Source organism: Kitasatospora sp. NPDC097605, from assembly GCF_040302725.1.
In the GTDB taxonomy this organism is placed as follows: Bacteria; Actinomycetota; Actinomycetes; order Streptomycetales; family Streptomycetaceae; genus Kitasatospora.
In genome coordinates this window covers 1-113,357 of record NZ_JBEOSF010000007.1, presented here as the reverse complement: position 1 = coordinate 113,357, position 113,357 = coordinate 1, and the positions used below count along the sequence as shown (strand labels likewise).

General features: G+C 73.7%; 103 protein-coding genes and 1 pseudogene (1 of these 104 running past the window's edge). 58 read left to right on the top strand and 46 right to left on the bottom strand.

Features of this window, described 5'->3' with window-relative positions:
• On the top strand, positions 1-581 hold the 3' portion of the coding sequence (locus tag ABTX81_RS10825) for a TrmH family RNA methyltransferase (RefSeq protein ID WP_350543035.1). Its footprint begins 184 nt before the window's first position; 581 of the gene's 765 nt are visible here — the last part of the coding sequence; its start codon lies off the left edge, out of view; it ends in the stop codon at positions 579-581.
• A 61-nt stretch (positions 582-642) separates the two neighbouring features.
• Here ABTX81_RS10825 and ABTX81_RS10820 read toward each other — a convergent pair whose 3' ends face one another.
• The 4 genes from ABTX81_RS10820 to ABTX81_RS10805 all read right to left on the bottom strand — a co-directional run bounded on the left by ABTX81_RS10820 (position 643) and on the right by ABTX81_RS10805 (position 4,886).
• On the bottom strand, positions 643-2,010 hold the full coding sequence (locus ABTX81_RS10820) for a peptidoglycan-binding protein (protein WP_350543033.1): 1,368 nt from the start codon (positions 2,008-2,010) through the stop codon (positions 643-645).
• A 219-nt stretch (positions 2,011-2,229) separates the two neighbouring features.
• The gene (locus ABTX81_RS10815; RefSeq protein WP_350543031.1) at positions 2,230-3,174 is read right to left on the bottom strand and encodes a pyridoxamine 5'-phosphate oxidase family protein; all 945 of its coding nucleotides are present in this window, start codon (positions 3,172-3,174) and stop codon (positions 2,230-2,232) included.
• Positions 3,175-3,196: 22 nt separating this feature from the next.
• Positions 3,197-3,664, bottom strand: a complete 468-nt coding sequence (locus tag ABTX81_RS10810; RefSeq protein ID WP_350543029.1) for a VOC family protein — start codon at positions 3,662-3,664, stop codon at positions 3,197-3,199.
• Positions 3,665-3,863: 199 nt separating this feature from the next.
• A complete protein-coding gene (locus tag ABTX81_RS10805) occupies positions 3,864-4,886 on the bottom strand; it encodes a hypothetical protein (RefSeq protein ID WP_350543027.1) in 1,023 nt (340 codons plus the stop codon).
• A gap of 307 nt (positions 4,887-5,193) precedes the next feature.
• Here ABTX81_RS10805 and ABTX81_RS10800 point away from each other — a divergent pair, with 307 nt between their 5' ends.
• Positions 5,194-5,760, top strand: coding sequence for a CGNR zinc finger domain-containing protein (locus tag ABTX81_RS10800; protein WP_350543025.1), 567 nt, complete (start codon positions 5,194-5,196; stop codon positions 5,758-5,760).
• A gap of 35 nt (positions 5,761-5,795) precedes the next feature.
• Here ABTX81_RS10800 and ABTX81_RS10795 read toward each other — a convergent pair whose 3' ends face one another.
• From ABTX81_RS10795 to ABTX81_RS10785, 3 genes are all read right to left on the bottom strand, one after another.
• Positions 5,796-7,289: an FAD-dependent oxidoreductase gene (locus tag ABTX81_RS10795; protein WP_350543023.1), complete on the bottom strand. Its 1,494-nt coding sequence runs from the start codon at positions 7,287-7,289 to the stop codon at positions 5,796-5,798.
• 136 nt (positions 7,290-7,425) lie between these two features.
• Positions 7,426-9,126: a phenylacetic acid degradation protein PaaN gene (paaN, locus tag ABTX81_RS10790; RefSeq protein WP_350543021.1), complete on the bottom strand. Its 1,701-nt coding sequence runs from the start codon at positions 9,124-9,126 to the stop codon at positions 7,426-7,428.
• Positions 9,127-9,274: 148 nt separating this feature from the next.
• Positions 9,275-10,543, bottom strand: coding sequence for a putative hexosyltransferase (locus ABTX81_RS10785; protein WP_350543019.1), 1,269 nt, complete (start codon positions 10,541-10,543; stop codon positions 9,275-9,277).
• 125 nt (positions 10,544-10,668) lie between these two features.
• On the opposite strand from ABTX81_RS10785, the gene ABTX81_RS10780 reads away from it, so the two are divergent.
• The gene (locus tag ABTX81_RS10780; protein WP_350543017.1) at positions 10,669-11,253 is read left to right on the top strand and encodes a TetR/AcrR family transcriptional regulator; all 585 of its coding nucleotides are present in this window, start codon (positions 10,669-10,671) and stop codon (positions 11,251-11,253) included.
• A gap of 1 nt (position 11,254) precedes the next feature.
• On the opposite strand, the gene ABTX81_RS10775 is transcribed toward ABTX81_RS10780, so the two are convergent.
• Positions 11,255-11,701: an Lrp/AsnC family transcriptional regulator gene (locus tag ABTX81_RS10775; RefSeq protein ID WP_350543015.1), complete on the bottom strand. Its 447-nt coding sequence runs from the start codon at positions 11,699-11,701 to the stop codon at positions 11,255-11,257.
• Positions 11,702-11,865: 164 nt separating this feature from the next.
• On the opposite strand from ABTX81_RS10775, the gene pdhA reads away from it, so the two are divergent.
• From pdhA to ABTX81_RS10755, 4 genes are all read left to right on the top strand, one after another.
• Positions 11,866-13,005, top strand: coding sequence for a pyruvate dehydrogenase (acetyl-transferring) E1 component subunit alpha (pdhA, locus tag ABTX81_RS10770; protein WP_502892744.1), 1,140 nt, complete (start codon positions 11,866-11,868; stop codon positions 13,003-13,005).
• Complete coding sequence (locus tag ABTX81_RS10765) at positions 13,005-14,012, top strand: alpha-ketoacid dehydrogenase subunit beta (protein WP_350543011.1); 1,008 nt, start codon at positions 13,005-13,007, stop codon at positions 14,010-14,012. The genes pdhA and ABTX81_RS10765 overlap by 1 nt, the downstream gene beginning before the upstream one ends.
• A gap of 5 nt (positions 14,013-14,017) precedes the next feature.
• Positions 14,018-15,352, top strand: a complete 1,335-nt coding sequence (locus ABTX81_RS10760; RefSeq protein WP_350543255.1) for a dihydrolipoamide acetyltransferase family protein — start codon at positions 14,018-14,020, stop codon at positions 15,350-15,352.
• 225 nt (positions 15,353-15,577) lie between these two features.
• On the top strand, positions 15,578-17,026 hold the full coding sequence (locus tag ABTX81_RS10755; protein ID WP_350543009.1) for a globin domain-containing protein: 1,449 nt from the start codon (positions 15,578-15,580) through the stop codon (positions 17,024-17,026).
• A 38-nt stretch (positions 17,027-17,064) separates the two neighbouring features.
• On the opposite strand, the gene ABTX81_RS10750 is transcribed toward ABTX81_RS10755, so the two are convergent.
• Positions 17,065-17,619 (bottom strand): NUDIX domain-containing protein, encoded by a 555-nt coding sequence (locus ABTX81_RS10750; RefSeq protein ID WP_350543007.1) that lies wholly within the window; start codon positions 17,617-17,619, stop codon positions 17,065-17,067.
• A gap of 328 nt (positions 17,620-17,947) precedes the next feature.
• Here ABTX81_RS10750 and ABTX81_RS10745 point away from each other — a divergent pair, with 328 nt between their 5' ends.
• Positions 17,948-18,748, top strand: coding sequence for an IclR family transcriptional regulator (locus tag ABTX81_RS10745; RefSeq protein ID WP_350543005.1), 801 nt, complete (start codon positions 17,948-17,950; stop codon positions 18,746-18,748).
• Between the two features lie 214 nt (positions 18,749-18,962).
• Positions 18,963-19,388: an SsgA family sporulation/cell division regulator gene (locus ABTX81_RS10740; protein WP_350543003.1), complete on the top strand. Its 426-nt coding sequence runs from the start codon at positions 18,963-18,965 to the stop codon at positions 19,386-19,388.
• A 96-nt stretch (positions 19,389-19,484) separates the two neighbouring features.
• Here ABTX81_RS10740 and ABTX81_RS10735 read toward each other — a convergent pair whose 3' ends face one another.
• Positions 19,485-19,859 carry a phage holin family protein gene (locus tag ABTX81_RS10735; RefSeq protein ID WP_350543001.1) on the bottom strand — a complete coding sequence of 125 codons (375 nt, stop codon included), beginning with the start codon at positions 19,857-19,859 and terminating at the stop codon, positions 19,485-19,487.
• A gap of 100 nt (positions 19,860-19,959) precedes the next feature.
• On the opposite strand from ABTX81_RS10735, the gene ABTX81_RS10730 reads away from it, so the two are divergent.
• From ABTX81_RS10730 to ABTX81_RS10720, 3 genes are all read left to right on the top strand, one after another.
• A complete protein-coding gene (locus tag ABTX81_RS10730; RefSeq protein ID WP_350542999.1) occupies positions 19,960-20,277 on the top strand; it encodes a cupin domain-containing protein in 318 nt (105 codons plus the stop codon).
• 38 nt (positions 20,278-20,315) lie between these two features.
• Positions 20,316-20,987 carry a thiaminase II gene (tenA, locus tag ABTX81_RS10725; RefSeq protein WP_350542997.1) on the top strand — a complete coding sequence of 224 codons (672 nt, stop codon included), beginning with the start codon at positions 20,316-20,318 and terminating at the stop codon, positions 20,985-20,987.
• A gap of 227 nt (positions 20,988-21,214) precedes the next feature.
• Positions 21,215-21,415 (top strand): DUF5326 family protein, encoded by a 201-nt coding sequence (locus ABTX81_RS10720; RefSeq protein ID WP_350542995.1) that lies wholly within the window; start codon positions 21,215-21,217, stop codon positions 21,413-21,415.
• A gap of 76 nt (positions 21,416-21,491) precedes the next feature.
• Here ABTX81_RS10720 and ABTX81_RS10715 read toward each other — a convergent pair whose 3' ends face one another.
• The 7 genes from ABTX81_RS10715 to ABTX81_RS10685 form a co-directional block, all read right to left on the bottom strand.
• Positions 21,492-22,397: an NAD-dependent epimerase/dehydratase family protein gene (locus ABTX81_RS10715; protein ID WP_350542993.1), complete on the bottom strand. Its 906-nt coding sequence runs from the start codon at positions 22,395-22,397 to the stop codon at positions 21,492-21,494.
• Between the two features lie 69 nt (positions 22,398-22,466).
• On the bottom strand, positions 22,467-23,573 hold the full coding sequence (locus ABTX81_RS10710; RefSeq protein ID WP_350542991.1) for a cytochrome P450 family protein: 1,107 nt from the start codon (positions 23,571-23,573) through the stop codon (positions 22,467-22,469).
• Positions 23,570-25,057 (bottom strand): class I adenylate-forming enzyme family protein, encoded by a 1,488-nt coding sequence (locus tag ABTX81_RS10705; RefSeq protein ID WP_350542989.1) that lies wholly within the window; start codon positions 25,055-25,057, stop codon positions 23,570-23,572. Before ABTX81_RS10705 ends, ABTX81_RS10710 begins: the two co-directional genes overlap by 4 nt.
• A 41-nt stretch (positions 25,058-25,098) precedes the next feature.
• Entirely contained in the window at positions 25,099-25,839 is a 741-nt protein-coding gene (locus tag ABTX81_RS10700; protein WP_350542987.1) for a glycosyltransferase family 2 protein, read from the bottom strand.
• The gene (locus ABTX81_RS10695) at positions 25,836-26,849 is read right to left on the bottom strand and encodes a 3-oxoacyl-ACP synthase III family protein (RefSeq protein ID WP_350542985.1); all 1,014 of its coding nucleotides are present in this window, start codon (positions 26,847-26,849) and stop codon (positions 25,836-25,838) included. Before ABTX81_RS10695 ends, ABTX81_RS10700 begins: the two co-directional genes overlap by 4 nt.
• A gap of 79 nt (positions 26,850-26,928) precedes the next feature.
• Positions 26,929-28,467 carry an SPFH domain-containing protein gene (locus ABTX81_RS10690; protein ID WP_350542983.1) on the bottom strand — a complete coding sequence of 513 codons (1,539 nt, stop codon included), beginning with the start codon at positions 28,465-28,467 and terminating at the stop codon, positions 26,929-26,931.
• Between the two features lie 125 nt (positions 28,468-28,592).
• Positions 28,593-28,799, bottom strand: a complete 207-nt coding sequence (locus ABTX81_RS10685; RefSeq protein ID WP_350542981.1) for an NfeD C-terminal domain-containing protein — start codon at positions 28,797-28,799, stop codon at positions 28,593-28,595.
• Positions 28,800-29,091: 292 nt separating this feature from the next.
• Here ABTX81_RS10685 and thiC point away from each other — a divergent pair, with 292 nt between their 5' ends.
• The 3 genes from thiC to ABTX81_RS10670 are packed head-to-tail and all read left to right on the top strand — an operon-like array spanning position 29,092 to position 31,512.
• Positions 29,092-30,933: a phosphomethylpyrimidine synthase ThiC gene (thiC, locus tag ABTX81_RS10680; RefSeq protein ID WP_350542979.1), complete on the top strand. Its 1,842-nt coding sequence runs from the start codon at positions 29,092-29,094 to the stop codon at positions 30,931-30,933.
• Positions 30,934-30,940: 7 nt separating this feature from the next.
• Positions 30,941-31,306, top strand: a complete 366-nt coding sequence (locus tag ABTX81_RS10675) for a Uma2 family endonuclease (RefSeq protein ID WP_350543253.1) — start codon at positions 30,941-30,943, stop codon at positions 31,304-31,306.
• 53 nt (positions 31,307-31,359) lie between these two features.
• Positions 31,360-31,512 carry a thiamine biosynthesis protein ThiC gene (locus ABTX81_RS10670; RefSeq protein WP_502892743.1) on the top strand — a complete coding sequence of 51 codons (153 nt, stop codon included), beginning with the start codon at positions 31,360-31,362 and terminating at the stop codon, positions 31,510-31,512.
• Positions 31,513-31,569: 57 nt separating this feature from the next.
• Here the strand turns inward: ABTX81_RS10670 and ABTX81_RS10665 are convergent, their stop codons facing one another.
• Positions 31,570-32,427, bottom strand: coding sequence for a nuclear transport factor 2 family protein (locus tag ABTX81_RS10665; protein ID WP_350542977.1), 858 nt, complete (start codon positions 32,425-32,427; stop codon positions 31,570-31,572).
• A 17-nt stretch (positions 32,428-32,444) separates the two neighbouring features.
• Positions 32,445-32,801, bottom strand: a complete 357-nt coding sequence (locus tag ABTX81_RS10660) for a VOC family protein (RefSeq protein ID WP_350542975.1) — start codon at positions 32,799-32,801, stop codon at positions 32,445-32,447.
• 113 nt (positions 32,802-32,914) lie between these two features.
• On the opposite strand from ABTX81_RS10660, the gene ABTX81_RS10655 reads away from it, so the two are divergent.
• Positions 32,915-33,700, top strand: a complete 786-nt coding sequence (locus ABTX81_RS10655; RefSeq protein WP_350542973.1) for a helix-turn-helix domain-containing protein — start codon at positions 32,915-32,917, stop codon at positions 33,698-33,700.
• Between the two features lie 13 nt (positions 33,701-33,713).
• On the opposite strand, the gene ABTX81_RS10650 is transcribed toward ABTX81_RS10655, so the two are convergent.
• Together ABTX81_RS10650 and ABTX81_RS10645 are read right to left on the bottom strand one after the other, a co-directional pair.
• Complete coding sequence (locus tag ABTX81_RS10650) at positions 33,714-34,529, bottom strand: alpha/beta fold hydrolase (RefSeq protein WP_350542971.1); 816 nt, start codon at positions 34,527-34,529, stop codon at positions 33,714-33,716.
• A 76-nt stretch (positions 34,530-34,605) separates the two neighbouring features.
• Positions 34,606-34,998: a VOC family protein gene (locus ABTX81_RS10645; RefSeq protein ID WP_350542969.1), complete on the bottom strand. Its 393-nt coding sequence runs from the start codon at positions 34,996-34,998 to the stop codon at positions 34,606-34,608.
• Between the two features lie 243 nt (positions 34,999-35,241).
• Between ABTX81_RS10645 and ABTX81_RS10640 the strand changes: the two genes are divergently transcribed.
• The gene (locus ABTX81_RS10640; protein WP_350542967.1) at positions 35,242-36,489 is read left to right on the top strand and encodes a hypothetical protein; all 1,248 of its coding nucleotides are present in this window, start codon (positions 35,242-35,244) and stop codon (positions 36,487-36,489) included.
• Positions 36,490-36,742: 253 nt separating this feature from the next.
• Here the strand turns inward: ABTX81_RS10640 and ABTX81_RS10635 are convergent, their stop codons facing one another.
• On the bottom strand, positions 36,743-37,942 hold the full coding sequence (locus tag ABTX81_RS10635) for a metallophosphoesterase (RefSeq protein WP_350542965.1): 1,200 nt from the start codon (positions 37,940-37,942) through the stop codon (positions 36,743-36,745).
• A gap of 146 nt (positions 37,943-38,088) precedes the next feature.
• Entirely contained in the window at positions 38,089-39,246 is a 1,158-nt protein-coding gene (locus tag ABTX81_RS10630) for a LacI family DNA-binding transcriptional regulator (protein WP_078879728.1), read from the bottom strand.
• 331 nt (positions 39,247-39,577) lie between these two features.
• Here ABTX81_RS10630 and hisC point away from each other — a divergent pair, with 331 nt between their 5' ends.
• The 3 genes from hisC (at position 39,578) to ABTX81_RS10615 (ending at position 43,228) form a co-directional block, all read left to right on the top strand.
• Positions 39,578-40,648, top strand: coding sequence for a histidinol-phosphate transaminase (gene hisC, locus ABTX81_RS10625; protein WP_350542963.1), 1,071 nt, complete (start codon positions 39,578-39,580; stop codon positions 40,646-40,648).
• A 264-nt stretch (positions 40,649-40,912) separates the two neighbouring features.
• Positions 40,913-41,668, top strand: coding sequence for a response regulator transcription factor (locus ABTX81_RS10620; protein WP_350542961.1), 756 nt, complete (start codon positions 40,913-40,915; stop codon positions 41,666-41,668).
• Positions 41,669-41,689: 21 nt separating this feature from the next.
• Positions 41,690-43,228, top strand: coding sequence for a sensor histidine kinase (locus ABTX81_RS10615; RefSeq protein WP_350542959.1), 1,539 nt, complete (start codon positions 41,690-41,692; stop codon positions 43,226-43,228).
• Between the two features lie 41 nt (positions 43,229-43,269).
• On the opposite strand, the gene ABTX81_RS10610 is transcribed toward ABTX81_RS10615, so the two are convergent.
• Complete coding sequence (locus ABTX81_RS10610) at positions 43,270-43,941, bottom strand: helix-turn-helix transcriptional regulator (RefSeq protein ID WP_350542957.1); 672 nt, start codon at positions 43,939-43,941, stop codon at positions 43,270-43,272.
• A gap of 57 nt (positions 43,942-43,998) precedes the next feature.
• On the opposite strand from ABTX81_RS10610, the gene ABTX81_RS10605 reads away from it, so the two are divergent.
• Positions 43,999-44,901: an oxidoreductase gene (locus tag ABTX81_RS10605; RefSeq protein WP_350542955.1), complete on the top strand. Its 903-nt coding sequence runs from the start codon at positions 43,999-44,001 to the stop codon at positions 44,899-44,901.
• A gap of 98 nt (positions 44,902-44,999) precedes the next feature.
• The gene (locus tag ABTX81_RS10600; RefSeq protein ID WP_350542953.1) at positions 45,000-46,403 is read left to right on the top strand and encodes an oxygenase MpaB family protein; all 1,404 of its coding nucleotides are present in this window, start codon (positions 45,000-45,002) and stop codon (positions 46,401-46,403) included.
• On the opposite strand, the gene ABTX81_RS10595 is transcribed toward ABTX81_RS10600, so the two are convergent.
• Positions 46,400-47,206: a nucleotidyltransferase domain-containing protein gene (locus ABTX81_RS10595; protein WP_350542951.1), complete on the bottom strand. Its 807-nt coding sequence runs from the start codon at positions 47,204-47,206 to the stop codon at positions 46,400-46,402. The two genes, ABTX81_RS10600 and ABTX81_RS10595, sit on opposite strands and share 4 nt — an antisense overlap.
• Before the next feature lie 410 nt (positions 47,207-47,616).
• On the opposite strand from ABTX81_RS10595, the gene ABTX81_RS10590 reads away from it, so the two are divergent.
• The 16 genes from ABTX81_RS10590 to ABTX81_RS10515 all read left to right on the top strand — a co-directional run bounded on the left by ABTX81_RS10590 (position 47,617) and on the right by ABTX81_RS10515 (position 70,762).
• Positions 47,617-49,161: a cytochrome ubiquinol oxidase subunit I gene (locus tag ABTX81_RS10590; protein ID WP_350542949.1), complete on the top strand. Its 1,545-nt coding sequence runs from the start codon at positions 47,617-47,619 to the stop codon at positions 49,159-49,161.
• 31 nt (positions 49,162-49,192) lie between these two features.
• The gene (gene cydB / locus ABTX81_RS10585) at positions 49,193-50,218 is read left to right on the top strand and encodes a cytochrome d ubiquinol oxidase subunit II (RefSeq protein WP_350542947.1); all 1,026 of its coding nucleotides are present in this window, start codon (positions 49,193-49,195) and stop codon (positions 50,216-50,218) included.
• 4 nt (positions 50,219-50,222) lie between these two features.
• Positions 50,223-53,720, top strand: coding sequence for a thiol reductant ABC exporter subunit CydD (gene cydD / locus ABTX81_RS10580; RefSeq protein WP_350542945.1), 3,498 nt, complete (start codon positions 50,223-50,225; stop codon positions 53,718-53,720).
• Positions 53,721-53,793: 73 nt separating this feature from the next.
• On the top strand, positions 53,794-55,602 hold the full coding sequence (locus tag ABTX81_RS10575; RefSeq protein ID WP_350542943.1) for a sensor histidine kinase: 1,809 nt from the start codon (positions 53,794-53,796) through the stop codon (positions 55,600-55,602).
• A 232-nt stretch (positions 55,603-55,834) separates the two neighbouring features.
• Positions 55,835-56,257, top strand: a complete 423-nt coding sequence (locus ABTX81_RS10570; protein WP_350542941.1) for a DUF1508 domain-containing protein — start codon at positions 55,835-55,837, stop codon at positions 56,255-56,257.
• Positions 56,247-56,654: a hypothetical protein gene (locus ABTX81_RS10565; protein WP_350542939.1), complete on the top strand. Its 408-nt coding sequence runs from the start codon at positions 56,247-56,249 to the stop codon at positions 56,652-56,654. Before ABTX81_RS10570 ends, ABTX81_RS10565 begins: the two co-directional genes overlap by 11 nt.
• Before the next feature lie 378 nt (positions 56,655-57,032).
• Entirely contained in the window at positions 57,033-58,091 is a 1,059-nt protein-coding gene (locus tag ABTX81_RS10560; protein ID WP_350542937.1) for a PstS family phosphate ABC transporter substrate-binding protein, read from the top strand.
• Between the two features lie 155 nt (positions 58,092-58,246).
• Positions 58,247-59,287: a substrate-binding domain-containing protein gene (locus tag ABTX81_RS10555; RefSeq protein ID WP_350542935.1), complete on the top strand. Its 1,041-nt coding sequence runs from the start codon at positions 58,247-58,249 to the stop codon at positions 59,285-59,287.
• Between the two features lie 232 nt (positions 59,288-59,519).
• Positions 59,520-60,566 (top strand): PstS family phosphate ABC transporter substrate-binding protein, encoded by a 1,047-nt coding sequence (locus ABTX81_RS10550; protein WP_350542934.1) that lies wholly within the window; start codon positions 59,520-59,522, stop codon positions 60,564-60,566.
• 128 nt (positions 60,567-60,694) lie between these two features.
• A complete protein-coding gene (locus tag ABTX81_RS10545) occupies positions 60,695-61,294 on the top strand; it encodes a hypothetical protein (RefSeq protein ID WP_350542932.1) in 600 nt (199 codons plus the stop codon).
• A 297-nt stretch (positions 61,295-61,591) separates the two neighbouring features.
• Entirely contained in the window at positions 61,592-64,276 is a 2,685-nt protein-coding gene (locus tag ABTX81_RS10540) for a hypothetical protein (RefSeq protein WP_350542930.1), read from the top strand.
• A 169-nt stretch (positions 64,277-64,445) separates the two neighbouring features.
• Positions 64,446-65,465 carry a phosphate ABC transporter permease subunit PstC gene (gene pstC, locus ABTX81_RS10535; protein ID WP_350542928.1) on the top strand — a complete coding sequence of 340 codons (1,020 nt, stop codon included), beginning with the start codon at positions 64,446-64,448 and terminating at the stop codon, positions 65,463-65,465.
• 83 nt (positions 65,466-65,548) lie between these two features.
• Positions 65,549-66,856 carry a phosphate ABC transporter permease PstA gene (gene pstA, locus ABTX81_RS10530; RefSeq protein WP_350542926.1) on the top strand — a complete coding sequence of 436 codons (1,308 nt, stop codon included), beginning with the start codon at positions 65,549-65,551 and terminating at the stop codon, positions 66,854-66,856.
• 38 nt (positions 66,857-66,894) lie between these two features.
• Positions 66,895-68,835 carry a phosphate ABC transporter substrate-binding protein PstS gene (locus ABTX81_RS10525; RefSeq protein ID WP_350542923.1) on the top strand — a complete coding sequence of 647 codons (1,941 nt, stop codon included), beginning with the start codon at positions 66,895-66,897 and terminating at the stop codon, positions 68,833-68,835.
• The gene (locus ABTX81_RS10520) at positions 68,832-69,770 is read left to right on the top strand and encodes a sortase (RefSeq protein ID WP_350542921.1); all 939 of its coding nucleotides are present in this window, start codon (positions 68,832-68,834) and stop codon (positions 69,768-69,770) included. The genes ABTX81_RS10525 and ABTX81_RS10520 overlap by 4 nt, the downstream gene beginning before the upstream one ends.
• Before the next feature lie 215 nt (positions 69,771-69,985).
• Complete coding sequence (locus tag ABTX81_RS10515) at positions 69,986-70,762, top strand: phosphate ABC transporter ATP-binding protein (protein ID WP_350543251.1); 777 nt, start codon at positions 69,986-69,988, stop codon at positions 70,760-70,762.
• 59 nt (positions 70,763-70,821) lie between these two features.
• On the opposite strand, the gene ABTX81_RS10510 is transcribed toward ABTX81_RS10515, so the two are convergent.
• Positions 70,822-71,661 (bottom strand): HAD family hydrolase, encoded by an 840-nt coding sequence (locus ABTX81_RS10510; RefSeq protein WP_350542919.1) that lies wholly within the window; start codon positions 71,659-71,661, stop codon positions 70,822-70,824.
• A gap of 184 nt (positions 71,662-71,845) precedes the next feature.
• Here ABTX81_RS10510 and ABTX81_RS10505 point away from each other — a divergent pair, with 184 nt between their 5' ends.
• Positions 71,846-72,034 (top strand): hypothetical protein, encoded by a 189-nt coding sequence (locus tag ABTX81_RS10505; protein WP_350542917.1) that lies wholly within the window; start codon positions 71,846-71,848, stop codon positions 72,032-72,034.
• Between the two features lie 31 nt (positions 72,035-72,065).
• On the opposite strand, the gene ABTX81_RS10500 is transcribed toward ABTX81_RS10505, so the two are convergent.
• Entirely contained in the window at positions 72,066-72,455 is a 390-nt protein-coding gene (locus ABTX81_RS10500) for a hypothetical protein (RefSeq protein ID WP_350542915.1), read from the bottom strand.
• 246 nt (positions 72,456-72,701) lie between these two features.
• Between ABTX81_RS10500 and ABTX81_RS10495 the strand changes: the two genes are divergently transcribed.
• From ABTX81_RS10495 to ABTX81_RS10475, 5 genes are all read left to right on the top strand, one after another.
• Positions 72,702-73,589 carry an LLM class flavin-dependent oxidoreductase gene (locus tag ABTX81_RS10495; protein ID WP_350542913.1) on the top strand — a complete coding sequence of 296 codons (888 nt, stop codon included), beginning with the start codon at positions 72,702-72,704 and terminating at the stop codon, positions 73,587-73,589.
• 157 nt (positions 73,590-73,746) lie between these two features.
• A complete protein-coding gene (locus tag ABTX81_RS10490; protein ID WP_350542911.1) occupies positions 73,747-74,715 on the top strand; it encodes an ABC transporter ATP-binding protein in 969 nt (322 codons plus the stop codon).
• Positions 74,699-75,613 carry an ABC transporter permease gene (locus ABTX81_RS10485; RefSeq protein WP_350542909.1) on the top strand — a complete coding sequence of 305 codons (915 nt, stop codon included), beginning with the start codon at positions 74,699-74,701 and terminating at the stop codon, positions 75,611-75,613. Before ABTX81_RS10490 ends, ABTX81_RS10485 begins: the two co-directional genes overlap by 17 nt.
• Positions 75,614-75,622: 9 nt before the next feature.
• Positions 75,623-76,540 (top strand): ABC transporter ATP-binding protein, encoded by a 918-nt coding sequence (locus ABTX81_RS10480; protein WP_350542907.1) that lies wholly within the window; start codon positions 75,623-75,625, stop codon positions 76,538-76,540.
• Between the two features lie 91 nt (positions 76,541-76,631).
• Positions 76,632-77,348, top strand: coding sequence for an ABC transporter permease (locus ABTX81_RS10475; protein WP_350542905.1), 717 nt, complete (start codon positions 76,632-76,634; stop codon positions 77,346-77,348).
• A 51-nt stretch (positions 77,349-77,399) separates the two neighbouring features.
• Here the strand turns inward: ABTX81_RS10475 and ABTX81_RS10470 are convergent, their stop codons facing one another.
• On the bottom strand, positions 77,400-78,665 hold the full coding sequence (locus ABTX81_RS10470) for a CynX/NimT family MFS transporter (RefSeq protein WP_350542903.1): 1,266 nt from the start codon (positions 78,663-78,665) through the stop codon (positions 77,400-77,402).
• Between the two features lie 74 nt (positions 78,666-78,739).
• Complete coding sequence (locus tag ABTX81_RS10465; protein WP_350542901.1) at positions 78,740-79,483, bottom strand: FadR/GntR family transcriptional regulator; 744 nt, start codon at positions 79,481-79,483, stop codon at positions 78,740-78,742.
• A gap of 220 nt (positions 79,484-79,703) precedes the next feature.
• Between ABTX81_RS10465 and ABTX81_RS10460 the strand changes: the two genes are divergently transcribed.
• Positions 79,704-80,468 carry a sporulation protein gene (locus ABTX81_RS10460; protein ID WP_350542899.1) on the top strand — a complete coding sequence of 255 codons (765 nt, stop codon included), beginning with the start codon at positions 79,704-79,706 and terminating at the stop codon, positions 80,466-80,468.
• A gap of 40 nt (positions 80,469-80,508) precedes the next feature.
• On the opposite strand, the gene ABTX81_RS10455 is transcribed toward ABTX81_RS10460, so the two are convergent.
• The 10 genes from ABTX81_RS10455 to ABTX81_RS10410 form a co-directional block, all read right to left on the bottom strand.
• Positions 80,509-82,284 carry an LCP family protein gene (locus ABTX81_RS10455; RefSeq protein WP_350542897.1) on the bottom strand — a complete coding sequence of 592 codons (1,776 nt, stop codon included), beginning with the start codon at positions 82,282-82,284 and terminating at the stop codon, positions 80,509-80,511.
• Between the two features lie 224 nt (positions 82,285-82,508).
• Positions 82,509-83,363 carry an HAD family hydrolase gene (locus tag ABTX81_RS10450; RefSeq protein WP_350542895.1) on the bottom strand — a complete coding sequence of 285 codons (855 nt, stop codon included), beginning with the start codon at positions 83,361-83,363 and terminating at the stop codon, positions 82,509-82,511.
• 92 nt (positions 83,364-83,455) lie between these two features.
• Positions 83,456-84,730, bottom strand: a complete 1,275-nt coding sequence (gene serS / locus ABTX81_RS10445) for a serine--tRNA ligase (protein ID WP_350542893.1) — start codon at positions 84,728-84,730, stop codon at positions 83,456-83,458.
• Between the two features lie 523 nt (positions 84,731-85,253).
• Positions 85,254-86,189: a prephenate dehydratase gene (pheA, locus tag ABTX81_RS10440; protein WP_350542891.1), complete on the bottom strand. Its 936-nt coding sequence runs from the start codon at positions 86,187-86,189 to the stop codon at positions 85,254-85,256.
• A gap of 149 nt (positions 86,190-86,338) precedes the next feature.
• On the bottom strand, positions 86,339-87,703 hold the full coding sequence (efeB, locus tag ABTX81_RS10435; RefSeq protein WP_350542889.1) for an iron uptake transporter deferrochelatase/peroxidase subunit: 1,365 nt from the start codon (positions 87,701-87,703) through the stop codon (positions 86,339-86,341).
• A 12-nt stretch (positions 87,704-87,715) separates the two neighbouring features.
• Complete coding sequence (locus ABTX81_RS10430) at positions 87,716-89,809, bottom strand: FixH family protein (protein WP_350542887.1); 2,094 nt, start codon at positions 89,807-89,809, stop codon at positions 87,716-87,718.
• An 11-nt stretch (positions 89,810-89,820) separates the two neighbouring features.
• Positions 89,821-90,330 carry a copper chaperone PCu(A)C gene (locus tag ABTX81_RS10425; protein WP_350542885.1) on the bottom strand — a complete coding sequence of 170 codons (510 nt, stop codon included), beginning with the start codon at positions 90,328-90,330 and terminating at the stop codon, positions 89,821-89,823.
• Positions 90,327-91,007: an SCO family protein gene (locus ABTX81_RS10420; RefSeq protein WP_350542883.1), complete on the bottom strand. Its 681-nt coding sequence runs from the start codon at positions 91,005-91,007 to the stop codon at positions 90,327-90,329. The genes ABTX81_RS10425 and ABTX81_RS10420 overlap by 4 nt, the downstream gene beginning before the upstream one ends.
• Before the next feature lie 103 nt (positions 91,008-91,110).
• The gene (locus ABTX81_RS10415; RefSeq protein WP_350542881.1) at positions 91,111-91,872 is read right to left on the bottom strand and encodes a YcnI family copper-binding membrane protein; all 762 of its coding nucleotides are present in this window, start codon (positions 91,870-91,872) and stop codon (positions 91,111-91,113) included.
• Positions 91,873-92,082: 210 nt separating this feature from the next.
• Positions 92,083-92,922, bottom strand: coding sequence for a hypothetical protein (locus ABTX81_RS10410; RefSeq protein WP_350542879.1), 840 nt, complete (start codon positions 92,920-92,922; stop codon positions 92,083-92,085).
• Between the two features lie 228 nt (positions 92,923-93,150).
• Between ABTX81_RS10410 and ABTX81_RS10405 the strand changes: the two genes are divergently transcribed.
• The 3 genes from ABTX81_RS10405 to ABTX81_RS10395 all read left to right on the top strand — a co-directional run bounded on the left by ABTX81_RS10405 (position 93,151) and on the right by ABTX81_RS10395 (position 95,069).
• A complete protein-coding gene (locus ABTX81_RS10405) occupies positions 93,151-93,801 on the top strand; it encodes an ATP-binding protein (RefSeq protein ID WP_350542877.1) in 651 nt (216 codons plus the stop codon).
• 305 nt (positions 93,802-94,106) lie between these two features.
• A complete protein-coding gene (locus tag ABTX81_RS10400) occupies positions 94,107-94,430 on the top strand; it encodes a hypothetical protein (protein ID WP_350542875.1) in 324 nt (107 codons plus the stop codon).
• Between the two features lie 201 nt (positions 94,431-94,631).
• Positions 94,632-95,069 (top strand): NUDIX hydrolase, encoded by a 438-nt coding sequence (locus tag ABTX81_RS10395; protein ID WP_350542873.1) that lies wholly within the window; start codon positions 94,632-94,634, stop codon positions 95,067-95,069.
• A gap of 751 nt (positions 95,070-95,820) precedes the next feature.
• On the opposite strand, the gene ABTX81_RS10390 is transcribed toward ABTX81_RS10395, so the two are convergent.
• The 6 genes from ABTX81_RS10390 to ABTX81_RS10365 form a co-directional block, all read right to left on the bottom strand.
• Complete coding sequence (locus tag ABTX81_RS10390) at positions 95,821-96,381, bottom strand: hypothetical protein (protein WP_350542871.1); 561 nt, start codon at positions 96,379-96,381, stop codon at positions 95,821-95,823.
• Between the two features lie 73 nt (positions 96,382-96,454).
• Entirely contained in the window at positions 96,455-97,354 is a 900-nt protein-coding gene (locus tag ABTX81_RS10385; RefSeq protein WP_350542869.1) for a hypothetical protein, read from the bottom strand.
• Positions 97,355-97,406: 52 nt separating this feature from the next.
• Positions 97,407-98,084 (bottom strand): DEAD/DEAH box helicase, encoded by a 678-nt coding sequence (locus tag ABTX81_RS10380; RefSeq protein WP_350542867.1) that lies wholly within the window; start codon positions 98,082-98,084, stop codon positions 97,407-97,409.
• 682 nt (positions 98,085-98,766) lie between these two features.
• On the bottom strand, positions 98,767-99,768 hold the full coding sequence (locus tag ABTX81_RS10375) for a hypothetical protein (protein ID WP_350542865.1): 1,002 nt from the start codon (positions 99,766-99,768) through the stop codon (positions 98,767-98,769).
• Between the two features lie 65 nt (positions 99,769-99,833).
• Positions 99,834-100,910 carry an LPXTG cell wall anchor domain-containing protein gene (locus tag ABTX81_RS10370; RefSeq protein WP_350542863.1) on the bottom strand — a complete coding sequence of 359 codons (1,077 nt, stop codon included), beginning with the start codon at positions 100,908-100,910 and terminating at the stop codon, positions 99,834-99,836.
• Between the two features lie 107 nt (positions 100,911-101,017).
• Entirely contained in the window at positions 101,018-102,025 is a 1,008-nt protein-coding gene (locus ABTX81_RS10365) for an LAETG motif-containing sortase-dependent surface protein (protein WP_350542861.1), read from the bottom strand.
• 282 nt (positions 102,026-102,307) lie between these two features.
• Between ABTX81_RS10365 and alc the strand changes: the two genes are divergently transcribed.
• From alc to ABTX81_RS10350, 3 genes are all read left to right on the top strand, one after another.
• Positions 102,308-103,414, top strand: a complete 1,107-nt coding sequence (gene alc, locus ABTX81_RS10360; protein ID WP_350542859.1) for an allantoicase — start codon at positions 102,308-102,310, stop codon at positions 103,412-103,414.
• 76 nt (positions 103,415-103,490) lie between these two features.
• Entirely contained in the window at positions 103,491-103,766 is a 276-nt protein-coding gene (locus tag ABTX81_RS10355; protein ID WP_350542857.1) for a hypothetical protein, read from the top strand.
• Positions 103,767-103,824: 58 nt separating this feature from the next.
• Complete coding sequence (locus ABTX81_RS10350; protein ID WP_350542855.1) at positions 103,825-105,144, top strand: amidase; 1,320 nt, start codon at positions 103,825-103,827, stop codon at positions 105,142-105,144.
• Positions 105,145-105,196: 52 nt separating this feature from the next.
• On the opposite strand, the gene ABTX81_RS10345 is transcribed toward ABTX81_RS10350, so the two are convergent.
• Positions 105,197-105,856, bottom strand: coding sequence for a TetR/AcrR family transcriptional regulator (locus ABTX81_RS10345; protein ID WP_350542853.1), 660 nt, complete (start codon positions 105,854-105,856; stop codon positions 105,197-105,199).
• A 139-nt stretch (positions 105,857-105,995) separates the two neighbouring features.
• Between ABTX81_RS10345 and ABTX81_RS10340 the strand changes: the two genes are divergently transcribed.
• From ABTX81_RS10340 to ABTX81_RS10310, 7 genes and pseudogenes are all read left to right on the top strand, one after another.
• Positions 105,996-106,871 (top strand): alpha/beta hydrolase, encoded by an 876-nt coding sequence (locus ABTX81_RS10340; protein WP_350542851.1) that lies wholly within the window; start codon positions 105,996-105,998, stop codon positions 106,869-106,871.
• On the top strand, positions 106,868-107,497 hold the full coding sequence (locus ABTX81_RS10335) for a TIGR03086 family metal-binding protein (RefSeq protein WP_350542849.1): 630 nt from the start codon (positions 106,868-106,870) through the stop codon (positions 107,495-107,497). The genes ABTX81_RS10340 and ABTX81_RS10335 overlap by 4 nt, the downstream gene beginning before the upstream one ends.
• Positions 107,498-107,828: 331 nt before the next feature.
• Complete coding sequence (locus tag ABTX81_RS10330; protein ID WP_350542847.1) at positions 107,829-108,650, top strand: protein phosphatase 2C domain-containing protein; 822 nt, start codon at positions 107,829-107,831, stop codon at positions 108,648-108,650.
• A gap of 399 nt (positions 108,651-109,049) precedes the next feature.
• A complete protein-coding gene (locus ABTX81_RS10325; protein ID WP_350542845.1) occupies positions 109,050-109,661 on the top strand; it encodes a TetR/AcrR family transcriptional regulator in 612 nt (203 codons plus the stop codon).
• 60 nt (positions 109,662-109,721) lie between these two features.
• A complete protein-coding gene (locus tag ABTX81_RS10320; RefSeq protein WP_350542843.1) occupies positions 109,722-111,572 on the top strand; it encodes a sulfatase-like hydrolase/transferase in 1,851 nt (616 codons plus the stop codon).
• An 83-nt stretch (positions 111,573-111,655) separates the two neighbouring features.
• Complete coding sequence (locus tag ABTX81_RS10315) at positions 111,656-112,675, top strand: formylglycine-generating enzyme family protein (protein ID WP_350542841.1); 1,020 nt, start codon at positions 111,656-111,658, stop codon at positions 112,673-112,675.
• 574 nt (positions 112,676-113,249) lie between these two features.
• A pseudogene (locus ABTX81_RS10310) lies at positions 113,250-113,357 on the top strand (ABC transporter ATP-binding protein); the annotation flags it as partial.

The following is a 113,357-nucleotide window of genomic DNA, read 5'->3' as shown; positions in this document are numbered from 1 at the left end:
CGCTGGACGCGCTGGCGGCCGAACTGCCGGAGGCCGCGCTGCGCACGCTGGCGCCCCGGCTGCACCCGACCGGGGTGATCGCGCTGGCGGTGCGGCCCACCGCCGGGGCCAACCGTGCCGCGCTGGCCGTCCGGCCCCGGCGGGCGCCCGTCGTGCTGCTGGAGAACCCGCGCAACCTGGGCAACGTCGGCGCGGTGATCCGGCTCGCGGCCGGCTTCGGCGCGGCGGGCGTGGTCACCACCGGCGAGCTGGACCCCTGGCACCCGGCGGTGCTGCGCGGCAGCGCGGGCCTGCACTTCGCGACCGCCGTCGAGCGGCTGACCCTGCCGGAGCTGCCGGCCGGCCCGCTCTACGTGCTGGACCCGGAGGGCGCGGACATCCGGGCGACGGCCTTCCCGGACGACGCGGTGCTCGCCTTCGGCACCGAGCGGCACGGGGTGACGGCGGAGCTGAAGGCGCGGGCCGACCACCTGGTCGCGGTACCGATGCGGCCCGGGGTCTCCAGCTTCAACCTGGCGACCAGTGTGGCGATGGGGCTGTTCCACTGGATGTCCGGGCGCCCGCCCGGCGCGCCGGTCTGAACCGGCGGCCGGGCCGGGCCCGGGCGGGGGACGTCAGGAACGGGACGTCAGGAGCGGGACGTCAGGAGAACAGCCGCCTCCAGGTGTCCGGACCGGGGTAGCCGTCCGCCTCGGCGCCGCGCCAGCCCTGGGCCTCCTGGAAGGCCTGCACATTGCGCCGGTCGGCGTCCGTCCAGCGCGGGCCCGGTCCCTGGGTGTAGAAGCGGCCGTAGCCCTTGCGGACCAGCTGCTCGCCGAGCTGGCGCACCCAGTCGTTGCCGGCGCCCGGGCCGAACTTGTCGGCGCCCGGGAAGGCCGGCACGCCGGTGCCGGGGTTGACGGGCGGGTTCACCGGCGGGGGCGGCAGCGGGGTGCCGCCGTCGATGTCGCGGCCCTTGCCGTTGACCAGGTAGTCCCAGGTGGCCTTGCCCGGGATGCCGTCCGCCTCGCTGCCGCGCCAGCCCTGGGCGAGCTGGAAGGCCTCGGTGGCCCGCCGGTCGGCCTCGCCCCAGCGCGGGCCGGGGCCCTCGCTGTAGAAGCGGCCGCCGCCGCGCTGCACCAGCAGCCGGCCGAGCTGGGTGACGTGGGCGTTGTTGGCGCCCGGGCCGAACGAGCCGGCCCCCGGGAAGGCCGTCGAGGAGGAGCCCGAACCGCCGGTGCTGCCGCCGCCCCCGCCGGTGGAGAGACCCTTGTAGCGGTAGGGGACGTAGGAGGCCGAGTTGTTCCAGTACGCGTACGGGGTGGAGCGCTTGAGGGTGGTCGGGGAGGTCTGCTCGTAGGCGATGTAGCGGGTGCGGCTGGAGTCCGTCCAGCCGCCGAAGATCGTCACATGCGAACCGGACTGCGGGCTGGACGGGTTGTTGTAGATCAGGATGTCGCCGGGCTGCAGGTCGGCCTTGGTGATCCGCTCGGCGAAGTTCGGCAGGGTCCAGGTGGTCTGGCTGCTGCCCAGCCCCCAGGCCATCGAGACGAAGCCGGAGCAGTCCTGGCGGTAGCCGTCCGACCAGTACCGGCTCATGCTGTACGGGACCTTCTGGTCGACCCAGCGCTGGGCCCGGTCGATGATCTGGGCCCGGGTGACCGGCGCGGCCGAGGCGCGCGGCGCGGCGAACGAACGGGCGCTCGGGGAATCGCCGTAGAGGCCGCTGACCTCGCCCTGCGGGGTGTCGGCGCGGGGGCTGCTGGAACCGCCCGGGGACGGGGTCGGCGCGGGGGCCGCGACGGCGGTGGCCGCGCCGGCGGCGCCGCCGCCGAGGGCGGTGCCGACGGCGGCCATCAGCACGGCGGCCCGGCGGCGGACGCTGCGGGCTGCCGCGTGTCCGCCCTCGTGCACCGGCGCGGCGTGCAGCCGGGCGCGACGGCGGGCGCGGCAGCCCCCGCATATGCAGTCCTCGTCCGGCTCCACCTCGGCGAATTCCACCAGGGGGGTCAGCTGCTCGGTTCGGGTCATTCTCCGCCTCTTGTCTCTCCTGCTGGGGGACGGTGCAGGTCAGGCCGCTGACGGCGTGACAGCACGGTCCTTCCCAGGGACACACCGCGTGGTATCGGGACCAAAGTCCCAAAGCGGACGCATGATCGGCACGGTGGATTACTCCGAACGGGTGACGGCCATTCAGCGTGCCGGGTGTGGCGCGGGGAAGCGGGAGGCGCTAGACGGGGTGGCGGGGTGTCAGGGGACGGGGTGCGCGACGGCCGGCGGGTTGGCGGGCGGGTTGGCGGGCGAGTACTCGGGCCCGGTCCAGGTCAGCGGGGTGGCGTCGGCCAGTTCGAGGACGCCGGTGACCGTCAGGTCCACCACCCGCTCGGCGCCCGGCAGCCCGGCGGCGGCCGGCTCGGCCCAGTCGGTCCGGGCCTCGCCGGTGAGCAGCAGCGCGCCGCCGGTCTCCCAGTCCGGGACGAGCAGCCCGGCCCGGGGGTCGAGCTCCAGGTTGCCCAGCGTCATGAACATGCTGTTGCCCGCGTAGTCGGGCCAGCGCAGCCGGTCCGCCGCGAGCACCCGCAGGAAGCCGGGGTTGCCGCCGCGGTGCGAGGCGTCCATCCGGCCGTCCGGCCCGGTGGTGGCGACGAAGAAGGTGTCGGCGGTGGACACCAGCAGCTGCTGGGCGGTGCTCAGCGCGGAGCCGGCCGCCAGCAGGCGCGGGGCGCCGGCCCCCGGGCGGTCCACCGGGCTGCGGCGCTGGATGTACTTCGGGCAGTTGGCGTAGACCTGGTCGGCCCTGATCACCAGGCCGCCCCGGCCGTCCGGCACGGAGCGGCCGTTGACCCGCATCCGGCGCCGGCCGGCCGGGTCCAGCGCGATGGTGCCCACCTGGGCGGGGCCGGCCAGCGCGGCCGCCAGCGGGTCGTCCCCGGCCGGGTGGGCGGCCACCGTCACGGTCCGCTCGTCGGCGGCCCGCAGGAAGCCTGCCGGGCCGCTGAGCTGGGTGGCCCAGAGCCGGCCGTCGGCGTCGGCCGCGCCGGCCACCAGCACCCGCCGCTCGGTGAGGAAGCGGGCGGCCACCGGCGGGACGGTGCTGCCGATGGCGCGGCCGGAGTGGTCGGCGCGGTCCGTCCGGCCGGCCCGGTCCTGGACGGCCCGTTCGCCGGGGTGGTACGGCGTGGCGGCGGTGGTCATCGCGGGTGCCTCCCCCGGGTCCCTAGAAGAAGCCGCAGGTCGGGGCGGAGGCGGTGGGTGCCTCGGCGCCGGTCCCGTCGACGCCGGCCGGGGTGTAGATCTCCAGCCGGACGCCGTCCGGGTCGGTGAAGAAGATCCCGCCGGAGGCGGTGCCCTCGCCGTGCGGGACGACGCCGTCGTAGGCGAAGGAGGCGTCCAGCTCGCGCAGCAGTGCCTCGGCGGCGCGGACCTCGTCGAGCGAGTCGACCTGGAAGGAGAGGTGGTGCAGGCCGGGCGCGCCGGTGGGGAAGGAGCCCTCGCTCTGCTGCCAGAGAGTCAGCACCAGGCGGCCGTCGCGGCCGAGGAAGGCGAAGCGGCGCTCCGGGTCCGTGCCCTCCTTGACCAGCTCCAGGCCGAGGACGCGCCGGTAGAACGCGGTCGAGCGGGCCAGGTCGGTGACGTTCAGTCCCACGTGGCCGGTCTGCAGGGTGCTGCTGATGGTGCCGGACATGCCTGATCACTCCCGTGGTCAGGGCGCCTCGGGGCGCCACACTTAACCGTTACGAGCGACGGTAGTGGTTAGATCGGGAGACGGTCAACCGGTACTGCCGGTTTCAATGGTTAGGTTTCCAGAGTATGGCTTTGCCATGACAAGCGTGCGGAGGGTGCGGACGGAGGAGCGGGCGCGCGGGCGCCGGGCCGCGGTACGGCTACTCCCACTCCCAGCGGATGCCGATGTGGCCCGGCTGCTGGTCGGGGGCGAGCACATGGGCGCTGGCCGAGGCGCCGATCCAGAGCTGCTCGCGGCGGCGGTCGACGTCCGCCCCCGGGTCACGGTCGTACCGCTCGCAGTGCACCGGCACGGTCGCCGGGTCGAAGTGCACCTGGAGCACGTACTCGCGCACCGGCGTGGCGAAGCGGCGGCTGTACTCGGTCGTCTGCGCGCCGCCGGACGGGATCTCCACCTCGTACTCGAAGACGGTGCTGTCACCGAGGCCCAGCGGGCGGTCCAGCATCACCTCGCCGACGATCAGCCCGGCCTCCTGGCGGCGGCGCACCCGGCCGAGCCGGCCGTGCCGCACCCCGGTGATCTCCGGGCAGCCGGTCGCCTCCTCGTCGGCCTTGTGCACCACCAGGCAGCGGGTCACCCCGGCCACCGTGGCGCGGACCACCTGACGCATCCGCAGCAGGTTGCCGCGCCGGTCGGCGTCCACGTAGTACGAGTCGTGGACCGAGAGCCGCTCCAGCTCGCCGGCCGGCGGCGCGTCCAGCTCGGCGAACACGTCGGAGATGTCCCGCTCGCCCGGCCAGACGTCCTCCAGCCGCAGATGGCTGGTGCTGGCGTTGGCCGCCCAGCGCCCGCGCGGGCGGGGCGGGCCGAGCAGCGCGGACAGCGTGGAGTGCGGCAGGCCGAGCAGTTCCTCGAGCAGGTGCACGGCGCGCAGCGAGCTGGCGCGCTCGGGCTGGCTGCGCCCGCGCCGCCAGTAACTCAGCGTCGTGACACTGACTCTGACGCCCCGTTGGGCGAGCGCGGCGCGGATCCGGTCCAGGCTGAGGCCGCTGGCCTCGATCGCCACGTGCAGGGTGTCGGCGAAGCCGCCGGTGGGGCTCGGGCGTCCGGGCGTCGGGGCGGGCGACAGCGGCGGAGCGGGTGGCCGGGGAGCGGGCGCGGGTGTGTCCTGGCGCGGCCCGACCAGTCTGAGTCGTGCGTCCTGGGGGTGCTGTGAGGCCATGTGGTTACCTTCCCCACCGAGCGGGTCCGGCAGACCCGGAGCGGCGCCGGAACGCGCCGTCAACGGCCTCGCCGAGCTGTGGGGAACCCTATGCACGGTCGAGAGGCTACGTCATCAGTCGTGCGTATGACAGTGGTCACGGGGGGTGGGCCTGCCGGTGAGCGATCTTGAAACAGTACGGAAACAGACCGCCCGCTGCCCGGACGGGCAACGGGATCCGGCCGGTGCACTGTCCTGTTCCGGCCAGGAACCGTCCGGGCGCGGCCGGACGTAGACTCGGGGACCGTCCGAGAGCTTGGGAGTGGCGATGACGGAGCGGACAGCAGACCCGCGGGACCCGCGCCCGCTGCTCGGTGAGCCGCTCGCGCTCGACCTGCTGAACACGCGGTGGGCCGGGGTGCCGGTCAACGACCTGCTGGCCGCGCCGGAGGGCTACGCGATCTGGCTCTCCTCGGCCGGTCTCGCCGAGCGGTGCGCGGCGGACGAGGCCGGGCTGGCCGCCGTCGGGCAGGCGCGGGAGGCGCTGGCGGCGGCGGTCCGCGAGCTGGACGCGGGCCGGCTGCCCGGGGCCGCCGAGCTGGCCGGGCTGGACGCGGTGCTGCGGCACGGGCGGGTGCGCCGGGAGGCCTCGGCGGCCGGGCCGGTGGACCGGGTGGAGATGGACGAGCCGCACCGGCTGGCCGCCTGGCTGGCGGTGGACGACTTCCTGGGGCTGCTGGCCCAGGGGCCGGCGCGGATCAAGAAGTGCGCGCACGAGGCCTGCATCCTGCACTTCTTCGACACCTCGCAGAACGGCCGCCGCCGCTGGTGCCGGATGGCGGTGTGCGGCAACCGGGCGAAGGCGGCCCGGCACTACGAGAAGGCCAAGGGCTGACCCCGGGGTGACTCCCCCGGGGCCGGCCCGGTGGGTCAGGCCTCGCCGAGCCACTCGGTGAGCGCGGCGCGCAGCTCGCCGGCGCCCGGGTCGACGGCGGCCCAGGCGGCGTAGCCGTCCGGGCGGATCAGCAGCACGGTGTCGCGCAGCTTGCCGTGCGGGTCGGCCGGGGCGGCGGTGACCAGCCGGTCCGCCCACGGGTCGGCGGCCGCCACCTCGTCATTGCTGACCAGCACGAACTCCCCGGCCCGCAGGGCCTCGTAGAGCCGCTGCGGCGCGGCCGGGGTGCCCTCGCGCGGCGGCTCCAGGCCGGTCAGCCGCAGGTCCGGGACGCGCTTGCCGACCAGCGGGTGGGCGTCCTTGGGCGCGGGGTAGGCGATGCCGATGCCGGAGATGGTGCGGGCGCCGCGCTCCACGACCAGGTCGACGTGCTCGGCGATCGAGGCGAGCGCGCCGCGCAGCGCCCGGGTGGCCGCGGACTGGGCGAGGGCGAGCCGGATCAGCGCGCCGGAGGTGCGCAGCACCGCCTTGCCGACCGGGTGCCGCTCGGTCTGGTAGGTGTCGAGCAGCGCGTCGGTGGCCCGGCCGCGGACGGCGGCGGCGAGCTTCCAGGAGAGGTTGGCGGCGTCCTGCAGGCCGGTGTTCATGCCCAGGCCGCCGGCCGGGGAGTGGCAGTGGGCCGCGTCGCCGGCCAGGAAGACCCGCCCGGAGCGGTAGTCGGGGACCTGCCGCTCGTCGCTGTGGAAGGTGGAGCTCCAGCGGACCTCGTGCAGGCCGTAGTCCTCGCCGAGGGTGTCGCGGGCGATGTCGGCGAGCACGTCGAGCGGGGGCGGGGTGCCGTCGGCGAACCGCTCGGCGCGGTCCCAGGCGATGATCCGGTACCAGCCGTCGCCGAACGGCACCAGGAAGGAGAAGCCGTGCTCGTTGGCGCCGACGGTGACCGCCTCGTCCGGCTCGCGCTCCAGCCGGACGTCGGCCAGCAGCACCGACTCGACCACGGACTCGCCGGGGAAGGGCAGGCCGAGCAGCTCGCGGACGGTGGAGTGGACGCCGTCGGCGCCGACCGCGTAGCGGGCCCGGTGGGTGGTGGTGGCGCCGTCCTCGACGGTCTCGACGGTGACGCCCTCGGCGTCCTGGCGCAGGCCGGTCACCTCGGCGCCGCGCAGGATCGTCGCGCCGGCCTTCACCGCCCGGTCGTGCAGCAGCCGCTCGGTGCGGTACTGCGGGGCGATCAGGACGAAGGGGAAGCGGGTGGGGAGGTCGGTGAGGTCCACCCGGAGCTTGTTGAAGAGCCGCAGGTGGCCGAGCGGGGTGCCGGTGGCGATGAGCTCGTCGGCGAGGCCGCGGGCGTCCAGGAGCTCCAGGCTGCGGGCGTGCACGCCGAAGGCCCGGGTGAGGTTGGACTCGGCGGCGCGCTTCTCCAGCACGGTGACGTCCAGCCCGGCGGCGGCGAGGTCGCCGGCCAGCAGCAGTCCGGTCGGTCCGGCGCCGACCACGATGACGTCGGTGACGGTCTGCTTCTCGCTCATGTATCAGCTCCCGGTGCTCGAACAGCGGATGGACGCCGGGTGTGGCGTCTGCCCGCCTCCATCATCGCTGCCCGGGAGTGACGTTGTGAATCTCCGGTCCCCGGCGCGTGGCCGGGGACCGGAGGCGAGCGGGCGATCAGCTGTGCCGGCGGACCTCCACGGTACGGAACCGGTTGGCGACGAACGCGCCGTCGCAGTAGGCGGAGTTGGCGGCCGGGTTGGCGCCGGTGCCGTGCAGGTCGGAGAAGGCGGCGGTCTGGTTGGCGTAGACCCCGCCGGTGAGGTTGAGCGAGAGCGAGACGCCGGCGTCGAGGGCGGCCTCGACCAGGGCGGCCTCGACCTCGGGCGAGGTGGTGTAGCCGGAGGCGGTCATCGCGCCCTGGCTGCGGACGGTGTCGCGCAGCAGCTCGACGGCGGCGGCGGTGTTCTCGACCGCGACGGCGAAGGAGACCGGGCCGAAGCACTCGCTGCGGTAGACCGCGCGGTCGTCCGGCTTGTCGGCGTCCAGCTTGACCAGCGCGGGGGTGCGGACGGTCGCGCCGGGGAACTCCGGGTGCTCCACCGCCCGCGGGGCGAGGGCGAGTTCGCCGTACTCCCCGCCGGCCGCGGCGGCCGAGCGCCGCAGCACGCCGGGGTTGACCACGGCGCCGAGCACGGCGGTGGCCCGGGCGTCGTCGGAGAGCAGGCCCTCGACGGCGGCGGCGAGGTCGCGGACCACCTCGTCGTAGGACTTGGCGCCCTGGTCGGTGTCGATGCCGCCGCGTGGGATCAGCAGGTTCTGCGGGGTGGTGCACATCTGGCCGCTGTACAGCGAGAGCGAGAAGGCCAGATTGCCGAGCATGCCCTTGTAGTCGCCGGTGGAGTCGACGACCACGGTGTTGACGCCGGCCTTCTCGGTGTAGACCTCGGCCTGCCGGGCGTGCTCCTCCAGCCAGTCGCCGAAGGCGGTGGAGCCGGTGTAGTCGATCAGCTTGATCTCCGGGCGCACGGCCAGGGTGGCGGCCACGGTGCCGCCCTCGTGCTCGGCGGCCAGGCAGACCAGGTTGGGGTCGAAGCCGGCCTCGGCGAGCACCTCGCGGGCGATCCGGACGGTGAGCGCCAGCGGGAGGACGGCGCGCGGGTGCGGCTTGACCAGTACCGGGTTGCCGGTGGCCAGCGAGGCGAACAGGCCGGGGAAGCCGTTCCAGGTGGGGAAGGTGTTGCAGCCGATCAGCAGCGCCAGGCCGCGCGGGACGACGGTGAACTCCTTGGTCATCACCAGCGGGTCGCGCTTGCCCTGCGGCTTGGTCCAGCCGGCGCTCTGCGGCAGCCGGGTCTGCTCGGTGTACGCGTAGGCGACGGCCTCCAGGCCGCGGTCCTGGGCGTGCGGGCCGCCGGCCTGGAAGGCCATCGGGTAGGCCTGGCCGGTGGTGTGCATGACGGCGTTGGCGAACTCGTGCGAGCGGGCGTTGATCCGGGCCAGGACCTCCAGGCAGACCGCGGCGCGGGCGAGCGGGCCGGCGGCGGCCCAGGCCGGGCGGGCGGCGGTCAGCGCGGCGATCAGGGCGTCCGGACCGGCGTGCGGGTAGCCGACGCCCAGCTCCAGGCCGTACGGGGAGGCCTCGCCGCCGACCAGGTCGCCGTCGGCGGGGTGGCCGGGCAGCTCGAACGGCCGGTTCAGCAGCGAGTCGAAGGCGGCCTTGCCGTCCGCGGCGGCGCTCTCGCCGTAGGCCTTGGGGAACTCGGGGTAGGGCGACCAGTAGTCGCGCTTGGCGGCGGCGTCGACGGCGGCCTCCAGGGTGGCCCGGTGGCGTTCGACGAGCTCGGCGACGTGGGGGTGGGTGACCGCTGCGGACATGGTGTGCGCTCCTCAGAGGGGAGGACGGGACACGTCACAGAGTAACCGAACGATCGGTCGGCTCAAGAGGGCGAATCGTGAACGGCGGGAACGACGCCAAGGGGCTCCCCCGGATCGGAGGAGCCCCTGTCGGACGGTGGCGCCGGGGTTACGGGATGCCCAGCTCGAAGATCACGTAGCCGGCGTACCAGCCGGAGGCGACCGCGCCGGTGCCGAGCACCCCGGCCAGCACCGGCCAGCTCAGCTTGCGCATCGCCACCGCGAGGGCGATCAGCAGCGGGAAGGCCGGCAGCAGGTAGCGCGAGGTGTTGCCGAAGATGCCCAGGCTGCCGAGCACCGAGACGATGGTCGCCAGGGTGTAGGCGGTCAGCACCAGCGGCGGGCGCAGCCGGATCAGCAGCACGATCAGCACCGGCAGGCTCAGCACCAGCAGCGTCGCCAGCATGTCCGACGTGTGGTAGGCGAACGGGTAGTCGTTGCGGCCCAGCAGGATGCCGCGGATCGCGTTCCAGGTGCCCTGGCCCCAGTCGAAGTAGTGCAGCCAGGCGTCCCGCTGGAGCGTGAAGTAGCCGCCCCAGTCGCCCATCCGCCAGCCCACCCAGCCGACGTAGCCGAGCAGCCCCAGCGGGGCCAGCAGCATCGCGGTCAGCGGGCGCAGCACCCCGCTGTCCCGCCGGTACAGCTCCACCAGCGCGGCCAGGCCGACCGCGCCGATCAGCGCCGCCGAGGTGGGCCGGTTGAGGCCGGCGATCAGGGTGATCACCCCGGCCGTCACCCACTGCTTGGTCATCACGAAGTAGCAGGCCCAGGCGGCCAGCGCGATGAACAGCGAGTCCGAGTAGAGCGCCCACTCGGCCCCCGAGCCGGGGGCGATCGCCCACAGTCCGGCCGCGATCACGCCCGCGCGCGGGCCGGCCAGCTTGTCCACCACGGCGTAGATGCCGGCCGCGGCGAACAGCGAGGCGACCACCGAGACCAGCATTCCGGCGCCGTACAGGCCGAACGGGCTGATCTCCGAGACCAGCCGCATCAGGCCGGGGTAGAGCGGGAAGAAGGCGGCCGAGTTCTGCTCGATGGTGAAGCCCGGGGTGCCGCCCGGCACCGGCACCAGCGCCGGGTGGTAGCCGAACTGGGCGACCTGCTGGTACCACCAGCCGTCCCAGCTGGCCAGCACGTCCCAGGGGTTGGCGCCGCCGCCGAACCGGGGGTGCTTCTCGAGGTAGTCCCCGGAGAAGGAGAGCAGCTTCATGAAGACGGTGAAGCCGACCAGTTTCAGTACGGCGTAGCACCAGACCGCCGGGCCGAAGCGCAGGACCAGGTCGCGGGCGCGTTCGCGCCAGTCGGCCGCGGGGGCGGCCGCCGATTCGCCGTCGCGCTGCTCTGGCAGATCGGATTCGACTGCCGGTATTGCGCTCATCGACTTACCCCACCTGCTCGGCCATGGACGGATCGTCCGCCGAGTCTAGGGTCTGCCGCCGGGATTTGGTGTGGACCAGGCCACCCGGGCGCGGTCGTGAAGGGGCGGGCGGGGATACTCGGAGGATGGCCGATCACACCACGCGTACCGCCTACACCGTGGAGTCCCTGCTCGCGGTGACCGTCGACGTCTTCAACGAGCGCGGCTACGACGGCACCTCCATGGAGGACCTGTCGCGTGCGGCCGGGATCTCCAAGTCGTCGATCTACCACCATGTGCGGGGCAAGGAGGAACTGCTCCGGCTCGCCGTCGGACGGGCGCTGGACGGGCTGTTCGCGATCCTGGCCGAGCCGGGCGCGGTCGACGGGCCGGCGGTGGAGCGGCTGGAGCACGTCGTACGGCGGACCGCCGAGGTGCTGCTGGCGGAGCTGCCGTACGTCACCCTGCTGCTGCGGGTACGCGGCAACACGGCCACCGAGCAGTGGGCGCTGGAGCGCCGCCGGGACTTCGACCACGAGGTGGCCGAGCTGCTGCGGGCGGCGGTGGCGGACGGCGCGCTGCGGGCGGACGTCGAGCCGCGGCTGGCCACCCGGCTGCTGTTCGGCATGATCAACTCGATCGTGGAGTGGTACCGGCCGGGCCTCAAGTCCGCCGACGGGGTCGCGGACGCGGTGGTCCACCTGGCCTTCGACGGCCTCCGGGCGCGCTGAGTCAGTCCGGCGGGACTTGGTCCGTCTCTTCGAAGACCAGCATGGTGCGGGTGCCGAGGACCTCGGGGATGGACTGGATGCTGCCCAGCACCAGCTCCCGCAGGGCGTGGTTGTCGGCGGTGTGCACCAGCAGCAGGACGTCGAAGTCGCCGCCGACCAGGGCGATGTGCGCGACCCCCGGCAGGGCCAGCAGCTGCTCGCGCACGGTGCGCCAGGAGTTCTGCACGATTTTCAGGGTGATGTAGGCGGACGCGCCCTGACCTGCCCGTTCGTGGTCCACCCTGGCGGTGAAGCCGCGAATGACGCCGTCCTCGACCATCCTGGATATCCGGGCGTACGCGTTCGCCCGGGACACATGCACCCGCTCGGCCACCGAGCGTATCGAGGCGCGGCCGTCCTGCTGCAGCAGCCGCAGGATCGCCCGGTCGACCCGGTCGAGTCTGGACATCTGTTCAGCCGACATGACCCCCCACCCCCACGGATTGGACGCACTGCCCCCAGTCGACCGCCACCCGGGCCGATTGTCCACCACCTTCGCACGCTTCTGGTCAAGATGAACAGACGACCGAACAATCGGTAGGGAGCCCCCCACCACCCCCGGAGGTGCCCGAGATGACCGTTCTCGACCACAGACACCACACGGCGGTGCCCGGTTGGCTGCCCGGGGCCACCGCCCCCCGCACCGACCCGTCCCCGCTGCTCCCGGACTCCGCTCCCGTCCGGGTCCTCGGCACCCCCGCCCTGGAGAAGTACGACCCCGCCCTGCTCCGCGAGCTGTACCGGCGCCTGGTCGTCGGCCGCCGGTACAACCAGCAGGCCACCACCCTCACCAAGCAGGGCCGGCTCGCCGTCTACCCGGCCTCGACCGGGCAGGAGGCCTGCCAGGTCGCCGCCGCGCTGGTGCTCGGCGAGCGCGACTGGCTGTTCCCCAGCTACCGCGACACCCTGGCCGTGGTCTCCCGCGGGGTGGACCCGCTGGAGGCGCTCACCCTGCTGCGCGGCAACGCCCACACCGGCTACGACCCGCGCGCCAGCCGGACCGCCCCGCTCTGCACCCCGCTGGGCACCCAGGGCCCGCACGCCGTCGGGCTGGCGCACGCCGCCCGGCTGAGCGGCGACCCGGTGGTCGCGCTGGCGCTGCTCGGCGACGGCGGCACCAGCGAGGGCGACTTCCACGAGGCGCTGAACTTCGCCGCCGTGCTGCAGGCCCCGGTGGTCTTCCTGGTGCAGAACAACGGCTACGCGATCTCCGTCCCGCTCAGCGCGCAGTCCGCCGCCCCGACGCTGGCCCACAAGGCCGTCGGCTACGGGATGCCGGGCCGGCTGGTGGACGGCAACGACGCGCCCGCCGTGCACGGCGTGCTGACCGAGGCCGTCGAGCGGGCCCGGAGCGGTGGCGGCCCGACCCTGGTCGAGGCGCTGACCTACCGGGCCGAGGCGCACACCAACGCCGACGACGCCACCCGCTACCGGACCGAGGCCGAGGTGGCGGCCTGGCGCGAGCACGACCCGATCCTGTTGATGGAGCGGGCGCTGCGCGAACTCGGGGTGCTGGACGACGCCCTGGTGCGGGAGGCGGCCGACGAGGCCGAGGCGCTCGCCGCCCGGATGCGGGCCGAGTTCCACGCCGACCCGGAGCTCGACCCGATGTCCCTGTTCGCCCATGTGTACGCCGAGCCAACCCCGCAACTGCGCGAGCAGGCGGCGCGGTTGGCCGAGGAGCTGGCCGCCGAGGCCGAGGTGCAGCACTGATGACGACGACGGCCCCCGCCCCCGCCGGCCCGCGTACCGCCAGCATGGCGCAGGCGCTCAACGCGGCGCTGCGCGACGCCATGCGCGAGGACCCGACGGTGCACGTGCTCGGCGAGGACGTCGGCGCGCTCGGCGGCGTCTTCCGGATCACCGACGGCCTGACCGCCGAGTTCGGCCCGGACCGCTGCCTGGACACCCCGCTGGCCGAGGCGGGCATCCTCGGCACCGCCGTCGGCATGGCCATGTACGGGCTGCGGCCGGTGGTGGAGATGCAGTTCGACGCCTTCGCCTACCCGGCGCTGGAGCAGCTGTTCTCGCACGTCGCCAAGATGCGCAACCGCACGGCCGGCCGGCTGCCGCTGCCGATCACCGTCCGGATCCCGTACGGCGGCGGCATCGGCGGCGTCGAGCACCACAGCGACGCGTCCGAGGCGTACTACGCCTCGACGCCCGGCCTGCACGTGGTCACCCCCGCGACGGTGGCCGACGCCTACGGGCTGCTGCGGGCCTCGATCGCCTCGGACGACCCGGTGGTCTTCCTGGAACCCAAGCGGATGTACTGGGGCAAGGCGGAGTTCGACCCGGCCGCCCCGGTCGAGCCGGTCGGTCGGGCCGTGTTGCGGCGCACCGGCACCTCCGCCGTGCTGATCACCTACGGGCCCTCGCTGCCGGTCTGCCTGGAGGCGGCGGAGGTGGCGAAGGCCGAGGGGTGGGACCTCGCGGTGCTGGACCTGCGCACCCTGGTGCCGTTCGACGACGAGACGGTCTGCCGGGTGGTGCGCTCGCTGGGCCGGGCCGTGGTGGTGCACGAGGCCGGCGGCTTCGGCGGCACCGGCGCGGAGATCGCCGCCCGGGTCACCGAGCGCTGCTTCCACCATCTGGCCGCGCCCGTGCTGCGGGTCACCGGCTTCGACATCCCGTACCCGCCGCCGATGCTGGAGCACCACCACCTGCCCGGGGTGGACCGGATCCTGGACGCGGTCGCCCGGCTGCAGTGGGAGGACTGAGGATGATGCCCGTCGTGCGCGAGTTCACCCTGCCCGACCTCGGTGAGGGGCTCACCGGGGCGGAAGTGGTGCGCTGGCTGGTCGAGGTCGGCGAGGTGATCGCGGTCGATCAGCCGGTGGTGGAGGTGGAGACCGCCAAGGCGGTGGTCGAGGTGCCCTGTCCGTACGGCGGGGTGGTGACCGCGCTGTTCGGCGAGGTGGGCCAGGAGGTCGAGGTCGGCGCGCCGCTGGTGACGGTCGCCGTGTCGCCGGGCGAGGGCGAGAAGCCGCTCGCGGTGGTGGCGGCGACGGCGACGGCCGGGCCGGCGGCGGAGGTGGAGCGGCCGCTGGTCGGGTACGGGATCGCCGAACCGGGGCGGAGCGGGCGGCGGCGCCGGGTCGGCGTCGGCGGTACGGCTGCGGCTCCTGTTCAGGCGCCGGTTCGGGCTCCGGTACCGGTCGCGCAGGCCGCCCCGGTGGCCGTGCTGCCGGTGATCTCGCCGCTGGTGCGGCGGCTGGCCCGGGAGCAGGGGGTCGACCTGGCGTCGGTCACCGGCAGCGGGCCGGACGGGCTGATCATGCGGGCGGACGTCGAACGGGCGGTCGCGGCGAAGGTCTCCGGGCCCGCCGCCGGGTCGGTCGCCGGGCCGGTGCCGCAGGCGCCGTCCGCCGTGGGGGAGGTCGTCCCGCTGCGCGGGCTGCGCAAGGCGGTGGCCGAGAAGCTCGGCCGCAGCCACCGGGAGATCCCCGCCGCGACCTGCTGGGTGGACGCCGACGCCACCGAACTGATGGCGCTGCGGCGGCAGTTGAACGCCGCAGCGGGCCCGAAGGTGAGTGTGCTGGCGCTGCTCGCCCGGATCTGCACCGTCGCGCTGGAGCGCTTCCCCGAACTCAACTCCAGTGTGACGGAGGACGGTTCGGGCATCCTGCGGCACCCGGCGGTGCACCTGGGCTTCGCGGCCCAGGGCGAGCGCGGGCTCGTCGTTCCGGTGGTGCGGGACGCGCAGCGCCTCTCCACCGAGCAAATCGGGGTCGAACTGGGCCGGTTGACCGAGGCGGCGCGGACCGGGTCGATCGCCCCGGCCGAGCTGACCGGCGGCACCTTCACCCTGAACAACTACGGGGTCTTCGGGGTGGACGGCTCCACCCCGATCCTCAACCACCCGGAGGCGGCGATGCTCGGGGTCGGCCGGATCGTCGCCAAACCCTGGGTCCACCAAGGGGAGTTGGCGGTGCGCGAGGTCACCCAGCTGTCGTTCACCTTCGACCACCGGGTCTGCGACGGCGGCACCGCGGGCGGGTTCCTGCGGTTCGTGGCGGACTGCGTCGAGCAGCCGGGGCTGCTGCTGCGGCAGCTCTGAGCGACCCGGCCCGCCCGAGGTCGCCCTGGGTGGTGGAATCGCCACCCAGGGCGACGCGGGTGGGGAGAGTAGCGCGTTCCGGGGGCGGGTGTCCGGGCTTCGCGCGATTCGTCGGATGAGCACTCCGGGCGTGTCACGCTTCCTGGGCGTCAACCGAGACAAGCCAGGTGGTGGCGAAGGCCGGCCGGAGGCGAAACGATTCTCTTGGGTACTCGAAACGCTGCGGTGAAGTCCCGCAGAACACTTCTGGTCAGGACCGGGCACGGCTCGGCGGCGGCCTCGGCCGTCCCGCCGCTGCCGTCGGATCCCCCGGACCTGCCGCCGGCCGTCCCGCCCGTGGCACCGCCGGTCGTCCCGCCGCGGCCGCTCGTCCCGCCCGCGGTGCCCGCGCCGAGCCGGCCGGACGCCGCCGCGCCGGTGCCGGCCCCCGTGATCGAGCCGCTGTTCACCAGCGCCCCCGGCCTCAACTGGGCCGCCCCGGCGCTCACTCCGGAGCCGGCCGCGCCGGACCTCCGGGCGGCGGCCGAACTGCCGCCCACCGCCAGGGACCTCGAACTGATCCGGACCAGCCTGGCGGTGGTCGAGCCGGTGGCCGACCGGGCCACCGCGCACTTCTACGCACTGGTCTTCCTGGGCCACCCCGAGATCCGGGCGCTCTTCCCGGCCGCCATGGACGTCCAGCGCGACCGGCTCTTCCGCGCCCTGCTGACGGCCGCCCGCGGTGCCGGCGACCCGGAGGGCCTGCGCGCGTACCTGGGCACGCTGGGCTGCGTCCACCGCCGGTACGGCACGCTGACCGGCCACTACGGCCCGGTCGGCGAGTGCCTGGTGGCCGCGCTGGCCAAGTACGCGGGCAGCCGGTGGACCACCGAGACCGAGCTGGCGTGGCGCCGGGTCTACCGGCTGGTCTCCTCGATCATGATCGAGGCCGCCGAGCGGGACGCCCGCACCTCGCCGCCCTGGTGGCAGGGCGAGGTGGTCGCCCACGAGCGCCGCACCCCGGACGTCGCGGTGCTCACCGTCCGGCCCGACCAGGCCTATCCGTACCGGGCCGGGCAGTACGCCGCCGTGGAGACGCCCTGGTGGCCGCGGGTCTGGCGGCACTACTCGTTCGCCTCGGCGCCCCGGCCGGACGGCCTGCTCACCTTCCACGTCAAGGCGGTGCGGGCGGGCTGGGTGAGCAACGCGCTGGTGCACCGCGCCGCGCCCGGGGACGTGCTGCGGCTCGGCCCGGCGGCCGGCGGGATGACCCTGGACCACGCCGGCGGCGCCGATCTGCTGCTGGTGGGCGGCGGCACCGGGATCGCGCCGCTGCGGGCGCTGGTCGAGGAGGCGGTCGGGCCGGGCGCGGCGGACCGCTCGGTGGAGGTGTTCTACGGCGCCCGGTCCGCCCAGGAGCTGTACGAGCTGGCCGGGCTGCGGGAGTTGGCGCGGCGGCACCGCCGGCTGTCCGTCCACCCGGTGCTCTCCGGACCCGGGGCCGGCACGGCCGGGGCGGCGGCGGCCGGACTGTCGGCGGGCGGACTCCCGGAGGCGGTGGCCCGGTCGGCGCCGTGGACCGGGCGGACGGCCTACCTCGCCGGCCCGCCCGCGATGGTCCGGCGGGCCGGCGCGGTGCTGCTGCGGGCCGGGGTTCCGGCCGGGCGGATCCGGCACGACCTGGAGGCGCGGTGAGCGCGGGCCGGGGCGCCGCCGGCCGGGCCGCGCCGCCGTCAGCCGAGGTCGGGCGCGAGCAGGGCGCGGACGCCCTCGATGTTGGCGGCCAGGTACGCCCGCAGGCTCGGCGGCACCACGTTGACCGAGGTGACGCCCTCGCGGGTGAACGGCACCCGGACCACCTCGTAGCCGCCGTTGGGCTCGTCGACCTCGGGGCCGTGCCGGCGGTCGAGGTCCATCGAGGCGAGCCGGCAGACGAAGAAGTGCTGCACCTTGACCCCGTGCGGGTGGAGCGGGGTGCCGTCGGTGACGGGGGTCCCCCCGGCCGGAGGATGGGGGAGCGGGTGGCTGATGGTGTCCACGAAGGCGGGGACCACGTCGACCACCTTGCCGCCGAGCTCCTCGTCCACCTCCCGGTGCAGCGCGTCCACCACGGTGCGGTCGCCGCGCTCGACGCCGCCGCCGGGGGTGATCCAGTACGGGTGCGGGGAGTCGGGGCGGGTGCGCTTGATCAGCACGAGCGACGCCGGTCCGTACGGGTCGTTCGGGTCGATCTCCAGCAGGATCGCCCGGGCGGTGCGCTTGACGACGGGACGGGGCGGGGTGCGCATGGCGACCTCCGGGGCTGGAGCGTTGTGCGGGATTCTCCCGCGGCGCGGCGCGCCCGAAACGCGGCCCGCCCACGGGTGCGTCCGTCCGTGGTGGGTTCGAAGCGGCGATAGATCTTGGATCGCGAAGATGAACGTTGAACAGCTCTTTGAAAGCTAGATTCTATACTCGAAGAACCTTTGATTCGAAGGATTTTACCGAGCGAACCGTGTCAGAGTGATTGCAGCGGCGCTGCGCCTGTGCTGCAATGGGCGACTATCGGGCGAATCGGAGTGATCTGCTCCGCATGTCCTTCTGTGCAATGACTCGGGCTGGGGGCTGGCTGTGGCCATGGATCGGATCGCAGAGCGCACGTCGCCGCCGACGCGGTCGGCGCGGACCCCGCGCAAGGAGCGGCAGCCCACCCTGATCTCCTCCGTCCAGCGGGCGCTGCGCCTGCTGGAGGCCGTCGGCGGCTTCCGCCACGGGGCCACCGCCAAGCAGCTCGCCCGGGTCGCCGGCCTGCCGCTCGGCACCGCGTACCACCTGCTGCGGACCCTGACCCACGAGGGCTATCTGCGGCGGGTCGACGGGCGCTTCCTCTACGGGGACTCGGTCGACGGCATCGTCCGGGCCGATGACCGGCAGGCCGAACGGCACGGTCTGCGGGTGCGGATGGAGCAGTTAAGCGACGAGCTCGACGCGGCCGTCTACTTCGCCCTCTACCAGGACGGCGAGGTCGCCGTGGTCGACACCGTCGACGGCGCCCACCAGCCCGCCGTCGAGCCGTGGGCGGACTTCCGGGCCACCGCCCACGCCCACGCGATCGGCCAGTGCCTGCTGAGCCAGCTCCCCGAGGAGGCCCGGCGCGACCACCTCGCGCGCCATCCCCCGGTGGGCCTCACCCCGGCCACCCTGGTCGACGAATCGGCCGTCCTGCGCCGGATCGCCGGGATGCGGCACACGATGCCGGTGGTCGAGCGGCAGGAGTACGCGATCGGCACCGTCTGCGCGGCCGTGCCGATCACCGTGGGCGCGGTGGTGGCCACCATGGCCGTCTCGCTCCCGGTCGACCAGGCCGGCCGGCTCACCGCGGTCGCGGGCCAACTGCGGCGCAGCGTCGGTGCGATGACTCCGTCGTTCGTACTCTGACGGTCCGTCCGCGCGGGGCGGGTCCAGGTCTGGACCTGCCGGTCACGATCTATCACCATTTGAAAAAGCACATCTTGTCCACTACGTCCCCGGACGGGGACGATGATGATGGACGTACCGCACGCAATCCCTCCCCCAGCCAACAGCCTTGTCCGGGTACCCCCGCGAACCCTCACCCCACGCGCGGCCGGGCAGAACGAGAGGTGTCGGTGCCATGCAGCACAGCACAGTCCAGGGCCACCTGACCATGAACCTGGTGGTCTCGTCCGAGCTCACCTTCCGCATCGTGGTCGACCTCGACTACGACCCCGCCGACCCCTACGCGGTCCGCTTCACCTTCCACCTGCCCGGCGACGAGCCGGTCACCTGGGTCTTCGCCCGTGAGCTGCTGCTCGACGGGCTGGCCCGGCCGGCCGGTGAGGGCGACGTGCACATCCACCCGGTCGGCGGGGAGCTGGGCGAGGTCTGCCTGGTGCTGCGCTCCCCCGAGGGCGACGCCGTGCTGATCGGCTCCGCGCCGCCGCTGATCGCCTTCCTGGCCCGCACCGACCGGCTGGTGCCGATCGGCGAGGAGGCCGCCGCGGGCGACCTCGACGCCCAGCTCGAACTGATCCTGCACGGCCACGAGAACGCCGGGTGAGCCGCCGGCGGGCGCGGGACGCGTATCGAGAGGGGCCCGTACCCGGGTGGTGCACCGGGTACGGGCCCCTTCCGCACGGGCCGGCACGAGGCCCGCTCAGTCCTCGTCGAGGGCGAGGCTGAGGCCCCAGGAGACCAGGCTGACGATCAGCGCGCCGAACAGCGCCGACCAGAAGCCGTCGACCTGGAAGTCCAGGCTGAGCTGGTCCGAGGCCCAGGACGTCAGCCAGAGCATCAGCGCGTTCACGATGAAGGTGAACAGGCCCAGGGTGAGGATGAACAGGGGGAGCGAGAGCAGCTGGACCACCGGCTTGATCAGCCAGTTGACCACGCCGAACACCAGCGCCACGGCGAGCACCGTGAGCGTCTTGTGCTGCCAGTCGTCACCGGTGAGCGTGATCCCGGGGACGATCCAGGCGGCGACCCAGATGGCCGCCGCGTTGATCAGTGTCTTGAGGACGAAACCTTTCATGGGGCCAGCGTCCCAGGTCGGTCAAGGGGAGGCGAAGCTCCGACCGGCGTGGTGGTGTTGAATGCCGGTGGGCCGAGGCCGTACGAGGAGGGGTGCCCCGATGAAGCTGTTCCGGCTGGACCACCTGGACGCCGAGCGCGCCGCCAACGACGGCGCGTACCTGCGCTTCCTGCGCGAGCCGCGGATGTCCGCCGGCCTGTACGCGCTCTCCCCCGGCGACACCGACACCCAGACCGCGCACGCCCAGGACGAGATCTACCAGGTGATCAGCGGCCGGGCCGAACTGACCGTCGGGGACGAGACCGCCGCGGTGGGCCGGGGCACCGTCGTCTACGTCCCGGCCGGGACGCCGCACCGCTTCCACCACATCACCGAGGAACTGCGGGTGCTGGTGGTGTTCTCGCCGCCGGAGGACTGAGCCGTCGGTCACCACAAGAGGCCGGTTAGGGTCGGGGCATGAGCAGCCTGAGCCTGACCGAAGAACTCTGGGCGGCGATCGAGCCGGTCTACGCCGAGATCCTCGCCCACCCCTTCCTCGCCGGCCTGACCGACGGCACCCTGCCACGGGAGGCGTTCCGCCACTTCGTCGTCCAGGACTCGCACTACCTGCGCGACTACGCCCGGGCGCTGGCCGTCTGCGCGGCCAAGGCGCCCGGCGAGGAGGAGGTGCGGGCCTTCGCCGACGACGCGATCGGCGCGCTGGCCGCCGAGCAGGGGATGCACGCCGAGTTCCTGGACGCCTTCGGCGACACCGCCGAGGGCGCGGCCGCCGAGCCGGTGCTGCCGACCACCCGCGCGTACACCAGCTACCTGCTGGCCACCGTCTACGGCGGCTCCTTCGCGGAGGCGGTCGGCGCGGTGCTGCCCTGCTACTGGATCTACGCCCGGGTCGGCGAGCGGCTGCTCGCCGAGGGCTCCCCCGACCCGCTCTACGCGAAGTGGATCTCCACCTACGGCGACGAGGCGTTCCAGTCGGTGGTGCGGCGGGTGCTGGCGCTGACCGACCGGCTCGGCGAGGAGATCTCCCCTGCCGAACGGCGCCGGGTGACCGAGCACTTCGTGACCACCTCGCGCTACGAGTGGATGTTCTGGGACGCCGCCTGGCGCGGGGAGACCTGGCCGGTCTGAGGCCGTCGCGGGGCCCTTCCGGGCCCTGCCCGGAGGCCGGCCCAGGGGCGTTCCCCGAGGTCGGGGCGGGGGTTCACCCGGGGTCCGGGGTAGGGGGGATCTCCGGGTTCTCTCCGGGCCGTTGGGCCTCGTTCCGTCCCTTGCGCCCCCGTACGATCGAAGTACCGAAAGCGAACGGGATGCGGCACCGGACGGCAGCCGACCCCCTGGGGAGAGAAGGAACGGACATGGCTGAGTTCTGGAAGTCGCTGCCCTCGTGGGTGCGGAACATCGTCGTGCCGGTGCTGGTACTGGTGCTGGTGTGGAACCTGCTGGCGTTCGTCTTCGGCGTGGTCGGCGCGCTGCTGGCCTTCGCCGTCAAGGCGCTGGTGGTGGTCGGCATCGCCGCCGCCGTGGTGGTCCTGGTGAAGAAGGCGGCGAAGAACTAGCGGACACGCGAACGGCGCCCGCGTCCCCTCCGGGGGGACGCGGGCGCCGGCGTCTTCCGGAGCTCTTCCGCCGGGGTCAGCCGGCGGTCTCGCGCAGGAAGGCGTCGAGGTCCCGGTGCGGCCGCCAGCCCTGGGTACGGGCGCGCGCGAGGTCCAGCACCACGCTGCGGGAGAGCTGGTCCACCGCGTACGGGGTCAGTCCGGGGAGCCGTCCGGTGCGGGCGGCCAGCCGGGCGAGCGGGGCCGGGACGTGGTGGATCCGGGCGCTCACCCCGTGGGCGGCCAGCACCGCGCGGACCACCTCGTCGCGCCGGTAGGGGCGGGCGTCGGCGATGTTGTACGCGACCGGCGTCCACGGGCGTGCGCCGGTGCGGCCCGCGCCGACCGCGCAGAGACAGGCGTCGGCGAGGTTCTGCACGGCGGTGAGGCTGAGCCGGACGTCGCCGCCGGGCAGCAGCAGCCGGCCGCTGCGGACCCGCTCCAGCAGCCGGGGCACCAGGTGCGGGTCGCCCGGGCCGTAGACGGCGCGCGGGCGCAGCACCACGGCGCCCGCCGCCAGCGCGAGCCGTTCCCCGGCGGCCTTGGTGCGGCCGTAGGCGTTGAGGTGGCCGGTCTCGGTGGGGTGGTGCTCCTGGACGGACTCCCGGCCGGCGCGGGGGTCGTAGACGCTGGCGCTGGAGACCCAGGCGAGCGGCCGGTCCCCGGCGGCGCGCAGCAGCCGCTCGGTGCCGGTGACGTTGACGGCGTGCTGGGCGGCCTCGGTCCCGGCCCCCGGGGGCAGGTCGGCGACGGCGGCGGCGCAGTGCACGACCGCGTCGGCGCCGGTGAAGTCCGGGTCCCCGGCGGTGGCGTCCCAGCGGATGTGGCGGCCGGCCGGGCCAGGGCGGCGGCCGTAGCAGAGCACGTCGTGGCCGGCGGCGACGGCGGCCCGGACGACGTGCGAGCCGCAGAAGCCGCTCGCGCCGGTGACGGCGATCCGCATCGGGGGTCTCCTCGGGTGGTCGGGGTGGCTCGGGGGTCCGGGGGTCCGGGGGCGGGGTCCGGGGGTCCGCTACCGGGGCGGGAGCCGGCCGGGGACGCGGGTGGCGCGCAGGGTGAGCGCGGCCCAGCCGGGCAGGGCGGCCCGGCGGTCGGCGCGGGCGCCGGCGACCACCGGGGCGTACGGCGCGAGCGCGAGCAGCAGGTCGGCGAGCAGGGCGCGGGCCACCCCGGCGCCGGGGCAGGCGTGCGGGCCGGCGCCGAAGACCGCCTGGGCGGCGGCGGGTCCGGGGGACGGCGCCGGGCGGTGCGCGCCGGCGGCGTGCCGGGCGACCAGGATCAGCCGGTCGCCCCGGCGGACGGTCCGGCCGGCCAGTTCGGCGTCGGCGGCGGCCACCCGGGGGAGCAGCGGCGAGGGGGCGGTGAGCCGGAGCAGTTCGGCGGCCAGCGCGGGCGCGCCTGCGGCGTCGAGCGAGGGCCAGAGCCCGGCGTCCGCGCACCAGGCGGCGGCCCGGGGGAGGGCGGCGACGGTGGTGTTGACGGTGGCCACCGCGACCATGGCGTCCCGGGGGTCGGGCAGCAGCGCGGCCAGTTCGGCGGCGCGCGCGGCGGCCGTCCGGGCGGCATCACGCGGGCGCGGGCCGGGCAGGTGGTCGCGGGCGGCGGCCCCGGCGGCCTCGGCGGCGGCATGGGCCAGGGCGTGCGGGCAGCCACTCGCGCCGGTCAGCTCGGCGGCCGTCACACCGGCCAACTCGCGTGCCAGCGCCACGAGTTCGAGGTCTCCGGTGGCGAGCTCCGGGAGTCGTCCGGCGAGCACCGCCCGCCAGTGCGGACGGAGCCGGTCCACCGCCGAGGCGTCCATCGCGGCCGCCAACTCCCGGCGGGAGCTCCGGTGGTCGGCGCCCTCCTGGTCGAACAGCACGCCACCGTCGGTGAGTTCGGCGGCGGCGCCGCCGGTGGTGCCCGGTGCGGTGCGGTCCAGCGGGATCCGGGTGAGCGCCGTGCGGTAGGCCTCGGCGCCGTGCACCAGGACGGTGCGGCCGATCCGGGTCACCGGGCGGCGGCGGGTGGCGGCGAGCAGTGCGAACAGCAGCGGGTGGCTGCGCAGATAGACCCGGCGGTCCCGGCGGCGGGCGCCCCGGTGCCGCGCCGGCTCCCGGCCCGTTCCGGCGGCGGTCACGTGGCCAACTCCCGGGCGCAGTGGGCGGCCGCGGCCGCCCGGTCGGGCTTGCGGGAGCGGCCGGCCAGCGGCACCTCGCCGAACAGCAGCGCGTCGGGCCGGGCCGAGCCCATCCGCTCCAGCGGGCCGGCCAGCGCGGCGCGCAGCCGGCGCGGGTCGGTGCCGGGCGAGGGCTGGACCAGGGCGACAAGCCGCTCGTCGCCGTCCCCGTCCGGAACGCCGACCAGCACCGCGAGTTCGACGCCCGGCAGGTGCAGGGCCGGCTCGTACAGGCCCGGGTAGATGTTCTCGGCGCGGCGCAGCACCATGTCCTTGAGCCGCCCGGCGAGCACGATCCGGCCGTCCGGGCCGAGCGCGGCGCGGTCGCCGGTGCGTATCCAGGGCTCGGGTTCCTCGCCGAGGTAGCGGTGCCGGGCGCCGGGGCCGGTGAGCAGCAGTTCGCCGTTGTCGCCGAGCCGGGTGCGCACGCCCGGCAGCGGGGCGCCGACCAGGTCGCCGGGCCCGGTGAAGGCGCTCTTCTCGGCCTCCTCGACGGCTGCCGCCGGGAACAGCTCGGTGAGCGCGTAGACGCCCCAGGCCTGTTCCGCCCCGGCCTGCTTGACCCGGCGCAGCAGGGCCGCGTCGGCGGGCGCCGAGCCGGTCCAGACCCGGCCCGTGAACCGGGCCCCGGCGCCGAGCGCGGCGCGCAGCTGCGGCGGGGTGAGGTAGGTGTGGGCCGGGGCGAGCCGGTCGAGCTGGCGGGCCAGCGCGGCGGGCTCGCGGGCCGGCAGCGCGACGGCGGCCCCGGCGGCGAGCGCGGGGACCAGCACGAAGAAGGTGCCGCCCAGCACCACCGTGCCGGGCCGGGGGCCGACCAGTTCGGTGACGGTGGCCAGCCCGGCGGCCAGACCGCTGCGGGAGTGCACCACGGCGCGCGGGCGGGCGGTGGTGCCGGAGGTGAAGACGATGACGGCGTCGGCGTCGCGTCCGGGCGTGTCGCGTCCGGGGATGCTCGGCACCGACGCGCCGAAGGGGTTGGTCCGCAGCCGGGGCGCGCAGCCGGGCAGCCGGTGTCCGAGCGTGGCGACCGGACCGAGGGCGCCGAGCGGGGGCAGCGCGAGGTCGGCGCGGCGGGCGAGCGGCCGGGCCCAGCCGGCCACCGCCTGGGCGGCGGCGTCGGCGAGCACCAGGTCGGGCCGGGCCAGGGCGAGCCGGGCGGCCAGCACGTCGGGGCCCGCCGTCGGGTCGAGCACGGCGGTGCGCAGGCCCAGCCGGTGCGCGGCGATCAGCAGCGCGAGGGCGCGCGGCCCGGGGCGGACGGCGACGCCGAGGGTGGCGCCGTCGCGCAGGCCGCGGGCGCGCAGGGCGACGGCGTAGTTGTCGGCGAGGTCGGCGAGTTCGGCGCGGCGGATCCGCACCCGGGTGGTGCCGAGCCGGGTGTGGCGCAGGACGGCGGGGCGGTCGGGGTGGACGCTGCGCAGGGCGTGGGCGAGCCGGTCGAGCACGGGTGTCCTCGGGTTTCGGCGGGACGGCGGGCGGGCGGGGTTCAGCGGACGTCGACGGCGCGGGCGCCGGCACCGCGCTCCAGGTACCAGCGGGCGGTGCCGACCACCCCGTACGCGCGGATCCGCCGGGTGGAGTTCTGCACCACCATGTCGCGCCGGTGGACGATCGCGGTGGTGTGCCGGCGGATCCGGTTGATGAACATCCGGTCCGTCGGCGAGGGGCGGCGCGGCATCCCGCCGACCGCCCGGTACAGCGCGGCGGTGATCGCCATGTTGTTGCCGGCGTGCATCCGGTACGGGGTGAGGTAGCCGTGCCGGCGCCGGTGCGCGGGCCGGATCCGGCCGAAGAACGCGCCGAGCGCGACCAGTGCCAGGAAGACGGCGCGCCCGGCGGGCCCGTGCTCGTCCCGGCGGGCGGTGACCCGGCCGCAGACCAGTCCGCCGCCGGCGTGCATGGCGGCCCGGGCGGCGGCGGTCCAGCCGGGTTCGGGCAGGCAGTCGGCGTCGGTGCGGGCCAGCAGGGTGGCGCCGTGCGCGATGGCGTGCCGGAACGCGGTGTCGACGGCCGAGCCGACGCCCTTCTCCGGCTCGACCAGCACCTCGACCGGGAACGGCGCCCGGGCGGCGAAGGCGCGGACGGCCGCCACGGTGCCGTCGGTGGAGCCGTTGTCGGCGACCAGCAGGGTGAACTCCCGGTCCCGCTGGGCGGCGAGGGCATCCAGGGTGCCGGTGATCCTGGCCTCCTCCTGGTAGGCGGGGACGATCACCCACAGCTCGCTCACGACGCCTCCCAGACCATCGTCATCAGACTGGCGCCGCCGCCGAGGCCGACCATCAGCACCTTGTCCCCTGGCGACAGCGACCCCTGTATCCGGTCGAGTTGGACGCCTATCGTGGCGCTGGCGACATTGCCGAGCTCGGGCACGGTGACCACCAGCTTCTCCTCCGGGACCCCGGTGGCCTCGACGAACCGCTCCAGGTAGGGGACGGTCACCTGGTGCACCAGCACCCGGGCGTAGTCGTCCCAGCCGAAGCCGGTGCGGGCCGCCACCCGGGTCAGGATGTCCGGGCCGATCTTCTCGAAGACCCCGCGCAACTCCGTTCCGCCGCCCCGGAAGTAGCTGTACTCGTCACCGCGTGGATGGCGCGAGCCGCCGCCCGGGATGCCGCCGACCTCCCAGTGCTCGGAGGCGGTGTCGGTCTCCACGTCGAGGATGCCGCCGCGCTCCACGGCCTCGACGACCACGGCGGCGCCGGCGTCGCCGAAGGTGTAGCCGGCGAAGCCCGCGCGGAACTGCTCGGCGCCGCTCGGGTCGCGGCGCATCGCCCGGCTGGGTGTCTCGCCGGTGACCACCAGGGCTCGCCGGGCCCGGCTGGCCAGGATCATCGCGCGGGCCAGGTCGATCCCGTTGAGGAAGCTGTTGCAGGCGTTGCTGACGTCGAACGCGTGGGCACGGGAGCCGAGTTCGGCCTGCACCAGATGGGCGGTCGCGGGCTCGGCGACGTCCCGGGTGGCGGAGGCGAAGAGCAGCAGGTCGAGGTCGAGCGGGTGCAGCCCGCGGGCGTCCAGGGCGCGCCGGGCGGCGCCGACGGCCAGCGTGGAGGCGTACTCGCCGTCGGCGGCGAAGTGGCGGGTGACGATGCCGGTGGCCTTCTCGAAGGTCCGCTCCGGCAGGCGCAGCCGGCCGCCGGCGGTGATCTCGTCCTGGAGCTGCTGGGAGGTCAGTCGGCGGGCGGGGAGCCGGGCTCCGACGGCGGTGATGCCGACCCGGGTGGTGGCTGCTGGATGCATGGCCCCATCGTCCGGTGTGCCCGGCCGCGGCCGCCTGAGTACCGGTACTCAGCCGGCCGGACCGGGCTACCCAGACGGGTCAGCGCTGCTCGGGGGCCCGGTCGGAGGGGGTCACGGGCACCGTGTCGACCGGCACCGCGTCGACCGGCACCGCGTCGACCGGCACCGCGTCGACCGGGACGGTCTCCACCGGTACCGCCGCGGCCGGCGCGGTGGCGGTGACGCCGTCCGGCCCGACGGTGGACAGCAGTTGACGGGCCAGCCCGAGCCCGGTGCCGCCCATCGCGAGCGCCTTGGCGAACAACTCGCCCATCCCGTCGGCCCCGTTGAGCAGCACCATGTGCTCCACGTTGCCGAAGGACTCCGCGGCGGCCCGCACGATCTGCGGCCACTGCTCCGCCAACTCCTGTGCCACCACCGCGTCCTGGTTCTCGGACAGGGCACCGGCACGCGCCTTGATGCCCTCGGCCCGGGCCAGCCCGATCGCCCGCGCCGCCGCGGCCTCGGCCAGACCGCGCGCCTCGGCCGCGGAGGCCTCCGCCTGCCCGGTCGCCGTGGTCGCCTCGGCCTGCGCGAGACCGCGCACCCGGGTGGCCTCGGCGTCCGCCTCGGCCGCGACCCGCACCCGGCTGGCCTCGGCGCCCGCCGCCAGCTCGGTCTCCCGGGCCTGCGCCTGGGCGGCCGAGATCCGGGCGTCGCGGGCCGCCTCGGCGGTGGTGCGGGTGTCGTACGCCCGGGCGTCGGCGGGCTTGCGCACGTCGATCTGGAGCTGCTGCTCCTTGCGCCGCGCCTCCAGTTCGGCGACCCGGGTCTCCTGGACCACCACCTCCTGCCGGGCGGCGGCGTCGGCGAGCGGACCGGCCTGCCGGGCGCGGGCGGTGGCGGTGTCCATCTCGGCCTGGTACGAGGACTGCTGGATCTCGCTGTTGCGGGTCGCCTCGGCCTTGCGGGCGGCGGCCTCCTGCTCGGCCTCGGTGGCCAGCCGGTCCGCCTCGGCCTGGGCGATCCGGGCGTCCCGCTGGACGGCGGCGGCGTGCGGGATGGCGAGGTTCTTGATGTAGCCGGTCGGGTCGATGATCTCCTGGATCTGCAGGGTGTCGATGATCAGCCCGAGCTTCTCCATCTCCAGCCCGGAGGCGGCCCGGGTCTCGCCGGTGAGCCGCTCGCGGTCGCGGATCATGTCCTCGACGGTGAGCCCGCCGACGATCGAGCGCAGATGGCCGGCGAAGACGTTGTGGACGCGCTGGCTGATCAGCTTCTGCTGGTCCAGGAAGCGGCGGGCGGCGTTGGCGATCGACACCTCGTCGTCGCCGACCTTGAAGATCACCACGCCCTTCACCCGGACCGGGATGCCCTGCGTGGTGACGCACTCGACGTTCAGCTCGGCCTCGTTGAGGTCCAGCGAGAGCCGCCGGACCCCCTGCAGACCGGGGGTGACGAGGGTGCCGCGCCCGGTGACGATCCGGAAGCCCAGACCGTCGCCGACCCCCTCGGTGCGGTGCCGGGAGCCGGAGATGATCAGCGCCTCGTTCGGCTCGGCCACCCGCCACATGAGTTTGAAGAGCGTGATCACGATGATCAGTGCCGCGGCCGCCGCCCCGGCGATGATGAGTCCCATGGTTCAACTCCCCCTTCCGGCGCAGCAGATGCGCCGATTCGGATTGTCCGCCCGGCTCGATCCCGGGGAAAGGGAAGCGACATGACCGTCCGGCACAAGGTCGTCACAGGACGGTCATCGGCGCGTCACGGGCCGATCGGCGCCACGTACACCGTCCTCGGCGGCTGGTACTCGATCACCACCACCGGTGTCCCGACCGACAGCCGCTCGCCCGGGACGGCCAGGTAGGCGAGGAAGGCCTCGGTGCCCTGACGCTCCGGCACGTGCACCATCACCTCGCCGACCAGTCCCGCGCCGACCGCCCCGCTGACCCGCCCCGTGCTCCCGACCACGCCGGCCTCCTCGCCTCGTCGGCTACCGGGCCAGTCTGCCCGCAGCCACCGCCCCGCGTCCCCCGTTCACCGTCCGGACCTCGACGTTCCCCCTCCCCGCCCCCCTCTGGACCTCCGGCGATCGGCTCGCTACGGTGTTGGACGTCATGCGCGGGCAACACCGCCTGCGGACGCGGGAGCTCGGAGCACCGGGCTGAGAGGGCGCTGAACGGGACGTCGACGGACGGACCGGCGGCTGCGTCGACCGCAGGAACCTGACCGGGTAATGCCGGCGTAGGGAGTTTGAGGTCCGATGACCACCTTCGATGCACAGCCGCAGTCTGCCCGGAACCGGTCCGCCGAGGGCCGGAACGGCTCCGGGGCCGCCGTCACCAGCGCGGGCACCGGCTACCCGACCCCGGCCTGGCGCAAGGCCCACCGCGAGGGGTCCCGTCCCGACCTGCGCGTGCCGTACCGCGAGGTCGTGCTCACCAACGGGAGGACCGTCCCGCTGTACGACACCTCCGGGCCGTACACCGACCCCGACTACGAGGCCGACGTGCGGCGCGGCCTGCCGGCCCTGCGCGACGCCTGGATCCGCCAGCGCGGCGACGTCGAGGAGTACGACGGCCGCGAGGCGCGCCCCGAGGACGACGGCATCCGGCACACCTCGCCGCGCGGCGGCGACCTGCGCAACCTCGACGCCGTCTTCCCCGGCCGCCCGCGCCGCCCGCTGCGCGGGCGCGACGGTGCCGCGGTCACCCAGCTCGGATACGCCAGGCGCGGCATCGTGACCCCCGAGATGGAGTTCGTCGCCCTGCGCGAGGGCCTGGCGCCCGAGTTCGTGCGCGAGGAGGTGGCCCGCGGCCGGGCGGTCATCCCGGTCAACGTGAACCACCCCGAGGTCGAGCCGGCGATCATCGGCACCAACTTCCTGGTGAAGATCAACGCCAACATCGGCAACTCCGCCGTCACCTCCTCGATCGAGGAGGAGGTGGAGAAGATGACCTGGGCCACCCGCTGGGGCGCCGACACCGTCATGGACCTCTCCACCGGCCGCAACATCCACACCACCCGCGAGTGGATCCTGCGCAACTCCCCCGTGCCGATCGGCACCGTGCCGCTCTACCAGGCGCTGGAGAAGGTCGACGGCAAGGCCGAGGAGCTGAGCTGGGACGTCTACCGCGACACCATCATCGAGCAGTGCGAGCAGGGCGTCGACTACATGACCGTGCACGCCGGCGTGCTGCTGCGCTACGTGCCGCTGACCGCCCGCCGCAAGACCGGCATCGTCTCGCGCGGCGGCTCGATCATGGCCGCCTGGTGCCTGGCGCACCACCGGGAGAACTTCCTCTACACCAACTTCGAGGAGCTCTGCGACATCCTCGCGCGCTACGACGTCACCTTCTCCCTCGGTGACGGCCTGCGCCCCGGCTCGATCGCGGACGCCAACGACGAGGCGCAGTTCGCCGAGCTGCAGACGCTGGGCGAACTGGGCCGGATCGCCCGCGCCAAGGACGTCCAGGTGATGATCGAGGGCCCGGGCCACGTCCCGATGCACAAGATCAAGGAGAACATGGATCTCCAGAAGGAGATCTGCGACGAGGCCCCCTTCTACACCCTGGGCCCGCTCACCACCGACGTCGCGCCCGGCTACGACCACATCACCTCGGGCATCGGCGCCGCGATGATCGCCTGGTGGGGCACCGCGATGCTCTGCTACGTCACCCCCAAGGAGCACCTGGGCCTGCCCAACCGCGACGACGTGAAGACCGGCGTGATCACCTACAAGATCGCCGCCCACGCCGCCGACCTCGCCAAGGGCCACCCCGGCGCCCAGGCCTGGGACGACGCCCTCTCCGACGCCCGCTTCGAGTTCCGCTGGGAGGACCAGTTCAACCTGGCCCTCGACCCGGAGACGGCCCGCGACTTCCACGACGAGACCCTCCCCGCCGAACCCGCCAAGACGGCCCACTTCTGCTCGATGTGCGGCCCGAAGTTCTGCTCGATGAAGATCAGCAAATCCATCAATGAGAAGTTCGGCAACGGCGCGGCCTCGCCGGAGTACGACGCGGAGGCCGTCGAGGGCATGAAGGCCATGTCCGAGGAGTTCAAGGCCCAGGGCAACAAGGTCTACCTTCCCCTCGCCGAGTGACACAGGGCTGACGAGGACGCTGTCCCGGGACGCCGAAGGGGCTGTCCTGGGGGACGCCGACCTCACGTATCTCCCCGAAGACGCCATGACGAGCACGGAGAACAAGGTTCCGGCCGAGTTGGCCCTCATCGCAGTTGAGATCGTCTCTCCTTCGAACCCGGAGAACGACTGGGTCGGCAAGCTCCGTGACTACCCTCTGATGCAGATCCCGCTCTATCTCCTGGTGGATGCCGCGCTGAAGACCGTCACGCTCTTCAGCGAGCCCGAAGCCGGTCGCTACCGGATGAGGGAGGATGCCGACTTCGGGGAGGCCGTCCATATCCCCGGGCCGTTCGGCTTCACCCTCGACACCACGGTTCTGCTCCCGTACTGACGGTCCCGGCTGCTCCTGCGACACGTGCCGCTTTCGGGCTGCGGTTCTGCTCGATGAAGATCTCCCAGAAGATCCGCGACGAGCACGGCGTCGGCGCCACCGCCGTCCGGTCCGGCTACGACGCCGAGGCCCTCGCCGGCATGGCCGGGAAGTCCGCGGAGTTCGCCGCCCGGGGCAACAAGGTCTACCTGCCCCTGGTCGACTGACCCGGGGCACCGGAGCGCCGCCCCGATCACGTCGGGGCGGCGCTTCGCCGTCGTCGGCTACTTCTCGGCGTCGCCGAAGACCATGCGGTGTCCGCGCGCGGTGTCCAGGTACTCGCGGACGCGGTGGATCAGGCCGTCGCGGAGTTCGAAGACCAGGCAGTAGTCGTTGGCGTAGTGGTTGCCGCCGGCGAGCGTCGCCGTCATGGTCTCCTCGACGACGACGCGCTCGCCGTCGGCGTGGAAACCGTGGAAGGTGACGTTGACGTCACTGGCGAACAACCGGCCGAAGTCCTCGGCGAGGAAGCGTGCGATCGCCTCTCTGCCGATCAGATGACTGGGGCAGTTCAGCGCGAGGGCCGTCGCGTTCCCCGGAGGCGCCAGCCACTCGGCATCCTCGGTGAAGACCGCGGAGATCCGATCGGCGTCATGGCCGGCGAACGCCTTCCAGGCGGCCTGGACGATGTCGAGGCCGCTCGTCGGGCCGCGGTCGGGACGCGCGCCGGGCGGGGCCGGTGAAGCGGCCTCCAGCGTGCGGCGGATCACCGCCGAACCGTGCTCGACGAACTCGGCGATCGGTGCGGCCAGGGCGTCGGGCAGGACATCGACGTGCCACACGAACCTCGTCCGGCCGTCGGCCTCCGGAAGGGCCTGCATGGACGCGTGGTGGTGGGACGGGTGGAGGCTGCCGCCGATGACCGTGTAGGCGACCCGCATCGCCTCGTGGTCGAGATCGACGAGCCGTTCGAGCACGACCGTGCCATCGGCGAAGATGACGGTGCGGGTGTCCGAGCTCAGCCGGGTGTCGGTGACGAACCCGGGCGCCAGCCGCTCGTGCACCGCACCGTAGTCGCTGAGCACCGACCACACCGCTTCGGGGCAGGCATCGATGACGAGTTCCTTGTGGATCGAGGCCATGGGTGATCGACTCCTCGTCAGGCCGAAGCGATGCAGAACAGGTGGCCCTCGGGGTCGGCGAGAACGGTCCACTCGCCTTCGCCGGGCTGGAACTCCGGCTTGGTCGCCCCCGCCGAGAGCAGTTCCTTCACCGCGGCCTCGGAATCGGCGACCGTGAAGTCGAGATGGGCGTGCTTCGCGGTGTCGGGCCAGCCGGGCCCCCGGTAGCCGGCGACCCGCTGGAAGGCCAACCGGACAGGCCCGCTGCCGAGTTGGACGAAGTCGTCGTCGGCCTGCGCGAGGTCCCAGCCGGTGATCCTCCGGTAGAACTCGGCGAGGGCCCGGGGGTCGGCACTGTCGATGGTGATCGCGGCGAGCTCCGCGTGGACGGCCATGGATGGCTCCCTTCGTGTCATCACGTGACCCCAAGCCTCCGGGGCGACGGCACGACAGGTCTTGAAGATCCTTGCGGGCCGTTCTGTCGTACCCGGCGGGTAGCGTCCGCGGCATGCTGTCCGTGTCGACCGTCGCCGCCCGGCCCGCGTTCACCGTGGCGGCGGTGGGCTGCCGCTCGGACCACACCCGGTGGTCGGAGCCGGAGGCCCGCGGCGATCACCGCTTGGTGCTGGTGCGACGGGGCAGGTTCCGGCGACGGGCCGACGGCGTCGATTCCGATCTGGACCCGACCATGGCCTACCTCGCCGCGCCGGGCGAGGAGGAGCGCTTCGCGCACCCGTCCGGCGGCGACGTCTGCACATCGGTCAGCTTCACGCCGTCCCTCCTGGGACGTCCGCCGGCCGCGACGACGGTGTACGTGGACGCGCGCGTCGATCTCGCCCACCGCCGGCTGCTGGCCGCCGCGGGCACCGGCGACCTCGACTACGCGCTGACGGAGGAGCTGCTCCGCCTCGTCGTGACGGCGGCCGGCGCGCCGCCCGTACGCCCGGTGCCGGCCGATCGGGCGCTGGTCGCCGCGGCGCGTGAGGCGATCACCGAAGGGGCTCCGGAGGCCGCAGGACTCTGCTCACTGGCCGCGCTGCTGGCGGTGTCGCCCTACCGGCTGAGCCGCGTGTTCTCCCGCGAGACGGGCGTCTCGCTGACCCGTTACCGCAACCGCGTGCGCGTCGCCCGGGCCATGGACCGCCTCACCGAGGGCGAGGCAGGCCTCGCGGACCTGGCCGCCCATCTCGGCTTCGCCGACCAGGCCCATCTGACCCGCACCGTCCGCGACCACCTGGGCCACACCCCCACGACGCTGCGCCGGCTGCTCGACCCGGGCTCGCCCGCCCTGTGAGCGTGCGGGGCGGCTAGGTGGTGGCGAGGAAGTCGAGGACGAGGCGGGCGAGTTCGTCCGGGTGTTCCAGGTGCAGGTCGTGGCCGGTGTCGCGGAGGGTCGTGGCGGTGGTGTCCGGGCGGAGGCGGAGCATCTCGGCCAGCTCGGCCGGGGGGATGATGCCGCGCCGGCCGAGGACGACCAGGGTGGGGCAGGTGAGGGCGGCCCACTCCGTCCAGAAGTCGCGGCGGGCGTTCTCCGCGAGTGAGTCGACCATGACGTCGCGGTCGAACCCCGGCCACCAGCCGTCGGCGCGGCGCTCCAGGCCGGCGGCCCAGCCGGCTCCGACCGGGCCGCCGCCGAGGAAGTCGGCGGCGGCCTCCCGGGAGGGGAAGGGGAGGGGCCAGGAGTCGAGCCAGCCGGCGATCTCCGCCTGGACACCGGGGCTCGCGGCGGCGGGCCCGGCCTCGACCAGGACGAGCGCGTGGACCTGCCCGGGGTGGGCGGCGGCGGTGAGCATGGCGGTGTGGCCGCCGAGCGACTGGCCGACCAGGACGGCCCCGCGCAGGTCGAGCGCGGCCAGGACCGCCGCCGTGTCGGCGACGTGGGCGGCGCGCGAGACGTCGCCGGGCCGGCGTTCGCTGGCGCCGTGGCCGCGCTGGTCGACCGCGACCACGCGGTGACGGGGCCTGAGCCGTGCCACCAGGGCGTCCCACTCCCCGCTGTGGCCGGCCAGCCCGTGCAGCAGCACGACCGGCCGCCCCGCCCCGCCCGCCGCGTCCGGTTCACCCGTGTCGCGGCAGGAGAGCCGGACGCCGTCGCGGATCACGGTGTGTTCGGCCCAGCTCATCGGGGGGCTCCGTAGGTGTCGAACGGCTGTCGGACGGTCGGTCGGTGCATGCTACGGCGTCCCGGTCGGGGGTGGGTCAGGCGGCGTCCTCGGGGTACCAGCGGAGCTCGACGGTGTTGCCGTCCGGGTCCTGGACGTAGAGGGAGGTGGCGTCGCCGCGGGCGCCGTAGCGGGTGACGGGGCCCTCCAGGACGGTGAAGGTGCCGGCGGCGATGACCTCCTGCCAGTCGAGCGGGTCGACGGTGAGACAGATGTGGTCGACGTTGGACCCGCCGCGGGGGCGGGCCGTCAGGTCGATGATCGTCTCGGGGGTGATCCGGATGGACGGGAAGGGAGCCTTTCCGGCGCGCCATTCGTCGACGCGGACCGGCTCCAGCCCGAGCAGACCGCTGTAGAACTCCAGCGAACGCTCGATGTCGCGGACGTTGAGCACGAGGTGGTCGAAGGCCTTCACGCGGAGGGCGGTCATGGTGGCTCCAGTCGGGGAGGGCACGGTCGGATGGCGTCTTCCACGATCCTTCGGACGGCCGCCGTGATCAAGACCCTCTTTGTCGACTTGTATGGAATTTCCAACCGGAAATAGTTGGTTGACAGTTCAAAGTGACGATCGGATAGTCTGCCGCCCGCGCGATGAGGTCAATCCCCGCGCAGCCGCCGAGAATCGCGGCCATTCCGGACCTTTGAGGTAAATGTGAGAATTCGCCATGCGCTCATGGCAGCGGCGCTGGTCGCGTCGCCGATCGCACTGACCGCCCCCGCCGCCCACGCGGCCGGCACCGACCCGGCCCACAGCGTCCGGCTCGACGGCTTCGGTTCCGTCGAGCCCGGTGGCGGCTGGTCCGAGGGAACGGTGACGGTCAAGAACGACACCGACCAGCCGTCCACGGGTGAGCACGTCCTGGTCTACTTCGGCTCGCAGATGCTCGGCCTGGACCAGATCGTCGCCGAGTACGCCGACGGCGCCTCCGGCACGTGGCAGCCGGTGAAGCTGGTCGCCCAGGACCTGGGCGGGCAGACCGGCGGCCAGGAGGGCACCGCCGCCGACCTCACCGGGGCCGACGTCGAGGTGCAGCCGCACGCCGAGAAGACCTTCAAACTGCGGTTCAAGCTGGTGCAGTCCAAGCAGCAGGGCCCGTGGATGGACGTCACGGTCGAGGCCTTCGTCGGCCCCCGGCTGGGGCAGGACGGCCAGGCCAAGGAGTGGGTGGCGCGGACCGGCCGGACGGTGAAGGTGAACGGCCTCACCACGACCATCGAGGGGCTGCCGCAGTCGGTCCCGGCCGACGGCAAGCCGCACCCGTTCAAGGTCTCGATCAAGACCGCCAACAAGTTCGACTGGCACATCAGCACGGCCTCGTTCTTCCTCTGGCAGGGCCAGGGCGTCGGCTCGATGTCGGGCCCGGCGGCCTGTGACGCCGAGGTGGACGTCCAGGACCCGAAGGACGGCAGCTGGCACCGGGTGGAGCTGGGCGCGGTCGGCATGACCGGCGGCTCCGTCGACGTGGCGAAGTGGGCGAGCGGTCCGGTGGACGACAAGGTGCTCAACGCCCGGATCACCCTGGGCAGGAACTTCAAGCTCGACCCCTCGGACCCGAGGCTCGGCTTCGGCTACTTCCCCGGGGCCGGCGACGTGCTCTTCTGGACCACCCAGCGGCTCGCCACCACCCCGGTCGACGGCGCGCCCGACTGCGTGAACCCGAACGCGCCGACGCCGAGCGTCCGGCCCAGCACCACCCCGACCGCCGCGCCGAGCACCGCCGCGGTGCCGGGCAAGGCCGCCACGCCGACCGCGACCCCGTCGGTGGTCAAGGCCGCCGCCAAGCCCTCCCCGACCAAGGCGGCCTCCGAGCTCGCCGACACCGGCTCCTCCGACCTCGCCGTCCCGGCGGGGATCGCCGCCGCGCTGCTCGCGGTCGGCGGGGCCGTCATCGCGATGGCCCGCCGCACCCGCCGCGGCTGACCCGCCGCAGCCGCCACGGCCGAAAGCACGACCCGCCCCGGAAGGCTCCGCCTTCCGGGGCGGTCCGCGTCCCGGGCCGGCTCGGGACGGCCCGGTCACGGGGACACCGCGGGCAGCAGCACCGTCCCGCCGGCGTCTGGCCGTGTCCGGAGGGTAAGGGGGCGCGGGGCAGGCCGAAGCCCCGCACGGCGCGGAGCGCGCGCGGTCGTTCCGACGGGGGCGTCGGTCGTGGGCGGCCCGGGGGGCCCGCGGGTCAGACCGGCAGGCGGGCGACCAGCAGGCGGCCCTCCATCGTCACGCCGCCGTCCATGGCGACCGCCAGGTCGTCCGCGTAGACGTACGGGCCCGGGACGTGCGGCGGCATGCCGTCGTCGGCGTGCACCGCGCCGGTCAGGTACGGGATCGGGCTGTGCCCGTGCACGACCCGCGTGCCGCCGTAGGTGTCCAGCAGCTCGCGGACGGCCGTCGGGCCGGCGTCGCCGCGGAAGGCGAAGCGCTTGGTGAACCGGCGGAAGCAGTCCCACCACTCGTCGACGCCCTCGTCCGCGAGCAGGTCGTGGACGGCGTCGTTGACCTCGGCGATGGACTCGCCGTACTCCAGGTACGCGGTGGTGTCGGAGTGCAGCAGCAGGTGGCCGTCCTCCAGGGCCATCGCCGGGAGCCGGGAGAGCCAGCTGATGTGGTGCGCCTCCAGGCGTTCCAGGTCGTTCTGCTGGCCGCCGTTGAGCCGCCAGGCGGCGAGGAAGGAGGCGGTGCCGGCAGTGGACTGGACCGGCTCGTCCCCGTACCGGGCGGCGCCCAGGAAGAGCAGTTCGTGATTGCCCATCAGGGCACGGCAGTAGCCGCCGGCCGCGGCCGCCTCGGCGGCGAGCTGCATGACCAGGTCGATGACGCCGATGCCGTCCGGGCCGCGGTCGGTGAAGTCGCCGAGGAACCAGATCCGGGCGCGGCCGGCCGACCAGTGGCCGTCGGCGTCGATGATGCCCTGGTGGCGCAGCTCGGCGCGGAGCTCGTCGAGGTAGCCGTGCACGTCGCCGACCACGTAGAGCGGGCCGGGCGGCTCGCCGGGGCCGGGGGCCGGGTACGGGTGGTACGGCAGGCCGGGCTCGGCGAGCGGGGGGCCGAGCTCGATGGTGGGCGGGTCGTCGCTCTGCCCCGGGGAGGGGTGGTCGGCCAGGGTCGGCTCGTAGCCGGAGTGGCCGTCGTGCCCGGTGGGGACGTTGAGCGCGTGCACGGTGTGGCCGTGCTCGGGGCCGGCGGCCGGCCAGTGCTGTTCGAGGTAGCGGGCGCCGCCGTAGCCGCTGTAGGTCTCCGCCTCGTACCCGCCCCCGGAGTATCCGCCGGCGGGTTCCGGTTCGTAATAGGTGCCGTACGGCAGCACGTCGAGGTCCGGCTGGTGGCGGGGGCCTGAGTCCGGGTGTTCAGGCCCGGGGAAGCGGTCCTCGGGTGTCATTCGCCCATCATAGGAAGACCACTCTCCCGGCGTCGTCACCTGGTGGGTATCCAATCCTCCGGAGCGTCAGCCGGTCGGTCCGTCAGGTCCGTTTTGTCCCGACTCGGCAAGGGGGTGGGCCACCCGTCTCGGGGTGCGGCCCGGGGTCACACCTCGCCCGGCGGGCGGGGCGGGCTGACCGTGGTGCGCGGGCTCCGCCGTTGGGAGGAGGCGCGGACGATGAGTTCGGTGGGCATCAGGGTGCCGGGCGGCGGGCCGGTTCCCGCGGTGCGGAAGCGGGGCGGGAAGAGCCGGGCGATGTCGACGCCGGTGCCGGAGTCCACCCCCTCGATGGCGTCGATCAGCAGGTTGACCACGGTGGTGCCGATCCGCCGGGGCTTGAGCGACAGGGTGGTGATGGGCGGCTCGGTGGTCGCGTAGACGTCGCTCTCGCTGCAGCAGACCAGCAGCAGGTCGTCGGGCACCCGCAGGCCGTAGCGGCGGGCGGCGGCGAGCAGGTCGGTGCCGTTGGGGTCGAACAGGCCGTAGACGGCGTCCGGCCGGTCGGGGCGGGCGAGCAGCCGGTCGGCGGCGACGGCGCCGGCGGCCGGGTCGTGCGCGGGGTAGGTCTCGTAGACCGGCTCTTGGCCGACCTTGGCGCACCAGCCGAGGTAGGCCTCGGTGGAGAGCCGGGTGTAGGTGTCGGTGCTGGTGCCGGTGAGCAGGCCGATCCGGCGGGCGCCGGCCTCGGAGAGGTGGTCGAGGATGCCCAGCACGGCGGCCTCGTGGTCGTTGTCGACCCAGGCGGTGACCGGGCAGTTGCCCGGCTTGCCGTCGCTGACCACCGGGACACCGGACCGGTACAGCTCGCTGACCAGCGGGTCCTGGTCGGGCGGGTCGATCACCACGGTGCCGTCCAGGGCGATGTTGCCCCAGACGTCGTGCCGGGAGGAGGCGGGCAGCACCACCAGCGCGTAGCCGCGGCCGAGGGCGGCGCTGGTGGCGGCCCGGGCCATCTCGGCGAAGTAGGCGAACTCGGTGAAGGTGAACGGCTCTTCGCCGTAGGTGGTGACGGTCAGACCGATCAGGCCGGACCGTCCGGTGCGCAGGGTTCTGGCGGCCGCCGAGGGGCGGTAGCCGAGGCGCTCGGCGACTTCGCGCACCCGGCTTCTGGTCTCGTCGGGCAGGCGGCCCTTCCCGTTCAGCGCGTCGGAGACGGTGGTGATCGACACTCCGGCGGCTGCTGCCACATCCCGGATGCCGGCCCGCTCCAGACGCCGTGAGGTGGTGGGACGCCGACCGCTCTGGTTGGCTGCTGCTGTCATGGCGGACCGATCGTATGGCTCCTGACAAGGGTCTGTGACCGGCGCATTGGGAGCCTGTGGAGATACGTTTCTCCATGAGTGAGCCCGTGTGCGCCCCTTTGATCTCCGGACGGAACCAGCCGGTTTACCTCTGACATGTGCCATAGGAACCCAGCAGAATGGCTGATCTGCACCTGTAACCCGACCGGGCATCTCACTCCTAAGGGTGAGTGCGATCGGTTATGTTCAGGGCACCCGACCGGGGTGGACCGGGTGCGTTCCGACTCCCGGGCACGGCGGCGATCCCGACCGTGGCGGGCGAACGCAGCGGAAGAACAGAAGGAGACCGACCGTGACCGCAGCACAGGGGCCCCGCCTCAGGCCGACCCTGGACGGCATTCCCACGTACAAGCCGGGCAAGCCCGCCGGCGCCGACGCCTACAAGCTGTCGTCCAACGAGAACCCGTACGAGCCGCTGCCCGGCGTCCTGGAGGCGGCGGTCGCGGCGGCCGGCAAGCTCAACCGCTACCCGGACATGGCCGTCACCGAGCTGACCGCCGTGCTGGCCGAGCGCTTCGGCGTGCCCACCGAGCACATCGCCACCGGCACCGGCTCGGTCGGTGTGGCCCAGTCGCTGATCCTGGCCACCGCCGGTCCGGGCGACGAGGTGATGTTCGCCTGGCGCTCGTTCGAGGCCTACCCGATCATCACCCAGGTCGCCGGCGCCACCCCGGTCCCGGTGCCGCTCACCGCCGGCGGTGACCACGACCTGGACGCGATGCTCGCCGCGATCACCGAGCGGACCCGGCTGATCTTCGTCTGCAACCCCAACAACCCCACCGGCAACGTGATCCACCGCGCCGAGCTGGAGCGCTTCCTGGACGCCGTCCCGGCCGACGTGCTGATCGTCGTCGACGAGGCGTACATCGAGTTCATCCGCGACCCCGAGGTGCCCAACGGCATCGACCTCTACCGGGACCGCCCCAACGTCTGCGTGCTGCGCACCTTCTCCAAGGCCTACGGCCTGGCCGGGATGCGGGTCGGCTTCGCGATCGCGCACGAGCCGGTCGCCAACGCCCTGCGCAAGACCGCGGTGCCGTTCGGCGTCACCCAGCTCGCCCAGGACGCCGCCGTCGCCTCGCTGCGCGCCGAGGACGCCCTGATGGTCCGGGTGGACGCGCTGGTCGAGGAGCGCGCCCGGGTGGTGGCCGGGCTGCGCGCCCAGGGCTGGGAGATCCCGGACTCGCAGGCCAACTTCGTCTGGCTGGAACTCGGCGAGCGCTCGCAGGAGTTCGCGGCGGCGTGCGCCGAGGCCGGCGTGATCGTCCGCCCGTTCCCGGAGGGTGTCCGGATCTCGATCGGCGAGGTCGAGGGCAACTCGATCTTCCTCACGGTGGCGGAGGCGTTCCGCAAGGAGCTGTGACCCTTCCTCCGTGCGCGGCGGAGCGGGACGGCCCGGTGGGGCCGCCCGCTCCGCCGCGCCGTTTCCGGGGCGTCCGGGTCCGTGCGCACACCATCGAGGCCCGCCCCGTGGGTCCGTCCGTACAAAACCGCCCGATAAGGTGTTAATCCAACATTCATCGATGGCCCATAGCCTCCCCGGGCTAGCCTCAAGCTGAACGCCATCGTCCGACCGGGAGGCGGAACCCCCGTGCAAGGCACTGTGTCGACACCAGGAACCCCGGCGGTGAGCAGCGGCGGCCCGGGGGAGGCCTACCTCCTCGTCGTCGACGACGAACCGAACATCCGCGAACTGCTGTCCGCCTCGCTCCGGTTCTCCGGCTTCCGGGTGGCCTCCGCCGCGACCGGGGCCGAGGCGCTCCAGCTGATCGCCGCCGACCGTCCGGACCTGGTCGTCCTCGATGTGATGCTGCCCGACCTCGACGGCTTCACCGTCGTCGAGCGGCTGCGCGAGCAGACCAGCCGCGGGCTCATCGCGGGCCCGGTCCACGGGCACCCCGGCGACCACCTGCCGGTGCTCTTCCTCACCGCCAAGGACGGGGTCGGCGACAAGGTCCAGGGGCTCGCCGCGGGCGCCGACGACTACGTGACCAAGCCGTTCAGCCTGGAGGAGCTGATCGCCCGGATCCGGGCCATCCTGCGCCGCTCCGGCGGGCCGGCCGAGGACGGCCGGCTGATCGTCGCCGACCTCGTCCTCGACCCGATAGCCCACGAGGTCACCCGTGGCGGCAGCGTCGTTGCGCTCTCCCCGACCGAGTTCAAGCTGCTGCACTACCTGATGGCCAACGTCGGCCGGGTGGTCTCCAAGGCGCAGATCCTCGACCACGTCTGGGCCTACGACTTCGGCGGCGACCTCTCCATCGTCGAGTCGTACATCTCCTACCTGCGCCGCAAGCTCGACTCCGGCCCGGCGCACGGGGCCAAGCTGATCCACACCGTGCGCGGCATCGGCTACGCCCTGCGCCGCCCGCCGCAGGGCTGAGCCGGGCCGAGCACCACGGACGTGAAGATCGCCCTGCCCCGCCGCCCCCGCCGCCTCGGCCGGCTGTCGCTGCGCGCCCGGCTGCTGGTGCTTCTGCTCGTGCTGGTCACCACCGGGCTGGTGATCAGCGACACCGTGGTGCTCGGCAGCGTCCGGCACCAGCTGGTGCAGCGGCTCGACGAACAGCTGGAGCGCTACGGCGAACCGCTCGCCCGCCGCGCGCCGTCCCGGCTCAACTGGCCGGAGGCCAAGCAGCAGCAGCCGGCGGTCGGGGGCAAGCGCGGCACCACCCAGTACCTGGCGACGCTGCCCAGCCAGTACCTGGTCCAGTACCTGTCCGCCGACGGCAAGGTGCAGTTCGTGGTGCGCCAGCCGGTCGCCGAGAGCGACCCGGCGCCGCAGCTGGCCGGCTTCGACCCCGCCAAGGTCGATCCCGACAGCCCCTTCGACCTGCCCGACCAGCGCGGCGGCCGGTACCGCTGGCGGGCGCTGGTCCTGCCGGTGCAGCGGCAGCAGAACGCCCCGGCCAGCGTCTTCGCCGCGCCCGCGCCCAGCTCCGCGTACGTGATGGTCGCCGTCTCCCGGGAGGACGTCGACGGCACCGTCGCCCGGCTGCGCACCGCCTTCCTCGGCATCGGCGGCGCGGTCCTGGTGCTGATCGCCGTGCTCGGCTTCTTCGCCGTCCGGACCGGGCTGCGGCCGCTGCGCCGGATCGAGGAGGGCGCCGAGCTGATCGCCGCCGGCGAGCTCTCCCACCGGATGCCCGCACTCCCGCCGCACACCGAGGTCGGCCGGCTCTCCATCGCGCTGAACGGCATGCTGGCGCAGATCGAGTCCGCGTTCGCCGCCCGCGCGGAGTCCGAGGCCCGGATGCGGCGGTTCGTCGCGGACGCCTCGCACGAACTGCGGACCCCGCTGGCCGGCATCCGCGGCTTCGCCGAGCTGTACCGGATGGGCGCCCTGCCGGCCGAGTCCGACGTCCGGCGCACCATGGGCCGGATCGAGAACGAGGCGGTGCGGATGGGCGCCCTGGTCGAGGACCTGCTGGTGCTCGCCCGGCTCGACGAGGAACGCCCGCTCGACCTCGCCCCGATGGACCTGCGCACCCTCGCCGCCGACGCCCTGCACGACCTCACCGCGCTCGACCCGAGCCGCCCGGTCGCGCTCACCGGCCCGGCCGGCGACGGCCCGCCCGGGCCCGCGCCGGTCCTCGGCGACGAGGCCCGGCTGCGCCAAGTGGTCACCAACCTGGTCGGCAACGCCGTCAAGCACACGCCGCCCGGCACCGCGGTGCGGATCGGCGTGGGCACCGACGGGGGCCTCTGCCTGCTGGAGGTCGCCGACTCCGGCCCCGGCCTCACCGCCGACCAGGCGGCCCTGGTCTTCCACCGCTTCTACCGCGTCGACGCCTCCCGCAGCCGCCACGACCGGCGCGGCGGCGCCGGCCTGGGCCTCGCCATCGCCACCGCCCTCACCCACGCCCACGGCGGCGCCCTCACCCTCCACACCGCCCCCGGCACCGGCGCCACCTTCCGCCTCGAACTCCCCCACCAGCGCTGACCTCCCGGGGACCGGCGGGGATCAGCGGCGAACAGCGGTGATCAGCGGGGGCCGGCCGGCTCGGTCAGCAGGCTCTGGGCGAGCAGGCCGGCCTGGAACCGGGAGGTGGCGCCGAGGGCGGTCATGAGCTCGGCGACCCGGCGGCGGTAGGTGCGCAGCGAGACGCCGAGGAGGCGGGCGCCGGCCTCGTCGGTGTGGCCGGCGGCGAGGGTGCGCAGGATGTGGCGGGACTGGTCGGTCAGCGGGGGCGGCGGGGCGGCGCAGTCCGCGAGGTCGGTGGCGGTCTCCCAGGTGGCGCGGAACAGCGAGCGCACGCCGTCGACGACCTCCGGGGTCCGCACCACGGTGTAGGTGAGGACGCCGCGCACCGGGGCGCCGGCCAGGATCGCGGTGCGGCGGTCGATGACGATGGCCTCCCGGGCGATCGGCCCGTCGGAGATCCGGACCTCGATGCCGCTCGCGGCGATCCGCCGCAGCCGCCGGTGCGACTCCGGGTCGGCGAGGGCGCGCCGGCTGTACAGCTTGCGCATGGTCAGTCCGGGGACGACGTGCGGCCGCTTCCCTTCCCGGAAGGCCGCGTTGACGCCCGCCGACCAGGTCAGCAGATCGGCGGCGGCGACCAGGAACTCCTCGCGCGAGGCGAGGAACAGGTGGCCGGCCCGCTGGACGAGCTCGCGTTCGCCGTGCAGGGTGATGATCCGATCGGTGCTCATGGCAAGAAGCTGCCAGATCGGACGGCGCTCCGGCGAGCCCGGGCGAGGGTGGAGGGCATGACGACTCCCCAGGCTCCCGCCCCCGCCCCCGCCGCCGCCGCGGCCGGCACCTTCCTCCTCGGCGGCGAACGGCCGGTGTCCCGGATGGGCTTCGGCGCGATGAAACTGCCCTCCCGCGACTGGGAGGGCCCCGCCTGCGACCCGGAACAGAGCCTGCGGGTGCTGCGCCGGGCGGTGGAGCTGGGCATCGACCACATCGACACCGCCTGGTTCTACTTCTTCCGCGACGTCTCCGCCAACGCCCTGATCCGGCGGGCCCTGCACCCCTACCGGGACGACCTGGTGATCGCCACCAAGGTCGGCCCCGGCCGCGAGCCGGACGGCAGCTGGATGGACCCGGCCGACCGGGACGGCCTGCGCGCGGCGGTCCACCGCAATCTGCGCGAGCTCGGCGTGGACCGGCTCGACCTGGTCTACCTGCGCCGGATGCCCAGCCAGTCCTCGATCGCCGAGCCCTTCGCCGCGCTGGCCGAGTTGCGCGAGGAGGGGCTGATCCACCGGCTGGGCGTCAGCAATGTGAACGCGGCCCAGCTCGCCGAGGCGGAGGCGCTCGCCCCGGTGGTCGCGGTGCAGAACCGGTTCAGCGTGCTGGAGCACGACGAGGCCGACGAGCGGCTGCTGGCCGACTGCGCCGAGCGGGGCATCGCCTTCGTCCCGTTCTACCCGCTGGGCGGCACCGGCGTGCCCGACCACCCGGCGCTGCGCCGGGTCGCCGAGCGGCACGGCGCCACCCGGGCCCAGGTGATGGTGGCCTGGCTGCTGTCCCTCTCGCCGGCGATCCTCGCCATCCCGGGCACCTCCTCGCCGGCCCACCTGGAGGAGAACACCGCCGCGGCCGCGCTGCGCCTGGACACGGCGGACCTCGCGGACCTCGCGGAGGTGACAGTCACTGCCAAGTAGGACTGTCTGACCAATCCTGCGGCTAGTTTTTCCGGTCGGACGGCCGGGAAGGGCCTCGCCCGTACGCGAAGATCCCGCAAGCCCCAGGAGATTCCCGGATGGCAGCGTCAGCAGCGTCGACCGCCTCGGCAGCGTCGGCACCACGTCCCGAGGTGTCCTTCCGCCGGGACCTCTCGGAGTGGCGGATCGTCCTCGTCGCCTGGCGGCTGCTGGTGCTCCAGGCCTCCCATCCGGTGGTCGCGGCGGGGATGGAGGAGCACTCCACCTACCGCGGCCACCCCTGGCGCCGGATCGAGCACACCCTCGGCAGCGGGCGGCGGCTCTTCCAGTCCGACCAGGAGCAGCTCTGGCGCGAGGTCAAGCGGCTCGACCGGGCACATCGGCGGATCCGCGGCACCACCGAGGACGGCCGGGGGTACGACGCCCAGGACCCGGCCACCCGGGCCTGGGTGCTCCTCACCCTGTTCGAAGCGGTCGCCGCCATGCGGGAGTTGAGCGGGGAACCGTACACGGCGGCCGAACTCGACGTGCTCTACCGGGAGTTCGCCGAGATCGCAGCGGTGTTCGGGCTGCCCGCAGGTGAGTTGCCGGCGACCGCCGCCGAGCTGCCCGGCTATCTGCGGCGGACGACCGCCGAGCGGCTGGAGTTCACCGGGACGGCGCGCCACCTGCTGTACGACATGCTGCACGAGGCGCCCTGCCCGCGCCGGCTGCGCTTCCTCGGGCCGGCCGGCTGGCGGGTGCTGCGGTCGCTGGTGGCCGGGGTGGTCACCGAGCTGACCGTCGCGGACCTCCCGGCGGCGTACCGCGAGCGGTTCGGCCTGGTCCGCACCCGCCGGGGGGCGCTGCTGTCCGGGCTGCTGCACCGCGGCGGCCGGGCGGTGCTGACCAGGCTGCCGGACCGCTACCGCTACCGCGCCCCGGGCGGGCGCCCGCCGTCCCGGCCCCGCCGGATGCCGCGCCAGGACACCCGGCCGCCCCGGCTGGACCGGTTCTTCCGGGAGGTCCTCGACCAGACCGGGGACGGCTGGCTCACCGCCCGCGACCTGCAGGCGATGGCGCACAACGTCTGCTGGCAGCTGGAACTCCCCGAGGACGGCGAGGCCCGGGTGTACGCCGCGTTCGAGGCGTGGTGGGAGCAGTTGCGGACGAGCATGGACGCCGACGGCGACGGCCGGATCAGCCGGGAGGAGTACGTCGCCGCGACGCTGGCCGGCTGCGACCGCGACCCGGCGTACCTGGAGGGCGGCCTGCTGCCCGCGCTGCGGGCGGTGTTCGCGGCGGCCGACACCGACGGGGACGGCCTGCTGGACTTCGCCGAGTACCGGGTGCTGTTCGACGGCCGGCGGGTGCATCCGGCCGAGCTCTCCCACGGCTTCCGCCAGTTGGACACCGACGGGGACGGCGTCATCACCGCGGCGGAGTTCCTGCGCGGCTTCGTCGACTACTTCACCGCCCGCGCCCCCTCCGCCTCCGGCACCCAGCTCCTCGGCCGCGCCTAGATGCGCAACGCGGCCTCGGTGTCGGCGACCAGGGTCCGGGCGGCGGCCACGGTGGCGGTGAGCGCGGCCGGCCCGTCGCCGGGGGCGGCGAGCAGGGCGCGGGCGCGCGGGCCGAAGCCGTCCGGGGCGCCGGGCAGGGTCGCCGCGACGGCGAGGGCGCCCTTCTCGTTGAGGCACCAGCGGCGGTCGGCCGCGTACAGCGCCTGCACCAGGACACCGACGGCGCGGGAGAGGCAGAGCGCGACGTACAGGGTGTCGCCGCGGGCGGCGCCCTTGGCGGCGCCGTCGAGCAGGAAGCCGGCCTCCCAGGCGCTCCCGGTCAGGGCGGTCCGCAGTGGCTCCGGGTAGACGGCGTAGCCGGGCTGACGCCGGGTCAGCTCACCGGACGGGTCCGCGAGGATCCGGCCGAGCGCCAACTCGCCGACGTAGCAGGGAGACCAGAAGCCGAGCGGGTGGCCGGCCTGGACGCCCACCTCGTAGCGGCCGGCCAGGCAGTCGGCCCGGACCCGGTCGACCCGGTCGAGGTCGCGCAGGATCCAGTCCACCCGGCCGAGGCCCTCGACGGTGAGCCAGGCGCCGCCGTCGACCCACGGCCCCCAACTGCCCGGACCGGCCACCTCGATCCCCGGTCCCGCCACCGCGCGCAGCGCGTCCAGGTCGAGGTCGCCGCGGTAGTAGAGGCCCAAGTCCCAGTCCGAGTCCGGCCGGTGCTCGCCCCGGGCCCGGCTGCCGCCCAGCATCACGCCGACCACGCCCGGCACCTCGGCCAGCCGTCCGGCCATCGCTTCGACGATCGTTCGCATGGGCCGGAAGTCTGGCACGCGGGCGCGGAGGACGCCGGCGGACCGCCTGCGGCAGCCATCCGGCGCCGGGGGGAGTGGCCGTCCCGCCCGGCCGGCCCGACCAGGCCGCCCTGGATGACCCGGCGGCTGTCAATGCTACGGATCGTCCACATTCCCCACCCCACCCGCCCGGCCGCTCGTTGTGGCCGGGCGGGTGTCCTTACAGACTGTGCGCACGGCATCGCCGCTGGTCAGCCACGGGTCGAACACCACCCCGCCCGCATCTCCCGCGTAAGGGTGATGGATACTGTGCTTGTGAACGTGTTCACGTTCACAAGCGGACAAGCTTGCGCGCTTGAGCAGCGGTCTCCGGCTATATATGAAGTTTGTCTGAAATATGACCTCAGAGGGTCGGTTGGAGAGAGGGCGACGTGGAACTGGCAATCGCTCACGAGACCATCGCGCGATGGCAATTCGGCATCACCACCGTCTACCACTTCCTCTTCGTCCCGCTCACCATCAGCCTCGCCGCGATCGTCGCCGGGCTGGAGACCGCGTGGGTGCGGACGGACAAGGAGAAGTACTTCCACGCCACCAAGTTCTGGGGGAAGCTCTTCCTGATCAACATCGCGATGGGCGTGGTCACCGGCATCGTCCAGGAGTTCCAGTTCGGCATGAACTGGTCCGACTACTCCCGCTTCGTCGGTGACGTCTTCGGCGCCCCGCTCGCGATGGAGGCGCTGATCGCCTTCTTCTTCGAGTCGACCTTCATCGGCCTGTGGATCTTCGGCTGGGACAAGCTGCCGCGCAAGCTGCACTGCGCCTGCATCTGGATGGTCGCGCTCGGCACGGTGCTCTCCGCCTACTTCATCCTGGCGGCCAACTCCTGGATGCAGCACCCGGTCGGCTACGCGATCGACCCGGTCACCGGGAAGGCCCAGCTCAACGACATCGCGCGGGTGCTGTTCCAGGACACCACCGTCACCGTCGTGCTGCACACCCTGACCGCCGCCTTCCTCACCGGTGCGGCCTTCGTGGTCGGCATCGCCTCCTTCCACCTCTGGAAGGCCAAGCGCAAGCCGGAGAGCGCCAACCCCAAGCGGGTCGCCGCGATGCGCACCTCGCTGCGGCTCGGCCTGGTCCTCGCGGTCATCGCGGGCCTCGGCACCGCGCTCAGCGGCGACCAGCTCGCCAAGGTCATGTTCCGCCAGCAGCCGATGAAGATGGCCGCCGCCGAGGCGCTCTGGGACACCAAGGCCCCCGCGCCGTTCTCGATCTTCGCGGTCGGCGACGTCGGCAAGGGCCACAACTCGGTCGAGCTGGAGATCCCCGCCGCGCTGTCCTTCCTCGCCAACAGCGACTTCAGCTCCGCCGTCCCCGGCATCAACGACACCGCCGCGGCCGAGGCCGCCCGGTTCGGCGGCGACCCCAAGGACTACATCCCCAGCATCTTCGTCACCTACTGGGGCTTCCGCCTCATGATCGGCTTCGGGATGACCTCCTTCGTGGCCGGCCTGATCGGACTCTGGACCACCCGGAAGAAGCGCTTCCTGGCCCCGGAGTTCCGCACCGGCGACGACGAGGTGCCGAGGCTGATGCTCACCCCGAAGCGGGAGCTCGGCCCCTTCCTCACCAAGTGGAGCTGGCGGATCGGCATCCTCACCATGGGCTTCCCGCTGATCGCCAACAGCTTCGGCTGGATCTTCACCGAGATGGGCCGCCAGCCCTGGGCCGTCTTCGGACTGATGACCACCGCCAGCGCCGTCTCGCCCAACGTGAGCGTCGGCACCCAGATCGGCGCGCTGGCCACCTTCACCGCGCTGTACGCGATCCTCGCCGTCATCGAGGTCAAGCTGCTGGTGAAGTACGCCAAGGCCGGACCGGCGACCGACGAGCAGCCGCCCGCCAAGGACCCGTCCCTGCGCGGTCCGGCCTCCGACGACGACGCCGACAAGCCGCTCGCCTTCGCCTACTGAGGCCCCTGAGGATCGATAGGACCGACACACCATGGAACTTCACGACGTCTGGTTCGTCCTGATCGCCGTCCTCTGGATCGGCTACTTCTTCCTGGAGGGCTTCGACTTCGGCATCGGCATCCTGACCAGGACGCTGGCCCGGAACACCACCGAGCGGCGGGTGCTGATCAACACCATCGGCCCGGTCTGGGACGGCAACGAGGTCTGGCTGCTGACCGCCGGCGGCGCCACCTTCGCGGCCTTCCCCGACTGGTACGCCACCCTGTTCAGCGGCTTCTACATCCCGCTGCTGATCATCCTGGTCTGCCTGATCGTCCGCGGTGTCGCCTTCGAGTACCGGGCCAAGCGGCCCGAGCCGCGCTGGCAGCGCAACTGGGAGGAGGCGATCTTCTGGACCTCGCTGATCCCCTCCTTCCTCTGGGGCGTCGCCTTCGCCAACATCGTGCGCGGCGTCGACATCGACGCGCAGAAGAACTTCGTCGGCACCTTCTGGGACCTGCTCAACCCGTACGCGCTGCTCGGCGGCCTGGTGACGCTCGTCCTGTTCACCTTCCACGGCGCGGTGTTCGCCGCGCTCAAGACGGTCGGCGAGATCCGTGAGCGGGCCCGGGCCACCGCCCTGCGCACCGGACTGGCGACGGCCGCGCTCGCCGCGGTCTTCCTGATCTGGACCCAGGCCGACCACGGCAACGGCTGGAGCCTCGCCGCCCTGGTGATCGCCGTGCTCGCGCTGGTCGGCGCGCTCGCCGCCAACCAGGTGGCCCGCGAGGGCTGGGCGTTCGTCCTCTCCGGCGTCACCATCGTGGCCGCCGTCGCGATGCTCTTCCTCTCGCTCTTCCCCGACGTCATGCCGTCCACGCTGAACCCGGACTGGAGCCTGACCGTGAGCAACGCGGCCTCCTCGGCCTACACGCTCAAGCTGATGACCATCGTGGCGGTGATCTTCACCCCGCTCGTGCTGCTCTACCAGGGCTGGACGTACTGGGTCTTCCGCAAGCGGATCGGCGTCCAGCACATCCCCGGGCACGACCCGGCCGCCGCCCTCGACAAGGCCTGACGCCATGAAGCCGGTCGACCCCCGACTCCTCGGGTACGCCCGCACCACCCGGGCCTTCCTCGCCGGAACCGTCCTGCTGGGCGCGGCGAACGCGGCCCTGGTGGTCGCCCAGGCGGGCCTGATCGCCGACATCGTGGTCCGCGGCTTCCAGCAGCGGGCCGGGCTCGACGAGCTCACCGCGCCGCTGGCGCTGCTGGTGCTCACCGCGATCGGGCGCGGGCTGGTCGGCTGGCTCACCGAACTCACCGCGCACCGGTCCGTCGCCCGGGTGAAGTCCACCCTGCGGCGCCGGCTGCTCGACCACGCCACCGCGCTCGGCCCGGCCCACCTGGCGGGCCGGCGCACCGGCGAACTCACCGCCCTCGCCACCCGGGGCGTCGACGCGCTCGACGACTACTTCGCCCGCTACCTGCCGCAGCTGGCGCTGGCGGTGGTCGTCCCGGCCACCGTGCTGCTGCGGATCGTCGGCGCCGACGCCACCTCGGCCGCCGTCATCGCCGGCACCCTGCCGCTGATCCCGCTGTTCATGGTGCTGATCGGGATGGCCACCCAGGCCCGGATGGACCGCCAGTGGACCACCCTCGCCCGGCTCTCCCACCACTTCCTCGACGTGGTCGCCGGGCTGCCCACGCTCAAGGTCTTCAACCGGGCCCGCGCCCAGGCCGCCACCATCGCCCGGATCACCGCCGACTACCGCAGGGCCACCCTGCGCACCCTGCGGATCGCCTTCATCTCCTCCTTCGCCCTGGAACTGCTCTCCACCCTCTCGGTCGCGCTGGTCGCCGTCTCGATCGGCTTCCGGCTGGTGAACGGCAGCCTCGACCTGGAGACCGGGCTGCTGATCCTGATCCTCGCCCCCGAGGTCTACTTCCCGATCCGCCAGGTCGGCGCGCTCTACCACTCCAGCGTCGAGGGCCTGACCGCCGCCGACCGGATCTTCGAGGTGCTGGAGACCCCGCTCCCGGCCGCCGGCACGGTGCCCGCGCCGGACCTCGCCGGGGCCGTCGTCGAGGCCGACGGCCTCACCGTGCGCTTCCCCGACCGCACCGCGCCCGCCCTCGACGACGCGGCGCTGGTGCTGCGGCCGGGCGAGAGCGTCGCGCTCACCGGCCCGTCCGGCGCCGGCAAGTCCACCCTGCTCGGCGTCCTGCTCGGCCTCACCGCCCCGGACGCCGGCACCGTGCGGATCACCGCCGCCGACGGTCGCGTCCACGACCTGGCCGACCTGGAGCCGGCGAGCTGGCGGCGGCAGATCGCCTGGGTGCCGCAGCACCCGCACCTGTTCGCCGCCACCGTCGGCGACAACCTGCGGCTCTACCGGCCCGAGGCCACCGACGAGCAGCTGTGGACGGCGCTGCGCTCGGCGCACGCCCTCGACTTCGTCACCCGGCTGGACACCCGCCTCGGCGAGGACGGCGCCGGGCTCTCCGCCGGCCAGCGCCAGCGGCTCGCGCTCGCCCGGGTGCTGCTCGCCGACGACCGGCCGCTGGTCCTGCTCGACGAGCCCACCGCCAACCTCGACGGCGCCTCCGAGGCGGCCGTGGTGGACACCGTCCGGGCGCTGGCCGCCGACCCGGCCCGCACCGTGCTGCTGGTCGCGCACCGGCCCGCACTGCTGGCCGCCGCCGACCGGCGGGTCCGGCTGGACGGCCCCGCCGCTCCCCCGGCCTCCCCGGGCTCCCCGGCGGCCGTCCCCGCCCTCGCGCACCGCGGCCGGCCCACCCCGGCGGCGCCGCAGGACGGCCCGGCGCCCGGCCCGGACGCCGTCAAGCCCCGGCTCGCCCTCTCCGTGCTCCTCGGCGCCCTGGCGCTCGGCTGCGCCGTCGCGCTGATGGCCACCTCCGGCTACCTCATCTCCTACGCCTCCGAGATGCCGCCGGTCCTCTATCTGATGATGGCCGTCACCTCGGTGCGCGCCTTCGGCATCGGCCGCAGCGTCTTCCGCTACGCCGAGCGGCTGGTCTCGCACGACGCCGTGCTGCGCACCCTCGGCACCCTGCGCGCCGCCGTCTACCGCCGGCTCACCGCGCTCGCCCCGGCCGCGCTGCCCGCGTTCCGGCGCGGCGACCTGCTCTCCCGGCTGGTCGCCGACGTCGACGCCGTCCAGGACCACTACCTGCGCTGGCGGCTGCCGGCCGCCGTGGCCGCGGTCGTCTCGCTGGCCGCCGCCGTCGCGATGGGAGCCTTCCTGCCCGCCGCCGGGCTGGTGCTCGGCGCCGGCCTGCTGCTCGCCGGCCTGGTGGTGCCCGCGCTGGCCGCCCGCTGGTCGGCCGCCGCCGAACGCCGCCAGGCCCCGGCCCGCGGCGAGCTCGCCACCACCGTGCTGGACGCCTTCAGCGGGACGGCCGAGCTCACCGTGGCCGGTGCGCTGCCCCGCCGGCTGGCCGCCGTCCGCGCCGCCGACGGCGCGCTGACCGGGCTGGCCGCCCGCTCGGCCGCCACCGCCGCGCTCGGCACCGGGCTGATCACCCTGCTCACCGGCCTCACCGTGGCCGCCGCCGCGGCCGTCGGCCTGCGCGGCGTCGAGTCCGGGGCGCTCGCCCCGGTCTGCCTGGCCGTGGTGGTGCTCACCCCGCTGGCCGCCTTCGAGGCCGTCACCGGCATGCCGCTCGCCGTCCAGGCCCGCCGGCGCAGCCTGGCCGCCTCGGCCCGGCTCGACGAGGTGCTGGACGCGCCCGCCGCGGTCGCCGAACCGGCCGCGCCGAAGGACCTGCCCGAGCGGCCGCTGCCGATCGCCGTCCGGGGGCTGACCGCCCGCCACCCCGGCCAGGACACCGACGCGCTGGCCGGCGTCGACCTCGACCTCGCCGCGGGCCGGCGGATCGCGGTGGTCGGCCCGTCCGGCTCCGGCAAGACCACCCTCGCCCAGGCGCTGCTGCGCTTCCTCGACCAGGACGCCGGGAGCGTCGTGCTCGCCGCCGGCGGCCCGCAGGCCGTGGACAGCCGGGAGCTCACCGGGGAGGACGTCCGCCGGGTGATCGGGCTCTGCGCCCAGGACGCGCACGTCTTCGACAGCTCGCTGCGCGAGAACCTCCGGCTCGCCCGGCCGGACGCGGAGGAGGACGAGCTGCGCGCCGCCCTCGCCGCCGCCCGGCTGCTGGACTTCACCGAGAGCCTGCCGGAGGGCCTGGACACCATGGTCGGCGAGCACGGCGCCCGGCTCTCCGGCGGCCAGCGCCAGCGGCTCGCCCTGGCCCGCGCGCTGCTCGCCGACTTCCCGGTGCTCGTCCTGGACGAGCCCGCCGAACACCTCGACCTGCCCACCGCCGACGCCCTCACCGCCGACCTGCTCACCGCCACCGCGGGCCGCACCACCGTGCTGATCACCCACCGCCTGGCGGGCCTGGACGACGGCACCGTCGACGAGGTCCTGGTGCTGGACGCCGGCCGGGTCGTCGAACGCGGCCGCTGGTCCGAGCTGCTCGCCCGCCCGGACGGCCGTCTGCGGGGGATGCGGGAACGCGAACGGGAGACCGACGGGGTGCCGCTCGCGGTCGGGTAGCCGGGGCGGGCGGGCCGGTCGGCCCGTCGCGTCGCTACTTCAGTCGAAAACCGTACAAACTACGCTCTTCACCATGGACCCCACGCCAGACCTGCCGGACTTCACCCCGCCGGAACCGGTGCCCGACCCCGCGCCGCACCGGGTGCCCGAGATCTCCTCGCTCGGGCTGGACACCCTGGTCACCGAGGTGTCGGAGCGGCTGCAGTCGGCGGCGGCCGTCACCGACCGGATGCAGCGGCTGCTGGAGGCCGTCGTCTCGGTCGGCTCCGGACTCGACCTGCACGCCACCCTGCACCGGATCGCCGCCGGGGCCGCCGAGCTGGTGGACGCCCGGTACGCCGCGCTCGGGGTGGTCGCGCCCGGGGGCCACGGGCTGCAGGACTTCATCCACGTCGGCGTCGACGAGGAGACCGTCCGGGAGATCGGCGAGCTGCCGGTCGGCCGGGGCATCCTCGGCGCGCTGATCGACCGGCCCGAGCCGCTGCGGCTCACCGACCTCACCGCCGACCCGCGCTCGTACGGCTTCCCGCCGCACCACCCGGCGATGAAGACCTTCCTCGGCGAGCCGATCCGGATCCGCGACGAGGTGTTCGGCAATCTCTACCTCACCGAGAAGCGCAGCGGCGGTGCCTTCACCCCCGAGGACGAGCAGGTGGTGCACGCGCTGGCCGCCGCGGCCGGCGTGGCGATCGAGAACTCCCGCCTCTACGAGGAGGGCCGGCGCCGGGAGCGGTGGATCGCCGGCGCGGCCGCCGTCACCACCGCGCTGCTCTCCACCGACCAGGCGGAGGTGGCGCTCACCGTCGCCGCCGAGCAGGTCCGGGAGCTGGCGGACGCGGCGCTCGGGATGATCCTGCTGCCGACCGTCGACGGCCAGATGCGGGTGGCCCACGCCTGCGGGGAGGCGGCCGAGTTCCTCCAGGGCGAGCTGATGCCGCCCGGCAGCGTCGCGGTGCAGCTCCTCAAGGGGGAGAGCGTCCACCTCGACGACATGTCCACCGACCCGACCGTGGTGATCCGGCTCGCCCGCAGCTTCGGGCCCTCGCTGGCGGTGCCGATGATCGCCGCCGGCCGGGTGCTCGGCGGGCTCTGCGTCTGGCGCTCGCGCGGCGCGGTGCCGTTCTCCGAGGCCGAGAAGCAGCTCGCCGAGACCTTCGCCTCGCAGGCCGCGCTCGCGCTGCGGCTCGCCGAGGGGCAGCGGGACCAGCAGCGGCTCGCCGTCTTCCAGGACCGCGACCGGATCGCCCGGGACCTCCACGACCTGGTCATCCAGCGGCTGTTCGCCACCGGCATGATGCTGGAGGGCGCCGCCCGGCGTGCCATCGTCCCGGAGGTGAAGGTCCGCATCGGAGAGGCGGTGGACGAGCTGGACGCCACCATCCAGGAGGTCCGCACCACCATCTACGCGCTCCAGCACGACGACCACGGCGACGCGCCCGACACCCTGCGGACCCGGGTGCTGCGCGAGTGCAGCCAGGCCGCGGCGGCGCTCGGCTTCAAGCCGTCGGTCTCCTTCGTCGGCCCGGTGGAGAGCCTGGTCGGCGAGAAGACCGGCCGTCAACTACTGGCAGCGCTGCGGGAGATGCTGTCCAACACGGCCCGGCACGCCCGGGCCTCCCGGGTCGGCGTCGAGGTCGACGCGACCGAGCACCTGGACAACGGCGGCCGGCCGGTCGGCGGGGACCCGGAGTCGCTGGACCGGGGCGGGCGGCCCGGCGTCCTGCTGACCGTCACCGACGACGGCGTCGGCATCCCCGAGGGCGGGAGGCGCAGCGGCCTGCGGAACCTGGCGCGCCGCGCCGAGGCGCTCGGCGGCGACGCCTGGCACGAGCCCGGCCCGCACGGCAGGGGCGCCCGGGTGCGCTGGACGGCCCGGCTCTGAACGCCTGTCCGACCGGTCGGATCCTTCCCGGGCGCGTTCGAACGGTTCGTGAACGACGGGGATCCATGCCGGGTTCGGTTGGCGCGCGGATCGTGAGCACTCGGTGAAAGTTTAACGAGAGAGAACTTCCCGGCCAACGGAGCAAGTTGTGCATTTCGTGGCCTTCCGGCGCTCTCGTGTGCACACATAGCTTTACTCCCGTCTCGGAGAGGAACCGGACTGTGGGGGAGCAGTGGACGCGTCGAGCCGCGGTCACACCGCAGCAGGGGCAAGTCGAGGGGGGTTCCGGGCCGAACGGGCGCCGGACGGGCGGTACCGCTGGCAGTTGAAAGCACCGAACGGACGCGTCGTCGCCGTCACCCCGGCCGCGTACGACACGGCCGGGGACGCGGAGCGCGGCTTCGACGGCTTACGGGCCGTCGCGGACGGGCTCACCGCGCGGATCACGCACGTCCGGGACGGCATCGGCTGGATCTGGGTGATCCCGGGGTCGCGCACCCTGCCGGAGGTGCGGTCCAGCCGTGCCTACGAGCGGTACGCGACCTGCCAGAACGCGTTCCGGCGCTTCGTGGTGCTGCTGGCCAAGCAGCCTGCCCTGGAACTGCCCGAACTCTCCGAACGGGGGCCGTCGTTGAGAACGTCCGATGTCCACTGACCGGCGCGGGCCGCGGCTGCTGACCGTCCCGGTCGGCGACCGGGCGCTGTCCTGGACGCTGCGCGCGGCGAACGGGCGGCAGCTCGGCGTCGGCGTGCGCACCTACCGCGGTGAGGCGGAACTCGCCGAGGCGGTCCGCGAGTTGATCATCGAGCGGGCCGCGCTGCGATGTACCGTCGGCCAGTCCGAGGCCCGGCTGTGGGTGTGGACGGCGTACCTGCCGGTGCGCACCACCCGCCCGGGCGCCGCCGACGCCGCCGGGCCGGTGGCCCGCAGCGCCCGCGGCTATCTGCGCCGCGACCAGTGCCAGGCCGGCGTCACCGGCTTCCTCGCCGGACTCCAGCGCCTGGGACAGGACCTGCGCCGCCCCGGACGGGACGACGCCTGGCCGTTCTGACGGGCCGTCCGCCGCCGTCCCCAGCCGCCTTCGGGCGGCTTCTCGCGTTGGCCCGGGGCCGCGCCCCGTTTCCCCCTCTTCCGGTGAAGCGCAGGTATCCGGCAACCCCCCGAGCCGCCACCTGGAGAAGAACGTCACCGGCCCCTGACCTGCGGCTTTCCACCCCCGTGCGGCCATCCTGACCTGTTGCTAAACCTCTCTGAACCGAGAAATCGACAATCGCCCGCGACAACCGGCCGCCCTTCCGACGGAACCGCGCCGAACGACAGGATCGGCACTGCCGAAGAGGGGCCGCCGCGGACGCGGCTCCCGGCCCCGGGACTGACAACCAGTACCCGGGCAAGCGATGTACGTCTCTCCCACCGGAGGAACAGGAACATGCGCAAGACCGCTGCCAAGCTGCTCGCCGCCGCCGCCATCGCCACCTCGGTCGTCACCGTCGCGAGCGGCACCGCCGTCGCCGACCCGTCGACCCTCCCGACCCTGCCGACCGCCAACGACTTCGTCGGCGTGGGCTCGGACACCACCCAGGCGATCCTGAACCAGTTCTCGGTCGACTACAACGCGTTCCTCACCGCGAGCGGCAACACCACCTCGCCGCGCCTGTACAGCTGGGACGCGACCGGCACCACCCCGATCGTCGCCACCAAGACCGGTGCGACCCAGATCGCCCGCCCGAACGGTTCCGGCGCCGGCATCAAGGCCCTGGAGAACAACACCAACACCACGGTCGACTTCGCCCGCTCCTCGCGCGGCCCGCAGACCGGCGACCAGGCCACCGACTACTTCATCGCCTTCGCCAAGGACGCGGTGTCCTGGGCCGCCAAGGCGGGCGGCAACGCCCCGGCCAACCTCACCACGGCCGACCTGAAGGACATCTACACCTGCGCCAAGACCACCTGGAGCGCGATCAACCCGTCGTGGCCGGCGACCACGATCAAGCCGTTCCTCCCGCAGGCCGACTCCGGCACGCGTTCCTACTTCCTGAAGACCATCGGCTCCGGTGTCGCGGTCACCCCGGGCGCCTGCGTCGTCTCCGGCACCCAGGAGAACCAGGGCACCGACCCGGTCCTGAACGACAACGACGCCATCGTCCCGTACTCCGTCGCCCACTACATCGGCCAGGTGTACTACGGCCACGCCGCGGGCAGCGACGCCCAGGGCCCGCTGACCGTCCGCAACGTCAACGGCGTGACCGCCATCGACACCACCGCGAAGACGATCGACGCCAACTTCGCCCAGACCGACTACGCCCGCGTGGTCTACAACGTGGTCCGCCAGTCCGAGTGGACCTCCACCGCCGCCCGCGGTGTCGCGCTCCGCTCGATCTTCGGCGCCAACGGCTGGATCTGCAAGAACGCCACCGCCGCCGCCGACCTGAAGAGCTACGGCTTCCTGGCCCTGGCGAACGGCTGTGGCGTCTCCACCCACATCTGATCCACCCCGCACCTGAACCACCGCACGTCCCGGCGGCCACGGGCCTCACGCCCGTGGCCGCCGGCCCGCAGGAACGGCACAGCACCGCACCGAACGGCACAGCACCGCGTGAGACCGAGCCAGTTCACCGCCACCGCACAGAGAGCAGGAGAGAGATGCGAAAGACCATGGGCAAGCCGCTCGCCGTCGCCGCGCTCGCCGGCTCGCTGGTCGGTCTGACCGGCGGCGCCGCCCTCGCGGACCCGCCCGTCGTGCCGAACCCCGGCGACATCGTCGGCGTCGGCTCGCAGACCACCGCGCCGCTGTTCAACCAGTTCTCCACGGACTACAACGCCTCCCTGACCGCCGCGGGCGACACCACCTCCCCGCGGCTGTACAGCTTCGACGCCGTCGGCACCTCGCCGATCGTCCTGAAGGCCGGGACCCCGCCCGTCGCCCGCCCGACCGGGATCCCGACCGGCCTCGCCCACCTGCACGCGGTCCCCAGCTCGGTGGACTTCGTCCGCATGGACCGTGGCCGGCTGCCCACCGACCCGCTGACCGACACCTTCGTGGCACTCGCCAAGGACGCGGTCTCCTGGGCGGCGAAGTCCGGGGGCCACGCGCCGGCGAACCTGACCACCGCGCAGCTGAAGGACATCTACACCTGCGTCAGGACCAACTGGGCGCAGATCGACCCGTCGCTGCCGAACGCGACCATCAAGCCGTACCTCCCGCAGACCGGCTCCGGCCTGCGCGACTTCTTCCTGAAGACCATCGGCGGGGGCACCCCGGTCGTCCCGGGCGCCTGCGTCACCACCGGCGTCCAGGAGAACCAGGGCACCGACCCGGTCCTGAACGACGACGACGTGCTGGTCCCGTACTCGGTCGGCCACTACGTCGGCCAGTTCTACTACGGCCGCAGCACCGGCTCCGACGCGCCCGGAGCGCTGACCGTCCGCGCCATCGACGGCATCGCGTCGGTGAACACGGTGAACCAGTCCATCAACGCCCCCTTCGCGGCGACCGCCTGGGGCCGGGTGCTCTACACCGTGGTCCGGGCGGCCGACTGGGCGGCCACCGACGCGCGCGGGACCGCGCTGCGGAGGATCTTCGGCATCACCGGCTGGATCTGCAAGAGCGCCACCGCCGCCGCCGACTTCAAGAGCCACGGCTTCCTGGGGCTTCCGGTCAACGCCTGCGGCACCACCAGCTGAGCCCGGCCTCCGTCAGACCCCCCTCCGCGACCCGTTAAGGAACAGACACATGCGTGGCCCCGCACGGACCCGGTCGCCAGGGCGACGGTCAGGAGCCACGGCTTCGCGCAGCTGCCGCCCGTCGCGTGCGGAATCGCCCAGTGGATCCCCCGGGTTCCGCCCGGCGCCCGCGGCGGCGTCGGCCGAGCCCGACCCGCTCGAACCTCGTTCGCGATCCCTAAGGACCACGACCATGCGCAAGGCCTTCGCCAGTGCTCTGGCGGGCACCGCCCTCGCCACCTCGCTCGTGCTGGGCGGCACGGGGACGGCCTCGGCCGACCCGTGGACGCCGGCGGCGACCGACATCGTCGGGGTGGGGACGCAGACCACCGCGCCGCTGCTCAGCCAGTTCTCGGCGGACTACAACGCCTTCCTGGCCGGCAAGGGGGACACCACGTCGCCGCGGCTGTACAGCTGGGACGCCACCGGGTCGGCGCAGATCGTCCCGAAGAGCGGCGCGGCGGCGATCTACCGCCCCGCCGACACCCGGGCGGGGATCGCGGCGCTCAACGGCAACACCAACACCACGGTCGACTTCGCCCGCGCCGACCGGGGGACCCTGTACGACGGTGACCTGCCGTCGGACTACTTCGTGGCCTTCGGCAAGGACGCGATCTCATGGGCGGCGAAGGCGGGAGGCCACGCGCCCGCGAACCTCACCACGGCCGACCTGAAGGACATCTACACCTGCGCCAAGACCACCTGGAGCGCGATCGACCCGTCGCTGCCCAACACGATCATCAAGCCGATGCTGCCCTCATCGGGCTCCGGTACCCGCGAGTTCTTCATGAAGACCGTCGGCGGGGGTGTGCTGCTCACGCCGGGCGCGTGCGTGGTCTCCGGCGTCGAGGCGAACCAGGGCACCGACCCGGTCCTGAACGACGATGACGTCATCGTCCCGTACTCGATCGGCCACTACATCGGCCAGGCGTACTTCGGCCGGGCGGCGGGTGCCGACGCCCAGGGGCCGCTGACCGTTCGCGACATCAACGGGTGGCCCGCCGTCGACACCGCCGCGAAGACCATCGGCGCGAGTTTCGCCCAGAGTGAGTACTTCACGGTTCTCTACAACGTGTTCCGACAGACGGACTGGCTCACCCCGTCCGCCCGCAGTGCCGAACTCCGCGCAGTCTTCGGGCCCAACGGCTGGATCTGCAAGGACCCCGCGGCCATCGCGGATCTCAAGAGCCATGGGTTCCGGCAGCTGACGAACGGCTGCGGCGTGTCCACGCACTTCTGATTCGCGGGCACAGAGATCTTCGGCCGCCGTCTCCCGCCGGGCAGTGCGGGGCGGCCGGCCGCAGGGGCGATCGTTTCCGGTCGCCCGTACCACCCAGCACGACCTTCACCTCTCCCAAGGAGCACAGCATGTCCCGTACCCGCGCCCGTCTCGCCGCCACCGGTGCCGCCGTCGTTCTCGCCGTGACCGGCATGAGCGGTGCGGCCGTCGCCGACACGGCCCCGGCGAGCACGCCGGCCACCGGCAGCGCGGTGGTTACCTCCAGCACCACCTTCCTGAGGGACCAGGCGCTCAACGGCATCGTCGTCATCCCGCTGCCGACCGCCGCCCCCTCCTACGACAGCACCACCGGCATCACCACCACCTTCCCGGTGACCGGTGGCAAGGCCAACCTGCCCAACTACGTCGGCGGCGTCGAGCTCGGCGGCGGCCTGCTCTTCGTCAACGTCTTCACCGGCAAGAGCGCCACCTTCCGGGGGCTCAAGTTCGACGCCGCCACCTGGACCGTGACCGGCGTGCCGGTGAACGGCACCACCACCGTCAAGCTGCTGGACCCGACCGGCGACGCCGACATCTCCCGGACCGGCACCACCCAGACCCTGGTGGCGCCCGACCTGCAGATCGACGCCGACGGTGCGCAGTACCTGGACACCAACCTCAAGACCGACTTCTTCAAGGCCGGCCAGTCCATCGGCTCCTTCAAGCTGACCTACACCCCGGCCGGCTGACACGTCCTCAGATAGGGCCGCACGTTCGACGGACCCGCGCCACGGCGCGGGTCCGCTCGCATGCGGAGTTCCCAACTCCGGTACAGAGTTGTCGCGTTGTGTTCTCGTACATCCGGTCGACCTGATCCGGCCATGTAGGGCTGGCCGAATAGTAGGCAACCGGAGCCGTCAGCCTGAGCGCGACCATTCCCTCGTGCCGCCCCCCGGGGCGGCTCGTTCATCCCGGAGGTGCCCGCCATGAGATTCCGCGTACCCGATCCGAGAGAGCGGGGGAGGTGGCGCCGACGGATACCGGCCATGGGGCTCGTGCTCTCCGTGGCGGCGGCGCTGGTCACGGTGCCGCTCGGTCTGGGCACGGTCACCGAGGCGCACGCCTCCTCCGCGGTGACGGTTCCCGGGCCGGTGATCTGGAATCCGGGGCCCAAGACCCACGGTCCGGGTGTCGGCAGCATCACCGTCTCCCAGACGGAGAGCCTGACGGACCAGGTCGTCCAGGTGTCCTGGAGCGGTTTCACCCCGAGCAAGACCAAGACCGGGGGAAATCCCGTCTTCGCGGAGGAGGGCGGCGACCGGGTCCTCTATGCCGTCCGGGTCTACCAGTGTCGGGGCGAGGACCCCAAGATCACTGACTGCTACGGCAGTTCGCTGTACAACGCCGACCCGGAGAAGGGGTTCGAGCAGCCCAGGCCGGCGCCGGGGACGACCACTCCGGACCTCCCGACCAACATGTCGCTCGCCGTGACCGGTCCGGACGGTTCGGGCAGCACGTCCATCGAGCTCCGCTCGGCGCGGATGAGCCCGTCGCTGGGCTGCGATGCCACGCACAAGTGCTCCCTCGTGGTCGAGGCCAACTACGGCGGCGACCCGGTGGACCTCTTCCAGGTGAACGACGGCATCCCCAACTGCGACAACCATGATGCGGACATCGCGGACGCTGACAACTCGGCTGCCTCGGATGCCGTCTTCACGCGGGCCGAGAACTGGCTGACCCTCGACGCCTCGGGTGAGCAGTGTGCCTGGGCGAACCGCATCAAGATCCCGCTGTCCTTCGCGGAGACCCCCAAGGACTGCAAGGAGGCCGCTCCCGATGTGATCGCCTCCGGCCTGGAGATGGCCGGCCGCGCGATGCAGCAGTGGATCACCGGCCTCTGCCTCGGCCAGTCCCCGCTGACCGTGCAGTGGGGTGCCTCGGGCGGTGAGCCGGCGGCCCGGGACTCCTTCCTGAACGGCAGCCGAGTGGACATGGGCCTCACCGCGCTGCCGGACCGCGGCACACCGACGCGGCCGTACGTGTACACGCCGCTCGCCACGACCGGTATCTCGATCGTGTACTGGGTGAACGACAAGAGCGGCCGGCAGATCCGGGACATGAAGCTCAATGCCCGGTTGGTGGCCAAGATGCTGACGCAGAGCTACCGGTCGAACAGCGGAGGTGATTTCAGGATGGCGTCGGTCGACGGCAACCCGACGTGCATCTTCAACGATCCGGAGTTCCTCCAGCTGAACCCGCTGCCGGCCGCGAGCGGACTGAGCTGGCCGACGTGTGCCAGCCCGGGTGATTCCCTCCCGGTCGTGCTGGGCACCGCCACCGATCTCACCACCCGGCTGACCTCGTGGATCGCGGGCGACCCCGAAGCTTCGCGGTTCCTGGAGGGTGAGCGCGACCCGTGGGGTACCCGGGTCAGCACCGAGTACCTGCGCCCGAAGTTCACGGGCTTTCCGGTCGACCAGCTCATCCGCCAGGACAACACCGGCTTCGTGCAGCAGCCCGGCAAGCCGGAACTGGCCGACCACGTCAAGCACTTCAAGCAGTACGAGTGGAACCCGCTCCAGACCAACCTGAGCAAGGTGCTGCGGGACTTCCAGGACGGCCAGCCGAGCGGGCTCCAGGCCGACCCCGAGACCAGCGGAGAGCACCGCCGACTGCCCAAGCAGCCGATCGGGGCGCGGACCATGTTCGCGATCATGGACTCCGGCCAGGCGAAGGCCTACTCCATCCCCGAGGCGCAGCTCCAGAACCCGGCCGGCGCCTTCGTCTCCCCGACGCTCAGCTCGTTCCAGGCCGCGGTGTCGGACATGCCGGTGGACCCGGCGACCGGGACGCAGCTGCTGCCCTACGGCGAGTCGAACAACCCCTACTCCGCCGACCAGCGGGCCTACCCGCTGACGGTCGTGCAGTACGCCATGGTGCCGACCGGCAAGGTGTCGGCGGACAAGGCCGCGGCGGTGTCGAAGTTCCTCAGGACCGTCACCGACACCGGCCAGATCTACGGCCCCGAGCCGGGCCGCCTCCCGGGGGGCTTCCTCGCGCTCGGCAAGGAGCAGCGGGCGCAGGCCCAGGCCGCGATCAAGCACGTCGAGGCGCAGGACGGCGCCTGGCCGGGCAACCAGAAGCCGCCGACGGAGCCGACCGAGCCCACCGAGCCGACCGGCGGACCGATCCCCGAGTCCGGCAGCGGCGGCGGTTCGTCCTCGGGCGGGACCGGCGCGGGCGGCACCTCCGGCGGGACCGGTTCGACCGGTCCCGACACCACCGGGCCGGTGAGCGACGGCACGACCGGCGCCACGACCGGCGGCTCGGACCTGTCGGGCGGCACGAGCGGCACGGGCGGGTCCGACGGCTTGTCCGGTGGCAGCGGTTCGAGCGGCCTCGGTTCCGGGAGCACCGGCTCCACCGGGTCCACCGGCACCACCGCGGGCGGCGCCGCCGCGGGTGGTGCGGCGCAGCCCGGCGCCAAGCCGACCGCGGGCGCGACCCCGGGGCAGACCGCGGGCCCGCTGGCTGCGGCCCCGGTGGCGGCCGGTTCGCCGTCGCCGGACCGGTCCGGCGGGGCGCGGCTGCTGCTGCCCATCGCGCTGATCGGCGGCGCGGTGCTGCTGGTCGGCGGTCCGGCGGCGCTCTTCCTGGGCGGCACTCCGGCCGGTGCGCGGGCGACCGCGGCCGCGCGCACCGGGTGGTCGCGGATCCGCCGGCGCCCCTGACGCGCCGACCGACCCGGTGAGGACTCGGCGGGGCCGCCGTTCCGGCCCCGCCGAGTCCCCTTCCCGGGGGCGGGTACCCCTGTCCCGGCGTTCCGCGCGCCGGGGCGGCGGCCCCCGTCCACCGAACCCTGTACCGAGCACTTCCCACCGAGCCGCCGGAGAGCAGACCATGACAGCCGCCGCCGAGCCCGCGGCACCCTACGCCGAGGCTCCACGCCAGCCCGATCCCGATGTACCCCGCACCATCACCGCCCCCGCCACCAACGGCGACCGGGTGTTCCGCGGCATGCTGCGGGCAGCCGGCCTCTCGGTCTTCGCGATCATGGGGCTGATCGCCTTCTTCCTGATCCTGCGCGGCACCCAGGCGTTGAAGGCGGTGGGCTTCTCCTTCTTCACCGAGCAGAAGTGGCAGACCCAGGCCCACAACTTCGGTATCGCCGCCGTCCTGCCGAACGGCATCCTGATCGCGCTGATCGCCCTGGTCATCGCCGTGCCGGTGGCGATCTCGACGGCGATCTTCATCTCCGAGTACGCGCCGGTGCGACTGCGCGCCGCGCTGATCTCGCTGGTCGACCTGATGGCGGCCATCCCCAGCATCGTCTACGGCCTGTGGGGGCTGTTCTTCCTCCAGCCGCGGATCATCGGCGTCTCCCGCTGGCTGACCAACCACGTCGGCGACACCATCCCGTTCCTCAAGGTGCGCACCGGTGACATCGGCACCTCCTACACCTCGTCGACCTTCATCGCGGGCGTGGTGGTCTCGCTGATGATCATCCCGATCATCACCTCGCTGAGCCGTGAGGTGTTCTCGCAGGCGCCGCAGGGCGAGCGCGAGGGCGCGTTCGCCCTGGGCTCCACCCGCTGGGGCATGGTGCGCACGGTGGTGCTGCCGTTCGGGCGCGGCGGTGTGATCGGCGCGGTGATGCTCGGCTTCGGGCGCGCGATGGGCGAGACCATCGCCGTCGCGCTGATCATCTCGCCGAGCTTCAAGCCGATGACGCACATCCTGGAGAACGGCGGCAACTCGATCTCCGCGCTGATCGCGCTGCGGTTCGGCGAGTCGGACGCGCTGTCGCTGTCCGCGCTGATGGCGGCCGGCCTGGTGCTGTTCGCCCTCACCCTGCTGGTCAACGTGGGCGCGGGCTTCGTGATCAACCGCTCCCGTTCCGGCGCGGCGACGGCGGACTGACCAATGGCCCACCAGAGAACCCGCCCCCGGGACCACCGGCCCCGCCCGCTGCCACCGCTTCGCCGCCGTGAAGGGACGCACCGATGACCACCCTCGACAAGGCGCCCACCGAGGCGCCCGCCCAGGACGCCCAGGACGCCCAGGACGCCCGGGACGCCCGGGACGCCCGGGCCGTCCCGGCGGACGCGCCCGGCTCCGCACCGGACCCGCAGGCCCCCGAGCGGAAGGTGAAGCTCGGCGGGGTCACCCGCGAGGACGTGTTCACGATCCTCGGCTCGTTCACCGGCTCGCTCGGACTCAACTGGGTGCTGTACGAGCGGGTGCTGCCGTTCAGCGGCGCGCTCGGCTTCCTGCTCTGCTGGTACCTGCTCTTCCTGACCGGTTACTTCGTCCTCGGTCGCCTCCAGTGGGGCGCGCTGATGGTCCGCGAGCGGCTGGTCTCGGTGGTCGCCTGGAGCGCCGGCCTGCTGGTGGTCGGACTGATCGCCGATCAGATCGGCTACGTCGCCTCGCGCGGCTACGACGCGGCCCAGCACGCGAACTTCTTCACCGAGTCGATGGAGAGGACCGCCTCGCTCTCCCCGATCACCTCCGGCGGCGCGCTGCACGCCGTCGTCGGCTCGCTCGAACAGCTCGGCCTGGCCACGCTGTTCGCGGTGCCGCTGGGCATCGCGGCGGCGGTCTTCATGTCCGAGATCGGCGGCCGGATGGCCCGTCCGGTGCGGACCCTGGTCGAGGCGATGACGGCGCTGCCGTCGATCGTCGCCGGCCTCTTCATCCTCGGCATCGTCATCCTCACCTTCGGCTTCGACAAGAGCGGCTTCGCGGCCTCCCTGGCGCTGACCGTGATGATGATGCCGATCGTCACCCGGGCCGCCGAGGTGGTCATCCGCCTGGTGCCCGGCACCCTGCGCGAGGCGTCCTACGCGCTCGGCGGCAGCCAGTGGCGGACGGTGTGGAACGTCGTCCTGCCGACCGCCCGGCGCGGCCTGGTGACGGCCGTGGTGCTGGGCATGGCCCGCGCGGTCGGCGAGACCTCGCCCGTGCTGCTCACCGCCGGCTTCACCTCGCGGATGAACGCCAACCCGTTCGAGGGCCAGCAGATCTCGCTGCCGCTCTACATCTGGAGCTACGTCAAGCTGCCCGTCGACGAGATGGTCGCCCGGGCCTTCGCCGCCGCGCTCACGCTGATGGCGGTCGTGCTGATCCTCTTCGTCACCGCCCGCATGCTCGGCGGGCGGGCCGCAGGGGAGCTGAGCGGGCGCCAGAAGCGCAAGCTCGCCCGGGCCGCGAGCACCGCCGCCCCGGCGCGTCGGGCCGAGCCCGCTCCCGGCCGCGCGATCCCCGTCGCCGCCTCCGCCCGGACGGCCGTCGCCACCGGGGAGCACTGATGTTCCGATCCTCCACCCTCCGCACCAGAGGAGTTCCCATGTCACGGGAGGCCGCACGCCATCCCCTGGCACGCCCGTTGGGCGCGCTGTTGTCCACCCTGCTCGCGGCCGGCTCGCTGCTGCTGGGGCAGGCCACCCCGGCCCACGCGGCCGTCGCGCTCACCGCCAGCGGCTCCAGCTGGGCGTTCCCGGCGATCGACCAGTGGCGTCAGGACGTCGGCCCGCAGGGCATCCAGATCGACTTCAACGCCGTCGGCTCGGCGGTCGGCCGCCAGGACTGGAACACCGGCCGCAACGACTTCAGCGCCTCCGACGTGCCGTTCCGCACCCAGGTCGACACCGGTGCGAGCGAAGCGGCCCAGCGGGCCGGCCAGGCGGGCGTCGAGAAGGTCAACTACGGCTACTCCTACGTGCCCATCACCGCGGGCGGCACCGCGCTGATGTACCACCTGACGGTCGGCGGCAAGCTGGTCCGCGACCTGCGGCTCTCGCCGCAGACCATCATGGACATCTTCACCAACAAGATCACCAACTGGAACGACCCGAAGATCACCGCGGACTACGGCAAGGCCCTGCCGAACATCCCGATCACCCCGGTCGTCCGCTCCGACGGCTCCGGCGCCACGGCCCAGTTCACCCGCTGGATGAGCCGCTCCTTCACCAACCAGTGGGACGAGTACTGCAAGTCCGTCAACCGCGTGAGCTGCGGTGAGTACACCGAGTTCTTCCCGCCGTCCGGCCGGATGACCGCGCAGAGCGGCTCCGACGTCGTCGCCGGCTACATCAAGGCCAGCTCCGGCGAGGGCACCATCGGCTACGACGAGTACGCCTTCGCCAAGCGCAGCAACTGGCCGGTCGTGAAGGTCCTCAACCCGGCCGGGTACTACACCCTGCCGACCGCCTCCAACGTGGCCGTCGCCCTGACCGCCGCCAAGATCCGCGGCGTCGACGACGACACCCGGCCGGACGACCCGAACTACCTCCAGCAGCAGCTGGACGGCGTCTACAGCAACCCCGACAAGCGCTCGTACCCGCTCTCCAGCTACAGCTACCTGATCGTCCCGCGCGCCAACTCCCTCCAGGCGCTGCCCAAGTTCACCAACGACAAGGGCGCGGCGCTCAGCCGGTTCCTGTCCTACGTGCTCTGCCAGGGGCAGGGCGAGGCCGACGATCTCGGCTACTCGCCGATCCCCCGCGGCCTGGTCCGCGGCGGACTGCTCCAGACCCAGCACATCCCCGGCAACGCCAGCACCATCGACCCCGACAGCCTGGCCGGCTGCGCCAACCCGACCCTCAACTCGGCGGGCAAGCTCGCCATCCTCGACAGCGCCCCGATGCCGAGCGACTGCGACGCCAAGGGCGCCCCGCTGGACTGCGGCAAGGGCGCCGGCGGCACCAGCGGCGGGACCGGCAACACCGGTGGCACCGGTGGCGGCGCGGCCGCGGGCGGCAGCGGGAACACCGGCGGCGCGGCGGCCGGCGGCGCCGGCGCGGCCGCGGCGGGCGGCACCGGCAAGGCCGGCACCGGCAACACCGGTGGTGCCGGCGGCACCAAGGCCCCCGGCTCCACCGGCGGCGGTACCGGCTCCACCGGCTCGACCGGTGGCGGCACCGGCGGCGGAACGGGCGGCGCGGGCACCGCGGGCGGCGGTGACGCCGCCACCGGCACCGGCGCGGGCGGCGACCCCAACGCCCCGGCGGCCGGCGCCGCCGACCCCGACGCGGGGACCGGCGAGGGCGACGGCCAGGCCGCCGAGGAGAACGTCGTCGACCCGCAGACCGGCCAGGTGGTCGCGCGCGGCCGTACCGGCGCCGGCAGCACCGAGGTCGCCGCGGACGTCGTCGAGGTCGCCGGTCGTCCGGAGGACTGGACCCTGAGCACGCTCACCGCGCTCGAACTGCTCGCCGTCGTCCTCGTGCCCCCGCTGCTCGGCCGCCGGCTGCTGCGCCGCCGTTCGCAGTCGGGCGGCCGGTCATGACGGCCCCCGCCCTGGAGAAGCCCGTCGGGCCGGCGCAGTCCGCGCCGGCCCCGGCGGCCGCGCCCACCCCGGCGCCGCAGCCGGCTCCGGCCGGGCCCGGCGCCGGTGGCCCCGGCCGTACGGCCAAGCGGGTCCGGTTCCTGCAGGCGGCCTGGGCGGTGAGCCTGCTGGCGGCGCTCACCGTGGGCTTCGTCGGCTACCTGTTCACCCTCTCGCACGTGCAGCAGAAGCACTTCCAGTCCACCTCCTACAAGTCCTTCCGGGACCAGCTCGCCAAGGCGACCGCGCCGACCGGCAAGGCCCCGGACGGCGCGCCCGTCGCGCTGCTGGACATCCCGGCGATCGGGTTGCACCAGGCGGTCGTGGTGGAGGGCACCACCGGCCGGGACCTCATGCGCGGCCCCGGCCACCGCCGGGACACCGCGCTGCCCGGGCAGACCGGGGTGGCGGTGCTGTTCGGCCGCGGGGCGACCTTCGGGGCGCCGTTCGCCGAGCTGACCAAGCTGCGGGTGGGCGACAAGATCGAGGCCACCACCGGGCAGGGCAAGTTCACCTACACCGTCAACGTGTACGGCGACGAGGACCACCCGATCGTGGACCCGGTCCGCAACCGCCTGGTGCTGGTGACCAGCGACTCCGACTGGATCGCGAGCTCGACGGTGCTGATCGGCGCCCGGCTGGACGGCGCCCCGGTGGCGAACCCCGGCGGGCGTCCCGCCACCGTGCCGTACGACAAGGCGCTGGCCGCCGACAAGGGCGCGCTGGCCACGCTGCAGCTGTGGTCGCTGGGCCTGCTCGGCGCGGTGGTCGCCGCCGTCGTGCTGGCCCGGTACTGGCACCGCTCGGCCGCCTACCTCAGCCTCGCGCCGGTGATCGGCGCGCTGCTCTGGGCGGTCTACGAGAACGCCGCCGCCCTGCTGCCCAACCTCTACTGAAGCGCGCCCGGAGGACCGTACCGATGACGGATGCACCGATGACCGACCTGCCGCCCGACCGGGCCCCGGGGCCGGACGAGACCACGATGACGCTGCCGGCCGTCCCGCCGGCCGACTACGCCGAGCACCCCGAGTACCCGGAGCACGGCGGGCACGACGGGCAGCACCTGCTGTACCCGCAGGACGCGCACTACGAGGACTACGGCCAGGAGCCCGTGCTGGCCGGACTGGAGACCCGGGACGTCTCCGCCTGGTTCGGCTCCCGCAAGGTGCTGGAGCGGGTCTCGCTCGCCATGCCCGCCGGTGAGGTGACCGCCCTGATCGGCCCGTCCGGCTGCGGCAAGTCCACCTACCTGCGGATCCTCAACCGGATGCACGAGATGGTCCGCGGCGCCGCGCTCTCCGGCGAGGTGCTGCTGGACGGCGACGACGTCTACCGCCCCGGCCGGCGCCCCGCCGAGGTGCGCCGCCGGATCGGCATGGTGTTCCAGCGGCCCAACCCGTTCCCGGCGATGTCCATCAAGGACAACGTCTCCAGCGGGCTCAAGCTCGCCGGCATCAAGGTCTCCAAGGACGAGCGCGAGCACCTGGTGGAGACCAGCCTGCGCCAGGCCGGCCTCTGGGACGAGGTGGCGAGCCGGCTGGACGCCCCCGGCGGCTCGCTCTCCGGCGGCCAGCAGCAGCGCCTGTGCATCGCGCGGTCGCTGGCCGTCACGCCGGACATCCTGCTGATGGACGAGCCCTGCTCGGCGCTCGACCCGACCTCGACCCGCCGGGTCGAGGAGACCATCGCCGAGCTGCGCGGCCGGCTCACCATCGTGATCGTGACCCACAACATGCAGCAGGCCCAGCGCGTGTCGCAGAGCTGCGCGTTCTTCCTGGCCACCCACGACACCCCCGGCCGGATCGTCGAGGCCGGGCCGACCGAGCAGGTCTTCCACAGCCCGCGCGACCAGCGGACCTCCGACTACGTCAACGGCCGCTTCGGATAACCGCTCCGGATGACCCGTGCCGGACAGCCCGCTCCGGACAACCGTTTCGCCCGCTCGGATCACTCGCCGCGGTGCCGGAGGATCTCCTCCAGCACCGCGGCGACGCCGTCCTGCTCATTGCTCACCGTGTGCAGCGGCACCGCCGCCAGCACCTGCGGATGGGCGTTCGCGACGGCGTACGCGGTGCCGGCCCAGGCCAGCATCTCCAGGTCGTTCGGCATGTCGCCGAAGGCCACCACCTCGCTCCGGTCGATCCCCCGCCCGGCGCACCAACGGGCCAGCGTGCTGGCCTTGGTGACGCCGGGCGCGCTGATCTCCAGCAGCGGTATCGGCGCCGAGCGGGTGATCTCGGCGAGCTCCCCGGCGGCCTCCCGGGCCTCGCCGAGCAGCTTGTCCGGGTCCAGGTCCGGGTGCTTGGCGAGCAGCTTGTACAGCCCGCTCACCGGGCCGCCCGGGCCGAGCAGCTCCTCGGCCGGGCCGACCGGGTGGTTCTCGTCCTGCCCCCACATCCGCACCTCGTAGCCGGGCTCGCGGGCGAACCCGGCCGGGTACTCGAAGGCGAACGCGGTGCCCGGCAGCTTGGCCCGCAGCCGCGCCACCACCGCGAGCGCGTCCTCCGCCGCCAGCGGGAACGACTCCAGCAGCGCGCCGCGCCGCACGTCCACCACGGCGCCGCCGTTCGAGCAGATCGCCACCCCGTGGCCGCCGATGTGCGCGCTCACCTGCTGCATCCAGCGCGGCGGGCGGCCGGTCACGAACACCACCTGGATCCCGGCCGCCTCGGCGGCGGCCAGGGCGGCGGCGGTGCGCTCGCTGACGGTACCGCCGGAGCAGAGCAGGGTGCCGTCCAGGTCGGTGGCGATCAGCCGGGTCGGGGGAGCGGTGCGCGGTGTGGTCACCGCTCCATCTTCGCCCACCGCCGACGCTCTCCCCCACTCCCCCGTCCCGGCCCCGGCGCCGCGATCACCGCGACGCGTTTCGGCCCCCGCTGCGCCAGTTCCGGCCGATCCGCCCGCCTCCCGGGTGTCCCACCGTCCGTGACCGGGCAGAACTCCCTCGGCCACCCCGTCGGCAGGAAGAGCCATGCGAACTCGCCAGGTCCCAGACGAGATCGAGACCGAGCCCGCGCCCCTCCCCGCGGAGGAGGCCCCACCGCCGTCCCGTGAGCCGGTCCTGATCGGCGACATCCTCTTCGAGACCCTCGCCGACCTGGCCCGCCGCACCGCCCCCGCCCACCCGCTGCGCCTCCCCGCCCAGCGCCCCCACCCCTGACCCCGCCCGTCGCGCGCACGCGGGGCGCCGTTCAGGGGCGCAGGCGCTTCAGCGCCGCGGTCACGAGGCCTTCGACCGATGCCGGCGCGTCGGTGGGCCGGCCGGTGAGCTCGACGACGGCGACCCTGGTGCCGCTGCGCAGGACCGCGACCCCGCCGGCGACGGCGCCGTCGCCGTTGTGGGCCGAGTACCAGCGGGCGGTGCCGCCGGCGGTGGTCAGGGTGTGGGCCGGGCCGTAGTACCAGTGGCCGGCGGGCTCGTCCCGGCACGCCTGGACGAGCGCGACGAGTTGCTGCTCCCAGGTGGCGGCCTCGGCCCCGGAGGGGGCGCTCGCGGCCGACTCGATCAGCATGCCGGCGGTGTCGAGGGTCCGGTTCACGGACGCGTACGCGGTGGCCCCGCCCTTGGTCAGGCCACGCATCGTCTCCTCGCCGGAGCACGCGGACAGCCCCTGGCGTCCGGCCCCCGACCCGCTGTTTCACAGCTGTGACAGAGCGGTCCTGACGACGCTGTCCATCGCGGCCGTCCCCAGGCAGGCAGCGACGTCCAGCATCCCGTAGTGGCTGCCGCTGCGCAGCACGGTCCGCCCCCGGCGGTCGCGGCCCCCGGCGGCGCCTCGCCGCGTCAGAGGGCGCCGGCCGCCGACGGCTGCCGTAGGGTCGGCGGCATGCGACTGAGCACGGTGATCCTCCCCATCCACCGGTGGGGCGAGGGGCAGAAGATCTGGCGGCGGGCCGAGGACCTCGGCTTCCACGCCGCGTACACCTATGACCACCTGAGCTGGCGGAGCTTCCGGGAGGAGACCTGGTTCGGGGCGGTGCCGACGCTGACGGCGGCGGCCACCGCGACCGAGCGCCTGCGCCTCGGGACGCTGGTGACCTCGCCGAACTTCCGGCACCCGGTGACGCTGGCGAAGGACCTGATCACGCTCGACGACGTGTCGGGCGGGCGGCTGACGGTGGGGATCGGGGCCGGCGGGGCGGGGTTCGACGCGACGGCGATGGGGCAGGAGGCGTGGTCGCCGAAGGAGCGGGCGGACCGCTTCGGGGAGTTCCTGCCGCTGCTGGACGAACTGCTGACCAACGACGCCACGACGCGCGAGGGCACGTACTACTCGGCCGTCGAGGCGCGGAACATCCCGGGCTGCGTGCAGACCCCGCGGGTGCCGTTCTACGTCGCGGCCGCCGGGCCGCGCGGGATGCGGCTGGCGGCGGAGTACGGCCAGGGCTGGGTGACGTACGGGGACCCGAAGGCGCCGGCGGACGTGCCGGTGGAGCAGGCGCCTGCGGTCGTCGCGACGCAGATCGAGAAGCTGACGGCGGCCTGCGAGCAGCGGGGCAGGGACGTCGCGACGCTGGAGAAGATGCTGCTCCAGGGCTCGACGGCGGAGCGGCCGCTGGAGTCGCTGGACGCCTTCGTCGACTGGGCCGGCACCTACCGGGAGCTGGGCATCACCGAGCTGGTGATCCACTGGCCGGTCCCCGGCTCGATCTTCGAGAACGACCTGGCGGTCTTCGAGCGGATCGCCACCGAGGGCCTCGCCCAGCTGAGTTGACGCCGGCCCGGGGGGCGGCGCGCGGCGGCCGCCGTCCCCCGGGAAGGGCGCGGCGATCCCCTAGGGGACGGGCGGGGCGCCGTCATACCGGAGCAGCAGGCGGGGTCCTCATCGCAGCTCATGACCGGGCGCGGGGAAGGGCACTACCTTGGGGCCCGTGTCCACTGTCATCAAGACGGACGGCCTCACCAAGAGGTTCCCCCGGGTGACCGCCCTCGATCAGCTGACCGTTGAGGTCGAGCCCGGGGTGGTCGGTCTGGTGGGGGCGAACGGGGCGGGCAAGTCCACACTCATCAAGATCCTGCTGGGGCTGGCCCCGGCGACCTCCGGGACCGGGCGGGTGCTCGGGCTGGACATCGCCACCCAGGGGTCGGAGATCCGCGAGCGGGTCGGCTACATGCCGGAGCACGACTGCCTGCCGCCGGACGTCTCGGCCACCGAGTTCGTGGTGCACATGGCGCGGATGGCCGGGCTGCCGGCTGCCGCGGCGCGCGAGCGGACGGCGGACACCCTGCGGCACGTCGGGCTGTACGAGGAGCGCTACCGCCCGATGGGCGGCTACTCGACCGGCATGAAGCAGCGGGTGAAGCTGGCGCAGGCGCTGGTGCACGACCCGAAGCTGGTGCTGCTGGACGAGCCCACCAACGGGCTGGACCCGGTCGGCCGCGACGACATGCTGGCGCTGATCCGCCGGGTGTACACCGACTTCGGCATCTCGGTGCTGGTCACCACCCACCTGCTGGGCGAGCTGGAGCGCACCTGTGACCACCTGGTGGTCATCGACGGCGGCAAGCTGCTGCGCTCCTCGTCCACCGCGTCTTTCACCGGCACGACGGCCACCCTGGCGGTCGAGGTGACGGACCACCCGGAGGACCACGCCCTGGACGCGAGCGCCGCGGTGCGCGAGCGGCTGGCGGCGAAGGGGCTCTCGGTGGAGGCGGAGGGCGCGCGGATCCTGCTGGTCCGGCTGGCCGGTGACGACACCTACGACACGATCCGGGACGCGGTCGCGGACCTCGGGCTCGGGCTGGTCCGGCTGGAGGAGCGGCGCCACCGGGTCGCGGAACTGTTCACCCAGGGGACGACGGAGAACGAGGGGGTTACCGCAGATGTCGCTGCCTCCTGAGTTCCGGCCGGCCGACACCGGCGTCATCCACGACATCGGCTACCGCGGCTACACCGGCCCCCGGCTCGGCCGGGCGTACGCCGCGCGCTCGCTGTTCACCCAGAGCCTGCGCGCCGCGTACGGCCTGGGACGGTCCGGCAAGTCCAAGGTGCTGCCGATGATCGTGCTGGGCGTGGCCACCGTGCCGGCCCTGATCATCGTGGCGGTCGCGGTGATGACCGGGTCCGACAAGCTCCCGGTGGACTACGCGCAGTACCTGAGCTCGATCGGGCTGGTGGTCTCGATCTTCCTCGCCTCGCAGGCGCCGGTGCTGTTCTCCCGGGACCTGCGCCACCACACCGTGCCGCTGTACTTCTCCCGCCCGATCACCCGCGCCGACTACGTCCGGGCCAAGTTCGGGGCGATGGCCTGTGCGCAGCTGCTGCTGATGACCGCGCCGCTGGTGGTGCTGTACGTCGGCTCGCTGCTGGTCAAGCTGGACTTCGGCGACCAGACCGAGCACTTCTGCTACGGCCTGGTGGCCGCGGTGCTCTACGCGCTGGTGCCGACCTCGGTCGCGGTGGTGATCGCCGCCGCCACGCCGCGGCGCGGCTTCGGGGTGGCCGCGATCATGGGCTACCTCGCGGTCACCACCACCGTGGTCGGGGTCGTCATCGGGATGAGCACGACCACCATCGGCTTCGACGAGAACCTCCCGGACTCCGCCCAGTGGGCGGTGCTGCTGTCGCCCGGCGGGCTGGTGGAGAGCCTGGTCAACGAGCTGTTCGACCTCGGCGGCACCGGCGCCACGCGGACGCACGCGCCGGGCGGGCTCGGCCTGCTGGTGTTCACCGCCGTCGCCGCCGCGATGGTGGCCGGCTCCTACCGGCTGCTGCTGCGCCGCTACCGCAACGTTTGAGAGGGCGTCATGGCCACCATCACCATCGACAAGGTCTCCCGCTGGTTCGGGAACGTGGTCGCCGTCAATGACGTCAGCATGGCGATCGGCCCCGGCATCACCGGCCTGCTGGGGCCGAACGGGGCGGGGAAGTCGACCCTCATCCACATGATGAGCGGCTTCCTGGCACCGTCCACCGGGGCGGTGACCCTGGACGGCGCACCGATCTGGCGCAACCAGCAGGTGTACCGGCAGATCGGCCTGGTCCCGGAGCGGGAGTCGATGTACGACTACCTGACCGGCTGGGAGTTCGTCCTCGCCAACGCCGAACTGCACGGCCTGCCGCACCCGGGCGCCGCCGCCCGCAAGGCGCTCGCCCTGGTCGAGATGGAGTACGCCCAGGAACGGCGGACCGGCACCTACTCCAAGGGCATGAAGCAGCGGGTCAAGATGGCCTCGGCGCTGGTCCACGACCCGGCCGTGCTGCTGCTGGACGAGCCGTTCAACGGCATGGACCCCCGCCAGCGGCTCCAGTTGATGGACCTGCTGCGGCGGTTCGGCGCGGACGGCCGGACGGTGCTGTTCTCCTCGCACATCCTGGAGGAGGTCGAGCAGCTGGCCCGGCACATCGAGGTCGTGGTGGCCGGACGGCACGCCGCCTCCGGCGACTTCCGGAAGATCCGCCGGCTGATGACCGACCGCCCGCACCGCTACCTGGTCCGCTCCAGCGACGACCGGCGGCTCGCGGCGGCGCTGATCGCCGACCCGTCGACGTCCGGCATCGAGCTGGACCGGCAGGAGGGCGCGCTGCGCATCCAGGCGGTGAACTTCCAGGGGTTCACCACGCTGCTGCCGAAGGTCGCCCAGCGGGCCGGCATCCGGCTGTACACCGTGGCACCGGCGGACGAGTCGCTGGAGAGCGTGTTCTCCTACCTCGTCTCCGCCTAGCGACGCCCGGCGGACGCACCGCGACGCCCGGCGAGCGCACCGCCTTGCCGACCGGCACCCACCACCAGGACCTCAGGAAGGCCGACCCACCATGAACCCGACCGTCGCCAGGCTGACGCTGCGCGGCCTGCTCGGCCGCCGCCGCGGCTTGCTGCTGCTGGTGGTCCCCGTCCTGCTGCTGGTCGTCTCGGCGATCGCCGCCGGGTCCAGCGGCGACAAGCACGACCTCGTCGTGAACGTCCTCGGCAAGCTCGGCCTCGGCACCCTGCTGCCGATCCTCGGCCTGGTCGTCGGCACCGGCGCCATCGCCACCGAGATCGACGACGGCTCGATCGTCTACCTGCTGGCCAAGCCGCTGCCGCGGTGGAAGATCATCACCACCAAGCTGGCGGTCGCGATCGGCACCACCTGGGTCTTCGCGGCGGTGCCGATGCTGATCGCCGGGCTGCTGCTGTACGGGACGCAGGAGGGCCTGGCGCTCGGCTACACGGCCGCCGCGCTGGTCTCCGGGGCCGCGTACAGCGCGCTGTTCCTGCTGCTCGGCGTGGTGACCCGGCACGCGGTGGTGGCCGGGCTGGCGTACGCGCTGGTGTGGGAGTCGCTGGTCGGCAACTTCGTCGAGGGTGCCCGGACGCTCAGCGTCCAGCAGTGGGGGCTGGCGGTGGCCGAGTCGGTGGCCACCGAGGGCTCGGTCACCTCGGCGGTCTCGCTCGGCGCGGCCGTGCCGCTGCTGCTGGTGGTCGCCGTGGCGGCGACCGCGCTGGCCTCGGTGCGGCTGGCCGGGCTCACCCTGGCCTCGGACGAGTAGCCGGACGGGCGGGGCGCGTCCCTGCGGACGGCGCGGACGGCGCGGACGGCGTCAGAGCGTCCGGTTGCGCCCGGCGCCCCAGCCCGCGGCGGCGACCACGACGGCCAGCACCAGCATCAGCGCCAGCGGCGTGGTCCAGTCGCCGGTCAGCTGGTGCAGGGCGCCGGCGCCGACCGGGCCGGCCGCCGCGACCAGATAGCCGATCGCCTGCGACATGCCGCCCAGCTGGGCGGCGCCGGCGACGCTGTCGGTGCGCAGCACGATGAAGGCGAGCCCCAGGCCGAGCGAACCGCCCTGGGCGACGCCCAGGATGGTGGCCGACACCCAGGCGCCGGGCACCGGGGCGATCAGCAGGACGGCGATGCCGAGCCCGTTGAGCGCGGCCATCGAGACGGCGAGCGCCCGCTGGCGGGTCATCCGGCCGGCGAACAGCGGCACCAGGAAGGCGCCGGCCACCTGCACCAGGTTGGAGAAGGCGAAGACCAGGCCGGCCTCGCCGCGGTCCATGCCGTGGTCGGCCAGGATGGTCGGCATCCAGGCGACCAGGGTGTAGACCAGCAGCGACGAGATGCCCATGAACAGGCTGATCTGCCAGGCCAGCGGCGAGCGCCAGATGCCCTCGATCGGGCGGGCGGAGGCGGCGGCCGAGGCGGCCGAGGCGGCCGGGACGGCGGCACCGCCGGCGGCCCGCGCCCGCAGCACCTGCGGCAGCCAGGCCACCGTGGCGACCAGCGCCAGCACCGACCAGGAGCCGAGCGAGGCCTGCCAGCCGCCGCCGAGCGCGTGCTCCAGCGGCACCGAGAGACCGGCCGCCATCGTCGCGCCGACCAGCATGGTGGTCGAGTAGACCCCGGTCATCGCCGCGGCCCGGCCCGGGAACTCACGCTTGACCAGGCCCGGCATCGAGACGTTCAGCACGGCGATCGCGACGCCGATCACCACGCACCCGGCGTACAGCGCCGCCACCGACGGCAGCACCCGCAGCAGCACGCCCGCGCCGAGCACCAGCACCGCGCCCAGCACCACCCGCTCGGTGCCGAACCGCCGGGTCAGCCGGGGGGTGAGCGGGGCGCCGATGCCCTGGAAGAGCACCGGCACGGTGGTGATCAGCCCGCTCGCGGTGGCGGAGAGCCCGAAGGTGTGCTGGATCTCGGCCACCATCGGCGACACCGCCGCCAGGCAGGCGCGCATGTTCAGGGCGACCAGCACGATGCCGGTCAGCAGCAGCGCGGGGTGGGCCAGCCGGTCGCGGACGGGGAGCGGGGCGGAGCCGGCGGTGGTGGTGGCGACCGGCTGCTGGGCACGGGTGACGGCCATGGGTGGTGCTGCTTTCGTGGTTCAAGGCGTGCGGAAGGACGCCGGGGAAGCGGGGAACGGGGGCCTCGGCCCGTTCACTTCCGGGCGGCGATGGCGGCGAGGAGCTGCTCGACGGCGGCGGTCGGCTCGGCGAGCAGCGCGCGACACGCCTGCTCGGCCCGCTCCGGGTCGCCGCTCTCGATCGCGTCGACGAGCGCCCGGTGGGTCGCCATGACCACCTCGGGCATCTCGTGGTCGCCGAACGCCGCCCGCATCGCCTCGCGCACCGAGGCGCCGAAGTAGCGGTACACCTCGGTCAGTGCCGGGTTGTGCGCGGCCTCGACGACGGCGGTGTGGAACTCCAGGTCGTGCTCGACGGTCGCCTCGCGGCCGGCCCGCTCGGGGTGCGCCGCGAAGACCTCGGCCTCGCGGGCCAGCGCGGCCCGCATCCGCCGGATGTCCTCGGGGGTGTGCCGCAGTGCCGCCAGCCGGGCGGCCTCGGCCTCCAGCGCGGCGCGGACCTCCAGCACGTCCCGGACCCCGGAGCGCTGCACGCCGCGCAGCACGGCGGCCGGGTCGCTGGTGGAGCGCACGAAGGTGCCCTCGCCCTGCCGGGAGACCAGCATGCCCGCGTGCACCAGCACCCGGATCGCCTCGCGCACGGTGTTGCGCCCGATGCCGAGGCGCTCGGCGAGCTCGTGCTCGGTGGGGATCCGCGAGCCGACCGGCCAGACGCCGGCGCTCAGCTGCTCCCGCAGCTGCTCGATCGCGGTGTCGACGAGGGAGCGCCGTCCGGCGGTCTGCAGCGTGTCGTGGCTGCTGTGCGCGCTGCTGCTCATGGCGGGCTCTCCTCCCGGGTGCGGGCCGCGTCATCGGGCCGCGCGGGTGGGCCGCGCGGCGTCGGTCGTCGGTCATCCTACAACTGCTTGTCCGGTCATCCTACAACTGGGAATGAACGGCGCGGGAACCGTCCACGGCGGCCTGGCGTTCCTTCGGACGACCGGCGATCCGCTCGGGCGGAGCCCGGCCCACACCCCTTGATGCGAGGAGAGCGTCCCCATGGTGTTCAAGAAGCTGCTCGGTGCCCTGGGCGTCGGCGGTCCCGGCGTCGACACCGTCCTGAGCACGCCGGTCGTGCAGCCCGGCGGGACGATGGCCGGCACGGTCGAGCTGACCGGGGGGACGGTCGAGGCGGACATCCGGGGGATCACGCTGACCCTGGTCGCCCGGGTGGAGATCGAGCACGAGGACGGCGAGAGCACCGGCGTGTACCCGTTCGCGCGCTTCTCGGTGACCGCGCCGCTGAAGCTGGCGCCGGGCGAGAACCGCTCGATCCCGTTCGCCGTCCAGGTGCCGTGGGAGACGCCGGTCACCACCATCGCCGGGCAGCACCTGCACGGCATGCAGCTCGGGGTGCGCACCGAGGTCGACATCGCGGGCGCGCTGGACAAGGGCGACTCCGACCCGCTGGAGGTCGAGCCGCTGCCGGTGCAGCGCCGGATCCTGGAGACCCTGCTCCAGCTGGGCTTCCGGTTCCGCTCGGCGGACCTGGAGGCCGGGCACATCCGCGGCACCGGCCAGACGCTGCCGTTCTACCAGGAGATCGAGTACTCCTCGGCGCCGCAGTACGCGCACGCCTGCAACTCGCTGGAGGTCAGCTTCGTGACCACCGAGGGCAAGGTCGAGGTCGTCCTGGAGGCGGACCGGCGCGGCGGCCTGTTCGGCGGCGGCGGGGACGTGATCCGCACCCATGTGGTCGGCCACGGCCAGGCCGACGAGGACCTCACCGGGCTGGTCGACGGCTGGATCCGCGCCGCGCTCTGAGCCCCTCCGAGCCGCCCCGCCGGTGCGCCCCGCCCGGCCGTCAGCCGTAGGAGACGTTGCTGCAGATGTCGTCGTCGGCGGACCTGGCCTGGCTGACCACCTCGGTGGGCAGCCGGGCCGGGGCGGCCGGCGGCGCGGCGGCGGCCGGGGAGGGCGCGCCGCCGGCGGCCCCGGCGGCGTAGTCCAGGCCGAGCCGCACGCTGATCCCGGCCTTCGGGCCGGGGGCCACCGCGGCGCCCGGGAACAGCGCGGCGACCTTCTGCGCGTTGGTCCGCTGCCCGGCCCCGTACTCGACGGTGGTGGTCGCGGGCCGGGCGCCGCCGCGCGCGGTGGCCGTCGCGGCGACGGTGACCCGGGCCGCCCGGAGCGTCTCGGCGGCCCGGGCGGCCAGCCCGGGGGTGCCGGTGCCGTTGTGGACGGTGACCCGGATCGGCGCGCCGTCGGCGCCCAGCGTCGGGGGCGGAGGGGGTGGCGACGGCGGGGACGGTGCGGGCGGTGCGGCGGGCGGCGCGTCCTGCTGGTGGCCGGTGGCGTCCTGGCCGTCGATGGTCCGGTCGGCCTGCAGGGTCCGCCACAGGGTGTCGACCGCCGGGTGCACCAGGTCGATCCGCGCGCCGTTGTAACGCCAGGGCGTGGTCAGGAACTTGACCTCGTGCAGATCGATGTCCTTGAGCGTGAGCGCGAAGTCCACCAGCTTGGCGGCCGAGTCGAGGCCCGGGTCGACGGTCATCGACCGGGTGGCGGCGTCGGCCAGCGGCAGCAGCGTGCCGGGGTTCAGCCCCTTGCTCTTGATCCGGGCCAGCAGCGAGGCGAGGAAGGCCTGCTGACGCTTCATCCGTCCGATGTCCGAGTCGTCACCGATGCCGTGCCGGAGCCGGACGTAGTCCAGCGCCTGCTGCCCGGAGACCCGCTGGCGGCCCTTGGGGAGCACCACCTTGCCCTTGCGGCCCAGGTTGGGGTTGATGTTCCCCTCGTGGACGGCGTTCGGCAGGCAGACGTCGACGCCGCCGACGGCGCCGGTCATCGCGGCGAAGCCGGCGAAGTTGACCTCGATGGTGTGGTCGACCCGGATGCCGGTGAGCTTCTCCACCGTGTTCTGCGTGCAGGCCGGGTTGCCGGCCCGGTAATTGCCCACGGAGAAGGCGGAGTTGAACATCTGCCCGGGCTGCTCCCGGGTCCAGGTGCCGTTCGGGAGCTTGCACCGGGGGACGGTCACCAGGGCGTCGCGCGGGATCGAGACGCCGACCGCGTGCCGGTGGTCGGCGTGGACGTGCAGCAGGATCGTGGTGTCGGAGCGGGCGCCGCCCTCGTTGCCGCCGCCGAGGTCGCTGTTCCCCCCGGCGCGGGAGTCGGAGCCGATCAGCAGCAGGTTGACGGGCCGGTGGCCGTGCGCGTCGGCGGTCGGTTCGGGCGGGCGGTCGGGGGCGATGGCGTCGGGGTCGAAGGACCGGAGGTTGCCGCTCAGCCGGTAGTAGACCGCGCCGCCGGCGCCGGCCAGGGCCACCAGTACCCCGGCCACCGACCAGGCGATCAGCCGCCGGGCGCCGCGCCGGCCGTCCCTGGGCCGGCCCTGCGGGGCGGCCCGCCGGCGGGTCCGGGCCACCCGGTTCGGCACGGCCCGGCCCTGCGTCGCGCGGTTCTGCGCCGTCAGGTTCTGGCCGGCCCGGCTCCGGGCGGCGCGGCGGGCCTCGGCCCGGCCGCCGGTGCGCGGCACCGGGAGGAGGCCGGGGGCGTCCTCGGGAGGTTCGGTCCGGACGCCGCCGGCGTGCCGACGCCCGGCCGGATCCGGCGGGCTCTGGTCCCACTGGACTGACATGGCGCGCACCTCTCAGCGGCGGAAGCGGGCAACCCTGGGAGCATACAAACTCCGCCGGTGCCGCCCGGCCGCCGAGGACGGCCGCACCCCCGCCGACCCGCGGCTTCGCCGCGGCGGCTCACCGCAGGGTCACTCCAACGGCTGAACCGGCGGGGGCCGGAAGGGGGTTCACCCGGCGGGGAGGGCCGGGCCGGTGGTGCGGTGGGCCCGGCGCGGTGGGCGCGTCAGAGCAGCCCGGCCGGGTACAGCCGCTCCAGCACGGCCGCGACGCCGTCCTCGTCATTGCTCAGGGTGACCTCGTCGGCCACCGCGAGCAGTTCCTGGTGCGCGTTGGCCATCGCGACGCCGTGCCGCGCCCAGCCGAACATCGGCACGTCGTTGGGCATGTCGCCGAAGGCGATGGTGTCGGCGGCCCTCACCCCGAGCCGGCGGGCGGCGATGGACAGCCCGGTGGCCTTGGAGAGGCCCAGCGGCAGCAGCTCGACGATGCCGGCGCCGGCCATCACCACGCCGACCAGGTCACCGGCCGCGCGGCGGGCGGCCTCGGCGAGGGCGTCGTCGGACAGGCCGTGGTGCTGGATGTACAGCTTGCTGATCGGGGCGGTGAGCAGCTCGTCCTTCGGGGTCCGGACGACCGGCAGCTCGGAGCCGATCTGCAGCTCGTAGCCGGGGCCGGCCAGCACGTCGCCCTCCAGGCCGTCCTGGTTGGCGGCGACCGCCAGCGGGCCGGTCTCCTCCTCGATCCGCTCGATCGCGAGGGCGGCCAGCCGTCGGTCCAGGGTGAGCGAGGTGAGCAGCTTGTGCGCGCCCGCGTCGTAGACCTGGGCGCCCTGGCCGCAGACGGCTATGCCCCGGTAGCCGATCTCGTCGAAGACCGGGCGGGCCCAGACGGCCGAGCGGCCGGTGACGATGATGTGCAGCGCGCCGGCCGCGGTGACGTCGGCCAGCGCCGCGCGGTTGCGTGCCGAGACGCTCTCCACGCTGTTCAGCAGGGTGCCGTCGAGGTCGGTGGCGACCAGCCGGAAGGGCAGGCCGTCGCCGTCCGCGGGGGAGACGGGGCTGGGGCTGGTGGTGCTCATGGGCCGTGGTCTCCCGGGAGTTGCTTCGTTACGGCGTCCGCGTCGCCGCGGTGCCGGCCGGTTCCGGTGCCGGAACCGGCCGGTGCCGGTCGTTACTGGGCCGGCGTCAGGACGGTGCGGCCGCCGAGGTAGGGGCGGAGCGCCTCGGGGACGACGACCGAGCCGTCGGCCTGCTGGTGGTTCTCCAGGATCGCCACGATGGTGCGCGGGACGGCGACCAGGGTGCCGTTCAGCGTGGCCAGCGGGCGGACCTTGCCCTCCTCGCGCATCCGGATGGCGAGGCGGCGCGACTGGTACTCGGTGGTGTTGGAGGTCGAGGTGACCTCGCGGTACTTGCCCTGGGTGGGGATCCAGGCCTCGATGTCGAACTTGCGCGCGGCCGAGGCGCCGAGGTCGCCGGAGGCGACGTCGATCACCCGGTAGGGCAGCTCCAGGGCGTTGAGGAAGTCCTTCTCCCACTGGAGCAGGCGGCGGTGCTCGTTCTCGGCGTCCTCGGGCGTGGTGAAGACGAACATCTCCACCTTCTCGAACTGGTGGACGCGGATGATGCCGCGGGTGTCCTTGCCGTAGGTGCCGGCCTCGCGGCGGAAGCAGGACGAGTAGCCGGCGTAGCGCAGCGGCAGCTTGTCGGCGTCGAGGATCTCGTCCATGTGGTACGCCGCGAGCGGGACCTCGCTGGTGCCGACCAGGTAGCGGTCGTCGCCCTCCAGGAAGTACACGTTCTCGGCGGCCTGGCCGAGGAAGCCGGTGCCGTCCATGGCGGCCGGGCGGACCAGGGCCGGGGTGATCATCGGGGTGAAGCCGGCGGCGGTGGCCTGGGCGATCGCCATGTTGACCAGGGCGAGCTCCAGCAGCGCGCCGACACCGGTCAGGTAGTACGACCGGGCTCCGGCGACCTTGGCGCCGCGCTCGGTGTCGATCGCGCCCAGCAGCTGGCCCAGCTCGACGTGGTCGCGGGGCTCGAAGCCCTCGGCCGCGAAGTCGCGCGGGGTGCCGATCTCCTCCAGGGTGACGAAGTCCTCCTCGCCGCCGACCGGGGCGGCCGGGTCGATGAGGTTCGCCAGCGAGCGGAGCAGGCGCTCGGCCTCCTCCTTGGCCTCGCTCTGCTCGGCGTCGGCGGCCTTGACCTCCGCGGCCAGCTCCTTGGTGCGCTGGAGCAGGGCGGCCTTCTCCTCGCCCTGGGCCTTGGCGACGAGCTTGCCGAGCGACTTCTGCTCGTTGCGCAGCTCGTCGAAGCGCGTGCCCGAGGACCGGCGGCGCTCGTCGGCGGAGAGGAGGGCGTCGACCAGGTCGACGTCCTCGCCACGGACGCGCTGCGAGGCGCGCACTCGGTCAGGGTCCTCACGGAGCAGGCGAAGGTCAATCACGGGCCCAAGCCTACCGGGCGGTGACCTGTCCACCGGTACCGGTTTTCCCCTGGGGATAACTCGCTCCAGCCTGTGGATAACCGTGGTGGACAACCGCCCGGACCCAGGTTATCCACAGGCTGGGGCCCTGGGCTGTGGATCGCGGGGCGGCGCCGGTGGACAACGGATCGAACCAGGGAATTCAAGTTTCAAACCTGAATTGACCTTCTCGGGTGAGCGAATTGAAGCACTCGGACGGGTGATTTGCTGGCACCCGGGTGACTCTGGTCCGATTAGTCATCTCTGCGACGCAAACCGATGATCCGACCGAAACGTGCAGTGGCTATACCGGTTTGTCGACTCATCCCCAGGCCTGTGGATAACTCGGGCCTGTGGACAGCGCCCACCCCTGTGGACAAGCCCCGCACCCGGGCGGCCGCCCTGTGGACGGCCGCCCGGCGGGGTGGAAAACGGTTCGAAAAGGACGGATGACCGCCGAATGGCGCCCGGATGTCCGGGTGGACCCGGACGACCCCGGGTGGACTCAGACGTCCCCGCGGCCGTCGAGGCAGCGCGAGAGCCAGTCCGCGGCCGCGCCGAAATCCGCGTCCGAGGTCCCGGGCCGCTGGTGCGCCGACGCCTGCTGGTCGGCCCGCGGATAGGAGCCGAGGAAGCGCACCTGCGGGCAGATCCGCTTGAGGCCCATCATCGCCTCGCCCACCCGGCGGTCGCTGAGGTGCCCCTCGCAGTCGATGAGGAAGCAGTAGTTGCCCAGCCCCTCCCCGGTCGGCCGGGACTCGATCCGCATCAGGTTGACCCCGCGCACCGCGAACTCCTGGAGCAGCTCCAGCAGCGCGCCCGGGTGGTCGTCCGGCAGCCAGACCACCATCGAGGTCTTGTCCGCCCCGGTCGGCGAGGAGACCCGCCCGGGCCGCCCCACCAGCACGAACCGGGTGGTCGCGCTCTGTGCGTCCACGATGTCCTTCACCAGCGGGTCGAGACCGTAGATCGGCGCCGCGAACTCGCCCGCGAACGCCCCGTCGTAGCGGCCCTCGGCCACCAGCCGGGCGCCGTCGGCGTTCGAGGCGGCGGACTCCCAGTGGGCGTCCGGCAGGTTGGCGGCCAGCCAGCGGCGTACCTGTGCCTGGGCCACCGGGTGGCTGGTGACGGTCTTGATGTCGGCCAGCGTGGTGCCCGGCCGCACCAGCAGCGCGAAGGTGATCGGCAGCAGCACCTCGCGGTAGATCATCAGCGGCGCGCCGGAGGCCAGCTCGTCGTTGGTCGCGGTGACGGCGCCTTCGACCGAGTTCTCGATCGGCACGAACGCGCCGGACGCCCCGCCGCCGCGCACCGCGTCCAGCACCAGCTGCACCGAGGACATCGGCACCAGCTCCCGGGTGGCCGCCTCCGGCAGGGTGCGCAGGGCCGCCTCGGTAAAGGTGCCCGCCGGCCCGAGGTACGTGTAGCGGGTTGCCGACATGACGCCTCCAAGGGGAACGGGACCTGTGGGAAAGAACGGCGGAACGCCGAAAGGAGTCACCTTAGCCACTCCGTCCCCCTCCCGTGCCAGCGTTCCGCTCCGTGGGCGGAGGACGTACGAGCGGTGGACAGCCGAGCGGCCCGGCCCGGTCAGTCGAGCAGCGTCTGCCCGACGTACCCGCCCCGCGGCGCGCCCGGCGGGACGGCGTACACGCCGCTCGCCTCGTGCCGCAGGAAGCGCGAGAGCCCGTCGCCCCGGGCCAGTTTGCGCTGCACGGGGGTGAACCCCGTGCGCGGGTCGGCCTGGAAGGCGAGGAAGAGCAGCCCGGCGTCCGGCGAGCCGTCGGCCAGCAGCCCGTCGTGGTACGAGAACCCGCGCCGCAGCATGGCCGCCCCGCCGTTGGCGGCCGGCGCGGCGACCCGGATGTGCGCGTCCGAGGGGATGGCCAGCGCCCCGTCCGCCCCCTGGGCGGCGAGGTCCACCGGGGCCCGCTCGCCGGCGTCGTCGGGCGCGCCGAGCGGGGCGCCGTCCGACTTGCGCCGCCCGATCACCCGCTCCTGGCGGTCCACCGGCAGCGCCTCCCAGTTGTCCAGCAGCATCCGGATCCGCCGGAACACCAGGAAGGAGCCGCCCGCCAGCCAGGCCGGCTGCTCTCCCCCGCCGGCGACGAACACCTTGGCCGCGAAGCCGTCCTCGCCGGGCCGCGGATTGTTGGTGCCGTCGATCTGGCCCATCAGATTGCGCCCGGTCATCGGGCGGGCAGTGGCGCCGGGCGTCCGGGAGAAGCCGGACATCTGCCAGCGCAGCGCCGCCGTGCCGGCCGCCTGGCGCTGCAGCACCCGCAGGGCGTGCACGGCGACCAGCGCGTCGTCGGCGCCGATCTGCACGAACAGGTCGCCGTCCCCGCGCGCCGGGTCCAGCGCGTCGGCCGGGAAGGCGGGCAGCGGCTCCAGCCCGGCCGGGCGGCGGTCGGCCAGGCCGGCCTTGTCGAACAGGCCCGCGCCGAAGCCGAAGGTGACGGTGAGCGCGCAGGGGCCGGCGTCCAGGGCGACCTGGTTCTCGAACTCGTCGGCCGGCTCGCCGGCGGCCATCCGGGCGGCCGTCCGCGACCAGCGCCGGAGCAGCGACCGCAGGCCGTCCCGGCCGACCCCTCCGGCCAGGTCGAAGGCGGCCAGCTGGACCCGCGCCTGCTGGGGGTCGAGGATCCCGCCCTGGTGCTCGCCGTGGAACTCCACCCGGGCGGCGCCGAGGCCGCCGGCCGGGTCCTGGGCCTGGGCCGGCGGGCGCTGCGGACCGGGCCGGTCCGCAGCCAGGGCCGCGGCGGCGCCCGCGCCCGCGCCGACCACCAGGCCGGCCCCGGCGGTGCCCAGCAGGGCCCGCCGGGTGAAGCCGGCGGGCCTGCCGTTGCCGGTGCCGGCGTCCCCGGCGTTCGCGTCCCCGGCGTTCGCGTCCCCGGCGATCGCGGTCCCGGCCTGGGCGGTCCCGGTGGGCCCGGTCCCGGTGCTGGTGTCCATCAGGTGGTCCGCCTATCCGATCTTCAGCTGCTTGATCTCCGTGGTCTGGTCGATGTCGGAGGATCTGACCACCACCGACACCACCCAGTCCCCGGTGAGCGGCAGCTGCGCCGTCCCGGTCCAGCGCCCGGTGCCCTCGGCGGTCAGCGGGACGGTGAGCGGGCCCAGATCGCGGTCCGGCAGGGTGAAGGCGAGCTCCACCTCCGGCACCTCGACCGGCTGCCCGTCCGTGCCGTCCAGCTTCAGGTGCACCTCGTTGGAGCCGGTGCCCGCCGGGTTGAGGGTGACCGTCGCGGTGCCCTTGGCGTTCGGCGTGCGGCCCTTGGTGTCGTACGGGAGCTTGAGCTCCATCGTCCGGCCCGGCACCGTCTGCCCGGCGGACGCCCCGCCGGTGGCGGCGCCGGCCGCCGGGGCGGTGCCGTTCGCGGCCGCGACCTCGCCGGCCACCCGTCCGGGCGGGGCGTTGGTGAGCAGCGTGGTGGCGACCAGCACGGCCACCGCGACGGCCGCCTCGATCAGCACCGAGCGGCGCAGCCCGGCGCGGGCCGGGGTGAGCCCGCGGTCCCGGTCGGCGTTCGCCCGGGCGGCCCGCTGCCGGGCCAGCTGGGCCCGGCGGACCGGGTCGTCGGAGTCCGTGCCGCCCTCGTCCACGCTCCCGTCCACACTCCCGTCCACGCCGGGGCGGGCGCCGGTGCCGCTGTCCGGGCCGGCCGCGACGGCGACCGCCGCCGGGACGACCTCGGCGGCCTCCTCCGGGGTGGCGCGCAGCCGGGCCAGTCGGCCGCGGGACATCCAGGCGGCGCCCAGCATGGCGATCACACAGCCGGTCTTCACCAGCAGCAGCCGCCCGTAGTCGGTGCCGGTGAGCGCGCCCCAGCTGCCGACGCCGCGCCAGGACTGGTAGACGCCGGTGCCGGCCAGCACCACGACGGCGCCGAAGGCGAGCTTGGAGAAGCGGTCGGCGACGTCCGCGCCGATCCCCTCGCGCAGTCCGATCAGCAGGGCCGCCAGGCCGCCCAGCCAGAGCGCCATCGCGACCAGGTGGAGCATGCCGAGCGGCAGCGCGAGCCAGACCTGGATGCCCACCGAGGCGTGGTCGGCGCCGGCCCAGGTCGCCGAGAGCGCGACGGCCAGCACCAGTCCGGCCACCCCGAGGCCCAGCCGGGCCTCGCGCTGCGGGCGTTCGGCGGCGCGCCGCTCCAGCTCCCGCAGCTCGGCCTCCTCGCCGTCGGCCGCACCGTCGGCCGCACCGGCCGCCGACCCGGTCCCGGTCCCGGTCCCGGCCCCGGCGGGGCGGGCGGGCGGCTGTCCGAGCTGGCCGACCAGCAGCGACAGGAACACCCCGCTCGCCGCGAGCAGCAGCAGCCGGGCGGCTAGCGCGGTGCCGATCCGCTCGTCCAGCGTGCTGCGGACCAGCGACAGGTCGAAGGCCTTGGCGATCCCCGAGCCCCGCTCGTACGGGCCGCGCAGCATCAGCACCGCGACGGTGGACACCAGCAGCGCCACCCAGCCGCTCATCAGCAGCCGCTGCACCGGGCGCCGGGCCGCCCCGGCCGGCCAGCAGAGCAGCACGAAGCCGGCCGCGCCGGCCAGCAGCGCGAACGCCCCGTAGGCGACGGCCCGGCCGGTGCCGTAGAGCGCGGCGACCAGGCCGTCCGCCTCGGCGTTCTGCAGCGCGGTGGTGGAGACGGTGGTGGCCGAGGGCGCGCCGATGGAGAAGGTGAACGCCCCGCCGATCGGGTGCGAGTCGTCGGAGACGGCCCGCCAGGCGACGGTGTAGGTGCCGTCGGCGAGCCCGCTGCCGAGCCCCACCCGGGCGGTGTTGTCCTTGCCGTCGGCGTGTGCCGGGCCGCCCGCGTCCACGGCCTTGCCGGCCGGGTCGAGCACCCGCACCGAGTCCGCGGAGAGCGAGACGGCCTCGCTGAAGGTCAGCGTGACGTACTGCGGCGCCGTGGGCAGGACGGCGTTCTGCGCGGGGTCGGTGGACTGCAGGGCGGCGTGCGCGGCGGCCGGTCCGGCGCCGGCGAGCAGCAGCGCGAGGACGGCGCCGAACACGCCGATCAGCCCGGCGATCCGCCGTCCCCACAATCCCGGTGCGATCAGCATCGTGCGGTCCCTTACTGCTGGCCGGGGCGGTAGGTGAGCTCCTTGACCGGCACCTTGACCGAGATGGTGCCGGTCCGGGCGAAGGTCAGGTCGAGTTCGAGCTCGTCGCCGAGCGCGGGGGCCTTCTGCCATCCCATGATCATCAGATGGGTGCCGCCGCGGGCGAGCTGCAGCGCGCCGTGCGCGGGGACGTCCAGTTTCTCGACCTGCTCCATGGTGCTGGCCGTGGAGCGGTGCATGGTGACCGAGGAGGCGCCGGGGCTGGAGACCTTGACCAGCTCGTCGCCCTGGCCGCCGTCGTTGCGCACCGTCAGGTAGCCGGCCGCCATCCCGCCGGCCGGTGGCAGCGGGATGTAGGAGTCGGCGACGCTCAGCCGGGCCGGGGTGCCGCTCGCGGTCGCGGCGGCGGCACCGTCCTGGCCGCCGGTCCCGCAGGCGACCAGGAACGCCCCGCCGCCCAGTGCCGTCGCCAGCGCCGCCCCCGCGAGGGCCGTGCGGCGGAAGCCGAGGGAGCCCTTCACGCGGCGACCCCCTTGGCGAGCAGCGGCAGGTCGTGCTCGAAGGTCTTCACGTCGGTGCCGCTCAGGTAGAGCAGGTGGGCCTTGTCGTCCGACGGCAGGAAGGCCAGCACCTGGGCGCCGTGCGTGGAGGTGACGGTGCCGTCCCCGTTGACCACCGGGTCCTCGATCAGGATGCCGAGCGCCTTGGCGGCCGCCTTCACCTTCCCCAGGTCCCCGGTCAGGCCTATGAAGTCGCTGCCCATCGAGTCCAGCCAGGTGCGCAGCACCTGCGGGGTGTCGCGCTGCGGGTCGGTGGAGACGAAGACGACGTCGACCTTCTGCCGCTCCTCCGGGGAGAGCTTCTTCATCGCCACGCCGATGTCGCCCATGGTGGTGGGACACACGTCCGGGCAGCTGGTGTAGCCGAAGAACAGCAGGGTGGTCCTGCCGTTGGTCTTCTGGCGCAGGTCGTACGGCTGGCCGGAGGTGTCGGTCAGCTGGAGGTCCGGCTTGTCGAAGTGCTTGCCGAGCACGGTGCCCTCGTAGGGCGAGTCGGACTTCTGCTGGACGACCTTGGCGGGGGAGGCGGAACCGCCGCCGTCGGAGCCGCAGGCGGTCAGGGCGAGCGCGGCGGCCAGCGCGACGGCGACGGCGCCGGCCGTCCGGGCGGAGCGGGGGGTGCGGGCGGTGCGGGGCATGGGAGAGGTCCGATCGTGTGCGGTGGATGACCGGCGGGGCCGCGCCCGGGACGCGGGCGAGGGCCCGCGACGGGTGCCGGGCGCGGGCCCCGCCGGTGCTGGGTCAGGAGGCCGAGCCGCTGCTCTTGCGGCGCAGGCCGAGGACGCCGACGGCGGTGCCGATCACGCCGACCACGATGCCGACGACGCCGAGCACCCGGGCGGTGGAGTCACTGGCCTTGTCGTCGGCCGCGGCGGTCCCGCCCTTGGCCGCGTCGCCGTGGCCGTCGGCGGCGGCCGACGGGGCGGCGGAGGCGGCCATCCCGTGGTCGTCGCCGCCGGCGGCCTTGGTCAGCTTCAGCACCGGGGCGGGCTTGGCCGGCTCCGGCTGGCCGTCCTTGGCCTCGTCGATCCAGCGGACCACGTCGCCGTTCTCGTAGCTCTGCAGCGCCTTGAAGACCAGCTTGTCGGCGTCGGTCGGCAGCGGGCCGAGCGAGACGCGGAACTCCTGGAACTGGCCGGGGGCGATCTTCACCCCGGCGTCGGCGGTCCAGGTGATCTTGGAGACGGCCTCGTTGACGTCGTTGCCGTGCACCTTGATCGGCTTGTCCAGCTTGGCCTTCTCGACGGTCGCGGTCCAGCCCGGCAGCGGCTGGGTGCGCACGGAGGCCAGCGGGTGGTCCAGCGGGAGGTTGACCTCCAGCTTCACGGTGCCGGCGGCGTCGTTCTCGTTCGGGACCCGGAAGTCGACGGCGGTGTAGCCGCCCTGCTCGGCGCTGCCCGGGTTCACGGAGACGTGCGCGGAGGCGGGGCCGGCCAGCGCCAGCACGGCGGCGGCTGCGGTGAGGGCGACGGCGGCGGTACGGCGGGCGGGAAGGGAACGCATGGGGTTGGTGTCTCCGTTCGGAGGCTCGGCGGGCGGGCCCGCTCCCGGGCACGGGAGGATCCGTGCCGCGGCGGGGCCGCGCGGCGTGGGGACGAGGTGGGGGAGAGGCCGCAGGACCGCACGAGTGGGCGGGTACGGCTCGGCTGCCGCGTACACCCGTCCGCCGTCGGGCCGCCACCGGTGGGGGCACCGGGAGACCGGGGGCGCGGGTCAGTACGCGAGGGCCCCGAGCGGCGGACCGCGCCGCACCACGCTGTGCCGCAGCGCGGCACCGGCCGGCAGCGGATCGTCCCCGCCGCGTCCGGCAGCCCGGCGGACCGGGCCGGCGGGCAGGCCGAACAGACCGCGCAGCAGCATCGCGGCCAGGGCGCACGCGGTGCGCAGCGGCTCCGCCGTACGGGCCCGGGCGGCCGCCGCGGCGATCCGCACCAGCCGCCAGAGCGCCGCCTCGCCGCGCCGCAGCCACCAGCCGGCCACCAGGGCCGCGGCCAGGTGGGCCGCCAGCATGGTCGGCGTCATCCCGAGCACCCCGCCCTGCCACCACGGCACGGTCGCGTACGCCTGCGGGTCCAGCCCCGCGCCGGCCACCAACTGCTCGGCGGTCGGGCTGCCGGGCAGGCCGATCAGGGTCCCGGGCCGGGCCTCGTTGCAGATCAGCCGGCCGGCCACCTGCGGCAGGGTCAGCGGGCCGGAGCCCGCCGGACCGCCGTGGTGCGCGCCGGCCACGCCGACCGCCGCGTGGCCGCCGAAGGAGTGGAAGAGGCAGTGCAGCCCGAACTGGCCCGCCGCCAGCGCCCCGGCGATCGCGCCGAGCGAGCGCTCCCGCCCGCCGAAGGCGGCGGCGAGCACCAGGACGGCGGCGAATCCGGTCGCGAGCGCGGGAAGGGCGACGTCCCCGCCGCCCGCCAGCGCGTGCCCGGCCGCCGCTATCAGCGTGCACACCAGGGCGAACGGGACCGCCCGGGCAAGCCGCAGGTCCCAGGCGGCGGCCCCCACCGGCGCGTCCGGTGCGGGGGCGCCCGGGTGCGGGGCGGCGGCTGGGGCAGTCATGGCCGGGCCATCATCTCATCGCCTACCCCTCCCGGATCGGCAGGGTGGGAAATCCCTACGAATGCCCCTTTCGGCCCCGCGCACCGCCCCGTGGACGCGCCGCCCGGCACATGCCCGTCCCCCCGTCCATCCGCCGAACGGGCGGTAGCGGACCCCCGGCACGGTTCACCTGCGCACCGCCCGGAGATACCTCGTTATATGTGGAGCCGCAGCCAGGAGGGACCTCCCGTGGACATCTGGTGGACTCTGCACCTCGAGCGCGACCCGGCCAGCGTGCCGTTGGCCCGCCGCATACTGCTGGGCGCGATGGCGACCGCGGGCGTCGACCCGCAGATCGCCCAGGACCTCGGCGTCGCCCTCAGCGAGGCCTGCGCCAACGCCGTCGAGCACGGTGTGGGCACCCGGCCCGACGACGGCTACCAGGTCACCGCGTCGATCAGCGGCGACCTGCTGCGGATCGAGGTGACCGACTCGGGTCCCGGCCTGCCCGGCCCCGCCGCCCCGGCGGCCCGCCGGCCGGCCCCCGCACCGGCGCCCGCCCGACCGGCCGGGCGGCCGCAGCCCCGCCCGCGCTCCCGGCGCGGCCGCCCCACCGTCCCCGGGCCGCTGCCCACCGCCCACCGCCGGCGCCGCGACGGGCGCCCGTACGACACCCACGTCCTGCCGCCGGCCGCCGACCCGGCGCCGCTGCCGTTCCTCCGGCCGCTGGACCTCGACACCCTTCCCGACCTCACCGCCGAGTCCGGCCGGGGCCTCTTCCTCATCCACGCCCTCACCGACCACGTCCAGCTCCGCAACCATCCGCTGCGCGGGGCGGTCGTCAGCTTCGACAAGGTCCTCAAGTGGCAGGACGACGCGCTGCTGCGCACGGCGTCGTAGCGCTTGTGGCTCTCTGACCTGCATCAATGGCCGCTTCCGGGGCCAGGTCGCGGCGGGTGCGAGGCAAGGATCAGGCTGCCAGGGCACATGTGGGGCACACGCCCTCGGATTGCGGCGCGGTGCGGGCCGCCCCGGGGCCGACGAGGCCGCAGACGATCACGCCGACCGGGCAGCAGATCGCGGTCGTCGCTTGAATGGGCCCAGTACGGCATCGCGTCGCCGCCTGCGGCCTCCAGCAGGTCACGGGCTCGCTGGACGGCTTGGACCGTGGGGCGGCGCTGGTTGGTGGCCGCCAGGCCGTGGGCGTGGGTGATGGTGAAGCGCGCCTCGGTCGAGGCGTCCACGCGGCCGATGACGCGCGACAGCAGGCCACCGCCCGCACGCTGCCGGTGCCCCAACTACTTGGCCACAGCCGGGCAGGCGGCAAGCACGTCGTGGCCTGCGAGGACGTGTTCGCCACCGGCCGGTGCACCATGCTGCTCGGCGACGTCATCGCCACCGCCGACCGCCACCCGAACGCGCTGCCCCGAGTCACCGCGCTGATCGACGCCGCCTGCGACAGCCTGCTCGCCGCAGTCGCCGACAGCGGTCGCACCGCGCCGCTCTCCGACTGCGTGCCCGGCCTCTAGCTGGACCGCATCCGCCCCGGCGGGCGGACCGACACCTGGTACCTGTCCGGCCACCTCGCCGTCTCCGCCCCACGCGCCGACCAGCCGCTGCCCGTGCACGCCCTCACCGGCCACTGCCCCAGCGCGTCCTTCATCACCGGCCACGGCGGCTGGATCCTCCACTGACCCGCCCCGCACCACAGAAACAGGAAGCAGGCCACCATGCAGCACCGCGTCCGCGCCGTCCTCCTCACCCCGAACGACACCATGCTGCTGATCAAGCGCATCCGCCCCGGCATCGACCCGTACTGGGTGATCGTCGGCGGCAAGATCGAACCGACCGACGCCAGCCCCGAGGAGGCCCTGCTGCGCGAGGTCCGCGAGGAGATCGATGGCGAGGCTCAGATCGTCAGCCACCTCCACACCCTCGAAACCGCCGCCGACCACGAGGACTTCTACCTCGCCACCATCGAGAAGTGGAGCTTCGAGGACCGCACCGGCCCGGAGTTCAGCCAGGAAGGCCGGGGCGAGTACATCCTCGAAGAGATCCCCCTGACCACCGACGCCCTCGACGCGGTCAACCTCCTGCCCCAGGACTTCGCCGCCGTCCTGCGCGAGGCCGTCGAGCGCGGAGAACTCCTCGCCGTCCGCCGATCGTAAGGACGGCTCGGCCACTTGGCGGCCCTTGAATGTGATCAAGGCCGCTGCGGCAAAAGGACCTTGGTGTGTCGGGTGACGTGGCACGTCCCGTGGTCCAACCGAAAATAGGCGACCCCCGCAGCGCGCCAACGCTCCGGGGTCCGGCCACAGGAGCTGAAACTCCCGATGCGCGTCCATCGGACCGAACACGCACGTAGCTTTACCGTGCTGCCCAACGGCCTCCTACAGGACCGCGGCTGTCGTACACGGCCCCCGGCCTGCTCGCGGACCTCCTCTCCCGCCCGGACGGCTGGCGCGAGGACGGCCGGCACATGGCCGACACCAGCCCGCAGGGGAGTGCGGCGATCCGCAAGGCTGGGCGAAGCCGAGGCCACCGAGCTGGCGCCGCTCGTCGCCTGGTGGCTGGAGCGCGGCAGCACCACCCAGGACTTGGCCCAGGCCCTGCTGCCCGGCCTGCCCGTGCCGCTGCACTCTCCGGTGGGCATGCTTCGCAGCCGCCTGCAGCGCAAGCTGCCGCCCGTCCAGGTCCCGCAGCAGTCCGCCAAGCCGCGGTACGCCGAGTGCGCGAAGTGCCACGACCCGGTGCCGCAACCAGGCATCTGCCGCACCTGCGCTGGCCTTGTTGCTCGACCGCTGTGGCCGCCGCCGGTGCCGCCCGTGTCCGTGCTGCGATGTACTCCGCCGTACGAGAGTGGTCGTTGCCTGCGGTGGCACTGCGTTGATCGCTAAGTGATCAAGTAGGGTGCCAAGTTCAGTCTTCGTTTACGTGCTGCGGTGACGAGACTCGTAGGAGAAGGCTTAATGCGTGTTCGACCTCAGCTGCTTGCTCGGGGCCCAGTTTTTCCAGGAGCTTGCGGGCGATGCCTTGAGGGTCTTGCAGGGGGATCGTCGTTTGTGGCTTCCGCCATCCGGCCTGTACCGCTGCGGAATGTGGCCGGATCTCTCCGGCGCTCACCAAGGCATGGAGGTCAGGACGTTCACGTTCCAACCTTCTCACGAGGGCCTCGACGTTGCTTGCCGTCTTCTTTTTCCCTGCTGGTGGAATGTCGCCCTCGCCGTTGTCACGTGTGACAGTGGTGAGGGCGGGATCGCCGCATTTATTCGGCATTAGCTCGTAGAAGCGCGAGAGAAGGTCGATCCTTCCGTTGATCAACCGTTCGACAAGGTCGAGGTCAGCTCCTAGCCCCTTGAGTGGAAGCGTGCGTACAAAGTCCTCGAACTGGTCCTCGGCGTAGGTGACATGGTCTCCGAGCTGCGTGGTGAAGTCTCGCCAACCTCCGCTGACCAAGAGCTCCTCCAGGAGTTTCGGCACGGTGCCGAGCGAAACGGCTCCCGATCGCAGGGACGACCCGAGCGAGGCGACAAGTTGGCCGTTCTCTCGCCGGTCATTTGACACAGACGGTCCTCCTGCGGTCGGCTGCGGCTTCCTGCTCGATGGACGAAGTGAGGAACGCGATGATCGTCTTCAGCGTGGAGCTGGAGCACTGAGCGCGGTACTCGAAGCGCTTAGCGAGGTCGACATTGATAGCTTTCTGGCGCTTCCCGCGATGCTCTGCGGTGTCCTTACCGGCCGCGCGTGCCTGCATCCGCGCAAGCCGGTAGACGAGCCTCTTCACCTCGTCGCGGAGCATCTGCTTCATCCGGTACTTCGGAGGTTCCGGTGGTGCAGCCTGGACCGGCACACCCAGTACCTGGGCGAGGACGCCCTTGGACTCCAGGACCGACAGCAGGTGCCTCGTCCAGGTTGTGGGCATCCCACTGTCACGACACAGCTGTTCGCCCGGAAGGTAGACCGCTGATGACACGCCGACCCCCCGTCGATCGGACTGATAGAACTCAGCGGAGCCCACCTCGACGGTCTGTTCGAAGGGCAGGGTCGTCTGGCCGCTGCCGACATTCCCGGGCTCACACAGGGAATCGCGGGCTTCGGGATCAGCATGAGGATCAGCGGTACCTGCCTGTGCGGGTACCGTCGCCTCTCGGTCCTCGGCGGCTCCATTAAATGGAGAGTTTTCGTGCTTCCACTCGTCGGCGTCCTCGTCATTCCCGTTGAGCGCCATGGAGAAGTCTCGAAGCTGTTGCTCGATGTCAGCGGCGTGTTCCATGAAAACAGAGACCGCCGGGATGATTACGTGTGCGTCGAACTCTGGACCGCACTCCGGCCGGACCCTCACGAATCGCCCGACAAACTGGCGGAAGTACAGCGGGGTCTTCCAGCGGCTCAGGTAGCAACCAATCATCAGGCGCGGAACGTCAACACCTTCGGACACCATCCGAATCGCCACGAGCCACATCCGTGATCCGTCTTTGCGAAACGCGTCGAGTTGCTCGACAGCGTCATCCTCCTCTATCCTTGAGGCTGACCGTGACTTCCGTCATGACATCGCGGTAACGCAGTTCGGCATCGTATGAATGGAATTCCACTGCGCGGCAAATCCCGTCGGCGACCGCATAGCCGTACTCGTAGGCAAAGTCGACATCGACCTCGCCGGTACTTGAGTCATAGGTGCACCAGGGGATGCGGGCGTCGTCCGAGCGCCATGGCGTACCAGTCAGCATCAAGATGCGTTCAGCCCCCTCCGATGCCCGGATCGTGCCTACGCCCCACGCACGCTTTTCTCCCAGGTGGTGCACCTCATCGTGGATGACGATGGTTCGGTTCGTGCTGATAGCCTTGTGCGCGCGCTCCGCTCCCTCTCCTGCGGCCATCTGCGAGTACGTAGCGACGAATCCATCGAATTCCCAGTCCTCGTAGTCAGCCGCCTCCCTTACTGGAATCAAGTCCAGGCCGAACCCGGCTGCGACTGCAGCCCACTGCTGTCGCAGGTTATCGCTCGGCACGAAAACCGCGACCTTGTTGGTCGCGCCCATCTCTTTAAGCTTCGCTGCCACGGCCAAGGCAAACATCGTTTTCCCAGCGCCAGGCGTGAGCATGGCTAGCCATGTCTTTTTGCGGTCAGCCATGTACTGGTCGAACGCTTCGCGCTGACAGTTCCTCAGCTCTGGCAGTGGCAAAGTACCGCGTTCCCTTCAGCAGATCGCAACGAAGGCGCATCAGCTGCGCGCTGACAAGAGTCGACATCCACTCGGCCGGATACGGCCATGTGATCCGTTCGCGGCCCGCAGCCATGCTGTGCCATGCGGCCAGCGCACGGCGCTCAACGTGAACTGGGGCAGGGACGCCCTGACGTTTCCCGGTTCGCGTCTTAGCTCCGATTCTGCGTCCATCAGCCGCACCGCCCTATCGTCCTTGAGAATGGCCTTGTGCTTCCACGCCGCGCCGGTGAATCCACACTTTTGAGGGAGTGGGATATCAACAAGTTCACGGCCGCTCCTGGCAGCGAACCGACGCAGTGGGCATGTCGCGAGACTGCTATGTCCTGGCTGCGGGATAGGTCTGGCAGCAGCCCCCGTCAGTCAGCCGTGGCGGGGCACATCGGGGGCACATGAGGGCTAAAGTGCCGCTGACCAGCGCGAACTACCGAAGGTAGTTTCGCCTGGTCAGCGGCACTTTTATGGTCGAACCCGGAGGTCACGGGCTTGTGGGGATCAAAAGATCCTCAAGTGGCAGGACGACGCGCTGCTGCGCACGGCGTCGTAGCGGGGCGTGGGGCGTGGGGGCGCGCGGGCCGGGGAGAGGCGGCGTCCCGCCCGCGCGCCGGTGGGCGCGGGCGGGACGGGCGGGTGGGGCGGTGGCTCAGTCGCGGGCGGCCTTGCGGCGGCGGGTGACGAGCAGGGTGGTGGCGCCGAGCGCGATCGCGGCGGCGCCGGTGACGGCGAGCGGCTTGGTGCCGGCGCTTGCGCCGGTGTCGGCGAGCCGGGTGGCGGCCGGGCCGGTGCCGCCGCCGGTGGTGCCGGTGGTGCCGGCCGCGGAGGTGGCGCTCGGTGAGGCCGAGGCGGTCGGGCTCGCGGTCGGGCTCGCGCTCGCGGTGGGCGTCGCCGTGGGCTTCGTGGTGGCCGTCGGGGCCGTCGTCGTGGTGGCCGTCGGCGAGCCGCTCGCGGTCGGGGTGGCCGGGGCCTTGTCGGCGACGGTGAGCTTGCCCGCGTAGGAGCCGGTCAGCCGGTTGCAGGTGTCCTTGACGTCCTCCGGGCCCGAGCCGGGCGGAAGCACCTCCGAGACGCCGTCGACGGCGAGCGAGTAGTCCCCGAGGGCCGCCCCCGCGTCGGCGGAGATCCGCAGGCCGACGGTGAAGTTCTCGTGCGACGGGATCCGGAAGGACCCGACGGACGCCGGTCCGCCGGCGGGGTCCTGCTTCACGGGCTTGAAGGGCTCGCCCTGCGTCTGCGCCTGGACCTTCAGCTTGGCCGAGCCCTTCGGGCCCTGGATGCGGAAGGTGATCCGGTAGTCCGTCAGCGGGACCTTGCTCGTGTTGTTGACGGAGACGTAGACGTCCTGCGCCGACCCGCCCTTGACCACGGTCGGCGTCGTGTCCGGGTACACGTGGAGGGGCAGGGCGACGTCGCGCTGCTTCAGGCACCCCTCGGGCAGGGTGGGGGTGCCGGTCGGCGTCGGCGTGCCGGTGGCCGACGGGCCGGCCGTCGCGGACGGCTCCGTCGTCGCGGTCGCGGTCGCGGTGGCGGACGGCGTGGCCGTCGGGGAGGGCTCGACGGGGGCGGCTCCGGCGGTGGCCGCGCCGACCGTCGCGCCCAGCGAGAGCGCGATCAGCGTGGCGGAGGCCAGGAATCGGGATGAGGGCAAGAGTCTGCTCCGGTTTCGGATGTCCTGCGTCATGGGCCCGGACGCGGATCGGTCCGGGGGGTGGCTCAGCCGCGGGCGGCCTTGCGGCGACGGGCGACGAGCAGGGCGGCGGCGCCGAGGCCGATCGCGACGGCGCCGGTGACGGCGAGCGGGACGGTGGTGGAACTCGCGCCGGTCTCGGCGAGGCGGCCGCCGGTGCTGCCGCCGGAGTTGCCGGTCGTGCCCGCGCCCGTGCCGGTGCCGCCGGTCGGCCGGGGCGCGGACGGGGACGGCGAGGCCGAGGCGGTCGGGGCGGTGGTCGCGGTGGACGTGCCGGTGGGCGAGGGCTCGCCGGTCTTGGTGGGCTCGGTGGTGGCCGGCGCCTTGTCGGTCACCTTGATGGTGCCCGTGTGCGAGCCGTTGAGCTGGGGGCAGTCGTACTTGTAGGCCGGGGCGGAGCCGGGCCGGAGGATCTCGGACTGGCCGCTGAGGGTGAAGCCGTAGGAGCCGAGCGGGGTCTTCGCGCTCGCGGTGACCCGCAGCTTCACGGTGAGCTTCGCGCCGCGCTCGACCTGGAAGGAGCCGAGGCCGGTCGGCCGGCCGCCGTAGTCGACGGTCTGCCAGTCGGAGTCGCCCACGCGGGCCTGGACGCCGGGGGCGTCGGGGCCCAGCGGGGCGGCGAGGCCGGCGTTGAGCTGGAGCTTCTCGAGCTTCACGCTGCTGATGTTCTCGAAGACCACGGTGAAGTCCTGCGGGGCGCCGCCGGCGACGACCAGGCCGCCGGCCGGGCCGCTCGCGGTGACCGGCATCGGGGACTGCGAGATGCCGAGGCAGCCGTAGGGCGGGATCGGGGTCGGTCCGGTGGAGGTGGGCGTGGCGGTGGCCGACGGGGTGCCGGTCGGCGCCGGCGTGTCGGTGGCCGAGGGCGTGGCCGTCGCCGTGGCGGACGGGGTCGCGGCCGGCTCGGTGGTGGCGGCGGAGGTCGGCTCGGCGGTGGGCTCGGCGGTCGTGGTGGCCTCGGCCGTCGCGGTGGGCTCGGCGGCCGCGGTGGCCGAGGCGCTCGGCGTGACATCGGCGGCGAAGGAGCCGGTGGCGCCGGCGATCGACGCGCCGGTGGTGAGCAGCAGCACGGCGGCTGCGGCGGTCAGACGGGGGTTACGCACGATCATGCTCCGGCGGTCAACGGGACGGGATTTCTTACTGCGATCAGGTGACGTGCGAGGGGTGCCGACGGTTGCCCGCACCCCTCGCACTTTTTTTCGACGGAGTGTCAGCTGTGCGCGCCGGCCCTGCGGCGGCGCAGCGCGAAGAGCGTCCCGGCGCCGGCGGCGAGCACGACGGCACCGCCGACGGCGATCGGCAGGGTGTTGGAGCTGGACCCGGTCTCGGCCAGGTGCGGACCGCTCACCGCGGACGGCGAGACGGAGGGCTTGGCGGTGGACGGCGAGGCGGCCACGACGGTGAAGAGGTCGTCGACCCGGTGGTCGCCGAAGTAGTCGTAGCAGCCGTTGACGAGGGTGCTGCCCGGCACGTCCTTGCTGGGAACGGTCTCCGAGTTCCCGCGCAGCTCGGCGAAGTAGCGGGTGGTGCGGGCCTTGTCGGTGGCCTTGAGGCGCATCTGGAGGGTGAGCTTCGTGCCGTGGGCGAGCTTGAAGTCGCCCAGGTCGACCAGCAGGTACGACGGGTTGGTCTGTTCGACGGTCTTCCAGTCGCCGCCCGGCAGCTTCGCCTCGACGGTGAAGGCTTCCTTGACCCAGGAGGGCGCGTTCTCGACCGGCTGGGTGTCCGCGATGTCGGTGACGAAGAGGTACGCGTTGAACTTCCGCAGGTCGGCGGTGCTGGTGTTCTCGAAGGTCACCGCCAGTTCCTGGGCCGGTCCGCCCTTGACCAGGGTGGTGCCGGCCAGACCGGTGCCGGTGGTCTTGAGGCTGATCTCCTGACCGCCGCCCGGGCAGCTCCCGCCCACGCTCGGGCTGGGGGCCGGGGCGGTCGGGCGGGTGCCCGGTCCGGCAGTGGTGGCGGAGGCCGAGGGGGTGGCCGACGGCGTCGCGGAGGCGCTCGGGGAAGTGCTCGGGGAAGTGCTCGGAGAAGTGCTCGCCGACGGCGAGGCCGTGGCCGAGGGGGTGCCGGTCGGCGTGGTGCTCGGGGTGCCGGTCGTGCCGGCCGACGGGGTCGGCGTGGGCGAGACGGCGACGGCGCCGGCGGTGGCCGCGCCGACCGTCGCGCCGAGGGAGAGCGCGAGCAGCGTGGACGCGGCCAGGAGGCGGGAAGAGCGCAAGGTCTTGGCTCCAGCGTTTTGATGAAATCTGTCCGAATTTGGGCGACTTGGCGACCGGATCGGAGTGCCCGGTGGCGTCGCAGGAGCGGCACCCTACCCGGACGTGGGCGAAGGGGTCTCGCCCGGGGTGGCCGGAATGCGTCGCAGACGTCCTGCCCCGGCCCGATGGGTGCGGTGGGTGACCGGGACCCGCGGCGGTGGCGGACACCGTTCGGCGGGACTGAACGGTTTGCCCGGTGCTCGGTGATGGACCCGACCGGTGGTCCGGGGCGATGGTGGGGTATGGACAGCGACCCGAACGCACATCCCGGTCCCGCACGATTGTCCGATGCCGACGCCGGTGCCCCGCCGTACGGGGGCGGTGACCCGTACGCCGACTACCGCGCCGCCGAGTTCCCCTTCACCGGCCTCCTCGACCTCGCCGACCGCCGGCTGGGCGGAGCCGTCGTCGCCGCCGGCGACGAGCTGTTCGCCGACCGGGAGAACCTGCTGCTGCCCGGTCCGGCCGTGTTCCGCCCGCACACCTTCGGCAACAAGGGCCAGCTGATGGACGGTTGGGAGACCCGCCGCCGCCGGGGGCCCGCCGCCGACCGCCCGCACCCGGCCGACGGGGACCACGACTGGGCCCTGGTCCGGCTGGGCGTGCCGGGCGTCGTGCACGGCGTCGTCGTCGACACCGCGCACTTCCGCGGCAACCACCCCCGGCGGATCGCCGTCGAGGGCACCGAACTCCCCGGCACTCCGAGCCCGGAGGACCTGCTGGCCCCGGAGACCGGCTGGCACCCGCTGGTCCCCCGCTCCCCGGTGCGCGGCCACGCCGCCAACGGCTTCCCGGTCACCGACCGCCGCCGGGTCACCCACCTGCGGCTCAGCCAGTACCCCGACGGCGGCATCGCGCGCTTCCGGGTGCACGGCGAGGCCCGGCCCGACCCCGCCTGGCTGGCCGCGCTCGGCACCTTCGACCTGGCCGCGGCCGAGAACGGCGGCGTCGTCGAGGACGCCTCGGACCGCTTCTACTCCTCCCCGGTCGCCCTCGTCCTGCCCGGCAAGCCCCGGTCGATGGGCGACGGTTGGGAGAACCGCCGGCGCCGCGACGCGGGCCACGACTGGGTCCGGCTGCGGCTGGCCGGACGGGGCGCGGTCCGCGCCGTGGAGATCGACACCGGCTACTACGTCGGCAACGCGCCCGGCTGGGCGGCGCTGTCCGGCCGGGACGCGCACGGCGCGGACCCCGAGGAGTGGTTCGAGCTGGTGCCGCGCACCCGCCTGCAGCCGGACGCCGTGCACCGCCTGGTGATCGCCGCGCCGCGCCCGGCCACCCACGTCCGGCTGGACGTCTTCCCGGACGGCGGGATCGCCCGGCTGCGGCTGTGGGGCGGACCGGTCTGAGCGGCCGCTCCGCCCGGGCCCCGGCGGCGTCCGGCCCCCGCTTGCCGGGCCCGCCGGGCCGCCGGACGATGGGGGCATGATGCACCAGATGCGTGCCGAGTACGCCGCCGGCGGCGCGTCCGCCGGGGTGCGGCTGTGGCACATGGTCCGCGGCGGCGGGAGCGTGGCGATGTGCGGGCGGGAGCTGGACGCGCGGGCGCCCGCCCGGGAGGCGGTGGACTGGGGCCGCACCCCCGAACTCTGCTGCCACACCTGCGGGGCCTACCTGCTGCGCGAGGCCCCCTGGCTGGCCGACGAGCACCGGCCGCGCCCGCCCGGCGAACAGCGGGAGACGGCCTGGCCGACGGAGTGAACGCCCCACCGGTGGTGCGGTGGTCGGCCCGCGCGGGGCCGGGGCTACCGTGGTCGCCATGGAGGAACCCCTGGTCCGGCCGCGGTCGTTGACCCGTGAGGCCGCCGCGCTGCGCGCGGGTGTACCCGCCCTGGCCGTCCACGTCGACCGGCTCTGCGCCCGGATCGAGCAGGTCGACCCGCTGATCCACGCCTTCGTGCCGGAACCCGGCCGCACCGACCGGCTGCACGCCGAGGCCCGGGCGCTCACCGCCCGCCACCCCGATCCGGCGCAGGCGCCGCCGCTGTACGGGGTGGCCGTCGGCGTCAAGGACATCGCGCACGTGGACGGCCTGCCCACGCACGCCGGCTCCGCGCTGCCGCCGGGCGTGCTGGCCGGGCCGCAGGCCGCCGTGGTGGACCGGCTGCGGGCGGCCGGCGCACTGGTCGCCGGCAAGACGGTGACCGCCGAGTTCGCGGGGAGCGCCCCGGGCCCGACCCGCAATCCGCACCACCCGGGCCACACCCCGGGCGGCTCCAGCAGCGGCTCGGCGGCGGCGGTCGCGGCCGGCCTGGTCCCGCTGGCGATCGGCACCCAGACGGTCGGCTCGGTGGTCCGCCCGGCCGCCTACTGCGGGGTGGTGGGCTTCCGGCCGACACACGGGCGGATCCCGATGACGGGCGTGATCCCGAACGCGCCGACCCTCGACACCCTGGGCCTGTTCACCGCCGACCTGGCGGGCGCCGCGCTGGCCGCCCCGCTGCTCTGCGACGACTGGGCCGCCCGGCCCCGGGGCGCCGGCGACGACGACATCCCGGTGCTCGGCGTCCCGGTCGGCCCCTACCTGGAACGGGCCCGCCCGGAGGCGCTGCTGGCCTTCCGGCGGCAGCTGGAGCTGCTGTCCACCCGTGGATTGACGGTCCGTCAGGTCGATCTGCTGCCGGACTTCGCCGAGCTGGAGCGGCAGGTGCAGACGGTCAACCGGTTCGAGACGGCGGCCTCGCACGCCGAGTGGTTCGACCGCTTCGGCGGGCTCTACCGGCCGGAGACGGTGGCGGGCATCCGGCACGGCCGGGGCGTCGGGCCGGCCGCCTACCGGGCGGCGCTGCGCTTCCGCGCGGACTTCCGGGCCCGGCTCGCCGAGCGGCGCCGGCGGGCCGGGGTGGACCTGTTGCTGGCCCCCTCGGCGACCGGTCCGGCGCCGCTCGGGCTGGACAGCACCGGCAGCGCCGTGATGTCGCTGCCGTGGAGCTGTGCCGGGCTGCCCGCGCTGAGCCTGCCCGCCGGGGTGACGGAGCGGGGCCTGCCGCTGGGCCTCCAGGTGGTGGGCGAGGAGGGGGCGGACGAGCGGCTGCTCGCCCAGGCGGTGGTCCTGGAGCGGGTGCTGGACGCGGCCTGAGGGCTTGAGGTCACCCGGGGCCGCGTGGAGGTTCGAGGCTGCTTCCCCGCGCTCAGTCCGCCCGTAGCGCCGGGGTGTCCGGGTCGGCGGCGTCCGTGCGCAGCCGGCGCAGCGCGGCGCGGTGGGCCCGTTCGTACGGGGTGTCGTCGTCGAGCAGCAGGGCCTGCGGATTGGCGTTCTCCAGCAGGGCGATCAGGGTGAACGCGATGTCCTCCGGGTCGGCGTCGGCGCGCAGTTCGCCGGTGTCGCGGGCCCCGGTCACCAGGCCGAGGACGGTGGCGTGCCACTCCCGCCAGTTGTCCGCGAGGGCGTCGCGCAGCGGGCCGGGGCGGGCGTCGTACTCGGCGTTGACCTCGTAGAAGAAGCAGCCGCCGGGGAAGACCCGGGCGCGCGAGTAGGCCAGCCAGGACTCGCAGAGCAGCCGCAGCTTGCGCAGTCCGGGGGGCTCGGCGGCGATCGGGGCGAGCACCGCGTCGGAGAAGATCCTCCGGGCCGCCCGGATGGTGGCGAGCTGGAGCTCCTCCTTGGAGCCGAAGCCGGCGAAGACGCCGCTCTTGCTGAGCCCGAGGTCGGTGGCGAGCCGGCCGATCGACAGGGCGTCCAGGCCCTCGACCGAGGCGATCTCCACGGCGCGGCGCAGTACCGTCCGGCGGGTCTCCTCGCCGCGCAGGACCCGTCCGTCCGTGGACGCGTTGGTGCTCGATCCGGCCACCGCTCACCCCGTTCTCCGGCAACTCCGTTCGTGTCGCCAGGGTAGCGGGGCGGCAGGCCGGTCAGAAAAATGCACGAACGGTCGTGCTAATATCTCGCCCGTTCGGTTCTCGCCCCTCGGCATCCCCAGGGAGTTCCGCATGGACCCGGCCGTCGCACTGATCCGCACCACCCTGAACACCGCCTCGCTGGCCGCCCCCGGCCTCGCCGGCCGGGCCGCCTTCGAGCTCTACCGCCACCCCCTGCGGCGCGGCCGCGTCCGCACCCGCGAGCGCGAGGTGCACGACGGGGCCGCCACCCGGACGCTGCGCCACCGCGGGGAGCGGGTGGCCGTGCACCTCTGGGGCGACGGCACCCGGCCCGTCCTGCTGATGCACGGCTGGCGGTCCCGGGCCTCGCGCTTCGCGGACTTCGTGCCCCGGCTGCGGGCGCTCGGCCTCACCGCCGTCGGCTACGACGCCCCCGGGCACGGCGACTCCGACGGCCGGACCGCCACCGTGCTGGACCACCGCGCCATCGCGCTGCGGCTGCAGGAGGAGTACGGCGCCTTCGAGGCGGTGATCGCCCACTCGCTCGGCGTCAACGCGGCCTTCCTGGCACTGCGCGAGGGGCTGCGGGCCGGGCGGCTGGCCGCGGTGGCCGGCGTCAGCGAGATCTCCTGGATGCCCGCCGCGTTCTGCGCCAGGCTCGGTCTGAACGCCACCGTGGAGCGGGAGTTGCGGCGCCGGGCGGAGAGCGGCGCGATGTTCCCCGGGATCGCCGACGTCCGGACGCATTTCGACGCCGCCCGCGACCCTGGGGAGATCACCCTGCCGATCCTGGTGGCGCACGACGAGGACGACGACGTGGTGCCGTTCGCCCAGGCCCGCCGGCTGCGGGCCGCGTACGGGGACCGGCTGGAGCTGCTGGCCACCCGGGGGCTCGGCCATCGGCGGATCCTCGTCGAGCCGACCGTGATCGACCAGGTGATCGGCTTCCTGTCGGCCGGGACGGCGACGAAGGCGGTTCCGGCATGAATCTGCTCGAACTCCACGCCCGTTCCCTGGAGTTGGCGGCCGCGGTGGTGGACGCCGTGCAGCCGGAGCAACTGGTGCTGCCGACGCCCTGCGGGGACTGGTCGCTGCGGCGGCTGCTGGAGCACCTGGTCGGGCAGCACCGGGGCTTCGCCGCCGCGGCCGGCGGGGCCGGGCCGGACCTCGCGTACTGGCGCGACGTCCCGGTGCACGGCGATCCGGCCGGTGCGTTCCGGCACTCGGCCGGGCGGCTGACCGCCGCCTTCGCCGTCGCCGTCGCCGCCGCGGATCCGCGGCCCGCCCCGCTCTGGCTGCCGGAGATCCGCGACGACGGGCCGCTCCCGTTCGACCGGGCGGTCGGCTTCCACCTGCTGGACACCCTGGTGCACGCATGGGACGTGGCGGTCGCGCTGGGCTCGCCGGCCCGGCTGGTGGCCGCCGTGGAGAGCGAGCCGGCGCTCGCCGGGACGCTGCTCGCGCTGGCCGGGGCCGTGCCGGCCGGCACGGCGGACCGGGCGCCGGGGCGGGCCTTCGCCGCCGTCCGGGCGGCGGGGGAGGCGGCAGGCCCGTTCGACCGCGCGCTCGCGCTGCTGGGCCGCGACCCGGCCTGGGCGGTACCGGTGGGCTGAACCGTTCGGCGTTCGCCGTTGGCGCTACGGTCCGTAGCGGCGCTACCGGTCGTAGCGCCGCCATGTCGTAGCGCCGCTAGCGGTCGTCGCGCCGCTCGTCGGGGAAGCGGGGGCCGCCGATGAAGAAGAGCAGCGCGGCGGTCGGGAAGCCGAACGAAGCGGCCGTCACCACGATGAACTGCCAGAACATCCCTCGCTCCTCGCCCTCGGCCGAAACCTCCCCTCGTCGTCCGACGGTAGGGCCGGATCCGCCGCGCTGCCACCGGGGGCGGTCGGCGCGGCGCGTGCACGGGGCTGGGCCTGCGGCGCGTGCGGCGCGCACACTGTCGGGATGCAGGTACAGCTCGCAGGAGAAGCACGGCGGCCGGACCGCGAGAGCGAGGACTTCGCGGCGGCCACGTCCGAGGCGCTCGTCCTGCTCGACGGTTCGAGTTCGCCGACCGGCCTGGAGTCCGGCTGCCGCCACGGCACCGCCTGGTACGTCCGCAGACTCGGGGTGCACCTGCTGGCCCGGCTCACCGACCGCGCGGACCGCTCGATCGCCGAGTGCCTGGCCGACGCGATCGCCGAGACGGCCGCCCTGCACGGCGGGCGCTGCGACCTCGCCCACCCCGACACACCGGCCGCGATGGTGGTGGCGGCCCGCCGGCACGGATCGGCGCTGGAGTACCTGGTGCTGGGCGACTCGCTGCTGGTGCTGGAGCCGGCCGACGGCCCGCCCCGGGTGATCGGCGACAACCAGCGCTTCCCCGGCGGGGAGGAACTGCGCCGGCAGGTCTGGTCGACGGTGCCCGGTACCGCCGAGCGCGCCGCGCTGCACCTGGAGTACGCGCTGGCCGTCCGGGCGGCCCGCAACTCCGGCCACGGCCCGTGGATCGCCGCCGCCAGCCCACGAGCGGCGGCGCACGCCGAGACCGGCGCCGTCCCGCTCGCCGGCCTGCGCGCGGTGGCCGCCCTGTCGGACGGCGCCGCGCGGTTCACCGACCGCTTCGGCCTGGGCAGTTGGGGCGACGCCCTACGACTGCTCGCGGAGTCCGGCCCGGCCGAACTGATCGCCCAGGTGCGCGCGTCGGAGCGAGCGGACGCCACCTGCGAACGCTGGCCCCGCGGCAAGACCCACGACGACGCCTCGGCCCTCTACGCCCGGCTCTAGCCGGAACCCGGCACGGGCGGAGCCACGGTGATCCCCTCAGGGCGCCGACCGGGCTGAGCCGGAAGCGCCGTCCAACCCGCGGCCGCCGGCCGGGTGGCGCCGAACCCGGCCGCGAGCGCTCGAAGCTTCATTGACGATTCCCTCCGGTATCGAGCCGCGACCCCCCAGTCGTGACCCGTGTACGAATCCAACAGGGAAGTCCCCTGCGGGTAGCCGTGCATGATGGAGCATCAGATATCCGTGCAGCGAGGTTCTGCGCCACGAAGTCGCCCCGACCGTCGTCGAACGCGAACGAGTCCGAGATGGATCTCCCGTGGTCCGGGCGCCCGGTGGAGCGCCAGGTATATATACCGATCACTCGGTAGGTATAACCATGGGTGCGGCACTACGATTCGGACCATGACGGATGCCGTACCCCCCGCTCGCCCGAGGACCCGCGCCCCGCGCACCTCGCCGGAACGCCGCCGCGCCCAGATCGTCGAGGCGGCCATCGCCGTCTTCGGCCGGCAGGGCTACCGGCAGGGTTCCCTCAAGGCCGTCGCCGACGAGGTCGGCCTGACCATCCAGGGCCTGCTGCACTACTTCCCCACCAAGGAGCAGCTCCTGCTGACGACGCTGGAGCAGCGCAACGCGCTCACCCGGGCCAAGCTCGACGAGGCGATCGCGGCGGAGGGCGCGCTCGGCGCCTGCCGCTTCGTGCTGCGGCGCAACCGCGACGACCCCGGCTTCATGCGGCTCTTCGTGACCCTGGCCGCGGAGGCGACCGATCCGGAGCATCCGGCCCACGAGTACTTCCTCCGCCGGTACGAGATCATTCACGCCCAACTCGCCCAACAGCTGCGCGCGGAGGCGGCGCGGGGCCGGATCGCCGCCGGCGTCGACCCGGCGGCCGCCGCCACGGCGCTGGTCGCCCTGATGGACGGTCTGCAGCTCCAGGCGCTCCACCGGCCCGCGATGGACCTGCTCGACGCTTTCGAGCAGGCCACCCGGCACCTCCGGGCGGAGCCGTAGCGCGATCCCTGCCCGGCCTGCTATATCTACCGAGTAGTCGGTAGATATAGGAGGCCCGTCATGGGAACTGTCGTGGAACGGCCGAACATCCTCTGGATCGTCTCGGAGGACTGCCCGCCCTGGTTCGGCTGCTACGGCGACGCGCACGCCGTGACGCCGGCCATCGACGCCCTCGCCTCGCGCGGAGTGCTCTACGAGCGCGCCTACTCCCCGGCCCCGGTGTGCGCGCCGTCGCGCTTCGCCCTGCTCACCGGAATCGCGCCCGAGAGCCACTCGCCCGCCGACCGGATGCGCGCCGTCGCCGCCCGCCCGGACTGGATGGCGACCTACCCCGAGCTCTTCCGCGGCGCCGGGTACTACTGCACCAACAACGCCAAGACCGACTACAACCTCGACGTGGACGCGAACGCGATCTGGGACGAGTCCTCCCGGACGGCGCACTGGCGGAACCGGCCCGCCGGAGCACCGTTCCTCGCCGTGTTCAACTACGACCCGACGCACGAGTCGTCGGTCTTCGACGAGAACTCCCCCCTCGCGCGCGCGATCGGATCGCCCGCGCTGTTCGGCGAGCCGCTGGCGCCCGCCGTACCGCTCGAAGCGATCCACCTGCCCCGCTACCTGCCGGACACCCCCGAGGTACGGTCGGACTTCGCCCGCTACTACAGCGCCGTCGCCCGGCTCGACGCGTTCGTCGCCGGCCTGCTCGGCCAGCTGGCCGAGGACGGCCTCGCCGAGGACACCGTCGTGCTCCTCACCTCCGACCACGGCGGCGTCACCCCGAGGAGCAAGCGCTACCTCTACGACGAGGGCCTGCACGTGCCGCTGCTGGTCTCCGCACCGCCCCGGCTGGCCGAGCGGCTGGCACCCGCCGGATCACGGCACGGCGACCCGGTCTCGACGCTGTCCGTCGCCCCGACCCTGCTCGCCCTCGCCGGCCTCCCCGTCCCGCCGCAGATGGGGGAGCAGCCCCTGACCGCGCCGACCGGGCCGGCGCTCGCGTTCGGCGAGCGCGGCCGGATGGACGAGCGCTTCAGCCTGGTGCGCACCGTCCGCAGCCGCCGCTTCCGCTACCTGCGCACCTACACGCCGCACCGTCCGGTGATCCAGCACCAGGCCTTCGCCTGGAACGCGGCCGGCTTCCGCTCCTGGGAGGCGGAGCACCTCGCCGGGCGGCTGACCCCCGAGCAGGAGCGGTGGTGGCTGCCCGCCGACCCGGTCGAGCTGTACGACGTGGACGCCGACCCGGACGAGGTCGAGAACCTGGCCGGGCGCCCCGAGTTCGCCGAGGTCGAGGCCGGGCTGCGGCAGGCGCTGCGCGACCACATCCTCGCCCGCCACGACAACGGGTTCCTGCCCGAGGACTCGCCGCTCCTCGGCTGGGACGCGAGCCGCGCCCCCGGCGCCTACCCGCTGGAGCGGATCCTCGACCTCGCCGACCGGGGGCTTGAGCGCGACAGTGCCGCGCTTCCGGAACTGCTGACCGCCCTCGGCGACGACGACGCGACCGTGCGGCGCTGGGCCGCCATCGGCATCCTCCGGCTCACCCCGGACGCCACCGACGCGGTGGAGCGGCTCCGTACGGCCCTCGCCGACCCCGAGCCGTCCGTCGTCGTTCCCGCCGCGGAGGCCCTCGCCCGACTGACCGGCGACGAGGCCGCCTACCGGGCCCTCGCCCGGGTGGCGGCGTCGGAGGGTACCCCGTGGGCCCGCCTGGAGGCGGTCAACGCCCTCACCTACCTCGACCTCGACCGGGTGCGCCCGTACCGGGAGGTCGTCGACGCGGCCGCGACCTCGGGCGGTGAGTACCTCAGCAGCGCCGGGCGCTACCTGCGGCTGCTGCTCGACGACGAGTACACGCCGGACGCCGCCGTGCTCGACCCCGCACCACTCCTGGCCGCGTTCAAGCGCTGATCGCCCCTTCCGGGCCGCGACCGTGCCCGAGCCGTCGACCCGGCTCGGGCACGGTCGCGGCCCACACCCCGCAAGGAAGCACCGTGGACCGACCCGAGCACCGCACCGGCTGCTGCGCCCCCCGGCGCGCCACCGGGCCCGCCCTCCCCCCGCCCCCGTCCGGGCCCGCCGTCCCCCCGCCCCCGTCCGGGCACCCGAAGCCGGCGGGGCCGTCCGCGCACACCGTCCCGCAGGCGCACATCCCCGCGCAGACCTTCCGGATGGGCGACGCCCACGGCGACGGCGCACCGGCCGACGGCGAGACCCCCGTCCACCCGGTGTCCCTCACCGCGTTCGACATCGACACGACCAGCGTCACCAACGCCGACTGGGCGAAGTTCGCGGCCGCGACCGGGTACCGCACCGAGGCGGAGACCTTCGGCTTCTCCGCCGTCTTCCACCTCGCACTCGCCGCCGACCCCCGCGACATCCTCGGGCAGCCGCCGCAGACCCCGTGGTGGCGCGGGGTCCGGGGCGCGGACTGGCGGCATCCCGGAGGCCGGAGATCGTCGATCGACGGGCTGGACGAGCACCCCGTGGTCCACATCTCCTGGAACGACGCTCAGGCCTACTGCGCCTGGGCCGGCCGTGCCCTGCCCACCGAGGCCCGGTGGGAGGCGGCCGCGCGCGGCGGACTCGGCGGCCGGCGCTACCCGTGGGGCGACGACCTCGGTGCGCACGACGGCGAACGTGGGGGCTGGCGGCTGAACATCTGGCAGGGCGCCTTCCCCGCGGAGAACACCATGGACGACGGCTTCCTCACCACGGCTCCCGTCCGCACCTATTCCCCCAACGCCTACGGACTCTGGCAGACCGTCGGCAACGTCTGGGAATGGTGCGCCGACGAGTGGGCCGTGGACACCTACACCCGGGACCTCGCGGCAGGGACCGTGCACGATCCCACCGGCCCGGCCGGCCCGGCCCCCCAGGCGCCGAGGGTCATGCGAGGCGGTTCCTTCCTCTGCCACGACAGCTACTGCAACCGCTACCGCAACGCGGCCCGAACCTCGAACACCCCCGACTCGTCCATGGCCAACGCCGGCTTCCGCACGGTCTCCCCATGAACGAACGCCCACGGACCCTGCGACTGTGGTTCGCGCCGCAGCGCGTCCACAACGGGACACCCCCGACCACCGGTTCTCGCCGGCCAACGGGCGCACCTTTCTCCGGACCTCGCCGGCGAGGGTGTTGCTGGACACGGTCCCGGAGCCGACCCGGCGTGCGTGGTGTGCCCGACGGTTTGACTGGGCGCTTGATCCACATGTGAGATGACGCCTCGTCCGGCTGAGGTGTTCGGTCCCTTCCGCATCCGGGGATCGTTGCGGAAGGTCCCGGGGCCTGCGCCGCCGACGTCCTTCGCCCGGCGAGGCCGTCCCCGCAGGCGTCGGCGCGGTCCATCAACCGCTCGGCAGCCTCATCGCCGCGTTCGGCCCCGGATCGGCAGACCAGCGGGGAGGGAACTTTATGCGCAAGAATCAGGGTGTACATCATACTTGAGGATGAGAAGAGCCCCCGCCGTTCCTCCGAAAGGGTGGTGGGCGGCCCTACCGGGGACCGATAAGTCCGACTCGTACCGGTTGCGAGAATTGATAGGAATTCGGTGATCCGTCTTCTTCCCTCACGCTTCAGGAGTCCCCCGTGACCACGTCGACCACGACCGCCGTCCGTACCGGCCGGGCGGCCGCCCGCGCCACCGGCCTGAACAAGGTCTACGGGGAGGGGGAGACCCGCGTCGTCGCCCTCGAC

Coding starts and splice junctions, on each gene's coding strand:
- ABTX81_RS10635 (WP_350542965.1), bottom strand. CDS start 37,942: ATGACACCCGAGGACCGCTTCCCCGGGCCTGAACACCCGGACTCAGGC.
- ABTX81_RS10765 (WP_350543011.1), top strand. CDS start 13,005: ATGACGACGACGGCCCCCGCCCCCGCCGGCCCGCGTACCGCCAGCATG.
- ABTX81_RS10465 (WP_350542901.1), bottom strand. CDS start 79,483: ATGAGCAGCAGCGCGCACAGCAGCCACGACACGCTGCAGACCGCCGGA.
- ABTX81_RS10780 (WP_350543017.1), top strand. CDS start 10,669: ATGGCCGATCACACCACGCGTACCGCCTACACCGTGGAGTCCCTGCTC.
- ABTX81_RS10820 (WP_350543033.1), bottom strand. CDS start 2,010: ATGACCCGAACCGAGCAGCTGACCCCCCTGGTGGAATTCGCCGAGGTG.
- ABTX81_RS10430 (WP_350542887.1), bottom strand. CDS start 89,809: ATGCTGATCGCACCGGGATTGTGGGGACGGCGGATCGCCGGGCTGATC.
- ABTX81_RS10460 (WP_350542899.1), top strand. CDS start 79,704: ATGGTGTTCAAGAAGCTGCTCGGTGCCCTGGGCGTCGGCGGTCCCGGC.
- ABTX81_RS10600 (WP_350542953.1), top strand. CDS start 45,000: ATGGCAGCGTCAGCAGCGTCGACCGCCTCGGCAGCGTCGGCACCACGT.
- thiC (WP_350542979.1), top strand. CDS start 29,092: ATGACCACCTTCGATGCACAGCCGCAGTCTGCCCGGAACCGGTCCGCC.
- ABTX81_RS10795 (WP_350543023.1), bottom strand. CDS start 7,289: ATGAGCGAGAAGCAGACCGTCACCGACGTCATCGTGGTCGGCGCCGGA.
- efeB (WP_350542889.1), bottom strand. CDS start 87,703: ATGGACACCAGCACCGGGACCGGGCCCACCGGGACCGCCCAGGCCGGG.
- ABTX81_RS10690 (WP_350542983.1), bottom strand. CDS start 28,467: ATGGGACTCATCATCGCCGGGGCGGCGGCCGCGGCACTGATCATCGTG.
- ABTX81_RS10495 (WP_350542913.1), top strand. CDS start 72,702: ATGCGACTGAGCACGGTGATCCTCCCCATCCACCGGTGGGGCGAGGGG.
- pstA (WP_350542926.1), top strand. CDS start 65,549: ATGACCACCCTCGACAAGGCGCCCACCGAGGCGCCCGCCCAGGACGCC.
- ABTX81_RS10745 (WP_350543005.1), top strand. CDS start 17,948: ATGGATCGGATCGCAGAGCGCACGTCGCCGCCGACGCGGTCGGCGCGG.
- ABTX81_RS10330 (WP_350542847.1), top strand. CDS start 107,829: ATGCAGGTACAGCTCGCAGGAGAAGCACGGCGGCCGGACCGCGAGAGC.
- cydB (WP_350542947.1), top strand. CDS start 49,193: ATGGAACTTCACGACGTCTGGTTCGTCCTGATCGCCGTCCTCTGGATC.
- ABTX81_RS10550 (WP_350542934.1), top strand. CDS start 59,520: ATGCGCAAGGCCTTCGCCAGTGCTCTGGCGGGCACCGCCCTCGCCACC.
- ABTX81_RS10740 (WP_350543003.1), top strand. CDS start 18,963: ATGCAGCACAGCACAGTCCAGGGCCACCTGACCATGAACCTGGTGGTC.
- tenA (WP_350542997.1), top strand. CDS start 20,316: ATGAGCAGCCTGAGCCTGACCGAAGAACTCTGGGCGGCGATCGAGCCG.
- ABTX81_RS10720 (WP_350542995.1), top strand. CDS start 21,215: ATGGCTGAGTTCTGGAAGTCGCTGCCCTCGTGGGTGCGGAACATCGTC.
- ABTX81_RS10335 (WP_350542849.1), top strand. CDS start 106,868: ATGAATCTGCTCGAACTCCACGCCCGTTCCCTGGAGTTGGCGGCCGCG.
- ABTX81_RS10670 (WP_502892743.1), top strand. CDS start 31,360: ATGAAGATCTCCCAGAAGATCCGCGACGAGCACGGCGTCGGCGCCACC.
- ABTX81_RS10785 (WP_350543019.1), bottom strand. CDS start 10,543: ATGAGCGCAATACCGGCAGTCGAATCCGATCTGCCAGAGCAGCGCGAC.
- ABTX81_RS10715 (WP_350542993.1), bottom strand. CDS start 22,397: ATGCGGATCGCCGTCACCGGCGCGAGCGGCTTCTGCGGCTCGCACGTC.
- ABTX81_RS10420 (WP_350542883.1), bottom strand. CDS start 91,007: ATGCCCCGCACCGCCCGCACCCCCCGCTCCGCCCGGACGGCCGGCGCC.
- ABTX81_RS10540 (WP_350542930.1), top strand. CDS start 61,592: ATGGGGCTCGTGCTCTCCGTGGCGGCGGCGCTGGTCACGGTGCCGCTC.
- ABTX81_RS10810 (WP_350543029.1), bottom strand. CDS start 3,664: ATGTCCGGCACCATCAGCAGCACCCTGCAGACCGGCCACGTGGGACTG.
- pdhA (WP_502892744.1), top strand. CDS start 11,866: ATGACCGTTCTCGACCACAGACACCACACGGCGGTGCCCGGTTGGCTG.
- ABTX81_RS10565 (WP_350542939.1), top strand. CDS start 56,247: ATGTCCACTGACCGGCGCGGGCCGCGGCTGCTGACCGTCCCGGTCGGC.
- ABTX81_RS10545 (WP_350542932.1), top strand. CDS start 60,695: ATGTCCCGTACCCGCGCCCGTCTCGCCGCCACCGGTGCCGCCGTCGTT.
- ABTX81_RS10645 (WP_350542969.1), bottom strand. CDS start 34,998: ATGACCGCCCTCCGCGTGAAGGCCTTCGACCACCTCGTGCTCAACGTC.
- ABTX81_RS10650 (WP_350542971.1), bottom strand. CDS start 34,529: ATGAGCTGGGCCGAACACACCGTGATCCGCGACGGCGTCCGGCTCTCC.
- ABTX81_RS10505 (WP_350542917.1), top strand. CDS start 71,846: ATGCGAACTCGCCAGGTCCCAGACGAGATCGAGACCGAGCCCGCGCCC.
- ABTX81_RS10730 (WP_350542999.1), top strand. CDS start 19,960: ATGAAGCTGTTCCGGCTGGACCACCTGGACGCCGAGCGCGCCGCCAAC.
- ABTX81_RS10575 (WP_350542943.1), top strand. CDS start 53,794: ATGGACCCCACGCCAGACCTGCCGGACTTCACCCCGCCGGAACCGGTG.
- ABTX81_RS10560 (WP_350542937.1), top strand. CDS start 57,033: ATGCGCAAGACCGCTGCCAAGCTGCTCGCCGCCGCCGCCATCGCCACC.
- ABTX81_RS10605 (WP_350542955.1), top strand. CDS start 43,999: ATGACGACTCCCCAGGCTCCCGCCCCCGCCCCCGCCGCCGCCGCGGCC.
- ABTX81_RS10320 (WP_350542843.1), top strand. CDS start 109,722: ATGGGAACTGTCGTGGAACGGCCGAACATCCTCTGGATCGTCTCGGAG.
- ABTX81_RS10775 (WP_350543015.1), bottom strand. CDS start 11,701: ATGTCCAGACTCGACCGGGTCGACCGGGCGATCCTGCGGCTGCTGCAG.
- ABTX81_RS10595 (WP_350542951.1), bottom strand. CDS start 47,206: ATGCGAACGATCGTCGAAGCGATGGCCGGACGGCTGGCCGAGGTGCCG.
- ABTX81_RS10340 (WP_350542851.1), top strand. CDS start 105,996: ATGGACCCGGCCGTCGCACTGATCCGCACCACCCTGAACACCGCCTCG.
- ABTX81_RS10665 (WP_350542977.1), bottom strand. CDS start 32,427: ATGGCCTCGATCCACAAGGAACTCGTCATCGATGCCTGCCCCGAAGCG.
- ABTX81_RS10660 (WP_350542975.1), bottom strand. CDS start 32,801: ATGGCCGTCCACGCGGAGCTCGCCGCGATCACCATCGACAGTGCCGAC.
- pstC (WP_350542928.1), top strand. CDS start 64,446: ATGACAGCCGCCGCCGAGCCCGCGGCACCCTACGCCGAGGCTCCACGC.
- alc (WP_350542859.1), top strand. CDS start 102,308: ATGGACAGCGACCCGAACGCACATCCCGGTCCCGCACGATTGTCCGAT.
- ABTX81_RS10455 (WP_350542897.1), bottom strand. CDS start 82,284: ATGTCAGTCCAGTGGGACCAGAGCCCGCCGGATCCGGCCGGGCGTCGG.
- ABTX81_RS10805 (WP_350543027.1), bottom strand. CDS start 4,886: ATGGCCTCACAGCACCCCCAGGACGCACGACTCAGACTGGTCGGGCCG.
- ABTX81_RS10630 (WP_078879728.1), bottom strand. CDS start 39,246: ATGACAGCAGCAGCCAACCAGAGCGGTCGGCGTCCCACCACCTCACGG.
- ABTX81_RS10520 (WP_350542921.1), top strand. CDS start 68,832: ATGACGGCCCCCGCCCTGGAGAAGCCCGTCGGGCCGGCGCAGTCCGCG.
- pheA (WP_350542891.1), bottom strand. CDS start 86,189: ATGTCGGCAACCCGCTACACGTACCTCGGGCCGGCGGGCACCTTTACC.
- ABTX81_RS10655 (WP_350542973.1), top strand. CDS start 32,915: ATGCTGTCCGTGTCGACCGTCGCCGCCCGGCCCGCGTTCACCGTGGCG.
- ABTX81_RS10800 (WP_350543025.1), top strand. CDS start 5,194: ATGACGGAGCGGACAGCAGACCCGCGGGACCCGCGCCCGCTGCTCGGT.
- ABTX81_RS10815 (WP_350543031.1), bottom strand. CDS start 3,174: ATGACCACCGCCGCCACGCCGTACCACCCCGGCGAACGGGCCGTCCAG.
- ABTX81_RS10695 (WP_350542985.1), bottom strand. CDS start 26,849: ATGCATCCAGCAGCCACCACCCGGGTCGGCATCACCGCCGTCGGAGCC.
- ABTX81_RS10470 (WP_350542903.1), bottom strand. CDS start 78,665: ATGGCCGTCACCCGTGCCCAGCAGCCGGTCGCCACCACCACCGCCGGC.
- ABTX81_RS10355 (WP_350542857.1), top strand. CDS start 103,491: ATGATGCACCAGATGCGTGCCGAGTACGCCGCCGGCGGCGCGTCCGCC.
- ABTX81_RS10350 (WP_350542855.1), top strand. CDS start 103,825: ATGGAGGAACCCCTGGTCCGGCCGCGGTCGTTGACCCGTGAGGCCGCC.
- ABTX81_RS10485 (WP_350542909.1), top strand. CDS start 74,699: ATGTCGCTGCCTCCTGAGTTCCGGCCGGCCGACACCGGCGTCATCCAC.
- ABTX81_RS10640 (WP_350542967.1), top strand. CDS start 35,242: ATGGCAGCGGCGCTGGTCGCGTCGCCGATCGCACTGACCGCCCCCGCC.
- ABTX81_RS10415 (WP_350542881.1), bottom strand. CDS start 91,872: ATGCGTTCCCTTCCCGCCCGCCGTACCGCCGCCGTCGCCCTCACCGCA.
- ABTX81_RS10395 (WP_350542873.1), top strand. CDS start 94,632: ATGCAGCACCGCGTCCGCGCCGTCCTCCTCACCCCGAACGACACCATG.
- ABTX81_RS10450 (WP_350542895.1), bottom strand. CDS start 83,363: ATGAGCACCACCAGCCCCAGCCCCGTCTCCCCCGCGGACGGCGACGGC.
- paaN (WP_350543021.1), bottom strand. CDS start 9,126: ATGTCCGCAGCGGTCACCCACCCCCACGTCGCCGAGCTCGTCGAACGC.
- ABTX81_RS10500 (WP_350542915.1), bottom strand. CDS start 72,455: ATGCGTGGCCTGACCAAGGGCGGGGCCACCGCGTACGCGTCCGTGAAC.
- cydD (WP_350542945.1), top strand. CDS start 50,223: ATGAAGCCGGTCGACCCCCGACTCCTCGGGTACGCCCGCACCACCCGG.
- ABTX81_RS10610 (WP_350542957.1), bottom strand. CDS start 43,941: ATGAGCACCGATCGGATCATCACCCTGCACGGCGAACGCGAGCTCGTC.
- ABTX81_RS10750 (WP_350543007.1), bottom strand. CDS start 17,619: ATGCGCACCCCGCCCCGTCCCGTCGTCAAGCGCACCGCCCGGGCGATC.
- ABTX81_RS10760 (WP_350543255.1), top strand. CDS start 14,018: ATGCCCGTCGTGCGCGAGTTCACCCTGCCCGACCTCGGTGAGGGGCTC.
- ABTX81_RS10475 (WP_350542905.1), top strand. CDS start 76,632: ATGAACCCGACCGTCGCCAGGCTGACGCTGCGCGGCCTGCTCGGCCGC.
- ABTX81_RS10410 (WP_350542879.1), bottom strand. CDS start 92,922: ATGACTGCCCCAGCCGCCGCCCCGCACCCGGGCGCCCCCGCACCGGAC.
- ABTX81_RS10525 (WP_350542923.1), top strand. CDS start 66,895: ATGTCACGGGAGGCCGCACGCCATCCCCTGGCACGCCCGTTGGGCGCG.
- ABTX81_RS10480 (WP_350542907.1), top strand. CDS start 75,623: ATGGCCACCATCACCATCGACAAGGTCTCCCGCTGGTTCGGGAACGTG.
- ABTX81_RS10325 (WP_350542845.1), top strand. CDS start 109,050: ATGACGGATGCCGTACCCCCCGCTCGCCCGAGGACCCGCGCCCCGCGC.
- ABTX81_RS10735 (WP_350543001.1), bottom strand. CDS start 19,859: ATGAAAGGTTTCGTCCTCAAGACACTGATCAACGCGGCGGCCATCTGG.
- ABTX81_RS10555 (WP_350542935.1), top strand. CDS start 58,247: ATGCGAAAGACCATGGGCAAGCCGCTCGCCGTCGCCGCGCTCGCCGGC.